This is a genomic window from Kitasatospora sp. NPDC097643, assembly GCF_040302625.1.
In the GTDB taxonomy this organism is placed as follows: domain Bacteria; phylum Actinomycetota; class Actinomycetes; order Streptomycetales; family Streptomycetaceae; genus Kitasatospora.
This window is the reverse complement of the sequence record NZ_JBEOSA010000003.1, coordinates 114,386-227,722: the sequence shown is the minus strand read 5'-3', so window position 1 is coordinate 227,722 and position 113,337 is coordinate 114,386. Positions and strand designations below refer to the sequence as shown.

General features: G+C 73.6%; 102 protein-coding genes and 2 tRNA genes (1 of these 104 running past the window's edge). 40 read left to right on the top strand and 64 right to left on the bottom strand.

Annotated features, from left to right (window positions below; genetic code table 11):
* From ABTY15_RS04170 to ABTY15_RS04145, 6 genes are all read left to right on the top strand, one after another.
* A protein-coding gene (locus tag ABTY15_RS04170) for a TetR/AcrR family transcriptional regulator C-terminal domain-containing protein (protein WP_350575652.1) crosses the window boundary here: on the top strand, nt 1–706 show its 3' portion. 47 nt of this gene lie to the left of the window's left edge; the window shows 706 of its 753 coding nt (coding positions 48–753); its start codon lies off the left edge, out of view; its stop codon occupies nt 704–706.
* 157 nt (nt 707–863) lie between these two features.
* A complete protein-coding gene (locus tag ABTY15_RS04165) occupies nt 864–2,585 on the top strand; it encodes an MFS transporter (RefSeq protein ID WP_350575649.1) in 1,722 nt (573 codons plus the stop codon).
* A gap of 186 nt (nt 2,586–2,771) precedes the next feature.
* The gene (gene asnB, locus ABTY15_RS04160; RefSeq protein WP_350575646.1) at nt 2,772–4,616 is read left to right on the top strand and encodes an asparagine synthase (glutamine-hydrolyzing); all 1,845 of its coding nucleotides are present in this window, start codon (nt 2,772–2,774) and stop codon (nt 4,614–4,616) included.
* A gap of 35 nt (nt 4,617–4,651) precedes the next feature.
* The gene (locus ABTY15_RS04155; RefSeq protein ID WP_350575644.1) at nt 4,652–5,746 is read left to right on the top strand and encodes a methyltransferase; all 1,095 of its coding nucleotides are present in this window, start codon (nt 4,652–4,654) and stop codon (nt 5,744–5,746) included.
* Nucleotides 5,747–5,787: 41 nt separating this feature from the next.
* Nucleotides 5,788–6,810 carry an LLM class flavin-dependent oxidoreductase gene (locus tag ABTY15_RS04150; RefSeq protein WP_350575641.1) on the top strand — a complete coding sequence of 341 codons (1,023 nt, stop codon included), beginning with the start codon at nt 5,788–5,790 and terminating at the stop codon, nt 6,808–6,810.
* A gap of 127 nt (nt 6,811–6,937) precedes the next feature.
* Nucleotides 6,938–8,110 carry a nucleotide disphospho-sugar-binding domain-containing protein gene (locus ABTY15_RS04145; protein ID WP_350575638.1) on the top strand — a complete coding sequence of 391 codons (1,173 nt, stop codon included), beginning with the start codon at nt 6,938–6,940 and terminating at the stop codon, nt 8,108–8,110.
* A gap of 78 nt (nt 8,111–8,188) precedes the next feature.
* Here ABTY15_RS04145 and ABTY15_RS04140 read toward each other — a convergent pair whose 3' ends face one another.
* Complete coding sequence (locus ABTY15_RS04140; RefSeq protein WP_350575635.1) at nt 8,189–9,046, bottom strand: LLM class flavin-dependent oxidoreductase; 858 nt, start codon at nt 9,044–9,046, stop codon at nt 8,189–8,191.
* 233 nt (nt 9,047–9,279) lie between these two features.
* On the opposite strand from ABTY15_RS04140, the gene ABTY15_RS04135 reads away from it, so the two are divergent.
* The 3 genes from ABTY15_RS04135 to ABTY15_RS04125 all read left to right on the top strand — a co-directional run bounded on the left by ABTY15_RS04135 (nt 9,280) and on the right by ABTY15_RS04125 (nt 11,925).
* The gene (locus tag ABTY15_RS04135; RefSeq protein ID WP_350575632.1) at nt 9,280–10,296 is read left to right on the top strand and encodes a methyltransferase; all 1,017 of its coding nucleotides are present in this window, start codon (nt 9,280–9,282) and stop codon (nt 10,294–10,296) included.
* Between the two features lie 208 nt (nt 10,297–10,504).
* Nucleotides 10,505–11,242, top strand: coding sequence for an SDR family NAD(P)-dependent oxidoreductase (locus tag ABTY15_RS04130; RefSeq protein ID WP_350575629.1), 738 nt, complete (start codon nt 10,505–10,507; stop codon nt 11,240–11,242).
* Nucleotides 11,239–11,925 (top strand): SDR family NAD(P)-dependent oxidoreductase, encoded by a 687-nt coding sequence (locus tag ABTY15_RS04125; protein ID WP_350575628.1) that lies wholly within the window; start codon nt 11,239–11,241, stop codon nt 11,923–11,925. Before ABTY15_RS04130 ends, ABTY15_RS04125 begins: the two co-directional genes overlap by 4 nt.
* A gap of 129 nt (nt 11,926–12,054) precedes the next feature.
* On the opposite strand, the gene ABTY15_RS04120 is transcribed toward ABTY15_RS04125, so the two are convergent.
* The 11 genes from ABTY15_RS04120 to ABTY15_RS04070 form a co-directional block, all read right to left on the bottom strand.
* The gene (locus ABTY15_RS04120) at nt 12,055–12,411 is read right to left on the bottom strand and encodes an antibiotic biosynthesis monooxygenase family protein (RefSeq protein ID WP_350575625.1); all 357 of its coding nucleotides are present in this window, start codon (nt 12,409–12,411) and stop codon (nt 12,055–12,057) included.
* On the bottom strand, nt 12,411–13,277 hold the full coding sequence (locus ABTY15_RS04115; protein WP_502893414.1) for an NAD(P)-dependent oxidoreductase: 867 nt from the start codon (nt 13,275–13,277) through the stop codon (nt 12,411–12,413). The genes ABTY15_RS04120 and ABTY15_RS04115 overlap by 1 nt, the downstream gene beginning before the upstream one ends.
* A 146-nt stretch (nt 13,278–13,423) precedes the next feature.
* A complete protein-coding gene (locus ABTY15_RS04110) occupies nt 13,424–13,732 on the bottom strand; it encodes an antibiotic biosynthesis monooxygenase family protein (protein ID WP_350575622.1) in 309 nt (102 codons plus the stop codon).
* The gene (locus ABTY15_RS04105; protein WP_350575617.1) at nt 13,725–14,045 is read right to left on the bottom strand and encodes an antibiotic biosynthesis monooxygenase family protein; all 321 of its coding nucleotides are present in this window, start codon (nt 14,043–14,045) and stop codon (nt 13,725–13,727) included. The genes ABTY15_RS04110 and ABTY15_RS04105 overlap by 8 nt, the downstream gene beginning before the upstream one ends.
* The gene (locus ABTY15_RS04100; protein ID WP_350575614.1) at nt 14,045–14,797 is read right to left on the bottom strand and encodes an SDR family NAD(P)-dependent oxidoreductase; all 753 of its coding nucleotides are present in this window, start codon (nt 14,795–14,797) and stop codon (nt 14,045–14,047) included. Before ABTY15_RS04100 ends, ABTY15_RS04105 begins: the two co-directional genes overlap by 1 nt.
* Before the next feature lie 79 nt (nt 14,798–14,876).
* Nucleotides 14,877–15,338 (bottom strand): anthrone oxygenase family protein, encoded by a 462-nt coding sequence (locus ABTY15_RS04095; RefSeq protein WP_350575612.1) that lies wholly within the window; start codon nt 15,336–15,338, stop codon nt 14,877–14,879.
* Between the two features lie 36 nt (nt 15,339–15,374).
* Nucleotides 15,375–15,866: an SRPBCC family protein gene (locus ABTY15_RS04090; protein WP_350575609.1), complete on the bottom strand. Its 492-nt coding sequence runs from the start codon at nt 15,864–15,866 to the stop codon at nt 15,375–15,377.
* A 58-nt stretch (nt 15,867–15,924) separates the two neighbouring features.
* On the bottom strand, nt 15,925–17,154 hold the full coding sequence (locus tag ABTY15_RS04085; protein ID WP_350575607.1) for a ketosynthase chain-length factor: 1,230 nt from the start codon (nt 17,152–17,154) through the stop codon (nt 15,925–15,927).
* 2 nt (nt 17,155–17,156) lie between these two features.
* Nucleotides 17,157–18,452, bottom strand: a complete 1,296-nt coding sequence (locus ABTY15_RS04080; RefSeq protein WP_350575604.1) for a beta-ketoacyl-[acyl-carrier-protein] synthase family protein — start codon at nt 18,450–18,452, stop codon at nt 17,157–17,159.
* Complete coding sequence (locus ABTY15_RS04075; protein WP_350575602.1) at nt 18,449–18,901, bottom strand: cupin domain-containing protein; 453 nt, start codon at nt 18,899–18,901, stop codon at nt 18,449–18,451. Before ABTY15_RS04075 ends, ABTY15_RS04080 begins: the two co-directional genes overlap by 4 nt.
* Nucleotides 18,898–19,233 carry a TcmI family type II polyketide cyclase gene (locus ABTY15_RS04070; protein ID WP_350575599.1) on the bottom strand — a complete coding sequence of 112 codons (336 nt, stop codon included), beginning with the start codon at nt 19,231–19,233 and terminating at the stop codon, nt 18,898–18,900. The genes ABTY15_RS04075 and ABTY15_RS04070 overlap by 4 nt, the downstream gene beginning before the upstream one ends.
* Before the next feature lie 214 nt (nt 19,234–19,447).
* Here ABTY15_RS04070 and ABTY15_RS04065 point away from each other — a divergent pair, with 214 nt between their 5' ends.
* Nucleotides 19,448–19,828 carry a SchA/CurD-like domain-containing protein gene (locus ABTY15_RS04065; RefSeq protein WP_350575597.1) on the top strand — a complete coding sequence of 127 codons (381 nt, stop codon included), beginning with the start codon at nt 19,448–19,450 and terminating at the stop codon, nt 19,826–19,828.
* 75 nt (nt 19,829–19,903) lie between these two features.
* Here the strand turns inward: ABTY15_RS04065 and ABTY15_RS04060 are convergent, their stop codons facing one another.
* From ABTY15_RS04060 to ABTY15_RS04035, 6 genes are all read right to left on the bottom strand, one after another.
* The gene (locus ABTY15_RS04060) at nt 19,904–20,356 is read right to left on the bottom strand and encodes an anthrone oxygenase family protein (protein WP_350575595.1); all 453 of its coding nucleotides are present in this window, start codon (nt 20,354–20,356) and stop codon (nt 19,904–19,906) included.
* A 26-nt stretch (nt 20,357–20,382) separates the two neighbouring features.
* Complete coding sequence (locus tag ABTY15_RS04055) at nt 20,383–20,766, bottom strand: SchA/CurD-like domain-containing protein (RefSeq protein WP_350575592.1); 384 nt, start codon at nt 20,764–20,766, stop codon at nt 20,383–20,385.
* Nucleotides 20,766–21,029 carry an acyl carrier protein gene (locus ABTY15_RS04050; RefSeq protein ID WP_350575589.1) on the bottom strand — a complete coding sequence of 88 codons (264 nt, stop codon included), beginning with the start codon at nt 21,027–21,029 and terminating at the stop codon, nt 20,766–20,768. Before ABTY15_RS04050 ends, ABTY15_RS04055 begins: the two co-directional genes overlap by 1 nt.
* 117 nt (nt 21,030–21,146) lie before the next feature.
* Nucleotides 21,147–21,974, bottom strand: a complete 828-nt coding sequence (locus ABTY15_RS04045) for an AfsR/SARP family transcriptional regulator (protein WP_350575586.1) — start codon at nt 21,972–21,974, stop codon at nt 21,147–21,149.
* A gap of 28 nt (nt 21,975–22,002) precedes the next feature.
* Nucleotides 22,003–22,767, bottom strand: coding sequence for a thioesterase II family protein (locus tag ABTY15_RS04040; protein ID WP_350575583.1), 765 nt, complete (start codon nt 22,765–22,767; stop codon nt 22,003–22,005).
* A 150-nt stretch (nt 22,768–22,917) separates the two neighbouring features.
* Nucleotides 22,918–23,733: an AfsR/SARP family transcriptional regulator gene (locus ABTY15_RS04035; RefSeq protein WP_350575686.1), complete on the bottom strand. Its 816-nt coding sequence runs from the start codon at nt 23,731–23,733 to the stop codon at nt 22,918–22,920.
* Nucleotides 23,734–24,269: 536 nt separating this feature from the next.
* Here ABTY15_RS04035 and ABTY15_RS04030 point away from each other — a divergent pair.
* A complete protein-coding gene (locus ABTY15_RS04030; protein ID WP_350575581.1) occupies nt 24,270–25,424 on the top strand; it encodes a sensor histidine kinase in 1,155 nt (384 codons plus the stop codon).
* Between the two features lie 118 nt (nt 25,425–25,542).
* On the opposite strand, the gene ABTY15_RS04025 is transcribed toward ABTY15_RS04030, so the two are convergent.
* The 3 genes from ABTY15_RS04025 to ABTY15_RS04015 form a co-directional block, all read right to left on the bottom strand.
* Nucleotides 25,543–26,148 carry a response regulator transcription factor gene (locus tag ABTY15_RS04025; RefSeq protein WP_350575579.1) on the bottom strand — a complete coding sequence of 202 codons (606 nt, stop codon included), beginning with the start codon at nt 26,146–26,148 and terminating at the stop codon, nt 25,543–25,545.
* Nucleotides 26,149–26,280: 132 nt separating this feature from the next.
* Nucleotides 26,281–28,107 carry a fatty acyl-AMP ligase gene (locus ABTY15_RS04020; protein WP_350575576.1) on the bottom strand — a complete coding sequence of 609 codons (1,827 nt, stop codon included), beginning with the start codon at nt 28,105–28,107 and terminating at the stop codon, nt 26,281–26,283.
* Nucleotides 28,108–28,181: 74 nt separating this feature from the next.
* A complete protein-coding gene (locus ABTY15_RS04015) occupies nt 28,182–28,445 on the bottom strand; it encodes a DUF6059 family protein (protein ID WP_350575573.1) in 264 nt (87 codons plus the stop codon).
* Between the two features lie 239 nt (nt 28,446–28,684).
* Between ABTY15_RS04015 and ABTY15_RS04010 the strand changes: the two genes are divergently transcribed.
* Complete coding sequence (locus ABTY15_RS04010) at nt 28,685–30,310, top strand: serine/threonine-protein kinase (protein WP_350575570.1); 1,626 nt, start codon at nt 28,685–28,687, stop codon at nt 30,308–30,310.
* Between the two features lie 89 nt (nt 30,311–30,399).
* Here the strand turns inward: ABTY15_RS04010 and ABTY15_RS04005 are convergent.
* The 13 genes from ABTY15_RS04005 to ABTY15_RS03945 all read right to left on the bottom strand — a co-directional run bounded on the left by ABTY15_RS04005 (nt 30,400) and on the right by ABTY15_RS03945 (nt 47,892).
* Nucleotides 30,400–30,473: transfer RNA gene (locus ABTY15_RS04005), tRNA-Thr, on the bottom strand.
* An 81-nt stretch (nt 30,474–30,554) separates the two neighbouring features.
* On the bottom strand, nt 30,555–31,205 hold the full coding sequence (gene leuE / locus ABTY15_RS04000) for a leucine efflux protein LeuE (RefSeq protein ID WP_350575567.1): 651 nt from the start codon (nt 31,203–31,205) through the stop codon (nt 30,555–30,557).
* Nucleotides 31,206–31,281: 76 nt separating this feature from the next.
* Nucleotides 31,282–32,952: an alpha/beta hydrolase gene (locus ABTY15_RS03995; RefSeq protein WP_350575565.1), complete on the bottom strand. Its 1,671-nt coding sequence runs from the start codon at nt 32,950–32,952 to the stop codon at nt 31,282–31,284.
* A gap of 305 nt (nt 32,953–33,257) precedes the next feature.
* The gene (locus tag ABTY15_RS03990) at nt 33,258–34,421 is read right to left on the bottom strand and encodes an alpha/beta hydrolase (protein WP_350575563.1); all 1,164 of its coding nucleotides are present in this window, start codon (nt 34,419–34,421) and stop codon (nt 33,258–33,260) included.
* 246 nt (nt 34,422–34,667) lie between these two features.
* Nucleotides 34,668–35,879: a DNA polymerase III subunit delta' gene (locus ABTY15_RS03985; RefSeq protein WP_350575684.1), complete on the bottom strand. Its 1,212-nt coding sequence runs from the start codon at nt 35,877–35,879 to the stop codon at nt 34,668–34,670.
* 232 nt (nt 35,880–36,111) lie between these two features.
* Nucleotides 36,112–39,585, bottom strand: coding sequence for a dTMP kinase (tmk, locus tag ABTY15_RS03980; RefSeq protein ID WP_350575561.1), 3,474 nt, complete (start codon nt 39,583–39,585; stop codon nt 36,112–36,114).
* A 268-nt stretch (nt 39,586–39,853) separates the two neighbouring features.
* The gene (topA, locus tag ABTY15_RS03975) at nt 39,854–42,718 is read right to left on the bottom strand and encodes a type I DNA topoisomerase (protein WP_350575560.1); all 2,865 of its coding nucleotides are present in this window, start codon (nt 42,716–42,718) and stop codon (nt 39,854–39,856) included.
* A 323-nt stretch (nt 42,719–43,041) separates the two neighbouring features.
* Entirely contained in the window at nt 43,042–43,500 is a 459-nt protein-coding gene (locus ABTY15_RS03970; protein WP_350575558.1) for a DUF3592 domain-containing protein, read from the bottom strand.
* A gap of 261 nt (nt 43,501–43,761) precedes the next feature.
* Nucleotides 43,762–45,294 carry a DUF7059 domain-containing protein gene (locus ABTY15_RS03965; protein ID WP_350575556.1) on the bottom strand — a complete coding sequence of 511 codons (1,533 nt, stop codon included), beginning with the start codon at nt 45,292–45,294 and terminating at the stop codon, nt 43,762–43,764.
* Between the two features lie 236 nt (nt 45,295–45,530).
* Nucleotides 45,531–46,277: a hypothetical protein gene (locus ABTY15_RS03960; protein WP_350575554.1), complete on the bottom strand. Its 747-nt coding sequence runs from the start codon at nt 46,275–46,277 to the stop codon at nt 45,531–45,533.
* A 157-nt stretch (nt 46,278–46,434) separates the two neighbouring features.
* Complete coding sequence (locus ABTY15_RS03955; RefSeq protein WP_350575552.1) at nt 46,435–46,803, bottom strand: cyclophilin-like fold protein; 369 nt, start codon at nt 46,801–46,803, stop codon at nt 46,435–46,437.
* Nucleotides 46,804–46,972: 169 nt separating this feature from the next.
* Nucleotides 46,973–47,392: an ATP-binding protein gene (locus ABTY15_RS03950; RefSeq protein WP_350575549.1), complete on the bottom strand. Its 420-nt coding sequence runs from the start codon at nt 47,390–47,392 to the stop codon at nt 46,973–46,975.
* A 158-nt stretch (nt 47,393–47,550) separates the two neighbouring features.
* Nucleotides 47,551–47,892, bottom strand: coding sequence for an STAS domain-containing protein (locus ABTY15_RS03945; protein WP_350575546.1), 342 nt, complete (start codon nt 47,890–47,892; stop codon nt 47,551–47,553).
* 224 nt (nt 47,893–48,116) lie between these two features.
* On the opposite strand from ABTY15_RS03945, the gene ABTY15_RS03940 reads away from it, so the two are divergent.
* Complete coding sequence (locus ABTY15_RS03940) at nt 48,117–50,498, top strand: DEAD/DEAH box helicase (RefSeq protein ID WP_350575544.1); 2,382 nt, start codon at nt 48,117–48,119, stop codon at nt 50,496–50,498.
* Here ABTY15_RS03940 and ABTY15_RS03935 read toward each other — a convergent pair.
* The 7 genes from ABTY15_RS03935 to ssd all read right to left on the bottom strand — a co-directional run bounded on the left by ABTY15_RS03935 (nt 50,493) and on the right by ssd (nt 56,423).
* Nucleotides 50,493–51,074 carry an Rv3654c family TadE-like protein gene (locus ABTY15_RS03935; RefSeq protein WP_350575541.1) on the bottom strand — a complete coding sequence of 194 codons (582 nt, stop codon included), beginning with the start codon at nt 51,072–51,074 and terminating at the stop codon, nt 50,493–50,495. The two genes, ABTY15_RS03940 and ABTY15_RS03935, sit on opposite strands and share 6 nt — an antisense overlap.
* Nucleotides 51,062–51,424, bottom strand: a complete 363-nt coding sequence (locus tag ABTY15_RS03930) for a TadE family type IV pilus minor pilin (protein ID WP_502893413.1) — start codon at nt 51,422–51,424, stop codon at nt 51,062–51,064. The genes ABTY15_RS03935 and ABTY15_RS03930 overlap by 13 nt, the downstream gene beginning before the upstream one ends.
* A gap of 85 nt (nt 51,425–51,509) precedes the next feature.
* Nucleotides 51,510–51,644: a DUF4244 domain-containing protein gene (locus ABTY15_RS39780; RefSeq protein ID WP_502893412.1), complete on the bottom strand. Its 135-nt coding sequence runs from the start codon at nt 51,642–51,644 to the stop codon at nt 51,510–51,512.
* 246 nt (nt 51,645–51,890) lie between these two features.
* A complete protein-coding gene (locus ABTY15_RS03920) occupies nt 51,891–52,721 on the bottom strand; it encodes a type II secretion system F family protein (RefSeq protein WP_350575532.1) in 831 nt (276 codons plus the stop codon).
* Nucleotides 52,721–53,506: a type II secretion system F family protein gene (locus tag ABTY15_RS03915; RefSeq protein ID WP_350575529.1), complete on the bottom strand. Its 786-nt coding sequence runs from the start codon at nt 53,504–53,506 to the stop codon at nt 52,721–52,723. Before ABTY15_RS03915 ends, ABTY15_RS03920 begins: the two co-directional genes overlap by 1 nt.
* A gap of 431 nt (nt 53,507–53,937) precedes the next feature.
* Nucleotides 53,938–55,299, bottom strand: a complete 1,362-nt coding sequence (locus ABTY15_RS03910; protein WP_350575526.1) for a TadA family conjugal transfer-associated ATPase — start codon at nt 55,297–55,299, stop codon at nt 53,938–53,940.
* Nucleotides 55,299–56,423: a septum site-determining protein Ssd gene (gene ssd / locus ABTY15_RS03905; RefSeq protein ID WP_350575523.1), complete on the bottom strand. Its 1,125-nt coding sequence runs from the start codon at nt 56,421–56,423 to the stop codon at nt 55,299–55,301. The genes ABTY15_RS03910 and ssd overlap by 1 nt, the downstream gene beginning before the upstream one ends.
* 815 nt (nt 56,424–57,238) lie before the next feature.
* Here ssd and ABTY15_RS03900 point away from each other — a divergent pair.
* Nucleotides 57,239–58,039 (top strand): HAD family hydrolase, encoded by an 801-nt coding sequence (locus ABTY15_RS03900; protein ID WP_350575675.1) that lies wholly within the window; start codon nt 57,239–57,241, stop codon nt 58,037–58,039.
* A 365-nt stretch (nt 58,040–58,404) separates the two neighbouring features.
* On the opposite strand, the gene ABTY15_RS03895 is transcribed toward ABTY15_RS03900, so the two are convergent.
* The gene (locus tag ABTY15_RS03895; protein WP_350575518.1) at nt 58,405–59,295 is read right to left on the bottom strand and encodes a Fic family protein; all 891 of its coding nucleotides are present in this window, start codon (nt 59,293–59,295) and stop codon (nt 58,405–58,407) included.
* Nucleotides 59,296–59,527: 232 nt separating this feature from the next.
* Here ABTY15_RS03895 and ABTY15_RS03890 point away from each other — a divergent pair, with 232 nt between their 5' ends.
* The 3 genes from ABTY15_RS03890 (at nt 59,528) to acs (ending at nt 65,579) form a co-directional block, all read left to right on the top strand.
* Nucleotides 59,528–60,535 carry an ATP-binding protein gene (locus ABTY15_RS03890; RefSeq protein ID WP_350575515.1) on the top strand — a complete coding sequence of 336 codons (1,008 nt, stop codon included), beginning with the start codon at nt 59,528–59,530 and terminating at the stop codon, nt 60,533–60,535.
* Nucleotides 60,536–61,002: 467 nt separating this feature from the next.
* Nucleotides 61,003–63,414, top strand: a complete 2,412-nt coding sequence (locus ABTY15_RS03885; RefSeq protein ID WP_350575512.1) for a SulP family inorganic anion transporter — start codon at nt 61,003–61,005, stop codon at nt 63,412–63,414.
* 209 nt (nt 63,415–63,623) lie between these two features.
* Nucleotides 63,624–65,579 (top strand): acetate--CoA ligase, encoded by a 1,956-nt coding sequence (gene acs, locus ABTY15_RS03880; protein ID WP_350575509.1) that lies wholly within the window; start codon nt 63,624–63,626, stop codon nt 65,577–65,579.
* A 57-nt stretch (nt 65,580–65,636) separates the two neighbouring features.
* Here acs and ABTY15_RS03875 read toward each other — a convergent pair whose 3' ends face one another.
* Nucleotides 65,637–67,001, bottom strand: coding sequence for a serine hydrolase domain-containing protein (locus ABTY15_RS03875; protein ID WP_350575507.1), 1,365 nt, complete (start codon nt 66,999–67,001; stop codon nt 65,637–65,639).
* 384 nt (nt 67,002–67,385) lie between these two features.
* Between ABTY15_RS03875 and nhaA the strand changes: the two genes are divergently transcribed.
* The 4 genes from nhaA (at nt 67,386) to ABTY15_RS03855 (ending at nt 71,000) form a co-directional block, all read left to right on the top strand.
* Nucleotides 67,386–68,804, top strand: a complete 1,419-nt coding sequence (nhaA, locus tag ABTY15_RS03870; RefSeq protein WP_350575504.1) for a Na+/H+ antiporter NhaA — start codon at nt 67,386–67,388, stop codon at nt 68,802–68,804.
* 255 nt (nt 68,805–69,059) lie between these two features.
* Nucleotides 69,060–69,536, top strand: a complete 477-nt coding sequence (locus tag ABTY15_RS03865) for a phage holin family protein (RefSeq protein WP_350575501.1) — start codon at nt 69,060–69,062, stop codon at nt 69,534–69,536.
* Between the two features lie 89 nt (nt 69,537–69,625).
* Complete coding sequence (locus ABTY15_RS03860) at nt 69,626–70,645, top strand: alpha/beta fold hydrolase (RefSeq protein WP_350575498.1); 1,020 nt, start codon at nt 69,626–69,628, stop codon at nt 70,643–70,645.
* A 145-nt stretch (nt 70,646–70,790) separates the two neighbouring features.
* Nucleotides 70,791–71,000 carry a hypothetical protein gene (locus tag ABTY15_RS03855; protein WP_350575495.1) on the top strand — a complete coding sequence of 70 codons (210 nt, stop codon included), beginning with the start codon at nt 70,791–70,793 and terminating at the stop codon, nt 70,998–71,000.
* A 69-nt stretch (nt 71,001–71,069) separates the two neighbouring features.
* Here the strand turns inward: ABTY15_RS03855 and ABTY15_RS03850 are convergent, their stop codons facing one another.
* From ABTY15_RS03850 to nth, 4 genes are all read right to left on the bottom strand, one after another.
* Nucleotides 71,070–71,771 carry a metal-dependent hydrolase gene (locus tag ABTY15_RS03850; protein WP_350575491.1) on the bottom strand — a complete coding sequence of 234 codons (702 nt, stop codon included), beginning with the start codon at nt 71,769–71,771 and terminating at the stop codon, nt 71,070–71,072.
* Between the two features lie 204 nt (nt 71,772–71,975).
* Nucleotides 71,976–73,160, bottom strand: a complete 1,185-nt coding sequence (locus tag ABTY15_RS03845; RefSeq protein ID WP_350575486.1) for a MarP family serine protease — start codon at nt 73,158–73,160, stop codon at nt 71,976–71,978.
* A 46-nt stretch (nt 73,161–73,206) separates the two neighbouring features.
* Nucleotides 73,207–73,941: an NUDIX hydrolase gene (locus ABTY15_RS03840; RefSeq protein ID WP_350575483.1), complete on the bottom strand. Its 735-nt coding sequence runs from the start codon at nt 73,939–73,941 to the stop codon at nt 73,207–73,209.
* Complete coding sequence (gene nth, locus ABTY15_RS03835; protein ID WP_502893411.1) at nt 73,938–74,825, bottom strand: endonuclease III; 888 nt, start codon at nt 74,823–74,825, stop codon at nt 73,938–73,940. Before nth ends, ABTY15_RS03840 begins: the two co-directional genes overlap by 4 nt.
* Before the next feature lie 207 nt (nt 74,826–75,032).
* Here nth and ABTY15_RS03830 point away from each other — a divergent pair, with 207 nt between their 5' ends.
* From ABTY15_RS03830 to ABTY15_RS03820, 3 genes are all read left to right on the top strand, one after another.
* Nucleotides 75,033–75,473: a hypothetical protein gene (locus tag ABTY15_RS03830; protein WP_350575480.1), complete on the top strand. Its 441-nt coding sequence runs from the start codon at nt 75,033–75,035 to the stop codon at nt 75,471–75,473.
* 102 nt (nt 75,474–75,575) lie between these two features.
* Complete coding sequence (locus tag ABTY15_RS03825) at nt 75,576–76,382, top strand: alpha/beta fold hydrolase (RefSeq protein ID WP_350575477.1); 807 nt, start codon at nt 75,576–75,578, stop codon at nt 76,380–76,382.
* 114 nt (nt 76,383–76,496) lie between these two features.
* A complete protein-coding gene (locus ABTY15_RS03820) occupies nt 76,497–77,114 on the top strand; it encodes an RraA family protein (protein WP_350575475.1) in 618 nt (205 codons plus the stop codon).
* Nucleotides 77,115–77,168: 54 nt separating this feature from the next.
* On the opposite strand, the gene ABTY15_RS03815 is transcribed toward ABTY15_RS03820, so the two are convergent.
* Nucleotides 77,169–78,020 carry an isocitrate lyase/PEP mutase family protein gene (locus ABTY15_RS03815; RefSeq protein ID WP_350575472.1) on the bottom strand — a complete coding sequence of 284 codons (852 nt, stop codon included), beginning with the start codon at nt 78,018–78,020 and terminating at the stop codon, nt 77,169–77,171.
* A 169-nt stretch (nt 78,021–78,189) separates the two neighbouring features.
* Between ABTY15_RS03815 and ABTY15_RS03810 the strand changes: the two genes are divergently transcribed.
* Nucleotides 78,190–79,230 (top strand): ArsR/SmtB family transcription factor, encoded by a 1,041-nt coding sequence (locus ABTY15_RS03810; RefSeq protein ID WP_350575470.1) that lies wholly within the window; start codon nt 78,190–78,192, stop codon nt 79,228–79,230.
* 164 nt (nt 79,231–79,394) lie between these two features.
* Entirely contained in the window at nt 79,395–80,069 is a 675-nt protein-coding gene (locus ABTY15_RS03805; protein ID WP_030240972.1) for a Crp/Fnr family transcriptional regulator, read from the top strand.
* A 118-nt stretch (nt 80,070–80,187) separates the two neighbouring features.
* Here ABTY15_RS03805 and ABTY15_RS03800 read toward each other — a convergent pair whose 3' ends face one another.
* The 5 genes from ABTY15_RS03800 to sp36 all read right to left on the bottom strand — a co-directional run bounded on the left by ABTY15_RS03800 (nt 80,188) and on the right by sp36 (nt 82,878).
* Nucleotides 80,188–81,021 carry an MBL fold metallo-hydrolase gene (locus ABTY15_RS03800; protein ID WP_350575465.1) on the bottom strand — a complete coding sequence of 278 codons (834 nt, stop codon included), beginning with the start codon at nt 81,019–81,021 and terminating at the stop codon, nt 80,188–80,190.
* Nucleotides 81,018–81,206, bottom strand: a complete 189-nt coding sequence (locus ABTY15_RS03795) for a hypothetical protein (RefSeq protein ID WP_350575463.1) — start codon at nt 81,204–81,206, stop codon at nt 81,018–81,020. The genes ABTY15_RS03800 and ABTY15_RS03795 overlap by 4 nt, the downstream gene beginning before the upstream one ends.
* A gap of 119 nt (nt 81,207–81,325) precedes the next feature.
* On the bottom strand, nt 81,326–82,192 hold the full coding sequence (locus ABTY15_RS03790; RefSeq protein ID WP_350575460.1) for an NUDIX hydrolase: 867 nt from the start codon (nt 82,190–82,192) through the stop codon (nt 81,326–81,328).
* Between the two features lie 63 nt (nt 82,193–82,255).
* A complete protein-coding gene (locus ABTY15_RS03785) occupies nt 82,256–82,723 on the bottom strand; it encodes a RidA family protein (RefSeq protein WP_350575457.1) in 468 nt (155 codons plus the stop codon).
* Entirely contained in the window at nt 82,720–82,878 is a 159-nt protein-coding gene (gene sp36, locus ABTY15_RS03780) for a Sp36 family protein (RefSeq protein WP_350575454.1), read from the bottom strand. The genes ABTY15_RS03785 and sp36 overlap by 4 nt, the downstream gene beginning before the upstream one ends.
* 211 nt (nt 82,879–83,089) lie before the next feature.
* Between sp36 and bagA the strand changes: the two genes are divergently transcribed.
* Both bagA and bagB read left to right on the top strand, forming a co-directional pair.
* On the top strand, nt 83,090–84,220 hold the full coding sequence (gene bagA, locus ABTY15_RS03775) for an ATPase BagA (protein ID WP_350575451.1): 1,131 nt from the start codon (nt 83,090–83,092) through the stop codon (nt 84,218–84,220).
* The gene (bagB, locus tag ABTY15_RS03770; protein WP_350575448.1) at nt 84,217–85,464 is read left to right on the top strand and encodes an ATPase BagB; all 1,248 of its coding nucleotides are present in this window, start codon (nt 84,217–84,219) and stop codon (nt 85,462–85,464) included. The genes bagA and bagB overlap by 4 nt, the downstream gene beginning before the upstream one ends.
* A gap of 121 nt (nt 85,465–85,585) precedes the next feature.
* Here bagB and ABTY15_RS03765 read toward each other — a convergent pair whose 3' ends face one another.
* Nucleotides 85,586–85,909: a WhiB family transcriptional regulator gene (locus ABTY15_RS03765; RefSeq protein WP_195911063.1), complete on the bottom strand. Its 324-nt coding sequence runs from the start codon at nt 85,907–85,909 to the stop codon at nt 85,586–85,588.
* Between the two features lie 522 nt (nt 85,910–86,431).
* On the opposite strand from ABTY15_RS03765, the gene ABTY15_RS03760 reads away from it, so the two are divergent.
* Entirely contained in the window at nt 86,432–88,678 is a 2,247-nt protein-coding gene (locus ABTY15_RS03760) for a transglycosylase domain-containing protein (RefSeq protein ID WP_350575444.1), read from the top strand.
* A gap of 93 nt (nt 88,679–88,771) precedes the next feature.
* On the opposite strand, the gene ABTY15_RS03755 is transcribed toward ABTY15_RS03760, so the two are convergent.
* On the bottom strand, nt 88,772–89,230 hold the full coding sequence (locus tag ABTY15_RS03755; protein WP_350575442.1) for a GatB/YqeY domain-containing protein: 459 nt from the start codon (nt 89,228–89,230) through the stop codon (nt 88,772–88,774).
* Between the two features lie 135 nt (nt 89,231–89,365).
* Here ABTY15_RS03755 and ABTY15_RS03750 point away from each other — a divergent pair, with 135 nt between their 5' ends.
* From ABTY15_RS03750 to ABTY15_RS03730, 5 genes are all read left to right on the top strand, one after another.
* Nucleotides 89,366–89,992, top strand: a complete 627-nt coding sequence (locus ABTY15_RS03750; protein WP_350575439.1) for a CGNR zinc finger domain-containing protein — start codon at nt 89,366–89,368, stop codon at nt 89,990–89,992.
* Nucleotides 89,989–90,450 (top strand): SRPBCC family protein, encoded by a 462-nt coding sequence (locus ABTY15_RS03745; protein WP_350575437.1) that lies wholly within the window; start codon nt 89,989–89,991, stop codon nt 90,448–90,450. The genes ABTY15_RS03750 and ABTY15_RS03745 overlap by 4 nt, the downstream gene beginning before the upstream one ends.
* Nucleotides 90,451–90,474: 24 nt before the next feature.
* The gene (locus ABTY15_RS03740) at nt 90,475–91,419 is read left to right on the top strand and encodes a metallophosphoesterase (protein ID WP_350575434.1); all 945 of its coding nucleotides are present in this window, start codon (nt 90,475–90,477) and stop codon (nt 91,417–91,419) included.
* A gap of 100 nt (nt 91,420–91,519) precedes the next feature.
* Nucleotides 91,520–91,593, top strand: a tRNA-Pro gene (locus tag ABTY15_RS03735).
* Between the two features lie 345 nt (nt 91,594–91,938).
* Nucleotides 91,939–93,708, top strand: coding sequence for a zinc metalloprotease (locus ABTY15_RS03730; RefSeq protein ID WP_350575432.1), 1,770 nt, complete (start codon nt 91,939–91,941; stop codon nt 93,706–93,708).
* 163 nt (nt 93,709–93,871) lie between these two features.
* Here the strand turns inward: ABTY15_RS03730 and ABTY15_RS03725 are convergent, their stop codons facing one another.
* Nucleotides 93,872–94,906, bottom strand: coding sequence for an AraC family transcriptional regulator (locus tag ABTY15_RS03725; RefSeq protein WP_350575429.1), 1,035 nt, complete (start codon nt 94,904–94,906; stop codon nt 93,872–93,874).
* 357 nt (nt 94,907–95,263) lie between these two features.
* Between ABTY15_RS03725 and ABTY15_RS03720 the strand changes: the two genes are divergently transcribed.
* Nucleotides 95,264–96,808, top strand: coding sequence for a sigma-70 family RNA polymerase sigma factor (locus ABTY15_RS03720; protein WP_350575426.1), 1,545 nt, complete (start codon nt 95,264–95,266; stop codon nt 96,806–96,808).
* Nucleotides 96,809–96,996: 188 nt separating this feature from the next.
* Nucleotides 96,997–98,427 (top strand): YDG/SRA domain-containing protein, encoded by a 1,431-nt coding sequence (locus tag ABTY15_RS03715; protein ID WP_350575423.1) that lies wholly within the window; start codon nt 96,997–96,999, stop codon nt 98,425–98,427.
* A gap of 72 nt (nt 98,428–98,499) precedes the next feature.
* Here ABTY15_RS03715 and ABTY15_RS03710 read toward each other — a convergent pair whose 3' ends face one another.
* Complete coding sequence (locus ABTY15_RS03710; RefSeq protein ID WP_350575420.1) at nt 98,500–101,241, bottom strand: ATP-binding protein; 2,742 nt, start codon at nt 101,239–101,241, stop codon at nt 98,500–98,502.
* Nucleotides 101,242–101,459: 218 nt separating this feature from the next.
* On the opposite strand from ABTY15_RS03710, the gene ABTY15_RS03705 reads away from it, so the two are divergent.
* The 4 genes from ABTY15_RS03705 (at nt 101,460) to ABTY15_RS03690 (ending at nt 105,963) form a co-directional block, all read left to right on the top strand.
* Nucleotides 101,460–101,837, top strand: a complete 378-nt coding sequence (locus ABTY15_RS03705; protein ID WP_350575418.1) for a nuclear transport factor 2 family protein — start codon at nt 101,460–101,462, stop codon at nt 101,835–101,837.
* 91 nt (nt 101,838–101,928) lie between these two features.
* Entirely contained in the window at nt 101,929–103,383 is a 1,455-nt protein-coding gene (locus ABTY15_RS03700; protein WP_350575415.1) for an MFS transporter, read from the top strand.
* A 133-nt stretch (nt 103,384–103,516) separates the two neighbouring features.
* Nucleotides 103,517–105,397, top strand: a complete 1,881-nt coding sequence (locus ABTY15_RS03695) for a S9 family peptidase (protein ID WP_350575413.1) — start codon at nt 103,517–103,519, stop codon at nt 105,395–105,397.
* A complete protein-coding gene (locus tag ABTY15_RS03690) occupies nt 105,394–105,963 on the top strand; it encodes a hypothetical protein (protein WP_350575411.1) in 570 nt (189 codons plus the stop codon). Before ABTY15_RS03695 ends, ABTY15_RS03690 begins: the two co-directional genes overlap by 4 nt.
* Before the next feature lie 43 nt (nt 105,964–106,006).
* Here the strand turns inward: ABTY15_RS03690 and ABTY15_RS03685 are convergent, their stop codons facing one another.
* The 7 genes from ABTY15_RS03685 to recR all read right to left on the bottom strand — a co-directional run bounded on the left by ABTY15_RS03685 (nt 106,007) and on the right by recR (nt 113,252).
* Nucleotides 106,007–106,798, bottom strand: coding sequence for an SURF1 family protein (locus ABTY15_RS03685; protein WP_350575409.1), 792 nt, complete (start codon nt 106,796–106,798; stop codon nt 106,007–106,009).
* Nucleotides 106,799–106,982: 184 nt separating this feature from the next.
* Nucleotides 106,983–108,326 carry a hypothetical protein gene (locus tag ABTY15_RS03680; RefSeq protein ID WP_350575406.1) on the bottom strand — a complete coding sequence of 448 codons (1,344 nt, stop codon included), beginning with the start codon at nt 108,324–108,326 and terminating at the stop codon, nt 106,983–106,985.
* Nucleotides 108,319–108,864 carry a SigE family RNA polymerase sigma factor gene (locus tag ABTY15_RS03675; RefSeq protein ID WP_350575403.1) on the bottom strand — a complete coding sequence of 182 codons (546 nt, stop codon included), beginning with the start codon at nt 108,862–108,864 and terminating at the stop codon, nt 108,319–108,321. Before ABTY15_RS03675 ends, ABTY15_RS03680 begins: the two co-directional genes overlap by 8 nt.
* 262 nt (nt 108,865–109,126) lie before the next feature.
* A complete protein-coding gene (locus tag ABTY15_RS03670) occupies nt 109,127–110,269 on the bottom strand; it encodes an aspartate-semialdehyde dehydrogenase (protein WP_350575401.1) in 1,143 nt (380 codons plus the stop codon).
* A gap of 31 nt (nt 110,270–110,300) precedes the next feature.
* Nucleotides 110,301–111,581: an aspartate kinase gene (locus tag ABTY15_RS03665; protein ID WP_350575398.1), complete on the bottom strand. Its 1,281-nt coding sequence runs from the start codon at nt 111,579–111,581 to the stop codon at nt 110,301–110,303.
* A 368-nt stretch (nt 111,582–111,949) separates the two neighbouring features.
* Entirely contained in the window at nt 111,950–112,660 is a 711-nt protein-coding gene (locus ABTY15_RS03660; protein ID WP_350575396.1) for a DUF5063 domain-containing protein, read from the bottom strand.
* On the bottom strand, nt 112,653–113,252 hold the full coding sequence (recR, locus tag ABTY15_RS03655; protein ID WP_350575393.1) for a recombination mediator RecR: 600 nt from the start codon (nt 113,250–113,252) through the stop codon (nt 112,653–112,655). Before recR ends, ABTY15_RS03660 begins: the two co-directional genes overlap by 8 nt.
* Between the last annotated feature and the right edge of the window lie 85 nt (nt 113,253–113,337).

Genomic DNA, 113,337 nt, shown 5'->3' with positions numbered 1-113,337 from the left:
CACGCCACCGTGGCTGCAGCCGGAGCGCGCGCCGCGTCGGATGCGCATGCCGCTCAGCCAGGAGGCCGTGGTGGACGCCGCGCTGCGGGTGATCACCGAGGACGGTCTGGACCGCCTGACCATGCGGGCGGTGGCCCAGCGGCTCGACGTGACACCCGGCGCCCTGTACGTCCACGTCCGGAACAAGGACGAACTGCTCCAGCTCACCCTCGACCGCGTGATGGCCGAGCTGTCGATCCCGGAGCCCGACCCGAAGCGCTGGACCGAGCAGATCAAGGAGTTCGCCCGGAACACCCGGGAGCTGCTGAGCCGGTACCCGGCGGTGGCCCGGATGTCCTTCGGCCAGATCCCGTCCGGGCCGAACGCGGTCGTGGTGTTCGAGCAGCTGCTCGCGATCCTGACCGCCGGCGGCCTGCCGGGCCGGGCCGCGGCCTATGCCGCCGACCTGGTGTCGGGCTACGTGAAGTCCTCGGTGTACGAGGCCACCGTGTGGACCGAGGCCGACAAGGACGGGAAGTCGGTCGAGGACCGGCTGGCCCAGGCCCGCGAGTACCTCGGCGCGCTGCCCGCCGAGGCCTTCCCGAACCTCACCAAGCTGGCCGGCCCGATGTTCGACGCCTCGCCCGACGAGCGTTTCGAGTTCGGCCTGGACGTCCTGGTGGGCGGCCTGAGCCGGATGACCGGCCAGGACACCCCGCCGGACTGACGACGGACCCCGGACCACAGCCCCTCGACCCTTGGTCGAGGGGCTTTTTTCGTTGCCCGTAGGCATGGCCCCACCCCAGTGAATGTCGTATGGTTGCTGAACAGCATTCAGCATAGCAATGCCGTTCAGTCGCGGCCAGCAGAACTGGAGGTCCGGGATGTCCACCACCGACGAGGCCGTCGCCCCGGCGGCCGAGCAGCCGGAGGAGGCGGCGGATCCCCGCCGCTGGAAGGCCCTGCTCGTGGTCATGTCGGCGTCGTTCATGAACCTGCTGGACGGTTCGATCGTGAACGTCGCCACTCCCGCCATCCAGCGGGACCTCAACACCAGCTACTCGGCCATCCAGTGGATCGCCGCCGGCTACACGCTGGCGTTCGCCGCGATCCTGATCACCGGCGGACGGCTCGGCGACATCCGCGGCCGCAAGACGATGTTCGCCGTCGGGGTGCTCGGCTTCACCGTCGCCTCCGCCCTCTGCGGCGCCTCCACCAGCGGCGGGATGCTGATCGCCAGCCGGGTGCTCCAGGGCGCCTTCGCCGCGGTGATGGTCCCGCAGGTGCTCGGCATCATCCGCGACATGTTCCCGCGCAAGGAACAGGTCGTCGCCCTCTCCATGTACGGGCCGGTCATGGGCCTCGCCGCGGTCTGCGGCCCGGTCCTCGGCGGCGTGCTCACCCAGGGCGACCTGTTCGGCCTGGGCTGGCGGCCGATCTTCTTCGTCAACATCCCGGTCGGCCTGGCCGCCTTCTTCGCCACCGGCCCGCTGCTGCGCGACTCCCGCTCGCCCCGGCCGCTCAAGCTCGACCTGGTCGGCGTGGTGCTGATCGTGACCGCCCTGCTGATGCTGGTCGCCCCGGTGATCGAGGGCCGCGAGCACGGCTGGCCGCTCTGGACCTTCGTCTGCATGGCCGCCTCGTTGCCGGTCTTCGTCCTCACCGCCCTCTACGAGCGCTACAAGGACCGCAAGGACGGCTCCCCGCTGGTCGAGCTCAGCCTCTTCCGCAACCGCACCTACCTGGCCGGCCTGGTCGTCACCGTCATCTTCTTCGCCGGGATGGCCTCGTTCTTCCTGGTCTTCGCGCTCTACCTACAGATCGGCCTGGGCTTCTCCACCCTGCGCACCGGCCTGACCATCGGCGCCTGGGCACTGGGCACCGCGGTCGGCGGCGCCGCCGCGGGCGGCTTCCTCGGCCCCAAGTTCGGCCGCAAGGTGCTCCAGGCCGGCGCCCTGCTGATGGCCGTCAGCGTCGCGGGCACCGCACTCACCGTCAACCACTACGGCCCGGACGTCACGTCCATGGAGCTGGTGCCCACGCTGCTGCTGGCCGGCATCGGCATGGGCCTGGTGCTCGCCCCGCTCTTCGACATCATCCTGGCGGGCGTCTCCGACCGGGAGATCGGCTCCGGCTCGGGCACCCTGAACGCGGTCAACCAGATCGGCAACACGATCGGCGTCGCCGTGCTCGCCACCCTCTTCTTCACCTTCATCGGCCAGCAGGCCGGCACCGCCGCCCAGCAGAACGACGGCCCGGTGCGCGCCGCGCTGACCGCCGCCGCCGTCCCGGCCGCCCGACAGGACGTCGTGCTGGCCGACTTCACCGCGTGCAGCAAGGACCAGGCGACCAACAAGAACCAGAGCGAGATCCCGGCCAGCTGCGCCAGGTTGCAGGGCGACATCAGGTCCTCGGCCGACTCGCCGCAGGCGGCCAAGCAGATCGGCGCGGCCATCGCCGAGGTCGGTACCACCGTCCGGGAGGACTCCTTCACCGACGCGGTGAAGCAGACCCTGTGGATCGAGGTCGGCCTGTTCGCGCTGACCTTCCTGCTGGGCTTCCTGCTCCCCCGGCACTCCCGCGGCCACGTCTCCGACCCGGCCTGACCCGCACCACCCCGCAGCAACCGCCGGCACCACCCCAGACCGCCCCGACCGCGACCCGGACCCCCGCCGGGCCCGCGGTCGGGGCTCTTTTCGGCGGCGGTACGGCTCAAGCCAGTCCTGATCCGCTCTCCAGCCGGAAACCCGACGATCGGCACGACCCAGTCAGCCGACGTCAGGAGTGAGGGCATGTCAGGTATTGCCGGATGGGTGGACTACACCAGGGATCTGACCAGCTGGCTCCCCACGGTCAGGACCATGGCGGCGGCACTCGCGCACCGCGGGCCCGACGCCGAGAACCTCTGGGCCGACCGCCACGTCGCGCTCGCCAACCGGACCCTGGCCGTCGACGGCGTCCCCACCCGGGAGCCCGCGACGGCCGTCGACGCCAACGGCGCCCCGCTCGCCGTCATCACCTTCGCCGGCCTGCTGACCAACGCCGGCCCGCTCGGCGCCGAGCTCGCCGCCCGCGGCCACCGGCCCGCCGGCGACAGCCACTCCCAACTAGCCCTGCACGCCTACCTGGAGTGGGGCGCGGCCTTCGTCGAGCGGCTGGAGGGCGTGTTCGCCTTCGGCCTCTGGGACGTCCGCTCCGAGCAGCTCTGGCTCGGCCGCGACCGGCTGGGCTTCACCCCGCTCTACTACGCGCCGGTCGACGGCGGCGTGCTCTTCGGCTCCGAGGCGAAGGCGATCCTCGCCAGCGGCGCCGTGGAACCGGTCGTCGACGCCGAGGGCCTCTCCGAGATCCTCACCTACGCCGGCAGCCCCGAGCACGCCATCTACAAGGGGATCCGCAAGGTCCGGGCCGGCACCCTGGTGCGGGTCGACCGCGACGGCCACAGCACCCGCCAGTACTGGCGGATGGAGTACCGCGAGCACACCGACGACCTGGACACCACCATCGCCACCGTCCGCGAGCTGCTCGCCGAGTCGGTCCGCGCCCAGGCCGGCGGGCAGCAGCCGGTCAGCTCGATGCTCTCCGGCGGCCTGGACTCCAGCGCCATGGTCGGCATGATCGGCCACACCGACCCCGCCGCCGCCCAGCACACCTACACGGTGACCTTCACCGACTACGACGAGGAGTTCAAGCCGGACGTCATCCGCTCCACCCCGGACACCGGCTTCGTCCGCGACGTCGCCGACCTGGTCGGCGCCCGGCACGCCAACATCGTGCTGGACACCGCCGAACTGATGGACCCGGTGGTGCGTCTCGCCTCGCTGCGCGCCCGCGACCTGCCCAGCACCTACGGCGACATGAACACCTCGCTCTACCTGCTCTCCCGCGCGGTCCGCGAGCGCACCCGGGTGGTGCTCTCCGGCGAGACCGCCGACTCGGTCTTCGGCGGCAACGTCTTCAGCGACGACCCGGAGGCCAAGGACGAGCCGCTGCCCTGGGTCGCGCTGGCCCGCCGGCACGGCGCCAGGCACGCCCTCGGCTGCGGGCTGCTCTCCGACGAACTGCTGGTCGGCCTGGACGTCGACCGGTACGCGGTGGACCGCTGCCAGGACGCCCGCGACGAGCTCGAACTCCCCGACTCGATGCCCAACAGCGAGCGCCGCGCCCGCCAGTACACCTACCTCCAGCTCACCCGCTGGGCCGAGAACCAGCTCGCCCACAGCGAGCGGATGGCCGCCGCCGTCGGCCTGCAACTGCGGATGCCGTACGCGGACACCCGGCTGATCGACTACGTCTTCAACGTCCCGAACGCGATGAAGACCTTCGACGGCCGGGAGAAGAGCCTGCTGCGCGCCGCCACCGCCGACCTGCTGCCGGAGTCCGTGGTGAAGCGCCGCAAGAGCCCGTTCCCGATCGCCATCGACCCCGCCTACCAGCAGGCGGTCGTCGAGGAGCTGCGCCAGGCGGTCGACGACCGCGAGTCCCTGGTCGCTCCGCTGCTGGACCGCTCGGCCGTCCGCAAGCTGCTCGACCAGCCCGGCGGGCCCGCGGAGAACTGGATCACCCGCACCGACGTCGAGACGGTGCTCTCGCTGGACGCCTGGCTGCGCCACTACGGCGTCCGCATCGAACTCTGACCCCTCCGCCCCCTTTCCGAAAGGACCACCACGCCATGGCCGCGTCCCACGAGACCCCCGAGCAGCAGCCCATCCCCTCCGGCTTCTGGAAGTTCGTCTCCAACAACGCCGAGCTCCCCGCCTTCGACCGGCTGCTCTTCCTGCTCTACGGCGTGCGCATCATCGCCGTGCTGAACGTCGTCGCGGAGCTGAACATCGCCGACCTGATCCGCGAGGAGCCGCGCAACGTCGAGGAGTTGGCCGAGATCACCGGCACCAAGCCGCGCATCCTGGCCCGCATCCTGCGCGCCGCCTCGGCCGTCGAGATCTTCGCCGAGCGCCCCGACGGCCGGTACCAGCTCACCCCCGAGTCGGAGTCGCTGGCCTCCACCGGCTTCAGCCTGCGCGACCTCACCCTGTTCAACACCGGCGAGATCTTCACCTCCGGGTACGCCGGGCTGCTGCACAGCGTCCGCACCGGCGAGGCCTCCTTCGACCGGGTCTTCGGCAAGCCGCTGTACGAGTACTTCGACGAGCACCCGGAGGCCGGCGAACTGTTCGACCGCTGCATGCTCCAGCGCAGCCGCCTGGTGGTCAACGCCGGCGACCTGCTGGCCACCACCGACTTCACCCGCTTCGGCCGGATCGCCGACATCGGCGGCGGCCGCGGCCACTTCCTCGGCGAGGTGCTCGCCAAGCACCCGAACGGCACCGGCGTGCTCTTCGAGCGCCAGGCCGTCCTGGACCACGCCACCCCGCTGCTGCGGGAGTTCGGCGTCCAGGACCGGGTCGAGCTGGTCGCCGGCGACTACTTCACCGAGGCGCCGGCCGACTGCGACGCCTACGTCCTCAACACCGTCCTGAACACCCTCGACGACGAGCACGCCGTCCAGGTCCTGCGCCAGGTCCGGGCCGCGATCGGCGACAACGCCGAGGGCCGGCTCTTCATCTGCGAGAAGGTCTGCAGCCACCTGCCCAACAAGTGGGACTACAGCAAGCTCATCGACCTCGACCTGCTGATGCTCACCGGCGGCGGCGAGCGCACCCTCGCCGAGTGGAAGGCGCTGGCCGGCAGCACCGGCTTCGAGCTGGTCCGGGCCCCCGAGCGGGACAGCTCGCCGTGGTCCGCCCTGGAGTACCGGCCGGTATGACGACGGCGGCAGACGACCCGGCGAACGAAGGGAGGTCACGAATGCGGCTGGGCGCCTACTTCGTGTTCGACGAGGCCGCGGCGATGGCGCCGGTGGCGGAGCAACTCGGTTACGAACTGGGCCTGGTGGCCGAGGGGTACGTCACCGAGGCGGCGGTGGCGCTGGGCGCCGCGGCCGCCGGGACCAGCCGGCTCGGCTTGGCCTCCGGGGTCTTCGAGATCCCGGCCCGCACCCCGGTGATGACCGCGATGACCGCGGCCAGCCTGGACGCGATCTCCGGCGGCCGCTTCGTGCTCGGCCTCGGCGTCGCCAACGCCCAGGTCTCCGAGGGCTGGCACGGCGTCCCGTTCGAGCAGCCGCTGGCCCGCACCCGCGAGTACGTCGAGGTGCTGCGGCTGGCGCTGAGCGGACAGCCGGTCAGCTACCGGGGCGAGCACCTGCGGCTGGCCCCGGCCGGGGGGCCGTGGGCCCCGTTCACCCTCCGGGTGCCCGGCGCCCGGCCGGACCTGCCCATCTACCTGGCCGCCGTCGGCCCGCGCAACGTCGAGCTGGCCGGCGAGATCGCCGACGGCTGGATCGGGAACTTCTGCGCGCCCGAGCGGCTCGCCGAGAACCTCGACCTGCTGGAGCGGGGCCGGCGCAAGGCCGGCCGCGACCTCACCGGCTTCGACGTGCTGCTCTCGGTGCCAGCGGTGGTCGCCGAGGACCCGGAGACGGCCGCCGGCCCGGTGCGGCACTACGTCTCCCGGTTCGTCAGCCTGGGCCGACGCGAGGGCAACTTCTACTACCGGCACCTGGAGCGGCTCGGCTACGGCGCCGAGGCCGCGCTCGTCCAGGAGCGGTTCCTGGCGGGCGACCCGGCCGGCGCGGCGGCGGCCGTCCCGTTCGAGTTCCTCGACCGGATCGCCCTGCTCGGACCGCCCCGGCGGATCGCCGAGCGGCTGCGCGAGTACGAGAAGGCCGGGGTCACCACGCTGGCGGTCTCCCCGCTGAACCCGACCTCGGAGCAGCGGCGGCACACCCTCACCGGGGTCGCCACCGCGTACCGCCTGCTCAACGACTGACCCGCCCCGCCCCCACCGGGCCCGGCTCGACACTCCAGAAGTCGTCGAGCCGGGCCCGACTCCGTGGGAGCACCGTGGACCGCGCAGAACACCCCGAAGACCCACCGGAGAAGGGAAGGACGCGACCATGCGCGTGCTGTTCAGCACCTGGGCCTGGCCCTCGCACCTGTACGCCCTCGTGCCGCTGGCCCAGGCCTGCCGGGCCCGCGGCCACGAGGTCCTGATCGCCAGTCAGCCGCGCCTGGCCGAGGAGCTGGCCCGCACCGGCCTGCCCACCGCCGTGGTCGGCACCGACGTCGACTCGGTGGAGCTGGTCCGCGGCTACGTCCTGCCCTCCGGCCCGGCCCCGGCCCCGTCCTCGCCCGCACCCGTACCCGCACCGGGATCAGGCGGCCAGGGCCCCCGGGCACTGCGGATGGTGCTGGACAACGCCGAGTCGATGGCCGGCGACCTGGTCGCACTGGCCCGCGAGTGGCGCCCCGACCTGGTGGTCCACGAGCCCACCGCGATGGCCGGCCCGATCGCCGCCGCCGCCGTCGGCGTCCCGGCCGTCCGCCACCTCTACGGCACCGACCTGATGCTGCGCGCCCGCGGCCCGCTCACCGAGGCGCTGGCCCCGCTGGCCGCCCGGTTCGGCGTGATCGCGCTCGACCCGTTCGGCACCGCCACCGTGGACCCGACCCCCACCACCCTCCAGGTGCCGACCGACTACCGGCGGCTGCCGATGCGCTACCTGCCCTTCAACGGCATGCCCGCCCGGCAGGCCCCGCTCAGCCCGAGCGGCCGGCCGCGGATCTGCGTGACCTGGGGCCACACCATGGCCCGGCTCGCCGCCGACCGCTTCCTCGGCGCCCGGGTGGCGGCCGCGCTCACCGGCGCCGGCGCGGAGGTCGTGCTCGCCGTCTCCGCCGCCCAGCGCCCGCTGCTGGACGGCCTGCCGGACGGCGTCACGGTGGTCGTCGACGCCGCCCTGGACGACCTGCTCCCGGCCTGCGACCTGGTGGTCGCGCACGGCGGCGCCGGCACCGTGCTGACCGCCCTCAGCCACGGTCTGCCGCTGCTGCTCGTGCCCCAACTCCCGGACCACGCCGGGCACTCCAAGCAGGTCGCGGAGACCGGCGCGGGCGAGGTGCTGACCCGGGACGAGGCCACTCCGGAACAGCTGCGGGCCGCCGCCGCCCGGCTGCTGGACGAGGCCGGACCGGCCCGGGCCGCCGCCCGCAAGCTCCAGCACGAACTGCGCACCCAGCCCTCCCCCGCCGAGGTGGCCACCGCCCTGGAGGCGCTCACCGGCCGCTGAGCGCACGCAGCACCGATGCCGCCGGATCCGGGAGTTCCCGGGTCCGGCGGCATCGTCGTACCGAGGCCTGGACAGGCCCTAGCCCAGCGTGGTCTCCGCGAGCAGCTCCAGCTGCGCGGCCTGCGCGGTGCAGGGGAAGACGAGCAGTTCGTCGCACCCGTTCTCGGCGTACTCGGCCAGGGTCTCCTTGAGCTGCGCCGCATCGGTGATGACGGCGCGCGCGGCCATCTCCGCCTTGGGCCCGATGAAGGCGTAGTAGGCCCGCAGGTAGCGCTCGGCGACCGGCCGGGCGTCCGCGCCGAGGCAGGCGTAGAGCAGGCCGACCATCCGCGGCCGCTCGGTGCGGCCCTGCTCCGCCCAGGCCTCCTGGGCCTGCCGGACCAGCGCGCCGTACCCGGCGGCCGAGCTGCCGCCGGCGATCCAGCCGTCGCCGATCCGGGCCGCCCGGCGCATCGCGGCGGGCGAGTGGCCGCCGACGATCAGCTCCGGCGCGCCGCGCCGCGGGTGCGGGCCGATCCCGGCGCCCTCGCCCCGCCCGGCCCAGACGTCCTTCAGCTCCGCGACCATCGCGTCCAGCCGCCGGCCGCGGTCGCCGTAGGCCGTCCCGGTGGCCCGGTAGTCGTCCTCCCGGCCGCCGGCCGCGAGCCCGAGCACCAGCCGGCCGCCGGACAGCTCGTCCAGCGAGGCGAGCTGCTTGGCCAGCAGCGCCGTCCCGGGCCGGTAGGGGGCGATCAGGATGGAGGTGGCCAGCCGGATCCGTTCGGTGACCGCCGCGGCCGCGGCGAGCGAGACCAGCGGCTCGTAGTTGTCGTAGACCAGCCGGTCGAGCACGCCGAGGCTGGAGAAGCCGAACCGGTCGGCCTCCCTGGCCCAGCCGAGCAACCGGTCCCGGTCCACGTCCGGCACCGTGGTGGGCAGACCAATTCCGACGTCCACGTCAGCTCCTTCTCCGGTCGCGCGTACGGGCTACGGGCCGACGACGGCCGGCCCGGGGGGGGTGTCAGCGCACCGTCCAGGGATACCGACGGTCACTCGAGACCGGCCGGAGCGCTCCTCGCACGCTCCGCCACCCGGCCACCAGTGCCCTTCAAGTCATCCTCCATCCACGGCTGTGAGCCTCCGACGTAGCGGACCGGCACCTCGCAGGCCGCCCTGGAAGGAGACCGCGAATGACGCTCACCCGCCCGGACGTCAGCACCCCCGCCGGCATCATTCGGCTGGGCAACACGTTCTGCGATGCGAAGGCCCTGCTCACCGCCGTGGAGCTCGGGCTCTTCACGTACCTGCACGAGCACGGCCCGGTCGGCGAGGAGGAGATCCGCCAGGCCCTCCAGCTGCACGGGCGCGGACTCGGCGACTTCCTCAACCTGCTGGCCGCGCTGGACCTGCTGGTCCGCGACGGTGGCACGTACCGCAACGCCGAGGGCCCCGACACCTACCTGGTGAAGGGCCGCAACGAGTACGTCGGCGGCTTCCTGACCCGCTCCGACCGCAACCTCTACCCGGCCTGGGGCCGGCTCTCCGAGGCGCTGCGCACCGGCGAGCAGCAGTCCGGCAGCCACTTCGACATCGTGACCCAGCGCCCCGAGATCCTGCGGCAGTTCGTCGGCATGATGGACGCGCTGACCCAGGTGATCGGCCCCGAGCTGGTCAAGGCCTTCGACTGGTCCGGCTCGTCCTCGGTGCTGGACATCGGCGGCGCCCGCGGCAACCTGGCCTCGATCATCGTCGGCTCCCAGCCGCACCTCACGGGCAACGTGTTCGACCTGCCCGCGATGGCGCCGCTGTTCGACGAGCACCAGGCCGCCCAGGGGCTGACCGACCGGATGACCTTCCACGGCGGCAACTTCTTCGTCGACGACATCCCGGTCACCGCGGACGTCGTCACGATGGGCCACGTGCTGCACGACTGGGACCGCGGGCAGCGCGAGCTGCTGGTCCGCAAGGCCTTCGACGCGGTGAACCCCGGCGGGTACCTGCTGGTCTACGACCGGATGCTGGACGACGAACCGAACCACGTCGAGAACCTGGTGATCAGCCTGGACATGCTGCTGGTCACCGACGGCGGCTCCGAGTACCCGGTGTCCGAGCTGCTGGAGCACATGGCGAAGGCCGGCGTCCCGTCGACCGAGGTGCTCCCGCTCGGCGAGTTCGACACCCTCGTGATCGCCCGCAAGGCCGCCTGAGGCACCGGCGCCTTCAGCCGGACCGGAGTCTTCAGCCGGACCGGAGTCTTCAGCCGGACCGCCATTCACCGTGGCCTCCCGAGGAACGGAGGCGGCGCCCGCCCGTCGGTCGCCGCCTCCGTCCCCGTCCGGAGCGGCCCGGTCAGGAACTCGCGCCGCCCCGGCCGTCGGCCCGACACCGGCACCGCGGCGCCACAGGGAGGATGCAATGGATCTGGGACTCAACGGCAAGCGTGTGCTCGTCACCGGCGGGACGAGGGGCGTCGGCCGGACCACCGCGCTCGCCTTCGCCCGCTCCGGCGCGCGGGTCGCGGTGGCCTCGCGGAACGCCGGGGAGGCGGCCGACAGCCTCGCCGCCGAGCTCAAGGAGACCGGCGACGGCCACGTCCTGCTGCGGGCCGACGTCACCTCGGCCGCCGGGGCGACCGCCCTGGCCGCGCAGGCCGGGCAGGCCCTGGGCGGGCTCGACGTGCTGGTCAACAACGTCGGGGTGGACGGCCAGGTCCCGTTCGAGCAGCTGACCGAGGCGGAGTGGCACCGGGTGGTGGACCACAACGTGACCTCGACCTACCTGGTCACCCAGGCGGCCCTCGGAGTGCTCGGGGACGGCTCGTCGATCGTCAACATCGGCGCCTCCGCGGCGCTCCGCGGCCGGCTGCGCGGGGCCCACTACACCGCCTCCAAGGCCGCGCTGATCGGCCTCACCCGGGCGCTGGCCAAGGAGCTCGGCCCGCGGGGCATCCGGGTCAACATCGTCGCCCCCGGGGTGGTCGAGACCGAACCCGGCGGCGGGCTGCCCCCGTTCGTGCTGGAGAAGCTGGTGGGGATGACGGCGCTCGGCCGGCTCTGCCGCCCCGAGGACGTGGCCGCCGCGGTGCTCTTCCTGGCCGGTGACGCGGCTGGCTGCATCACCGGCCAGACGCTCGACGTGGACGGCGGGATATGAGCCCGGCCGCCCGGACCGCGCTGGTCACCGGGGCCGGCCGGGGCATCGGCCTGGCGGTGGCCGCCGCCCTGCACGGGCGCGGCCACCGGGTGCTGCTCGGGGTCCGGGACGAGGAGGCCGGGCGCAAGGCCGCCGCCGAACTGGGCGGCCGGGCCGAGGTGCTGGTGCTGGACGTGGCCGACCCGGCCTCGGTGGCGCGGGCCGCCGCGGCGGCCGGCCCGGTGGACGTCCTGGTCAACAACGCGGGCGTGCAGCTGGACTGGGGCACCAGCCCGACCACGGTCTCCCCCGAAACGATCGAGCGGACCTTCGCGGTGAACCTGTTCGGCGCCTGGCGGGTCTCCCAGGCCTTCGTGCCCGGCATGGTGGCACGCGGCTGGGGCCGGGTGGTGATGGTCTCCAGCGGGGCCGGCTCGTTCACCAACGGCATCGCCGCGCAGTGCGCGGGCTACTCGGTGTCCAAGGCCGCGCTCAACGCCCTCACCGCCGCGCTGGCCACCGAGACGGCCGGCACCGGGGTGCTGGTGAACGCGGTCAACCCGGGCCTGGTCCGCACCCGGATGCGCCCGGACGCCGAGCAGACCCCGGAGGCGGCCGCCGAGGCGGTCGTGCACGCCGCCACCCTGCCCGCGGACGGCCCGACCGGCGCCTTCCTGCGCCGAGGCGCGGTCATCGGCTGGTAGCCGTCCGGCCGCACAGGTCGTACGGATCGCACGGATCGAACGGGTCACACCGATCGAACGGGTCGCACGACCGACGGCGAGGGCCCGCACCCCGGAGGTGCGGGCCCTCGCCGTTCGCCCCGGTGCTGCTCAGACCCGCTCGGCCCGCAGGTCGTGGACGATCCGCGCGACGACCATGTCCCCGCCGGTGCGGAAGGCGCCCAGCCGGCGCCGGTGCTCGACGTGCTCCGCGCTGTGCTCGAAGGCGCGGAAGGCCTCCTCGTCCGCCCACTCGGTGAGGACGAAGTACAGCGCCCCGCCGTCCTGTTCCCCGACCCGGACCAGGCTCTGGCCCCGGTTGGCCGGGGTCCGGGCGATGCGGCGGCCGATGTCCAACCACACCTCCTCGAACTCGGCCTCTTTCCCGGGCGCGATCTCCATCCGCAGGATCACCTGTACCGGCTGCTTCGCCATGTCCAGCTCCTCCTCGATCTCTTGACGATCCATCAGATGCCGGTGTGCTCGATCACGACCGCGGCGTCCTTGTCCCCGTCCCCGGCCTGGACGACCGCCGCGAACCGGGCCCGCACCGCCTCCAGCACCGGCAGGCTGAGGTCCGCCGCGGCCTCGTCGGTGACCGCCAGCCGCAGGTCCTTCTCCATCAGCACCGAGCGGAAGAAGGCCGGCTGGTAGCCGCCGCCGCGCATCAGCTCGGCCCGGAAGCGCATCACCATCGAGCTGAAGCCGCTGCCCGCGATCGCCGTCAGCAGCCCGTTCCGGTCCAGCCCGGCCCGCTCGCCGTAGGCGACCGCCTCGGCCATCGAGGCGACCTGGGCGCCCAGCAGCAGGTTGAAGATCAGCTTGATGGTGGCCGCCGTCCCCGGCGCGCCGGTGCGGACCAGCTCGTTGCCGATCGTCTCCAGCACCGGCAGGGCCGCCTCGACGTCCTCGTCCGCGCCCGCCGCGAAGACCCGCAGCTCGCCCTGGCGGGCCTGGAGCGGGTTGCCGACCACGCAGGCCTCCACCCGGCGCAGGCCGAGCTCCGCCAGCCGGTCGGCGGCGGTGCGGGCGTACTGCGGGGAGACGGTGGAGGTGTCGACCACCACCGCGCCCGGCGCCAGCACCGGGACGACCGCGCCGAACAGCACCTCCTCCACCGCGGCCTCGTCGGCCAGGCTCAGCAGCACCAGCCGCTGGCCGGCCGCCGCCTCCGCCGGCGTGGCGGCCGCCGTCGCCCCGGCCGCCACCAGCGGATCGGCCTTGGCGGCCGTCCGGTTGTACACCGTCAGGTCGAAGCCCGACCCGGCCAGCCGGTGGGCCATGCCGCCGCCCATGTTGCCGAGTCCGATGACGGCCAATCGCTTCTCGCTCACCACAGTGCCTCTCAGTTCAGTCGCGGGGATCTGCCGGGGATCCGCCGGGGATCTGCCGGGGATCGGGGGTGTCCGGGTGCGCCGACACGGCTGTCCCCGGCGCGGGGGCGGCGCCGGGGACAGCGGTCGTCGGAGACCGGGCGGGCTCAGTACGCCGCCTCGACCTCGTAGATCGCGAACGGGGAGCCGGCCCGGTGGTCCCGGTACGGCCGCAGCGGGGCGGTGTCGTCCCGGTGCTCCGCGCCCGCCTCCCAGGCGTCGAAGGCCGCCCGGCTGGCCCAGCGGCTGACCACGACCAGCGCGGTCGGGTCGTACGGGTTGCGCAGCAGCTCGTTGCCGAGCATGCCGGGCACCTGCGCCAGCCGTCCGCTCACCACGTGGTAGGCGGCCCGCACCGCGTCGAGCTGCTCCTCGTCGACGGCGGCCTGGTAGACCAGCACCCGCACCTCAGCCACGGTCGCCCGCCGCCTGCCCGGTGATGTGCCCGACGATCTCCATCGTGTGGAACGACCCGCCGGAGCGGAACGGGTGCAGCTTGGCCCGGTGTTCGAGGTGGGTGGCGCTGTTCTCGAAGGCCCGGAACCGGGGCTCGTCCAGCCAGTCGCTGGTGATCCAGTAGGTGCCGGGTTCGGCGGAGTCCTTGGCCAGCCACTGGCCCAGGTTGGCGGGGTGGCCGGTGACCGCGTCGGTCCCCTTGCGCCACTCCTGCTCGAAGGCCTCCTCCGAGCCGGGCTTGATCTCCATCCGGAGCATCACGCGGAAGGCCATCAGGAGATCCCCCCGTCGACGCTGACCGTCGAGCCGGTGACGTAGCGGGAGAGGTCGCTGGCGAGCCAGAGGATCGCCCCGGCCACCTCGTCCGGGGTGCCCAGCCGGCCGAGCGCGGTCTTGGCGCTGTACCGCTGGACCATCAGCTCCTTCTGGTCCGCCGGCATCCCGTGCAGGTTCTCGGTCTCCACGACGCCGAGCGCGACCACGTTGAACCGGATGCCGGACGCGCCGAACTCCTTGGCCAGCGAGCGGCTCAGGCCGACCAGTGCGGCCTTGGTGGCGGTGTAGTGGGAGCGCAGCGGGATGCCCGCGTCGACGGCCTTGGAGCCGATCGATATCACCGACGAGCCCTCGCGCAGCAGCGGCAGCGCGTGCTGGATGACCAGGTGCGCGGCGGTCAGGTTGGTGCCGACGATCCGCTGCCACTCCTCCAACGGCAGCTGCGCGTACGGGATGTGGCTGATCGCACCGGCGTTGTTGACCACCAGGTCGAGGTGGTCCCACTCCTCGGCGACCTTCTCCAGCAGCCGGGCCACCTGGACCGGCTGGCTCAGGTCGGCCTGGATGACCCGGTGCCGGCCGCCGGTCTCCTTCAACTCCCGCTCCAGCGAGGCGACGTGCTCGCTCTCCTGCTGGTAGCAGGTGACGACGTCGACGCCGGCGCGGGCCAGCGCGAGCACGATGCCCCGGCCGACGCCGCGGGTGCCGCCGGTGACGAGAGCCCGCTTGCCTCGCAGACCTAGGTCCATGGTTTCCTCCGTGGGTGCGTGATGGGCGTGTTGGGCGTGTTGGGCATGTTGGGCGTGTTGGGCATGTTGGGCGTGATGGTCAGAGCAGCGTCGCCAGCGCGACACAGTTGGCGAGGAACGCGAGGCCGCAGAGCATGCTGCGCCGCCGGTTCCAGGTGCCCCAGCCCTGCCGCGGGTCCAGTTCGGCGAAGTTCTCCGGCAGGTGCTCCGGGTCCACCGTCTGGATCCACTTGTTGACCGGGACGTTCTTGCTGATCGAGATGGCCACCGTGACGGCCGCCAGCAGGGCGCCCGTCACGAACAGCGCCCGGGCGCCGGCCTCCGGCGCGGCCACGGCGAGCACGATGTCGCCGACCAGCGTGCCGACCAGGCAGATCGGCATCGCCGGGTCGTAGCGGGTGGCGAAGAACGCGTGGGCGTGCACGTAACGGTCCGCGGGCAGTGCGGCCAGCAACGGCCAGCCACCGAGCTGGGTGCCCAGGAGCACCCCGGCGGCGAGCCCGTTGAGCAGCACCACCAACGGAGTGAGCAGTGAGATCACGGCGGGCCTCCCGTCCGTCGCTGAAGGTCGGATCGGTCAGCCCGCGGCGCGGGCGGCGGCCTCGACCTTGTCCTTGATGAGCTGCATCTGGATGGCGGTGTTGCGGTTGAGGTGCCCGGTCATCCCGGCGTCGTCCACCGGCGCCTGCGGCTTCATGTGGAAGTCCTGGATCCAGCGCATCCGGACGCCGCCCGGCACCTCGGTGTACTCCCAGCGGATGTTCATGAACTCGAACGGCCCGGTCTCCACCCGGTAGGCGGTCACCGTGCGGGTCGCCGGGTCGGGCGTGCGGCGCGAGACCCAGCTCCACGCGGTGCCGTTCTCGTCGGGGTGCATGGTGAGCCGGAAGGTCACGGTCTCGCCGTCGCGCTCGATCACCTCGACCGAGGCGTACTCGCTGAACAGCTTCGGCCAGGACTCCAGGTCGTTGGTCATCTCCCAGACGATCGCCATCGGCGCGTCGATGACGATCGCGTTGTCGGTGTGGCCGGCGTCCCCGGTGGCCGGGGTGCCGCTCTCGGTGCTCATGCCTGTTCGACCCCTTCTCTGCTCTCTGCTGTGGTGGTTTTGGCGGCTCGGCGGGTGCTCAACGCCCGAGGACCAGGGCTGAGTTGAACCCGCCGTAGCCACGGGCGAGGACCAGCGCGCGGCGCAGCTCGGCGGGCCGGGGTGCGCCGGTCACCAGGTCGAGCTCGTACTCGGGGGGCTGCTCGGCCGTCCCGCCGCTGTGCGGGATCACGCCCTCGCGCATGGCCAGCAACGCGGTGGCCACGTCCAGGGCGGCTCCGCCTCCGTACAGCCGCCCGGTCAGCGCCTTGGGGACGGTCACCGGCACGCCGCGCGGGCCGAACAGCTCGCCGATCGCCTTCGCCTCGGCCAGGTCCTCCGCCGGGACGCCGGAGCCGTCGGCGAACACCACGTCGATGTCCGACGGCTCCAGGCCGGCGTCGGTGATCGCCTGCAACGCGGTCCGGCGCAGCGCCGGCGGCCGTTCCGAGCCGGGCGCCGGGTCGAAGCCCGCCGCGTAGCCGAGCACGGTGCCGTAGCGCTGCGGGGCGCCGCGCTCCTCGGCCGACTCGGCGCTCTCCAGCACCAGGATCGCGCCGCCCTCGCCGGGCAGGTAGCCGCTGGCCCGGCGGTCGAAGGGCAGGTACGCCCCGGCCGGGTCGGCGACGGTGGACAGCTTGCCGGTGGACAGCTGCGCGGTCAGCCCGTACGGGCAGAGCGAGGCGTCGGTGCCGCCGGTGACCACCAGCCGGGCCCCGCGCCGGGTGAGCCGCCGGGCCTGCCCGAGCGCGTCCAGCCCGCCCGCCTGCTCGCCGCAGATCACGCCGCACGGCCCGCGCATCTTGTGCCGGATGGAGAGTTGTCCGGTGGTGGCCGCGTAGAACCAGGCGATCGACTGGTACGCGCCCACCCAGTCCGGCGCGTGCTGGTACAGCGCCTCCATCTCGTGCTGGCCGAACTCCGTCCCGCCGGAGGAGCTGGCGGTGACCACGGCCATCTCGTACTCGGGCAGGTCGGCCGGGTCGACCCGGGCGTCGGCCAGCGCGGCCTCGCCCGCGGCCAGCGCCACGTGCGTCCAGTGGTCGGTCTGCTGGATGAGCCGGCTCGGCACCTGCTCCTCGGCCTTGAAGCCGGGTACCTCGCCGCCCAGCCGGACGGGGTACGAGCTCGGATCGAAGCGGCTGATCCGGCCGATGCCCGAGGTACCCGCCAGGACGGCGGACCAGTGCGCCTCGATCCCGATGCCGGTCGGGGCGGCGATCCCCAGGCCGGTGACGACCGGGGGCCGGTCGCTGTGCTCGGCCGCCATGCTCAGCTCCCTCCGTGGGCGACGACGCCCGGCCGGGCCAGCACCATGGCGCTCTGGAAGCCGCCGAAGCCGCTGCCCACGGTGAGCACCACGTCGGCGCGGTGGTCACGGGCCACCAGCGGGACGTAGTCGAGGTCGCAGTCCGGGTCCGGGGTGTGCAGGTTGGCCGTCGGGGGCACCACCTGCCGGTCCAGCACCAGGGCGCAGGCCGCGATCTCGATCGAGCCGATCGCGCCCAGCGAGTGGCCGATCATCGACTTGATCGAGCTGACCGGGATGTCGTAGGCGTGGCTGCCCAGGGTGCGCTTGAACGCGGCCGTCTCGTGCCGGTCGTTCTGCTTGGTGCCCGAGCCGTGCGCGTTGATGTAGTCCACCGCGGTGGGGTCGAGCGCGGCCTGGTCCAGCGCCACCCGGATCGCCTCGGCCATCTCCCGGCCGTCCGGCTTGAGCCCGGTCATGTGGTAGGCGTTGCTGCGGCTCGCGCCGCCGACGATCTCGCCGTAGACGTGCGCCCCGCGGGCCTCGGCGGCGCTCTTCTCCTCCAGCACCAGGACGGCCGAACCCTCGCCCAGCACGAAGCCGTTGCGGTCCCGGTCGAACGGCCGGGAGGCGTGCTCCGGGTCGTCGTTGCTGGGCGTGGTGGCCCGGATCGCGTCGAAGCAGGCCGCGCTGATCGGGGAGATCGGCGCGTCGGTGGCCCCGGCGAGGGCGACGTCGGCGGTGCCCTCCTCGATCAGCTGCACGGCGTGCGAGACGGCGTCGATGCCGGAGGTGCAGCCGGTCGAGATCAGCGAGACCGGCCCCTCGGCCCCGGCCGCCCAGGCGACCTCGGTGGCGAGCGAGGAGGGCACCATGTAGCCGTAGAGGTGCGGCACCCCGTACCCGGGCTCGACCAGCCACTCCTTGCCGCCGTTGCTGAGGACGACGTACTCCTCCTCCAGCCCCATGGTGCAGCCGACCGCGCTGCCGAGGCCGACGGCCACCCGCTCCGGCGGCACCGCGGCGAGGTCGAGCCCGCTGTCGGCGATCGCCTCGCGGGCGCAGACCACGGCGAACTGGGCGGCCCGGTCCATCCGGCGGATCTCCCGGGCGGTCAGGCCGGCCGCGGTGGGGTCGAAGTCCACCTCGGCGGCGACCTGGGAGCGGAAGTGCGTCGGGTCGAACAGCGAGACCCGGCGGGTCGCGGTGCGCCCCTCGGTCAGCAGCTTCCAGAAGGCCTCGCGGCCCACCCCGCCCGGCGCCACCACGCCGATCCCGGTGATCACGGCCCGCCGCCCGGAGGCTGCGCGAGCGTTCACCGGTGTCCCCCGACCTGCGGGTTGGCCGCGCCGGGGTGGCGGGCCGGCTCGGTGTCGACGTGCCCGAGCTCGGGCCGCGGCGCCAGCGGCGACAGGTGGAAGGCGCAGTGCGCCACGGTCTCCCCGTTGTTCACCAGCCGGTGCCGGACGCCGATCGGCACCAGCAGCGAGTCGCCCGGGCCGAGCTTGACCGGCTGGCCGTCCAGGGTCATCTCCAGCTCGCCGGAGACGACGTGCAGGAACTCCTCGGAGTACGGGTGGTAGTGCTCGGTGACGTGGTCGCCGGGGGCGAGGTCCATCACGCCGCCGAAGCCCGAGGTGCAGCCGACGGTCTTGGGGCTGAGGGTGACCCGGATGTCGCCCCCGCGCTTGACGTTGGCCTCCACCGAGGCGGCGGCCACCTTGACGGTCCGGGTGATCTCGGTGCGGTCGGTCTCGACGATGCTCACTGGATTCGCCCCTCGTCCTTGGTCCACACGTAGAAAGGAGTCGCCATCGCGTCCTTGGGCTCCTTCCAGTTCGGGTCGTACGGGTTCACGCAGCTCGCCAGCCGGGTGTTGATGTCGTCGTAGAGCGGGTGGCTGCGGGCCTTGTAGAGGTTCGGGGAAATGTCCTCGTCGGCCTCGACTAGGTGGAAATAGAGGTCGTGGAAACGGAACAGGGTGCGTCGGGAAACCCCGATCAGGTGGGGCAGTTCGGTGGCGTCCGAGTCGCCGAAGATCTCGGCGATGTCGTCCACCTTCCCCGGGCGCAGCTTCGCCACGATGAGCGTGCGGTGCACTGTTGGCCTCCTGTGAGTCGGGTCCTGACACCGGCAGTCGTCACCGTTCCAGCCCTGGCTGGAGCCGAACTCGAATCTGCCTTCAGGGCGGGGGAAGGGGCCCGCGAGGGGCGCTCCAGGAAAAACCGAGTGCCCCCTGGTGACATCTCCGCGTCTTCTCCGCACGTCTTCTCCGCAGGTCTTCTCCGACCGCCGTACGAGCCGGGAGCCCCCCATGCCATTCGTCGCGCTCACCTACGACATCAAGCCGGGATTCGAAGCCGAACTGACCGAGATCTTCGCCAACTTCCGCCGGGTCCGGTCCGACCAGGTGCGGGCCGAGGACGGCGGGCAGGCCGGCCGCATCCTGTCCACCGCGGTGTTCATCCGGGACGACACCCTGGTCCGGGTGATCGAGTACACCGGCGACGTGCAGGCGGTCGCCCGGCACATGGCGATGCAGCCCGGCGTCCGCGAGGTCGAGGCGAAGCTGAAGCCCTATCTGAGCCGGCCGCGGGACACCGACACCGTGGAGGGCTTCGTGGCCACCTTCAACCGGAGCCTGCTGAGGACCGTCGCGCAGATCTCGGTCCGGGACGTACCGGCGCAAGCCTGACCCGCCCTGCCGCACGGCGAAGGCCGGCCTCCCTCCCGGGGAGACCGGCCTTCGGCCGTTGCCGCGTCCGTTCCGTCAACCAGCGCTGACCGCCAGGGCGTTGACGGCCAGCGCGACCACGGCCAGCGCCGTGCGCAGCAGGTGCCACCGGCGCCACAGCGGACGGGGATCGGACCAGTCCGCCGGGAGCCGCTCGGGATCGTCGACGGCCTTGACCCGCCGGTTGATCGGCACGTTCGCCAGGTGGGAGACCGCGGACACCCCGAGCAGCAGCACCGCGCCGACCGCCGCCAGCGAACGCTCGGAGCCCGACCCGGCGAACGCCAGACCGACATCGGCCCCGAACGACCCGAGCACGATCACCGGCATGGTCGGATCCCAGTTCCGGCCCAGCAGTTGGTGCGCGTACACGTAGGTGCTCGTCGGCATCGCGAAGAGCGCCGGGAGCACGCTCAGCGCGACGGCGAACAGGACCCCCGCCGCCAGCCCGCTGCCGAGGAGCGCCAGCACCCCCAGCGTCGTCGTCATGGCAAGTCGCCCCTCTCGGTACGGTCTCAGGCCTGGTTGGCCGGGTGGGTGTCCACGGTGAGCTGGGACACCGAGCGCATCACCGCGTTGCGGAAGTACGCGGCGAAGCCCTCCGGGCTGCTGGTGTCCCGCTGCTCGGCGAGGAACGGGGCGAGCTTCTCCTCCAGCAGGTGCACCCCGCGCTGGGCGGCCATGTGGCGCCCGACGGCGGCGAAGTCGCCCTCGTAGTGGATGACCCGGACCATCACGTCGTCCTTGATGAACACCCCGGTGCCCAGCAGCCGCCCGGCCGCCTGGCCGGCCGCGTCGGTGTAGCCGGGGGTGTCGACCCGCTGGAAGCCGGCGAAGATCTCGGCGATCTCCTCCTCGTGGCCGGGCTTGACCCGGTAGGTGATCGCTGCGTACGGCATCAGGCGGCCTCCCTCTCCAGGCTCAGGTTGATCAGCTTGAGCAGCAGCCGCGGCGTCTCGACACCGATCACGTCGTCGTCGGCGAGGTCGACGCCGTACTCGCGCTTGATCACGCTGACCATCTGGAGCAGCGCCAGCGAGTCGTAGCCGAGCTCGATGAAGGGGATGTCCGAGACGTCCGTGGTGTCCAGGTCGACGCCCTCCGGCTCGCCGGCGCAGTCGCGCAGCCGGTCGGTCAGGTCGTTCAGGGTGATGGCGCTCATCGGTTCCTTCCTCCATGGGTGACACCTGCCGGGCCGGCAGGCGGGCGAGGGCGCCCGCGGGCGGTGAGGGTGCACGCGGACGAGCGGGTCGGGTCGGGCGGTCGGGTGCCCGGATGCTCAGACGGCCCGCAGCAGCCGGCCGGGCTCGGCCGAACTGGCGAGGTTGAGCACCGGGTCCGCGTCGAGCAGGGCGCACTGGAGCTCGCGCAGCTCGGGGGACGGGTCGAGGCCCAGCTCGATGCTGAGCACGGTGCGCAGCCGCTGGTAGATCTCCAGCGCGGTGCTGCGGCGCCCGGTCCGGTACAGGGCGATCATCAGCTGGGCCTGGAAGCCCTCGTGCAGGGGGTACTGCGCCGCGAGCCCGGAGAGCTCGCCGACGAGTTCGTGGTGGCGCCCCAGCCTCAGGTCGGCCTCGATCCGGCGGCCGAGGATGCTCAGGCGGGACTCCTCCAGACAGCGCGCCTCGGCCTCCAGCAACGGTCCGCACTGGACGTCCACCAGTGCCGGTCCGCGCCAGAGTTCGAGGGCCTGCCGGAAGGCGGCGGACGCGGCCTCGTGGTCGGCGGCCTCCATCGCGCGGTGGCCGCGCCGGGCCAGCCGTTCGAAGTCCGCGCTGTCCACCGCGCCGCCCTGGGTGTCCAGCAGGTAGCCGCCGGGCTCGGTCACCAGGATGCTCTTGGTGCCCAGCGGCAGGCCGTCGTCCGGCTGGGCGCCGAGCGCGGCGGCGATGTGGCCGCGGAGTTGGAGGACATAGGTCTGCAGGGTGGTCTGGACGCTGCGGGGCGGCCGTTCGCCCCAGACCTCCTCGATCAGGGCGTCCACCGAGACGAGCCGGTCGGGCCGGCAGGCCAGCAGCGCGAGCACCTTCCGCGGTTTGCCGGCCGTCGGCACGATCGACACACCCGTCTGGGCGACCTGGAGCGGCCCGAGCAAGCCGACGTCCATCTGGCTTCCTTTCCTGGGGGTTCGCGGGTCAGTACGGAGCAGGTTGGGCACGGGCGGGGGCGGTCAGCGAGGTGAGCTCCTCGCCGAGCAGCCGGGGGAAGGTCCGGTCCCGGATGAAGAAGTGACCGCCGGGCAGCGTCCGGAAGCGGAACGAGGACGTGGTCCAGCGTTTCCACCCGGCCACCGCGGCCGGGACGGCGATCTGGTCGCCCTGGCCGGCGAAGGCCCACAGCGGACAGGGCAGTGCGTCCCGGGCGGCCTCGCGCAGCGAGCGCCCGAGCATCAGGTCGGCACGGGTGATCGCCAGCATCGTGCGCAGCCAGGCGGGCCTGGTGTGCAGTTCGGCCGGCACCCCGTCGAAGGAGGCGAGGATGCGCAGCAGTTGGTCGTCCGGCAGGTCGGCCGAGGAGGTGAGTCCGCTGGCCAGGTGCGGCGCCGTGCAGGCCCCGACCACCAGGGCCTCCGGTGGCCGCAGGCCGGCGGCGGTCAGGTGCTGGGCGAAGCCGTGGGCCACCAGGGCGCCGAGGCTGTGGCCGTAGAAGGCGTACGGCCCCTGCTCCAGGGTGGCTCCGAGGTGCTGGTCGAGTTCGTCGAAGAGTCGGTGGGCGTCGGTGATCCTCGGTTCGCCGAGCCGGCGCTCCCGTCCGGGGAGCCGGACCGGGACGACCGAGACGTCGCCGCCGATCCGGGCGGCCCACCCGGCGTACGCGGTGGCGCCGGCTCCGGCGTGGTGGAAGCAGAACAACCGAAGGAGTGCATCGGCCCTCGGTCGGACCGCGAGGTACTCGTTCACTCGCTCTCCTTCAGAGGTGAGTCTTGAGTCGAACATCAGTACGTCGACGATCCTGACAACCTCTGCTGGAAGAGCGGTCGACACCCGCTGGAGAACCGTCGGAGGACGGGTCCGGGGTGGGTCCGGGGCGGGCCCCGGATGGCGCCGCGGTCAGCCGGCCCGGGAGCCGCTGAACGCCATCGCCGGTTCGGCGAACGCCTGGTCGGCGCGGTCGAGCGGCCACCCCTGCGCGATCGCGTGGTGCAGCCGCTGGAGGAGGTCGCCGGGCTCCAGGCCGAGTTGGTCGACCAGGGCCCCATGGATCCTCCGGTACACCGCGAGTGCCGCGTCCGGTCGGCCGGTGCGGTGCAGCGCGGTCATCAGATGGGCGTGCAGACCCTCGTGGAGCGGGTCCCGGTGGGTCAGTTCCTCCAGCTCGCCGGTGAGTTCGTGGTGCCGGCCGAGGCGGAGGTCGGCGCTGATCCGTCGTTCCAGCACGGTGATCCGGCTCTGTTCCAGCCGGGTGACCTCGATGTCCAGGTAGCGGCCGCGGCGCAGGCCGGCCAGCGCCGGTCCGCGCCAGCACGCCAGCGCGGCGCCCAGCAGCCTGGACGCGGACTCCATGTCGCCGACCGCCATGGCGGCGTGACCGGCACCGGCCAGCCGGTCGAACTCGACCGCGTCCACCGCGGCCGGGTCGGCCTCCAGGACGTACCCGCCGGGCCGGGTGGCCAGCACCCGGTCGGCCGGGCCGACCGAACCGCGCGCGGATCCGCCCTGCAATTTCCGGCGGAGTTGCAGCACATAGGTTTGAAGCGTGGTCGGAGCACTTCGGGGCAGTTCAGCACCCCACAGCTCTTCCATCAACTCGGAGATGGAAACGATTTGGTTGACGTTCAGCGCGAACAGTGCTAAAAGCTGCCTCGGCTTTGCCGCGGTCGGAGCAATACTCGCCCCCGCGTCTCGCGCGGTGAATGGGCCCAACACGTGGAATTCCACAGTCGACTCCCCAAATCTCTACCGTCACCGGTACCACATTGGTGACAGCCCCGTTGACACGATCTTCCCATCCCGCCCGGCCCGGCAGCCAGTGAGATCCTCATGATTCGGACCGGACAGCCGTCCCGGAGCAACCGTGAACCGGCCAAACTCGGGGCGGGATCCAGTCGGCCTCGAGGAATCCTCCGAAGGGGCTCGATCCACCCCGCCCCGCCCCGGACCGGCCAGGACGGACCTGGCGTGATCACGGCGTGGGTCACGGCGTGGACCACGGCGTGGATCACGGCCCCCTGTCCGGATGTTCGACCGGTGGACGACAATCCGATTAGGATGACTAACTGACATTCACCGCACGTTTTGCCATGACCGTGAGAGGCCCCGGGGGCCGTCGGCAGCGCATCAGTTGAACGAGTGGGGGAGGCGCAATGCGAGAGCGGTCATGGGTGACGACACACCTGTGGAGAAATAGGACGGGGCCCTTACCTTCCGCCGTCGAACTCGCCGGGATCGGCGATCCGGAAATCATGCCGGCACCCGCGTTGGCCCTGACCATCCAGCTCAGCGCATTCGTCGTGATCTGCCTGTCCGGCTTTCTCTGGCTGCTGAGCCTGCACCTCGGCGAGGGCCGGCTCGTCCTTTCCGTGGTTTTCCTGACCTCCACCCTGGGCATACTCATCCGGCTCTGCTGGCCGGGGCGTTGTCGACGGCGCGCCAAATACCGCTTCTGGACCCTGGGCCTTCTCGCCGCATTCACCTTCCTGCCCAACGTCCTCCTGCACGACGCCCGGCTCAGCACCCCGGGATTCCTCGCCGGCGCCCTGCTGCTCACCCTCCCCGGACCGGCCGCCTGGTCGGCCTTCCTCGGTGTGGTCGTGCTGTCCGGCGCACTCGCCGACTCCGCCCACGAGGACCTGCTGGGCACCTGCTACTTCACCAGCTCGATCACCCTCTCCGGGCTGATCGTCTTCGGCCTGACCCGGATGTCCGACATGGTGCTCAGGCTCCAGGCCGCCCAGGCCGAACTCGCCCTGCTCGCGGTGGAACGGGAACGCTCCCGCTTCGCCCGGGACCTGCACGACCTGCTGGGCTACAGCCTCTCCACGATCACCCTGCGCAGCGAACTCACCTACCGGCTGGTGGAGAGCCAGCCCGAGCGGGCCCGCGAGGAGATCTCCGCCGTCCTCGACGTCTCCCGCCAGGCCCTCGCCGACGTCCGCCAGGTCGCCCACTCCTACCGGGACATGTCGCTGGCCGCCGAGGCCGCCTCGGTCCGGTCCGTCCTGGACGCCGCGGGCATCGAGGCCGACCTGGAGATCGCCTGCACCGATCTGCCCAGCCCGGTCAGCACCGTCCTGGCCAGCGTGCTGCGCGAGGGCGTCACCAACATCCTGCGGCACAGCCGGGCGCAGCGCTGCGTCATCTCGGCCCGGACCGGCAAGGGCTTCGCGACCCTCACCATGGAGAACGACGGCGCCGCCCCGACCGGCACCGGCCGCCGCTCCTGCCCGGCCGCCGCCCAGGACGGCGGAAGCGGGCTGGCCAACCTGGCCACCCGGCTCGCCGCCATCAACGGCACCATCACCGCCGGCCCGGTCTCCGGACAGCGGTTCCGGCTGGTCGTCGAGGTGCCGCTGCCGAGCCGGGTCAGATCCAGACCCCGGGCACACACCAGAGCCTGACGGCTATTCAGCCATCCTCGGTGCGGTGTTACGTACAAGTGTTACGTACAACAGCCCGCCGCCGGAGGGTCCTCGGGGATTCCGGCGGCGGGCTGTTCCGTCTTTCCGTCGCTCCGGGCTACAACCAGCCGGACTCCCGGGCCAGTCTGATCGCGTCCACCCGGTTCCGGGCGTTCAACTTGGTGACGCTGGTGGTGAGGTAGTTCCGGACGGTCCCCACCGAGAGGTACAACTGGTCGGCGATCTCGGCGGCTTCGGCCCCCTCGGCGGCCATCTGCAACACCTCCAGCTCCCGGCTGGTGAGCGGGTTCGCCGCCATGTCCCAGGCCGCCATGGCCAGTTGGGGATCGATCACGCGCTGCCCGGCGGCCACCCGGCGGATCGCGTCGGCCAGTTGGGCCGGCGGCGCGTCCTTCAACAGGAAGCCCGAGACATTGGCGTACATCGCCCGGCGCAGATTGCCCGGGCGGGCCAGGCTGGTCAGCATCAGGCAGCGGGTGGAGGGGATCTGGTCATGGATCAGGGCGGCAGCCGTCAGTCCGTCCATGCCCGGCAACTCGATGTCCAGCACGGCCACTTCGGGGCGGTGCCGCAGGACGGCCGGGAGGATCTCGCTGCCGGAGGAGACCGCCTCGACGACCGCGATGTCCTCTTCCAGTGCCAGGAGGGCGAGCAACGCCCCCTGGATCATGTGCATGTCCTCGGCCAACAGTATCCTGATCACTTGTAATGACCCCCAATCATCACAGCTGTCAGAGCGACCCGCTTCGACTGATCATGCACTGGACGAGAGCGACGGGTACGGAACAGAGGGTAGTGTTCGGATCCGTGTCGCGCGGAAAGTTCCCGTAACGCTTCAATTAAGGCGATTGTGGCGGGATTTGAACGGTTCGTCCGCGTTCCCCCGGGCCTGCCCGACGAGCTCGCCGACGAGCTGGCCGACCTCCCCGCTGACCACGGCGTGCAACGGCCGGATCCGCCCCGTCAGGAACAGCTCCCGCATCGCCGACCGCCGCAACTTGCCGCTGCTGGTCCGCCGCACGGTGCCGGGCCGCACCAACAGCACGGTCTCCGCCGCGATCTCGAAGTCCTCGGCGACGGTCCGCTGGACGGCGCTGACCAACGCCGGGAACTCCACGTCGCCGAACGGCCGGATCTCCTGCACCACCACCACGTGGTCCCGGTCCGCCTCGACGGTGAAGGCCACCGCGGAGCCGAACAGCGCACTGGCCTTCTGCACCCGCTGCTCGATGTCCTGGGGGTAGAGCGTCCGCCCGGCCACCACCAGCACCTCCTTGAGCCGGCCGGTGACGAACAACTCCCCGTCCGCCAGGAAACCGAGGTCCCCGGTCCGCAGGAAGCCGCCCTCGCGCTCCTCCCACCCGGCCCGGCCCCCGGCCGACGCGGGCCGGGCGTCGAAGATCCGGGTGCTCTCCCGCGGCCGGTCCCAGTAGGCGCCCGCGACCCCGCCGCCCCGGACCCAGATCTCGCCGACCCTTCCGTCCGGCAGCACCCGGAAGTCCTCGGGGTCGACGATCAGCAGGTCCAGCCCGTCCGCCGCCGCGCCGACCGACACCACCGTCCGGGCCGGCCGCCCCGGTTCGGCCGCGACCACCCGCTTCCGCTCCAGCTCCGCCGCGTCCACCGCCCGACCGGCCCCGGCGCCCCAGCGCCCGACCGACACCAGCAGGGTCGCCTCGGCCAGCCCGTACCCGGTCCGCAGCGCCTCGGGGCGCAACCCGGCCGGGGCGAACCGCTCGACGAAGCGCTCCAGGGTCGCGGCCTGGATCGGCTCGGCGCCGGTGACGGCCGCCTCCAGCCGGCTCAGGTCCAGCGCGGCGACCTGCTCGTCGGTGGCCAGCCGCGTGCAGCGGTCGTACGCGAAGTCGGGCCCCCCGGTGACGGTCAGCCCGTACCGGTCCACCAGCCGCAGCCAGTCCACCGGCCGCTCGACGAAGTCCCGGGGCCGCAGCACCACCGCGCCGGCCCCCAGGAAGAGCGGGTGCAGGAACTGCCCGATCAGCCCCATGTCGTGGTGGAACGGCAGCCAGCCGCCGATCCGCGAGCGCTCGTCCGTCCCCAGCGCCCGCTGGATGGCCCGCTGGTTGGCGAGCAGGTTGGCGTGGCTGACCAGCACCCCGCGCGGCTCGCTCACCGACCCCGAGGTGTACTGCAACAGCGCGGGCGTGTCCGGCCGCACGGCCGGCCGCCGCCAGGCGTCCGCGTCGCCCAGCCCCGCCCGGTCCGTCGCCGCGCACAGCACCTGCGCCTGCCCGCCCGTCGCCAGCAGCTGGGACACCTCGGGCGCGTGGGCCGAATCGGTCAGCACGAAGGCCGCGGCACAGTCCCGCAGGATCCCGACCAGCCGCTCCCCGGCGTGCCGCCCCCGCGGCGCCGGCGCCGGCACGGGCACCGACCCCGCGTACAGGCACCCCAGGAACGCGGTGACGAAGTCGGCGCCGTCCCCGTGGCAGAGCACCACCCGCTTCCCGGCCGGCCGGAACTGCTGCAACCAGGACGCGATCCGCTTCGCCTCCCGGTCCAGCGCCCCGTACCCGAGCGAAACCCGGGCCAACAGCCCGCCCCCGTCCACGAAGGCGAACGCCTCCCGGTCCGGCAGCTCCGCGCCGCGCCGCACGAGCAGATCGGTGAAATCGGTGAAATCGGCAACGCCCGCCACCACGGCCCCCAAGCTCCTCGACGCCTACTCGAGAAGCATGCGGTGCCCCGCTCGAACCCCGCTTGAGCACCCCGCGGTCACCGCCACCCGCACTCCCGTTGCAGGGCCAACTCCACGTCACTCAGCGGCACATCGGGCCTCAACCGCTCCGGATGCCCCCGCGGCGGCACCGCCCCCCGCCCGGGCTCCACCCGCTCCACCCGCTCCACCGACTCCGCAGGCTCCGCCGGCTCCGCGCCCCAGCCCATCGTCACCTCACCCGGCGGCACGAACCCGAACATCGCCCCCAGCACCGCCAACGCCCGGCCGACCGGCCCGAACCCCCACCCGCTCCCCACCACCGCCACCTCCGCACGCCGCCCGACCCACCCACCAGCGCGCCGAGCCTGCCACCCCCCACTCGACTCCCACTCGACCCCACCCCGAACCCGAAAACCGAACGGCGCACCACCACACCGTCCTTGGCCAGCCAGGCGCAGTCGAAAACGAACCCGTCTGGCAGCAGCGTCCCCGGTAGAGTGCACGACCGGGCGGAACGCACCCGAACGAGCAGCGTTCCCGAAGCCGTACAGGGGTGAGCGTGCGCGGGACCGAGCTCGACGGCCGATACCGGCTGGACACCGTCTTGGGCTCCGGCGGTATGGGCCAGGTATGGCGAGCCTTCGACGAACGGGTCGGCCGCCCGGTAGCGGTGAAGTTGCTGACGGCTGCCGACCCGGCCTCCGCCAGCATCGAGCGGTTCGCTGCCGAGGCCAGGGCCGCCGGCAATCTCAGCAGCCCGCACATCGTGACCGTCCACGACTTCGGCCGTGCCGGACCTGAGCAGGGCGGTGCGCCGTTCCTCGTCATGGAACTCCTCGAAGGACGGTCCCTGGAAGAGATCATCTCCCAGGGCGCACTGCCACCGGTCGAAGACGCCCTCGACTGGACCTTGCAGGTGTGCACCGCCCTCGCCGCCGCCCACCGGGCCGACCTCGTCCACCGGGACGTCAAGCCCGCGAACGCCATGCTCCTGCCCGGAGGCACCGTCAAGATCCTCGACTTCGGGATCGTCAAGCACCTGTACCAAGACCTCTCCCTCACCGGCACCGGCCACGCCATCGGCACAGCCGCCTACATGGCCCCCGAACAAGCCCGAGGCGACCGGAACATCGGCCCTACCGTCGACCTCTACGCCGCCGGATGCCTGCTCCACACCCTCCTGACCGGCCGACCGCCCTTCACCGGAGCACCACTGGCCGTCCTCCACCAGCACCTGACCCAGCAACCCGAAGCCCCCAGCAGCCACCGCGCCTCCATCCCCGCCGCGGTCGACGAACTCGTCCTCCACCTCCTGGCGAAGGAACCCGCCGATCGGCCCGCCGACGCCGCCCAGGTCATCGACGCCATAGAAGCGCTGCTCGCGCCCCCCGCTCGGCGCCAACACTCCACACCGCCCTCAACGGTGGCTCCGGGCCTCTTCACGGCCCCGACCAAGACGGCCTGGCGGGTCCAGCCAGCGCCTCCGCACCCGCCGACCGTTCCCGACGCACCCCCAGCCCCCACTCCAGGCAGCACCCCGTCCGCCCGGCGTGAACCCACACCACTCGACGTTCCGCCGGAGCCCGAACCCGACGCGCCGCCGGCGAAGCCACGGACGGCGCGGTCCACCGCCACGGCGCGCAGTGCGCTGATAGGCGGCGCGTTGATCGGGCTCCAGCTCGTGGCCTTCGCTTCCTGGTCCGTGCGCTGGGCGGTCCCGGTCGCCATCGCCGCGGCTCTGCTTCTGGCCCTCGGATTGAAGTTCGACGAGCCCACAGCCGAAGACACGGACGACGCGGGCGGGGTCTTCGTCTCTCTGGGCGTGACCGCGGTCTCCTGCCTGCTGCTCTTGACCATGTCGCCGATGCCCTGGTGGGGCGTGCTGATCCTGAGCGGGGTGATGTGCCCCGTCCTCCTGGGAGTGCAATGGCCACTCGTGCGCGGGCTCAGCCAGACGTTCAATCGACACGGCGCCGACGTGCAGACGGCGGTCAGCGCCGGCCTGGTGAACGCCACGCTCACCACCGGTCTCCTCGCCGGCACGCAGCTGCTAGTCCTGGTCACCGTTGAGCTCGGTGTCCTCGCGTGGGTGGCCACCTCCACCGTGCTGACCGTCCTGCTGCCCTCTCGCACGTCGATCAGGTCCCGCTCCGCCCGCAGGTCCGGCGCGGGCCGATACCGCTGACGGATCGCCCGTGACCCGAATCGACGAGGCCCAGCTGGTCACATACGGCAAGAACCCCAGGTCAGAAGCCTGACCTGGGGTTCACCTTGAGCCGCCTGCGGGATTCGAACCCGCGACCTACGCATTACGAGTGCGTTGCTCTGGCCAACTGAGCTAAGGCGGCACCGTTGCCGTGTGTGGCGGCAACGCGGGCCAGTCTACACAGGTTCGCGGGTGATCCGTACTCGGATACCCGGGGGTGGGGTCAGGTGGAGGAGACGGCGAGCTTGGCGGCGAAGCCGGCGAAGAGGACGGCAACGCCGCTGGTGAGGGTGGCGGAGAGGCGCTTGCGGCGGCGGAAGGCGGCGGCGAGGGTGGTGCCGGCGAAGATCAGCAGGGTGAGGTAGAGGACGCTGAAGGTCTGCAGGATGCCGCCGAGGAGGCCGAAGGAGAGGGCGGGCTGCCCGTAGGACGGATCCACGAACTGGGTGAAGAACGAGAGCAGGAAGAGGATCGCCTTCGGGTTCAGCAGGCTGATCACCAGGGCGCGGCGGAACGGACGCTCGACGGCTTCGGGGGCCTCGCCGGCGTCGGGGTCGGCGGCGGCCCGGTGTTCGCGCCAGAGCTGGCGGGCGGCGCGCAGCATGCCGTAGCCGATCCAGAGGAGGTACGCGGCGCCGCCGAACTTGACCACCGCGAAGACGGCTGGGTTGGCCTTCAGCAGCGAGGCGGCGCCCAGCGAGGTGAGGCTGATCAGGGTGAAGTCGCCGACGAAGACGCCGGCCGCGGCCCGGTATCCGGTCCGGACGCCCTTGCGGGCCGCGACGGACAGCACGTACAGGGAGTTGGGGCCGGGCAGCAGGACGATGACCAGGGCGCCGAGGACGTAGGTCGCCAGGTCGTTGACTCCGAGCATGGTGCGCTCCGCCAGGAGTAGGGGTTCAGGGGGGCGCTCATCGTAACGTCACACCGGTGATCGATTGAAGCTGAAACTATCGACCGCAGCGCCGGCCCGCCTCCGGGGCCTCGCCCGTCAGCAGGTAGCGGTTGACCGCGCCGTCCAGGCAGGTGTTGTGCCGCCCGTAGGCGGTGTGGCCGTCGCCGTCGAAGGTGAGCAGCCGCCCGGACTCCAGCTGCTTGGCGAGCGCCTCGGCCCACGCGTACGGGGTGGCCGGGTCGCGGGTGGTGCCGACGACGACGATCGGGGCGGCGCCGGCGGCCCGGATGGTGTGCGCCGTGCCGGTGGCCCGGACCGGCCAGTAGGCGCAGGTCAGCGCCATCCAGGCCATGCCGCGGCCGAAGTGCGGCGAGGTCCGCTCGAAGTCCGGCACCGCGCGCTGGACGTCCGCCGGCCCGCCGAACGGGGCGGGCAGGTCGAGGCAGTTCACCGCCGTGTTGGCGAACATCAGATTGGGGTACGAGCCGTCCGGCTCGCGCCCGTAGTAGGCGTCGGAGAGCTTCAGCAGGCCGGTGCCGTCCCCCGCCTTGGCGTCGGAGAGCGCGGCGCGCAGCTTGGGCCAGAGGAAGTCGGCGTACATGGCCTGGATGACGCCGGTGGTGGCCTGGGACTCGGTGAGCCGTCGGCCCCGGTCGGTGGTCGGCAGCGGGCCGCCGGTGTGGACCGCCGCGAGCAGGGCGCCGAGCTGCTCGCCGACCTGCTGCTCCGTCCGGCCGAACGGGCAGTCGTCGCGCTTGGCGCAGTCCTTGGCGAAGGCGGCCCAAGCGGTCTCGAAGCCGCCCGCCTGGGTGCGGTTGCCGGCGACGGAGTCGAGCGACGGGTCCATCGCACCGTCCAGCACCAGCCGCCCGACCCGGCCGGGGAACAGCCCGGCGTAGGTGGCGCCGAGGAAGGTGCCGTAGGACTTGCCGACGTAGTTGAGCCGCTCGTCGCCGAGCAGGGCCCGCAGGACGTCCATGTCGCGGGCCGCCTCGACGGTGCTGAGGTGGCCGAGTGCCGCCCCCGCGTGCTGCCGGCAGCCTTCGGCGAATTCCTGGTCGGCGGCGACCAGCGCGTCGATCTCCCGCTGGTCGTCGGGGGTCAGGTCGACGGCGGTGAAGGCGTCCATCCGCTCGCCGCTCAGGCAGGTCACCGGGCTGCTGCGGCCGACCCCGCGCGGGTCGAGGCCGACCAGGTCGTACCGGGCGCGCACGCCGCTGTCGTACGTCCGGGCTACGGCTTGCAGATACTCGACCGCCGAGCCGCCGGGCCCGCCGGGGTTCAGCAGCAGCGAACCGAGCCGCCCGGAACCGCCCGAGCCGGCGGAGGCGGAGGAGGAGGCGGTGGGCGTGGCAGCGAAGCGGGTGGCCGCCAGGGTGAGGTCGCCGGCGCCGGGGCGGTCGTAGTCCAGCGGCACCCGGAAGGTGGTGCACTCGAACCCGCCGTCGCACGGCCGCCAGTCCAGCCGCTGCCCGTAGTACGGGGCCAGCCCGGCCGGTACGGCGGCGGGCAGCGGCTCCAGCGGCGTCACCCCGGACGCGGCGGCACCGGCAGTACCGGCAGCACCGCCGGACGACGAGGACGACGAGGACGAGGCGTCCGACGAGGCCGCCGACGCCGCACCCCCCGCCCCGGCCGATCCGGTTCCGGCCGACCCCGCGCTGCACCCGCCCGCCAGCAGTCCGACGGCGAGCGCCGCGGCCAGTACCCGCCCGGTGACCCTCATCCGGCTCCCTTCCAGCCCCAGCTCCGTTGCTCCCACGCCCGACGGTCCCACAGCCCCACCGGAACAGCCCCACCGGAACAGCCGCCCGAACGACACAGCGGCACCGAACGACGCAGCGACACCGAAGGACACGGCGGCACCGAACGCACCGCCCGCCCGAACGCACCGCCCGCCCGAACGCACCGCCCGCCCGAACAGCACCGCCCGCCCGAACAGCACACGCCGCCCGGACAAGGCCGCTGCCCGGCACCCGTCCTCCGGGTACCGGGCAGCGTAGTGCCGGCTCACGACCACGGCAGCAGCGGTCAGGACGCCTTGGCCAGCGCCTCGGCCAGGTACTGTGCCGCCTGCCGGACCAGCCGCAGCCGCTCCCGGTCCGCCGTGTAGTCCTGCACGTTGTCCGAGATCCGCACGTCGGCCTTGGCCGCCGGTCCGGGGCCGGCCTTCAGCGCCGCCTGGAGCTTGCGGGCGGCGTCCAGCCCGGCGGCGTCGCCCTTGGCGGCGGCGAGCAGCAGCCTGGGCACGGTACCGGCCGGGGCCTCGGCCCCGGCCTGGGTGAGCGCGGCGGCGTCGTACCGGCCGGAGACCGCGGCGGCCGCGCCGTACAGGTCGGGGCGGGCCAGCCCGGCGGCGGCCGCGCACGGCGCACCGCCCTCGACGCCGAGGACGCCCCAGGAGGCCGGGCCGGGCGGGAGGGTGCGGAAGGTGGCCGCGATGGTGGTGCGCAGCGTCGCGTCGTCGGAGACGGCCTGCGGTGCAGCGGCGACCAGGTCGCAGGGGTGCGCGGTGCCGTTCGGCGCCTCGGGGGCGACCAGGACGAACGGGCGGGACTTGCCGGTCTGCAGGGCGGAGCCGATGCCCTCGAAGACGTCCGGGACCTCCGCGTCGGCGGTCTTGCGGGGCGCGGCCGCGTGCATCACCACGACCGGGAAGCGGGCGTTCGGCTCCTTGGCGTACTGAGGCGGCAGCCAGACCCGGACGTTGCGCGGATGCCCGTCCGGGCCGAGCACGGCGGACTGCAGCAGCTCGCCGCCCCCGGGGTGGCCGACGCTGTCGAACCGGCTGACCACGGCAGGCATCGCTGCGGCAGCCTGAGTCTGGGGAGCCCCCTGGGCCGCGGTCTGTGCCTGGACCTGCACCGACTCCGCCGGGGTGGGCGGCGCCGCCTGCTGCCGCGCCGCCGCGCCCGCCCCCGCGGCGTCGACGGCGGGCTCCGCCCCTTCCGCCGTCCGGTCGTTCCGGCTGAGGCCGCCGAAGGCCCCGAGCGCGGTGAGCAGGGTCAGCGCGGTCACGCACACCCCGCAGACCATCGCGCCGGCCGCCCGCAGCAGCATCGGCCACCGGTCACCGGCGAGTTCGTAGGTCTCGGCGGCCCGCAGGTCGCGCCAGCGCTGGAGCGCGCCGCGCGCCAGCCAGACCCCGCCCAGGGCGGCCGCCAGCAGGGGGATGACGAGGAGCGAACGGACCATGGAACGCACCACCTCGGGGGAGGAGCAGCGCCGGACCGGACCCGGCGCCGTACGGGGGCGACGGCCCCGGCACCGGGGCGCAGTCGGCCCCCAGCGTGCACAACGCACCGACGGTCACACGCGGGTGTGCCCGGCGCGTACCGACCGTTCACTCGAAGGTGGGACAGCGGGCCAGCGCCGGGAGGCGTACACCCGCCCCACGGAAGCCGCGCGAGCCGCGAGAGCCGCGGAAGCCGCAGGCGCGGCTCAGCCGGCGCGCAGCGCCACCGTCATCGCCTCGACGGCGAGCAGCGGGTCCACGTTGCGATCCAGCGCCTGTCGGCAGGCGAGCACCGCCTCGATCCGGCGCAGCGTGCCCTCCGGCGGACCGGCCTGGGCGACCCGGTTCAGCGCCTGCCGCTGGTCCTCGTTGGCGAGCGCGCCGCTGGAGCCGAGCTGGAGCGCGAGCACGTCCCGGTAGAAGCCGAGCAGGTCGAGCAGGGCGACCCCGAGGGTCTCCCGGCGGGTCCGGGTGGCGCGGCTCTTCTGCCGCTTCTCCAGCTCCTTGACCGCCCCGGCCATGCCGCGCGGCGCCTTGCCGCCCTCGGCCGCGCCATAGGCGGCCTTCAGGTCGTCGGTCTCCTTGGCGTCCTGGGTCTCGGCCAGCGCCTCGGCGTCGGCCTTGGCGGTGTCGACCAGGCGCTGGGCGGCGGCCAGGCAGCCACCGATGTCGGCGACCTCCAGCGGGATCCGCAGCACCTCGGTCCGGCGGGCCCGGGCCTGCTCGTCGACGGCGAGCCGGCGCGAGCGCTCGACGTCACCCTGACCGGCGAGCGCGGCGAGCCGGGCCGTCTCCGGCTCGACGCCGTCGCGGCGGACCAGCATGTCGGCGACGGCCTCGGCGGCGGGCGTGCGCAGCACGAGCAGCCGGCAGCGCGAGCGGATGGTCGGCAGGACGTCCTGGACGGAGGGGGCGCAGAGCAGCCAGACGGTCCGCGGGGAGGGCTCCTCGACCCCCTTGAGCAGGGCGTTCGCGGCGGCCTCGGTGAGCCGGTGGGCGGCGTCGACCAGGATCACCGACCAGCGGCCGCCGGTCGGGTAGCTGGCGGCGCGCAGCACGAGGTCGCGCATGTCGCCGACGCCGATGGAGAGGCCGTCGGTCCGGACGTACTTCACGTCGGCGTGGCTGCCGGCCAGCACGGTGTGGCAGCCGTCGCAGAACCCGCAGCCGGGCGTGCCGCCGAGCGCGAGGTCCGGGCTGGTGCACTGGAGGGCTGCGGCGAAGGCGCGCGCGGCGGTGACCTGCCCGGCTCCGGGCGGGCCGGTGAACAGCCAGGCGTGCGTCATCAGGGAGGCGTTCCCGCCCGGCTCGGGGGCGGCCCCACGGCCGGCCGCGACCGTCGCCCCGGCCGCCCGGGCGGCGGCGGTCAGCTGCTCGACCACCCGCTCCTGGCCCACCAGGTCGTCCCAGACGGCCACTGCTGCTCCCAAGCGTTGTACGGCAGCGCTCCCGGCGCCTCTTCCCCGCCGTCGAGCATACGTGCCCGGTCCGACAGCCACGGCCGGTCCGACCAGGCCCGCCCACCCGACGACGCCCCCGGCTCGACGCCACCCGCCCCGGACGGCGAAGGCGGCGCCGCCGGGGCCACCGCCCCGACGGGCGCCGCCCGTCGTCCGTCGTCCCTAGTCCGGCCGCCCCGGCCAGCCCGGGTCAGCCCCGGCGCCCCCAGCGGCGGCCCTTGCCCTTGCCGCCGTCGTTCCCGGTACCGCCGTCGCCCCCGCCGCGCGGGTCCTGACCGCCATCGCGCGGGGCCTGCGGCGCCCGGCCGCGCTGGTCGCCGTGCTCCCAGCGCGCCCACTCGTCGCGGGAGCCGAGCAGGGTGTCGGTGAGGCTCGGCAGGTCGTCCATGGGCGTCTCCTCCGCCCACTCCGGCCGCGGCCGCTCGGCGACGGCCGGCGCCGACTCCTCACCACCACCGACCGTCGGCAGCTCGCGGGTGCTGTCGGCCGGCTCCGCACGCCACAGCCCCGGGGGCACCCGGTCCTCGGTCTGGCCAGGCTCAGTACGGCCAGGCTCAGTACGGCCGGGCTCGGTACGGCCGGACTCGACCCGCGGCAGCACCGCCGTCCGGTCGGCCTCCGCCGGGACCTTGGGCAGCACGGCCGTCTCGTCCGCCGCAGCCGCAGGGACCACCGGCAGCTGCGCGGTCGCGTCGACGGCCCCGGCCGCCCGGGCGGCGGCCTGCCGGTCCCGCAGCGACAGCTCACGCGTCGTCTCGTCCGTACCGGCGCCCGCGCCGGCACCCGCGTCAGCGTCCGCGCCACCGCCGGCACCCTCCGGCACCGCCCGCAGCTCCGTGGTCACCGTCTCCCCGGGAACCGCCGGTCCGGCAGCACCAGCAGCATCGCCAGCACCAGCCAGACCAGCGCCGCCCGCACCGGCATCCCCCGCCTCCGGCTTCCCGCGCTCCGCCCGGTCCGCCGCCGACTCCGCCGCCGCGGCGGCCGCAGCGAGCGCGGCGGCCTGCGCCAGCCGGGCCTCCTCGGCCCGCTGCAACGCCTCCTCCGCCCGGCGGCGCTGCTCCTCACGCTGTAGCTCCCGCTGCCGCTGGAGCTCGGCCTGGGCGGCGGCCTCGTCGGCGAGGCGCTTGCGCTCGGCGGCCTCGGCCGCGAGCCGGGCCTCCTCCGCGGCCTTCCGCGCGGCCTCTTCCTCGGCCCGCCGCTCGGCCTCCTCCGCCGCGCGGCGGCGGGCCTCCTCCTCGGCCTTGCGCCGGGCCTCGGCGGCGACGCGCTCGGCCTCCTCCTTGGCCAGCCGCTCCTTCTCGGCCTGCTCGGCCCGCAGCTGCTCCAGCAGTTCCTGCCGCTTGCGCTCGGCGGCCTCGGCCTCGGCCTTCTTCCGGGCCTCCTCGGCGGCGCGCCGCTCGGCCTCCTCCCGGGCGAGCCGCTCCTGCTCGGCCTGGGCGGCCTTCTCCTGCTCGGAGAGCGGCAGCTCGCGGTCGAGCCGGTGCCGGATGGCGGTGGTGACGACGCCGGGGGCCTGGCTGCCGTCGACGACGAGGTAGCGCGCCGGGTCGGCGGCCGCGAGCGCGAGGAAGCCGGCCCGGACCCGCTGGTGGAACTCGGTGGGCTCGGACTCCAGCCGGTCGAGCGCCTCGGTGAAGCGCTCCCGGGCCCGGCTCGGGTCGACGTCCAGGACGACGGTCAGGTCGGGCAGCAGCCCGCCGGTCGCCCAGCGCGAGATCCGGGCGACCTCGGTCGCGGCCAGGTCGCGCCCGGCGCCCTGGTAGGCGATGGAGGAGTCCATGTACCGGTCGGTGATCACGACGGCGCCGCGGGCGAGGGCCGGCCGGATGACGTTCTCGACGTGCTCGGCCCGGTCGGCGGCGTAGATCAGCGCCTCGGCGCGGTGCGACAGGCCGGTGTTGCCGACGTCCAGGACGAGTCCGCGCAGCCGCTGCCCGACCGGGCTGCCGCCGGGCTCGCGGGTGAGCACGACCTCGTGGCCCTTGCCCCGGATCCATTCGGCGAGCGCCTGCGCCTGGGTGGACTTGCCGGCGCCGTCGCCGCCCTCCAGGGCGATGAAGAAGCCCTTCCCGGTGCCCCGGTACGGCGTGGGACCGCCGCCGCCGCGCACCGCGTCGACCAGGTCCCGGCCGAACGGCACGGTGCCGCGCCGGTCGTCGGTGCGCAGCAGGACGACGGCCGCGAGCACCAACGTGAGCAGCCCCGAGGTGGCGACCGCGAGCGCCGCACCGCCGTGGATGAAGGTGAACGAGCCGGGCTCGACCGTGCCGTACTCGACGTTCCCGTACGCGCCGGCGATCAGCGGGACGCCGACCAGCGCGACGCCGACCACGACCCGCAGCACCGCGTACAGGTGCTCGACCACCTTCGGCAGCCGGGCCTCCTCGACCTCCTGGGCGAGCAGGGTGCGCCCGGCGGAGACGACGATCCCGGCGGTGAGGCCGGCCAGCACGGTGAGCAGCAGGACCAGGACGAAGTCCAGCACCAGCCCGGCGAGGATCAGCGCGACGCCCTCGGTGAGCAGCGCCAGCGCGAGCAGCCGGCGGCGGGAGAACGAGGGCAGCACGGCCCGGGTGAGCCGGGCGCCGGCGGCGGGCGTGCCGGCCGCGGCGAGCACCAGCAGGCCGTAGCCGATCGGCCCGGCCCGGTGTTCGACGGCGGTGAGCAGGCCGAGCGCGGCGACGCCGGCCATGGTGGCGTAGCCGGCGGCCACGGCGAAGGTGAAGTAGGGGGCGCTGCCGGTGCGGCCCTTGCTCAGCGCGGGGCCGGGCGTGGCATCGGTGGGGGCGCGCAGGCCCTGCAACGGGGAGACCGGGGCGACGGTCACCGGGCCGACGGGCAGTTGCTGGAGGTAGCCGCGGACGGCCGCGACGGCGAACAGTCCGGCCGCGCCGAGCGCGGCGAAGGTGACCTGGTGGGCCCGGAGCCAGTCCGAGCCGAGCGCCGCGCCGATGTTGTTCAGCAGGGTGAGGGCCACCAGGCCGGCGGCCGCGAGCGGCACGGTGACCCAGCCGGTGAAGCGGTCGAGGCTCCGGACGGTGTCCAGGTTGGCGGCGGCCGGGCGCTGCTCGGCGGCCGGGGCGTAAGGATTGGCCGGCGGCAGCAGGCCGGGGACGGCGGCGGCCTTGGCGATCTCCCAGACCCGTTCGGCCGCGCCGGTGACGAAGACGGTGGCGAGCAGTACGTAGGTGGCCGCGCCGGAGGGCCGCGGGCCGGAGCCCAGCCAGACGATCCACCAGGGCGCGATGCCGATCAGCAGGGCGCGCAGCGCGTCGGCGCCGAACAGCGTCCAGTGCCGGTCGAGCCGGCCCGCGACCAGCCGGTGCACCGGCCCGAGCAGCACGGCGCCGAACAGCGCGGTGGCGGCCACCCGGGCGGCGAGGACGGCCGCGACGGCGAAGGCGAGGCTGCGCGGCAGGTCGCCGAACTGCCGGCCGAGGGCGGCGGCGATCACGGTGAGGGCGAGCAGCACCAGCAGGCCGAGCCGGTCGGCGGTGCCGCCGATCAGCTGGGTGGTCCACAGCCGCCGGTAGGGGCGCGTCCGCAGCAGTGCCCTGGCCCGCTCCGCCGGGGTTCCGGCGGGCGCGACCTCGGGCAGGTCGGGCATCGCGGCTCTGGCGGCCGGGGCGGCGCTGGGGGTGGGCTGCTCCTCGCTCGTCATACGGTCAGCGTAGCGGTCGGGGCTTGACCGGAAAGAGACGAACGGGGTTCCGGATCCCGCTCATCACCGGGTTGTGACGTTCCGCGCACACACTTCGGCGGCACGCGGACCGCCTGCGAACGCCCCCCGGGCCGACTGCGGACGTCACCCGACCGGCCGTCGGCCCTCCCCGGCCCGGCCGCGGACACCGCTCGGCCCGGCCCCGGACGGACGCCGGGCCCGCGCCCCCTCCGGGAGGGGGCGCGGGCCCGGCGGCACCGACGCGGGATCAGCCCTCGTCGCCGGCGGCGGTCTTCTTGGCCGCCGTCTTCTTCGCCGCGGTCTTGGCGGCCGTGGTCTTGGCGGTCGTGGTCTTCTTCGCCGCCGTCTTCTTGGCCGCCGTCTTGGTGGCGGCGGTCTTGGTCGCGGTGGCCTTCTTGGCCGCCGCCTTCTTCGCCGGGGCCTTCTTCGCCGTCTTCTTCACCGGCCCGCGCGCCCGCTTCTCGGCGAGCAGCTCGTAGCCGCGCTCCGGCGTGATGGTCTCGACCTCGTCGTCCTTGCGCAGCGTGGCGTTGGTCTCGCCGTCGGTCACGTACGGGCCGAAGCGGCCGTCCTTGACCACCACCGGGCGCTCGCTGACCGGGTCGACGCCCAGCTCCTTGAGCGGCGGGGCGGCGGCGGCCCGGCCTCGCTGCTTGGGCTGGGCGTAGATCGCCAGCGCCTCGTCGAGGGTGATCGTGAAGAGCTGGTCCTCGCTGGTGAGCGAGCGGGAGTCGGTGCCGCGCTTGAGGTACGGGCCGTAGCGGCCGTTCTGCGCGGTGATCTCCGCGCCCTCGGCGTCGGTGCCGACCACCCGCGGCAGCGAGAGCAGCCGCAGCGCGTCCTCCAGGGTGACGGTGTCCAGCGACATCGTCTTGAAGAGGGAGGCGGTGCGCGGCTTGACCGCGTTCTTGCCGGTCTTGGGCGTGCCCTCGGGCAGGATCTCGGTCACGTACGGGCCGTAGCGGCCGTCCTTGGCGACCAGCATGTTGCCGCTGACCGGGTCCGGCCCGAGCTCGAAGTCGCCGCTGGGCTTGGCCAGCAGCTCCTCGGCGAGCTCGACGGTGAGCTCGTCCGGCGGCAGGTCGTCCGGGATGTCGGCGCGCTGGCCGGGCTCGCCCTCGACGACGGAGGCGCGCTCGACGTACGGGCCGTAGCGGCCGACCCGCAGGGTGAGGTCGTCGCTGATCCGGAACGAGCTGATCTCCCGGGCGTCGATCGCACCGAGGTCGGTGACGAGCTCCTTCAGGCCGCCCAGGTGGTCGCCGTCGCCGTTGCCGGCCTCGGCGGCGCCGCCCGCGGCGTGGCCCTCGCCCTCGCCGAAGTAGAAGCGCTTCAGCCACGGCACGGACTGCGCCTCACCGGCCGCGATCCGGTCGAGGTCGTCCTCCATCTTGGCGGTGAAGTCGTAGTCGACCAGTCGGCCGAAGTGCTTCTCCAGCAGGTTGACCACGGCGAAGGAGAGGAACGACGGGACGAGCGCCGTGCCCTTCTTGAACACGTACCGGCGCTGGATGATCGTGTCGATGATCGAGGCGTAGGTGGAGGGGCGGCCGATCTCCCGGTCCTCCAGCTCCTTGACCAGCGAGGCCTCGGTGTAGCGCGCCGGCGGCTTGGTGGCGTGGCCCTCGGGGGTGAGCTGCTCGGCGGCCAGCGGGTCGCCCTCGGCGACCTGCGGCAGCCGGCGCTCGCGGTCGTCGAGCTCGGCGTTGGGGTCGTCGGCGCCCTCGACGTAGGCCTTGAGGAAGCCGTGGAAGGTGATGATCTTGCCGGAGGCGGAGAACTCGACGTCCCGGCCGTCGGCGGAGGTGCCGCCGACCTTGACGGTCACCGACTGGCCGACCGCGTCCTTCATCTGGGAGGCCACGGTGCGCATCCAGATCAGCTCGTACAGCCTGAAGTCGTCACCGGTCAGGCCGGTCTCGGCGGGGGTGCGGAAGCGGTCGCCGGACGGGCGGACGGCCTCGTGCGCCTCCTGCGCGTTCTTCACCTTGCTGGCGTAGGTGCGCGGGGCGTCCGGCAGGTAGTCCGCGCCGTACAGCTGGGTGACCTGCGCGCGGGCGGCGGAGACCGCGGTGTCCGACAGCGTGGTGGAGTCGGTGCGCATATAGGTGATGAAGCCGTTCTCGTACAGCTTCTGGGCCACCTGCATGGTCCGCTTGGCGCCGAAGCCCAGCTTGCGACTGGCCTCCTGCTGGAGCGTGGTGGTGCGGAACGGCGCGTAGGGCGAGCGGCGGTAGGGCTTGGACTCGACGCCGCGGACGCCGAACGCGGTCTGCTCCAGGGCGGCGACCAGCTGACGGGCCGCCTGCTCGTCCAGGTGCAGGGTGTTGGCGCTGCCGGCCTTCAGCCGGCCGTCCGAGCCGAAGTCGCGGCCGCTGGCGATCCGCTTGCCGTCGACCGAGGAGAGCCGGGCGCCGAAGGTCTCCGGGTTGGCCGAGTCGGCCGGGGTGCGTCCGGTGCCGAAGGTGCCGACCAGGTCCCAGTAGGAGGCGGAGCGGAAGGCCATCCGCTCGCGCTCGCGCTCGACCACCAGGCGGGTCGCGACGGACTGCACGCGGCCGGCCGAGAGCTTCGGCATGACCTTCTTCCACAGCACCGGCGAGACCTCGAAGCCGTACAGGCGGTCGAGGATGCGGCGGGTCTCCTGGGCGTCGACCAGGCGCTGGTTGAGCTCGCGCGGGTTGGCGACCGCCTCCTGGATCGCCGACTTGGTGATCTCGTGGAACACCATCCGGTGCACCGGCACCTTGGGCTTCAGCACCTGCTGGAGGTGCCACGCGATGGCCTCGCCCTCGCGGTCCTCATCGGTGGCGAGGAAGAGCTCGTCGGACTCCGCGAGCAGCGACTTCAACTTGCTGACCTGGGACTTCTTGTCCGCGTTGACCACGTAGATGGGCGCGAAGTCATGGTCGACGTCCACTCCGAGGCGGCGCACCTCACCGGTGTACTTGTCCGGCACCTCGGCCGCGGTGCTGGGCAGGTCGCGGATGTGCCCGACGCTCGCCTCGACGATGTAGCCGGGGCCCAGGTAGCCCTTGATCGTCTTCGCCTTGGCCGGCGACTCGACAATGACGAGTCGCTGTCCGTGCGCGGTCTCGCTGCTCGGGGACACCTTCGCTCTTCTCTCCCGGTCGTTATGTGGGCTGGTCGGCGCTGGCAGCACGGGCTGCGCTCCGCCCGACCCCTCCACCGTCCCGGGGTTGCCGCTGCACGACGACCCCACCAGCGGAGTGTGACCGTACCCCGGCCACCCTTGTCAAACGGACTGATCCCGCTTTTTCGCTTGCCGGGCTCACCGACGCCACTCGAACGGTAACCCGATGACGGAGGTTCGCGCCCCGTGGAGGGGGGCTTCGGCGGGTTCCGGAGGATGGAATGACGGATTTCAAAATCTGTCAACGGAAAATCGACGTCCGCGGCGGCCGCGGCCGGGCGTCAGCCGCCGACAGCGGCGAGCAGTCCGGCACCGGCCGCCAGGCAGCCCATCCCCAGGACGCTCCACAGCAGGTCGGCGACCGCGCCGCGACCCACCTCCCCCGCCGCGAACACGGCCCGACTCGGGCGCCGCGGGTCGTAGCAGATGTGCACCGACGTGCCGGGCGTGAAGCGGTCCGGACGGCGCAGCGGGGTGTGACCGCGCGGACGGGTGACCACCAGCTCGGCGATCCGACCGGTGCCGGGACCGTCCACGGCGGGCAACGCGGAGAAGGAGAGCAGCGGCGCGCTGTCGAGCTGACCGTGCGCGTCGTCCTCGGCGACGACGGTGGCGACGGCCGGCACCCCCCGGCGGCGCACCCGGTGGCGAAGGCGCACTTCGGCGGCGCACCAGAGCAGCAGTACGCCACCGAAGAGGGCGAGCACGGCCCCGCCCACCGTCGCCGTCGTCGTGTCCACCCCTGGCCCCCGGCTCCCCAGCTCTGTCCACAGCCTGTGGACAGAGCTTCACAGCCAGGGGCCAACGGGGGACGGCCGGGCGGCGACCACCGGACGAACCAGGGGGTACGGGAAGGTGAACCGGGCACCGCGCCGGGCGCGCGGCGGAAATCCGGCGCGCGCCCGGGCGTACCCGGCGCACCCCTGGGCGCGGCCGGAACGCCCCGGGACGCGGCCGGAACGCGGCCGGAACGCCCAGGACGCTCGGGAGGTGCCCGGCGATCAGCCGACCGGGCGGATGAACCCCTGCTCGGTCAGCAGTCGCAGCGACTCCGGCACCCGGTCCCGCAGCACCACCCGGTCCTCGCCGAGCAGGTGCGCGATGGCGTCCACGATCTCCCCCGCCGACAGCGACCCGTCACACACCCCGACGAACCCGGCACCCACCGTGTCCACCTTGGTGGCCCGCCGCATGCCGCGGTTGTGACGCAGGATCACGTGCTCCGGATCCTCCGCGCCCGGCGCGCCGACCTGCTCCTGCACCACCTCGTCGGCCAGCACGTACCGGGCCGCGAGCAGGCCCGCGTCGTCGTGCGAGCGCAGGAAGTCCTGCCGGTCGAACCACTCCTCGATGTGCGGGCCGAGCGGCTGCTCCACGGGGTGCGGCCACTCCTCCACCCGGACGGTCGGACGCTCGGCGCCGCCCGCCCGCAGGGTGATCCAGCCCATCCCGATGCCCTCGACCCGGCCCGCCTCGAAGGCGTCCAGCCACTCGCCGTACCGGGCCTGGTAGTCGCCGCCCGGGCCACGGTGGTCGCCGCCGTCGCGCAGCCACAACTCGGCGTACTGGGCGACGTCCTGGACCTCGCGCTGGACGATCCAGGCGTCCAGGCCGGTGCCCGCCACCCAACCGGCCAGCCGCTCGTGCCAGTCCTCGCCCTTGACGTGCTGCCAGTTGGCCAGCAACTGGCAGTAACCACCCGGCTCCAGGTGGTCGGCCGCCGACCGGACCAGGCTGCGGCAGAGGTCGTCGCCGGCCATCCCGCCGTCACGGTAGGTGAACCGGCCGGCCGGCGAGATGACGAAGGGCGGGTTGGAGACGATCAGGTCGAACCGGCGCTGCCCGACCGGCTCGAAAAGGCTGCCGGTGCGGGCCTCGGTGTTGTCGAACCCGGACAGCGCCAGGGTCAGTTCGGTGAACCGCAGGGCGCGCGGATTGAGGTCGGTGGCGGTGACCTGCTGGGCGTGCCGGGCCGCGTGCAGCGCCTGTACGCCGGAGCCCGAGCCGAGGTCCAGCGCGGCCCGGACGGGGCGGCGCACGGTGATGTTGGCCAGCGTGGTGGAGGCGCCGCCGACACCGAGCACCAGGTCCTTGCGGGCCACCCCGTGCGCGGTCTCGCCGGAGCCGATGCCGCCCGCGCCGCCGACCGCGCAGCCCAGGTCGGACACCACCCAGGCATCCGAACTGGGCATCCCGGCCACCTCGTTGGCGTACGGCCGGACGTCCACCGTGGCACGCACCAGATCGCCGTCCGGGCGCAACCAGCCGTCGGCCAGGCAGTCCTCGACCGGCAGCGCGGCGGCGGCCGCCTGGTACGGCACCGACTGCTGGAGCAGGAACAGCCGGACCAGCGTCTCCAGCGGACTGCCGCCCCTGGTCGCGCGCAGCGCCGGCACCGCCTCGCTACGGGCCAGCGCCGCGTAGCCGGTGGGCCCGAGCAGGTCGAGGCAGCCGTCGGCGGTGAACGAGGCGGCGAGCAGCGCCTCGCGCAGCTTGGCGAGGCGGGTCGGGTCGAGAACGGGGCTACTGATCACCCCGCCATTGTCCCCCGGCCCACACCCCCCAGCCCCCGCACCCGCCCGGCGGCAGCCCCCACCGCCCCCGCCCGGCTACCTACCGGCAGCCCGCTGCCCGCCCGCCGGGAGACACCCCTCCCTCCGACCGCACCCCCGCCACCGCCCGGACATGCATGCGCCCCACCGCGCCGGGCCCGCCGTGCGGACCGTAGGGCGCGATGGGGCGCAATGGGGCGTTCGAGCGGCTCCCGGGCTCAGCTCGCGCTGGGCGCGGGAGTGGGCGGGGTGGCCGGGGTGGTCGGGGTGGTCGGCGGGGCCGTCGTGGTGGCGTTCGCTCCGGGGGTGGCCGCCGGGCTGGTGGCGTCCGTCGCTCCCGGCGTGGGCGTACCGCTGGGTGCGCCGGTCGCCCCGGCGCCCGGGGTGCCGGTGGCCGGGGTGCCGGCACCGTCGGTGGGGGCGGCCGAGCTCGGCTTGCACCCCTCCTGCTTGGCCATGGCGGCGCCGAGTTCGCCGCGCTGCAGCTTGCCCTGCGCCTGGGTGGACAGCGAGGCCAGCTGCTGGATCTGGTCGGAGACGCTACGCAGCCCGTCCGCGAACTTCGACCGGTCCGTGGTGTTCACCGCGTCCAGCTTCTTCTGGACGTCCTGGTAGCCGTCGGCCGCCTTCTTCAGCTCGGCGATGGTGTCCTTCTGCAGGTTCGCGCCGTCCTCCACCTTGGGGGCACCGGCCGCGTCGATGGCCGCCGCTATGTCCTGGTTGGTCTTGGCGAGGCGTCCGATGTCCGCCGAGAGCCGCTTCTGCAGGTCGACCGGGGCCTCGCCGGTCTTCACCTGGCCGGTGTCGGCGAGCGCGGCCTGCGCCTGGGCGATCGGGTCCTTGGCCGCGCCGCAGACGTTCGACGCCCAGGACTCCAGCTGCTTGCTGTTGTCGTCGCCGCAGCCGACAGCGCCGAACGCGAGCAGCGCGCCGAGAGCGGGTACGGCCAGCAGTCGCTTGTTCACCGGGAGAGGCCTTTCGGTTTCGGTCGTCTTCGGTCGTTGAACCTACACGGCCACCGCCCGCTCCCCGGTTCCCGGTTCCCGCCCTCGAACGCGCTGAGCACACCGAGCACACCGAACGCACCCGACGGCGCGGCCGCCGAACGCTCCCCGGCGCCGCTCAGGCCCGCTCGACGCGGATCGGGTCACCGGACCGGACCGTCCGCAGCACCTGGGCGTCGCCGTCCAGCGCGCCGAGGATGTTGCAGGGGCTGGCCAGTCGGCACTCGTCACCGCGGGAGATCGGCGTCGGCCCGTACGGCAGCGCGAGGCTGTCGCCGTCCGTCCAGAACGCGACCGTGCCCGGCTCGACGACCTGCCGGGCGTCGTCCTCGCGCGGAACGCTGACCGGCGTGCCGAAGTAGACCTCCTCGCCCCAGGTGCTCGCCGACGAACTGATCGGCAGCTCGGCCCAGAGCGCCTCGGCGGTGGGTGTGGCCGCCAGCGTGGCGGTGGCCTGCCCGGCGGGCCACAGAATGCGAATCCGCATGTACGTCCTCTTCCGCGACTGGTCCGATCGGTGATCGGACCCGGTCGTGCCGGAAGCAGGGAACCGCCGGGCTCAACAATTTGTCAACGCGTTCCCAGGGACTGGGACGGGGACCGGGACAGCGACTGGTGAACGGGATCGAACTCGGGCCGATCCGCCGGGAGGGCCCTCAGACCGCCACAGAGGCGACCGAGACCGGCCAGCTCATCCGGATCAGCCCGCCGCCCGCGCCGTTGGTGACCTCCAGGTCCTCGACCAGACCGGTGATCACGGCGAGGCCCAGGGTGTCCTCCTCCGGGTCGGCGCCCTCGGACGCACCGGAGGCCGGGACGGCGACGGGGCCGGCCTCGTCCTCGACCTCGATGAGGAAACGCTTCTCCTGATCGGTGAGCGCGACCCGGACCGTGCCGCCGATGCCACCGCGCTGGTGCAGACCGACCGCTCGGGAGCACGCCTCGCCGACCGCGAGCCGTACCTCGTCGAGCACCGACTCGTCGACGCCGGCCCGTCTGGCGACAGCCGCGGCGACCAGCCGGGCCGTCCGCACGTGCTCGGGAAGCGCACTGAATCGAAGTTCGACGGTTGCCATCTCTCCCCCTCGGGGTGCTCCGACCGGGGCCGGAGGTGCGGCCCCTGCGGGCCGGCTGAACCGGCCCTGGGGCGGCCGGGAAGCACCGGGGCCCGCGAGCCCCGGCACCCCGGACGCGTGAATCGGGCGGGCCGGCCACACGGACCGGCCCGGCCGCGTCAGTCGGTCGCGCTGACCGCGTCGTCCACCGAGGTGTGGATCGGGAAGACCTTGGTCAGGCCGGTAATGCGGAAGATCTTCAGGATGCGCTCCTGGTTGCAGACGAGGCGCAGCGAGCCCTCATGGGCGCGCACCCGCTTCAGCCCGCCCACCAGCACACCCAGGCCGGTCGAGTCGAGGAAGTCGACGCCTTCCATGTCGACGACGAGGTGGTACTTGCCCTCGTTGACGAGCTCGACCAGCTGCTCCCGCAGCTTCGGGGCGGTGTACACATCGATCTCGCCGCCAACCTCGACGACCGTACGATCGCCGACTGAACGGGTCGACAGGGACAGGTCCACGGAACCTCCAGCACCTTGCCTTGCTACGTCATGTGCGATCCTCGGCCGGACGGCCGCCACCGCATGGTCGCGAGCCCCGGGCGCGCCCCAGCCAACGCGTGGCAAGCCTCGGCGCTGCGACCCACGGCCATACGGCCGTCACGGCCACATTCAACCACCTGCGACCATGCCCGCACGATGGCTTACGACGATTCTCCGTCACGCCGGTGACACACTGGGTCCTCATGCCGCCCCGACACAGCCTGCCCGAGGCACTGCTCACGACCCTGTCCACCACCAGGGGGCGGTCCGACCGGCTCACCCATACGGAGCACCTTCCCGCCCGACCTGCCCGTTATTCGCCGTGGCCCGACTCGATCCGACCCGAGATCGTGGCCGCCGCGCTCGCGGTCGGAGTGGAACAGCCCTGGGCACACCAGGCGGAAGCCATGAACCTGGCCAAAAACGGACAGACTGTGGTGATCGCCACAGGCACCGCCTCGGGCAAGTCGCTCGGCTACCTGGCGCCGGTCCTCAGCGACCTGCTGGAGGGCACCGAGGCCCGCAACGGGCGTGGCGCCACCGCGCTCTACCTGGCCCCGACCAAGGCACTCGCCGCCGACCAGCGCCGCCGGGCCGCCGAACTCGCCCCGCCCCGGGTCCGGGCCGCGCTCTACGACGGCGACACCCCGCCCGAGGAGCGCGAGTGGGTCCGCCAGTACGCCTCGTACGTGCTCACCAACCCGGACATGCTCCATCGCGGCATCCTGCCCGCCCATGCCCGTTGGTCCTCCTTCCTCAAGGCCCTGCGCTACGTGGTCGTCGACGAGTGCCACAGCTACCGGGGCGTGTTCGGCTCGCACGTCGCCCAGGTGCTGCGTCGGCTGCGCCGCATCTGTGCCCGGTACGGTTCGTCCCCCACCTTCCTGCTCGCCTCCGCCACGACCGCCGACCCGGCCGCCACCGCCCAGCGCCTCACCGGCCTGCCGGCCCTGGCCGTCACCGAGGACGCCTCGCCGCGCGGGCCGATGGTCTTCGGCCTGTGGGAGCCGCCACTGACCGAGAACGTGGGCGAGCACGGCGCACCCGTGCGCCGCACGGCCACCGCCGAGGCCGCCCACCTGCTGACCGACCTGGTCGAACAGCAGACCCGCACGGTCGTCTTCGTCCGCTCCCGCCGCGCCGCCGAACTCGTCGCCCTGCAGACCCAGGACCAGCTCGGCCGACCGCTCGCCGACCGGGTGGCCGCCTACCGCGGCGGCTACCTCGCCGACGAACGCCGGGCCCTGGAACGCGACCTGCACACCGGCCGGCTACTCGGACTCGCCTCCACCTCCGCTCTCGAACTCGGCGTCGACATCTCCGGCCTGGACGCCGTCCTGATGGCCGGTTACCCGGGCACCCGGGCCTCGCTCTGGCAGCAGGCGGGCCGGGCCGGCCGCGAGGCCCAGGGCGCGCTGGCCGTCCTGATCGCCCGGGACGACCCGCTGGACACCTACCTGGTGCACCACCCGGAGGCGCTGTTCGCGGCACCCGTCGAGGCCACCGTGCTCGACCCCGACAACCCGCACGTCCTCGCCCCGCACCTGTGCGCGGCCGCCGCCGAACTCCCGCTCACCGACGCCGACCTGGAGCTGTTCGGGCCCTCCACCGAACCGCTGCTGCCGGTCCTGGAACGGCGCGGCCTGCTGCGCCGGCGCGGTGACGGCTCCTGGTACTGGACCCGCCGGGAACGCGCGGCCGACGCCGTCGACCTGCGCGGCAGCGGCGGCACCCCGGTGCAGATCGTCGAGGCCGACACCGGTCGGCTGCTCGGCACGGTGGACGCCGCGGCCGCCCACACCACCGTGCACACCGGGGCTGTCCACCTCCACCAGGGGCGCACCTTCCTGGTCCGCGAGCTCGACCTGGAGGACTCGGTCGCCCTGGTCGAACCCGCCGACCCGCCGTACACCACGTCCGCCCGCGACATCACCTCCATCTCCGTGCTCGGCACCGACACCACCGTCCACTGGGGCGAGGGCCGCCTCAGCTTCGGCTCGGTGGAGGTGGTCAACCAGGTGGTCGGCTACCTCCGGAAGCGGATCTCCACCGGGGAAATCATGGGCGAGACCAAGCTCGACCTGCCGCCCCGCACCCTGCGCACCCGCGCGGTCTGGTGGTCCGTCACCGAGGACCAGCTGCTCGACGCCGACATCCCGCTCGACCAGCTGCCCGGCGCCGCCCACGCCGCCGAGCACGCCTCGATCGGGCTGCTGCCGCTGTTCGCGACCTGCGACCGCTGGGACATCGGCGGCGTCTCCGTCCCGCTGCACCCCGACACCGAACTGCCCACCGTGTTCGTCTACGACGGCCACCCGGGCGGGGCCGGCTTCGCCGAACGCGGCTTCCAGCGGGCCGTCCGGTGGCTGACCGCCACCCGCGAGGCGATCGCCTCCTGCGAGTGCGACCGCGGCTGCCCGTCCTGCGTCCAGTCGCCCAAGTGCGGCAACGGGAACGACCCCTTGGACAAGGCCGCCGCCGTCCGGCTCCTGGACGTCCTACTGGCCGGCGCCCCCGAGGCGGCGGACGCCCCGGACGCGAGCTCCGCAGCGGCCCCGGACGGGCCACCAGCGGCCGACTCATGAGCCCATCCCCGCAGTACCGGACGGGCCGGGCGGGCCGGGCGGGCCCGGGGCATCAGCGGTTGCCCCGAGGCCGTCCTCGGCCGCGGTGACCGGGGCCCGGACCGGCCCGGCCCTGGCCCGGGCGCGCGCCGGGCCGACCGGCAGGCGCACCGGCAACCCACCGGCCGCCACCTCGGCCACCACCTCCACCGCGTCCGCCGGCCGGTCCACCGCGCAGGACACCAGAGCGGCCCCCTGCGCGGCGGCGATCCCGGCGGCCCGGCCGCACCCGCCGTCCGGGTCCAACAGCAGCCGGTCCGCCGCCGCGAGGGCGGCCAGATCGGCGGCCGACTCGGCCCGGTGCCGGGCGCCCAGCACCGCGCCGACCGAGATCGTCGCGGCGAAGGTGCCGGTGCCCAGCAACGCCAAGGACAGCAGCCAGACCGTCGCCGAGCCGGCGTCCGGACCACGCCCGCCCGTCGCGGCCACCCGGTCGCTCCGCGCCCGCGCCAACCGGCGAGCCGCGCACGCCGAGCCGGCCCGGAGGGCCCGGACGGCCCGGACCGTCGGGACGGCGCGGACGGTCAGGACGGCCACGCACCACCACCTCCTCCCGCGACTCCCCCGGCTCCGGGGACTCCCGGCAGGGTGTCCTCCCGCGCCGCCACCGCCGCCGCGCCCAGCCGCACCGCGAGCAGACCGCCGAGCCGGCCCGGTGCCGCGCACGGCGCGTCCACCTCGACCCGCACCGTGTCGGCCGCCATCGCCACCCGCACCTCGGCCCCCGGCGGAGCGGCCGCGCGGGCCAGACCGGCGGCGTCCGCCTCCCCCCGCGCGGCCGCCCTGGCACCCACCCGGGCCGCATCCACGCAGCGCAGCTGCGCGGCCGCCGCGAGCACGCCCCAGACCAGCATCGCCGCCAGCAGGACGAGCGCCGGCAAGGCCACCGCGGTCTCCGCCGTGACGAAGCCCCCATCCCCGCGCCGCCCCGGCCGCAGGGACGGCGCGCACCCGCCACGCCCCGCCGCCCGGCTAGGTCGCATGGAGCGCCCTTTCCAGGACGTCGGTCAGCGCCCCCATGACGGTCGCACTGGTCACCACCTTGTACAGCCCGGCGGCGAGGGCGCAGGCGCCCAGCGTCCCGACGGCGTACTCGGCCGTGGTCATCCCGCTGTCCGACCTGCTCCTGGCCCGGGCCAGCCCACGAGCCCGACGGGCCGCCCAGCGGCTCCTGCGCCGCCACATCCTGGGCCACTCCCGAAGCGGGTGTCCGGTGCTCTGTCGGGCTGCGATCACTACTGCCATGTGTCTCTCCTGTCTCCGACGAACCCGTCTGTGACGAATCCGTCTCTGACGATGTCTCCTGCAAGGAATTCCAGGTACTCGGGCCCACGCCTGCGACGCTTCGTCTCGTCACATCGCCTGTGCGAACCGGGCGGTGAGCCCGATGACGACCGGGACCACCCCGATGAGGACGAAGGCCGGGAGGAAGCAGAGGCCCAGCGGCGCGGTGGCCAGCACCCCCGCCCGGCGGACCCGGGCGTGGGCAGCCCGGGCGGCCGCCGTCCGCTGCTCCCGGGCGAGCGCGACCAGCGTCCCGGCCGCCGGGGCCCCGCCGAGGCTCGTCCGGACCAGGCAGCGGGCCAGTGGTGCCAGCGACGGGTGCCGCTCCTCCAGCCGGCCCCAGCACAGCTCCGGCGGTGCGCCCAGCGCCAGTTCGGCGCCGATCGCCACCAGCCGGGGCCCCATCGGCGCACCGACACTCCGGCCGACCGCCGAGACCGCCCCGGAGGGCGAGTCCGCGGAGCCGAGGCAGGCCGCCAGCAGCTCGGCGCTCAGTGGGAGTTGTCGGGTCAGCAGCTCCTCGTCCTGAGCCGCCCGCCGGTCCGTCGGGGTCCGCGCGCGGACCCCGCGGTGGTAGAGGCCGGCCGCCAGCAACACTCCGATGACCACCCCGGCGACGCCGCCGAGCAGCAACGCCACCCCGATCCCGGCACCGGCCGCCGGGCCGGCCCGCCGAAGGCGTTCGCCACCGCCCCGCGCGAACGGCCCCGCCCGCGCCGCCGGCCCGACGGGCACCGGGCCGCCCGTCCGCTCCGGCGCGCCCACCCACTCCCGGAAGCAGGCCCGCACCCGCCTGCGCCGCAGCACCCGCCCTCGCACCACCACCACCGCCCTCGCCAGCCACAGCAACAGCGCCGACGGCAGTACAGCTCCGGCGGCCACCCACCCGACGGCCCTCATCACCCCGACACCACCCCCTCCCGGAGCCCCCGCACCCGGGAGAGCCCGCACCGCTCGTGCCCGGCAGGCCTCGGCTCGGCCGCCAGACCACCCCGGGCCGCCGTCCGGACGATCCGGGTCGTCCAGAGCACGCCCGCACCCTCCAGGACCGCCCCGGCCACCAGGCAGCCCAACCCGGCCGGTGTGTGCAGCAGGACGTCCACCGGCCTGGCCCCGAGCGCCGAGCCCAGCAGCAGCCCGGCGACCGGCAGGGCGGCCAGCACCGCGACCGTCGCCCGCGGCCCCGCCAGCTCCCCGGCGATCTCCTCCGCCAGCGCCCGCTCGGCGCGCAGCGCCTCCGCGACCCGGTCCAGCGCGACGGCCAGCCCCGACCCACCGTCGGAGGCCACCCGCCAGCAGGCCGCGATCGCCACCGCCCCACTCCCGCCCGGCAGTTCGGCGAGTAGTTGGAACGCCGCGGGCACGTCCCCGCCGTACCGGCCCGCCGCGAGCCGGGCGACCGGCTCCTCGCCGAGCCGGCGCAGCCCGTCCCGGTCGGCGGCGAGGCGCGCCGTGACCAGGTGCAGTGCCTGCTCGGGCGTCGCCCCGCCCCGCAACTCCCCGGCCAGCGCGGCGCAGAGCTCGATCACGGCCGCCGCCCGCTGCCGGGACCGGGCCGCCAGCCACCGCCGCTGCCGCCAGCTCCGCAGCGGCAGTACGGCCAGGGCGCCGACGAGGACCGGCACCGGCGAGGCGGTCGCCCACCCGACGGCCAACCCCGCGGGGAGCAGCAGCAGTTCGGGCATCAGCCAGTCCGGCAGCCGGGGCCGGAAGGAGCCCCGCCCACGCCGTACCGCCGACAGACCCGGCAAGCCGTGCGAGCCCGGCCGATCCGGCAGGCCTGGCGGATCCGACCGCCAGGGCCACCGAAGGCCCGCAGGAGGCCCGCCACCGACCGGCACCAGCCTGGACCGCCGCCCACCGGGTGCCTGTTCCTGTACCGCGCGCCAGCCCGCCAGGGCCAGCGCGCACAGCACCATCGCCCAGCTGAGCCTCGTCTGACCATCCATCACGCCACCTTCCTCCCAGCCTCATCGATCTCTCCTGCCCCAGGCTCCGAGCAGGGCCACGGCGCCCGTCGCACACCCGCCCAGCAGCAGGACGAAGGCGAGCTCCACCACGCGAACCCCCGGGCTGGCGAGCCCCACGACCGCCGCGAGCCCCACAGCCGCCACCGTCACGGCGACCCCGCCGTGAACGCCACCCCGCGCGCCGCCAACAGCCCGACCAGCCGCTCCCAGCCGACCCCGGGGGTCATGCCGCCGCGCGCCGGGAACCCCACCGCCGGTGTCGTCACCGCCAGCCCGTCCCGGTCCCCCGCCAGCGTGTGGATCTCCGCCACCCGGCGCCGCCCCGTGCCCGGCTCCCGGACGAGGTGGACCACCACGTCCAGCGCGGCCCGGAGTTGGCTGTGCAGGGCGGGCCGGTCGAGCCCCGCCAGCGAGCCCAGCGCCTCCAACCGGACCGGCACGTCCGCCGCCGTGTTGGCGTGAACGGTGCCGCACCCGCCCTCGTGCCCGGTGTTCAACGCGGCCAGCAGGTCGGAGACCTCGGCCCCGCGCACCTCCCCGATGACCAGCCGGTCCGGGCGCATCCGCAGCGCCTGCCGAACGAGGTCCCGCAGGGTGAGCTCGCCCAGCCCCTCCTGGTTGGGCGGTCTGCTCTGCAGGCGGACGACGTGGGGATGGGCCGGCCGGAGTTCGGCGGAGTCCTCGGCGACGACGATCCGCTCGCCCGGACCGACCAGCCCGAGCAGGGCCGCGAGGAGGGTGGTCTTGCCCGTACCCGTGCCACCCGACACGAGCAGCGACAGCCGGGCCCGCACGATGGCGTCCAGCAGCTCGGCGCCCTCCGGTGGCAGCGCCCGGCCGGTCACCAGCTCGTCGAGCGTGAACGGCCGGGGCCGACAGACCCGCAGCGAGATGTGCGTGCAGCCGGCCGCGATCGGCGGCAGCACGGCGTGCAACCGGGTACCGTCCGGCAGTCGGGCGTCCACCCAGGGCCGGGCGTCGTCCAGCCGCCGCCCGGCCGCCGTGGCCAGCCGGTGGGCCAGCCGCCGCACCGCCTCGGCATCGGCGAAGCGAACGCCCGTCGCCCGGTGCAGGCCGCCGCCACGGTCGACCCACACCTCCTCCGGACCGTTCACCAGGACGTCCGTGACGTCGGGCGCCGCCAGCAGCCGGTCCAGCGGGCCCGCACCCACCAGTTCGGCGCGCAGCGAGCGCACGGTGTCCAGGACGTCGCCCCCGCCGAGCGGTGGCCGGGTGGCCCGCAGCACGGCCGCGACCGAGCCCGCCGTCGGGGCGGCACCCGACTCGGCCAGCCGCAGCCGCACCGCGTCCACCAGGGCCGCCGTCCGTTCCTCCCGGGCCGTCCGCCCGTACGGGCACGGCTGGTGCTCCGCACCGGGTGGTCCGCCGGGTGGTGCACCGGGCGGTCCGCCGGGCGGTGGCACGCTCCTGAGCGGTCGGTGCTCCCGCGCACCGTCGCCCTGGCCAACCACCGCGCCCCGCAGTCCCGTTCTCCGCAGACCGATCATCAGTACACCCCTCCTCCGACCGCCGGCACCGGCGGCAGTACCTCGTTCAGGAAGCTCCCGCAGAAGCGCGCGAGCGGGCCGTGCTCCCGGATCCCGGGCGGGACGCCTTTCTCGACGTCCTCCGCCAGACCCGGCTCCGGCTCCAACTCCCCCGCGAGCTCGAGCCGCAGCCCGCGGGCGATCCGACGAGCCGGGAGCCCGCCGGCCCTCAGCGGTCTCACCACCGCCCGGACGTCCCCGAGTCGCATCCGGGCGGCGGCCGCGACCCGGTCGGCGGCGGCCACCGCGCGCAGTTCGGCGGGCACCACCAACAGCGCCAGGTCGGACTGCTCCAGCGCCTGTCCGGCGGCCGTGTCGAGGTGGCGCGGTACGTCGACCACCACCAGCCCGCCGCGCCGCCGGGAGGCGGCCAGCACGCTGCGCATGGCCTCCGGCGGCACGGTCAGGGTGTCGCCGCGGTCCCAGGACAGGCAGCACAGCGCGGAGAGCCGTTTGAGCACCGGCAGCGCCCGGGCCAGCTCGGCGCCGCTGACCCGCCCGCGGGAGCCCGCGAGATCGGGCCAGCGCAGCCCGCGGGCCGTCTCACCGCCGAGCAGGATGTCGAGGCCGCCGCCGAGCGGATCGCCGTCGATGAGTATGGTCCGCCGGCCCGCCCGCGCGGCCGTGACCGCGAGGGCGCAGGCCAGGGTCGAGGCCCCGGCCCCGCCCCGGCCGCCGAGCACGGCGACGGTGAGCGCCGGGCTGCCGACGCCCTCGGCGGCGTCGGCGATCCGGTCGAGCAGCCAGGCCTCGGCGTCCGGCAGGAACAGCACGTGCTCGGCGCCGAGTTGGACGGCCCTGACCCAGACCCCGGGGTCGTCGAGGTCCAGCCCGAGCAGGAGCACCCCGCTGCGACGGCCCAGCCCGGCGCAGCGCTCGGCCTGGTCGTCCCCGACCAGTACCAGCGAGGACCCCTCCCACAGCTCTCGCGGCGGCGGGGCTCCCCTGATCAGCCTCGGTTCGGTGCCCGCGGCCGCGCAGAGCCTCAGCAGGTGCTCGGCCAGGCCCTCGTCCGCCGTGACGACGAGCGGGCCCGCGGCCCCGGGCCCGTCGGCCGTGACGTGGTCGGCGATCGGCGTCGACATGGTGGTCTCCCCTCTGCGCCGCGGGCCACCGGGGGCGGTCCTTGGCGCGTGTCGGACGGTTCCGGCGGACGGGCGACCGGCCGGCCCGTGAGGACCGACCCGGACGACCGCCGCCGACCATCACGGTGGGGGGAGATCCGGATTACGTCATCCACGATCCGAATGCCTGTGGACAACTCGGGGGCTGTGGATGAAAACGTTCACCCGGGCGGGGGGCTAATCGGCGAAGAATTGACGAATGGGGGATCGCCGAGATGAACCGGCACCCCCACCGATCCCGTCGGGCATCCCGACGCACACCCGTCGAAGCCGCCCCGGAACACCACTGGAGCAGCCCGGACCACCGAACGGAACCAGCCGAGCCCCCACCGGGGTCCATGTGCAAATGGCGACGCAGAGTGACGAAAGGTGGTCGATGGACCGAGCGGCCGACACCCCCTGTACACCGCCGACGGTCCGACCGCGGCACCCGCGCCAAGAGGCATTCAAGCCCTGAAAATGGCCCCGGACGTGCGACGACCCCCGCCGGGGGGGAGAGCGGGGGTCGTCTATCCACAGCCCGACTCGGGGGGGAGGAGCCGGACCGGGTTAGCACGGTCGCGAACGATCCGTGACTTCCATGGTGTACCCGAGCGGCCAGAAACACAAACCCGCACGCCCACGAGTACGCCGAATGGCGGGGTGTTTTACGGCTCCCTCTATCCTCGGTTCCCGTGGACACCACCGAGAACGCCGACGACTACGCCGACGAGTCCCCGGGCAGCACCACCGGACCCGAGGAGACCCCCTCACCCGCTCAGCCCGGGCCGGGCGGGCTGCGCACGGCGGCCTTCTTCGACCTGGACAAGACCATCATCGCCAAGTCGAGCGCGCTGGCCTTCAGCCGGCCCTTCTACCAGGGCGGCCTGATCAACCGTCGGGCCGTACTGCGCAGCGCGTACGCCCAGTTCGTCTTCCTGGTCGGCGGCGCGGACCACGACCAGATGGAGAAGATGCGCGAGTACCTCTCCTCGCTCACCCGGGGCTGGAACGTCCAGCAGGTCCGCGAGATCGTCGCCGAGACCCTGCACAACCTGATCGACCCGATCATCTACGACGAGGCCGCCTCGCTGATCGAGCAGCACCACGCGGCCGGGCGCGACGTGGTGATCGTCAGCAGCTCCGGCTCCGAGGTGGTCGAGCCGATCGGCGCGCTGCTCGGCGCGGACCACGTGATCGCCACCCGGCTCAAGGTCGAGGACGGCTGCTACACCGGCGAGATCGAGTACTACGCCTACGCCGAGAACAAGGCAGCCGCCATCCGGGAGTTGGCCGCGACCGAGGGCTACGACCTGGCCGCGTCCTACGCCTACAGCGACTCCTCCACCGACCTGCCGCTGCTGGAGGCGGTCGGCCATCCGTCAGCGGTCAACCCCGACCGCGCGCTGCGGAAGGAGGCGCAGGCCCGGGAGTGGCCGGTGCTGGTCTTCGACCGACCGGTGGAACTGCGGCGTCGGCTCCCGGAGTTCTCCGCGCCGAGCGGTTCGGTGCTGACGGCCGTGGCGGTCGGGGCGGCCGTGGTGACCGCCGGGGTCATCTGGTTCCTGGCCCGTCGGCGCCGCCCGGACGCCGCCTGAACCGCCTCGGAACCGGCAACTCTCCGCAGCCAGGACGAAACGGGCAATTGCCACAGACTTCTCGTTTCGGGTTCCCCTTTCGCCCGAAACGCGATACAAATGAAGCACGGCCCGCGAGACCCGGTCAGGACCGAAGAGGTCAAACCGACAACGCAGTTCAGGCCCACGGACCGCGCGTACAGATAACCGAGCACCCACATGCAGCCGACCCGCTGTCGGGCCGCCGGACCAGACGAACGGGCAGGATCCCCGTCTGATCGGCACTTCCGGTGCATGCATGGTCACCCGGTACCTGTGCCAGCGGCGGCACCCGGCGGAATCAGGTGCCGCCGCATCTTTCTGCCCGCGGCCGGGGCCGGCCGGCGTCAGACCATCCCGCGCTGCATCGCCTCGCAGACCGCCGTGCTCTCCCGCACCCCGAGCCGCAGCGCCTTGCCGCAGTGCCCGATCCAGGCCGCCATCCCCTCCGGGGTGCCCGCCAGGTAGCCGGCCAGGGCGCGCCGATAGGCGTCGGTGCCGAGCTCTGCGAGGCCGACTTCGGCGGGGCAGACCGACTTCGGGTCCAGCCCCTCGGCGAGCATCACGATCCGCTGGGCGGCCCGCGCGATCACGCCGTTGTACGAGCCGAACGGCCGCAGCGCGAGCAGTTCGCCGTGCACCACCGAGGCCACCACCAGGGCCGGCGTGCCCACGCCCTGGCCCTCCGCGCGCGCCACCAGCAGCCGGGAGAGCTGGTCGAGCCGCGCCGCGACCTCCTCCGCCCCCGGGGCGGGCGGCAGCGCGGGCAGCGGCTCGTCGACCGCGACGACCTCGACGCTCTCCACCGGCGCGAGCTCCAGCGGGAACAGCTCCTCGGCCGTCTCCCCCGCACGGCGGGGCCGCCCGGCGGCGGGGTCGCCGTCGCCGACCGCGAGCAGGTGCAGCCGGGCCAGCACCTGGAGCGGCGAGTGCCGCCAGATGCTGAGCAGCTGACCGGCCTCGGCGGCGATCCGCAGGGCCGCGCCGACGGTCCTGGCCTCGGCGTCCAGGCTGAAGTCGCTGCGTCGGCGGACCTCCTCCAGCGGCCAGTCCGCCCCGGCCAGCGCCGCCGACGCGCGGGCGCCGCGCAGTGCGGATTCGGAGGTGACCTCGGCCGCGCGGCGGCGCATCACCCGGTGGCCGTAGAGGCGGTCGACGGCCTTGCGCACCTCGGCCACCGCGTCGGGCACCCCGGGGAGCTGGGCCAGCGGGGCGAGGGGATCTGTTCCAGTGCTCACCTACCCGAGAGTAATGAACCGGCCGCCACTCCTGGAACAGCAACCCCGCATCACCCGTTCGAGGCAATCCTCATTTCCCTCCACCAGGGAGGCCCAAACCCGGGCTAGCATGACCACTATCGGAGACGATAACGGTTTCCAGTTAGCGGTTTCCAGTCAGCGCGTCCCCACGGGCGCAGCCCCGAGCAGGCGGCCCCGCAGCGCGGGCCCAGAGCGAGAGCCGGAGTCCCAGATGAAGATCGCCTTCGTCGGCAAGGGCGGCAGCGGGAAGACCACGCTGTCCGCACTGTTCATCCGCCACCTGGCCGCCGTCGGCCGGCCGGTCATCGCCGTCGACGCCGACATCAACCAGCACCTGGGCCCCGCACTCGGGTTGACGGACGACCAGGCCGCCCGACTGCCCTCGCTCGGCGCGCACCTGCCGGAGATCAAGGAGTACCTGCGCGGCACCAACCCGCTGATCCGCTCGGCCCACGAGATGATCAAAACCACGCCGCCGGGCCGGGGTTCGCGCCTGCTGCGGATCGTCGAGGAGAACCCGGTCTACGCCGCCTGCGCCCGTCCGATCGCGCTGGACGAGGGCTCGGTCCGACTGCTGGCCACCGGCGCGTTCACCGAGGAGGACCTCGGGGTGGCCTGCTACCACTCCAAGGTCGGCGCGGTCGAGCTGCTGCTCAACCACCTGCTGGACGGCCCCGACGAGTACCTGGTCACCGACATGACGGCGGGCTCCGACTCCTTCGCCTCCGGCCTGTTCACCCGATTCGACCTGACCTTCCTGGTGGCCGAGCCGACTCGCAAGGGCGTCTCGGTCTACCGCCAGTACAAGGACTACGCCCGCGACTTCGGCGTGCGGCTGCGGGTGATCGGCAACAAGGTGCAGGGTCCGGACGACCTGGCGTTCCTGCGCCGCGAGGTCGGCGACGACCTGCTCACCACCTTCGGCCACTCGGACTGGGTGCGCCGACTGGAGCAGGGCGTCGAGCCGCCGCTGAAGTCCCTGGAGCCGGCCAACCGGGCCGTGCTGGAGCAGCTCCGGGCCGAGGCCGAGGCGGCGTACGGGGAGCGGGACGCGCGCCGCTACACCGAGCAGGCCGTGCTGTTCCACCTGCGCAACGCGGAGAGCTGGGCCAACGCCAAGGTCGGCATCGACCTCGCGACCCAGGTGGACGACGGCTTCGTGCTCGGCGGGTGCGCGGCCGACGGCGAGCGGCCCACCCCGGCGGGCGCCCGCGCCTGACGCCCCGGCGGCTCGCCCGCCGCCGACCGCCGGCCCCGAACGGGCCGTGGCCCCCTCGACGAAGGGGTGGCCACGGCCCGTTTTCGCGTGCCCGGACGGCCGACCGACCACCGCCCCCGGCGCGACCAGCAGATTTGCCACGGTTCGAACACCACCCAATGGGGTGAATCAGGGGCTTTTCCCCTTCCCTCCCCGAATGACGCTGTGCAAAGCTTTCATTACCCTCGGTTTACCGAGTCTTTGCGGCCCGTCCCGACGGCCCCCGGCGAGACCTCCCGCGTCCTCGCCGAGGCCCCTGGCGGGCCTGATGGTCAACGCCCGGCCGGTGAACACCCGCACTCCCCGCCGCGGCCACGCCATCCCGCCACACCGTCGCGACCCACGACAGCCGATCCGCCCCGGAGCCCCACCACCGGACTCACCGCCGGACCTGACTGCGTTCGTTCCCCCGGACAGACGGGAAGACCATGACCCTCGACATCTCCAGCGCCCCCATCGCCTCCGACACCACCGACCACGCGCCCCCGGGCCCCGGCGGCGTCCGCGCCCGCTGGGCGCACGACCTCTCCGCCTCCCTGGTGGTCTTCCTGATCGCCGTGCCGTTCTCGCTCGGCATCGCGCTCGCCACCGGCGCCCCGCTCACCGCCGGCCTGGCCGCCGCGGCCGTCGGCGGCATCGTCGTAGGGCTGTTCGGCGGCACACCACTCCAGGTCAGCGGCCCCTCGGCGGCGCTGACCGTGATCACCGCCGGGCTGATCACCCAGTACGGCTGGCAGGCCACCTGCGCCATCACCCTCGCCGCCGGCCTGCTCCAACTCCTGCTCGGGGTGCGCCGGGTGGCCCGGACGGCGCTCGCCGTCTCACCCGCGATCGTGCACGGGATGCTGGCCGGGGTCGGGCTCACCATCGCCATCGCGCAGCTGCACGTCGTCCTCGGCGGTTCCCCGCAGAGCTCCGCGACCGCCAACGTCCTCGCCCTGCCACAGCAGTTGGCGGGCCCGCACCCACCCGCGCTGCTCGTCGGCGCGGTGACCGTGACCGTCCTGCTCGGCTGGCCCCGGCTCGGCCGACTCCCGGGCCGCGCGGGCGAGTTCGGCGTCAGGCTGGCCAAGGTGCCGGGGCCGCTGGTCGCCGTGGCGGCCGCCACCGCCCTCGCGTTCGGCCTGCGACTGCGGCTCGCCCACATCGAACTGCCCGCCTGGACGCCGCACGCCCTGGTGCCCGCACTGCCGCACGGCCCGCTCGCCGGGGTGCTCGCCGCCGTCCTCACCGTCACCGCCGTGGCCAGCGTGGAGTCCTTGCTCTCCGCCGTCGCGATCGACCGGATGTCCCGCCGCACCGGCGACCTCGACCGCGAACTGCGCGGCCAGGGCCTGGCCAACCTGGTCAGCGGACTGGTCGGCGGGCTGCCCGTGGCCGGCGGGGCCGTGCGCAGCACGGCCAACGTCCGGGCCGGCGGCCGGACCCGCTGGGCCTCGGTGCTGCACGGGGTGTGGGTGCTCGTCGCCGCGCTGGCGCTGACCGGCGGGCTGCGCCGGATCCCGCTGGCCGCGCTGGCCGCGCTGGTGCTGGTGGTCGGGCTGCAGATGGTGAGCTTCGCGCACATCCGCAAGGTGCACCGGCACCGGGAGTTCCCGGTCTACCTGATCACCGTGCTCGGCGTGGTGGCCTTCGGCGTGCTGTGGGGCGTCGCGCTCGGCGCCGGCACCGCCGTCCTGCTCGCGCTCTACCGACTGACCCGCGCCCACGTGGACGTCGTGTCCGGCGCCGACGGCTCGGTCACCGTCCAGACGCACGGTCCGCTCACCTTCACCGCCGTGCCCCGGCTGAGCCGCGCCCTGGCCGGCATTCCCGCCGAGGCCGAGGTCACGGTGGTCCACGACGGCTCCTTCCTCGACCACGCCGCGTACGAGACGCTGCACAGCTGGCGAACGGGCCATCAGGCCACGGGCGGGCGGGTCTCGATGGTGACGCGGCGCCAGGACGACGAGGTGCTCGACCCGGACGGCACCGTCCGCGCGGGCAGTTCGCCCGGTCCGCACCGGTGCCGGGCCTGGACGCCCTGGGTCGGCCACCACTGCATCGAGCAGCAGGAGGATCCGCACGGCCGGCTGCTGGACGGCGTCCGGGTGTTCCAGCAGCACACCGCCCCGCTGATCCGGCCCGAACTCGCCCGGCTGGCACGGGAGGGGCAGGCCCCCTCGCAGCTCTTCCTGACCTGCGCGGACTCCCGGATGGTCACCAGCATGATCACCAACAGCGGTCCGGGCGACCTCTTCACCGTCCGCAACGTCGGCAACCTGGTGCCGGCCCCATTCGAGCCCGGCGCGGCCGACGACTCGGTGGCCGCCGCGGTGCAGTACGCCGTCGAGGCCCTGGAGGTGCGCTCGATCACGGTCTGCGGCCACTCCGGCTGCGGGGCGATGAAGGCCCTGCTGGACGGCGTACACGAACGCCCCGGGCCGCCCACCCCGCTGGTCCGCTGGCTGCGCAACGGCCGCGGCTCGCTGGACCGGCTGCGCCGGGCGCCCGCCGAGTTCGCCGCCCGGCCGGTGGTGGACGTCGTGGAGCAGCTCTGCATCACCAACGTGGTGCAGCAGTTGGACCAGCTGATGGCCAACCCGGCGGTGGAGCGCCGGGTCGAGGAGGGCACCCTGCGATTGGTCGGGATGTACTTCGACTTCGCGACCGCCCAGGCCTACGTCCTGGACCGGGCCGCCGGGACGTTCAGTCCGGTCGAGGCGCACCCCGGGGCGACACCGGCCGGGCCCGCCGGGGCCGGACCGGCTGATCCGGCGGGCGACACGCCCGAACGGGTGAATGAAATCGACCGGGTTCCCTGCGAGGGTGGCGAGGAGGGTCCACAACTGGCCGCCTGAGAGCCGGGCCCGTGTTCCCGCCGGGCGGGCCGGGGCACGGGCCCGCCAGCACTGCGGTCCGCCGTTCGGCAGTCGATCAAAGGTCTACACCAATTCCTTGGAGCCTCTTGTCAACTGGCCCGTTCGCCTGGTGAGCTGTGCGCTGGGACACACGGGACAATCCCCACGCACGGGATCGTCCCCGATCATGACTCGATGAGGAGTGCGCGTTGAGCAACGAGAGCCTGGCCAACCTGCTCAAGGAGGAGCGGCGCTTCGCCCCGCCGACAGAGCTCGCCGCAGCCGCCAACGTCACCGCGGCCGCGTACGCGCAGGCCTCCGAGGACCGCCTGGGCTTCTGGGCCGAGCAGGCCCGTCGCCTCAGCTGGGCCGTCGAGCCCACCGAGACGCTCGACTGGTCCAACCCGCCCTTCGCCAAGTGGTTCGCCGACGGCAAGCTCAACGTGGCGTACAACTGCGTCGACCGGCACGTCGAGGCCGGCCTGGGCGACCGCGTCGCCATCCACTTCGAGGGCGAGCCCGGCGACAGCCGCGCGATCACGTACGCCCAGCTCAAGGACGAGGTCTCGCAGGCCGCCAACGCGCTGCTGGAGCTCGGTGTCACCAAGGGCGACCGGGTCGCCGTCTACCTGCCGATGATCGCCGAGGCGGTCGTCGCGATCCTCGCCTGCGCCCGGATCGGCGCCACCCACTCGGTGGTCTTCGGCGGCTTCTCCGCCGACGCCGTCGCCTCCCGCATCCAGGACGCCCAGGCCAAGCTCGTCATCACCGCCGACGGCGGCTACCGCCGCGGCAAGGCCTCCGCCCTCAAGCCGGCCATCGACGAGGCGCTCACCAAGGTCGACGGCGTCGAGCACGTCCTGGTGATCCGCCGCACCGAGCAGGAGATCGCCTGGACCGAGGGTCGCGACGTCTGGTGGCACGAGATCACCGCCCGCCAGTCCACCGAGCACACCCCCGAGGCGCACGAGGCCGAGCACCCGCTGTTCATCCTGTACACCTCGGGCACCACCGGTAAGCCCAAGGGCATCCTGCACACCTCGGGCGGCTACCTCACCCAGGCCAGCTACACCCACCACGCGGTCTTCGACCTCAAGCCGGAGACCGACGTCTACTGGTGCACCGCTGACATCGGCTGGGTCACCGGTCACTCGTACATCGTCTACGGCCCGCTCTCCAACGGCGCCACCCAGGTCATCTACGAGGGCACCCCGGACACCCCGCACCAGGGCCGGTTCTGGGAGATCGTCCAGAAGTACGGCGTGACGATCCTCTACACCGCGCCGACGGCGATCCGCACCTTCATGAAGTGGGGCGACGACATCCCCGCCAAGTTCGACCTGTCCTCGCTGCGGGTGCTGGGCAGCGTCGGCGAGCCGATCAACCCCGAGGCCTGGATCTGGTACCGCGAGCACATCGGCGCCGGCAAGACCCCGATCGTGGACACCTGGTGGCAGACCGAGACCGGCGCCATCATGATCAGCCCGCTGCCGGGCGTCACCGAGACCAAGCCGGGCTCGGCCCAGCGCGCCCTGCCGGGCATCGCGGCCACCGTGGTCGACGACGAGGCCAACGAGGTCCCGAACGGATCCGGCGGCTACCTGGTGCTCACCGAGCCGTGGCCGTCGATGCTCCGCACCATCTGGGGCGACGACCAGCGCTACATCGACACCTACTGGTCGCGCTTCGCGGGCCGCTACTTCGCCGGTGACGGTGCCAAGAAGGACGAGGACGGCGACATCTGGCTGCTCGGCCGGGTCGACGACGTCATGCTCGTCTCGGGCCACAACATCTCCACCACCGAGGTCGAGTCGGCGCTGGTCGGCCACCGCTCGGTGGCCGAGTCCGCCGTGGTCGGCGCCACCGACGCCACCACCGGCCAGGCCATCGTCGCCTTCGTGATCCTGCGCGGCGGCGTCACCGAGAGCCCGGAGCTGGTCGAGGAGCTGCGGGCGCACGTCGGCCAGACGCTCGGCCCGATCGCCAAGCCGAAGCAGATCAAGGTGGTCGGCGAGCTGCCGAAGACCCGCTCGGGCAAGATCATGCGCCGCCTGCTGCGCGACATCGCCGAGGGCCGCGAGGTCGGTGACACCACCACCCTCGCCGACAGCACGGTGATGAGCCAGATCCAGGCGCAGCTGCCGCCGGCGGGCAGCAACGGCTGAGTGCGCTGAGACGGCGGGCTGTGCCCCGGGCGGTCGTCACCGCCCGGGGCACGGCCGTCACCGCTCCCGTGCGGCCGCCATCAGCGCGCCCGGCACCCCGGTGCCCGATGTCCCCGTGCCCGGCACCGCGTCTGACGCCCCCACGCACAGCGCACCTGCACCCGCCTCGACGCCCTCCCCGGCACCCGCCCCGCCCTCGGACGGCACCAGCCGGTCCGCGGCAAGGGTGCGCAGCGTCTCGTAGGCGCTCTGCACGAAGCCACGGCTGCGCAGCGTCCGCGTGCCGGCCATGACCGCCAGGCCCACCTGGGCGCGCGGGCTGAACCCGACGAAGGTGGTGCACCCGGCGCACCCCCGGGTCGTGCCGGTGTGGAACACCAGCTCGTCCTCGTCCGGCTCCCCGTCCGGCTCCCCCTCCACCTCCGGCTCCCCCGTCGCCCCGGCCAGCGACCGCTGGTTCCAGCCGAGGCAGATCCGGGTGCCACCGGTGCTGCGCCGCCCGGTCCTCGGCCGGCGGACCTCGCCGAGCGCCGTCCGCAGCGCCACCGCGTCCGCCCGCTCGGGGAGCGGGACGGCCTCCAGCGCGAGGTGCGCCTGGAGGTAGCGGAGCATGTCGTCGGCCGTGGACCGCAGTGCGGCCGCGCCCGGCAGGGCCGGCAGCCGGAAGGACGGCACCCGGCGCCCGCGCCGGTACCCGGCGGCGTCCTCGCGCCCGGGGCCGCAGGAGGTGTCCACCAGCCCGAGCGGCCCGCACACCCGGGCGGCCAGCAGGTCGTCGTAGCGCTGCCCGGCCGCGTTGGCCAGCAGCAGTCCGAGCAGCCCGCAGCCCAGGTTGGAGTAGCGCACCTGCGTGCCCGGTGTCCCCCGGACGGGGGTCCGCGGCAGTGCCCTGAGCAGGTGGGCCGGGCCGAACGTGGCGTACGGGCGGGTGAACCACCGCGGGGCCGCGGCCGGCAGCAGTCCGACCGGCAGCCGGGGCAGGCCCGAGGTGTGGGTGGCCAGGTGGAGCAGGGTGATCGGCCGCTCGTACGGGTAGCCGGGGGTGGCGTCCGCCGGAAGGTAACGGTCGATCGGATCGTCGTACCGGACCTCGCCCCGAGCCACCATCTCGGCGAGCAGCAGGCCGGTGAAGGTCTTGGTGACGGAGCCGAGTTCGAACCGGGTGTCGGCCCGGACGGGGCGCTCCCCGGAGCGGTCGGACTGCCCCCGGCAGGCGACCGTCCGTTCGTCGCCGCGGATCACCGCGACGGCGACGCCGCCGCCCGGCCCGACGGCGCGGAACAGCGGCCTGAGCAAGTGGTCGAGGTCGGCGGGGACCTCGGCGGCCCCGGGTCCGGTGGCCTCGGCGGCCGTGGCGGCCTTGACGACCACCGCGGCCTCGGCCGCCCGGGCGGCGGCCGGGATGTGCAACGGAGCGGTCATCGGTCGGCGCTCCGCCTGTGGAGTCGCCGCGACGGCGGTAAGAGGGGCGGTCTGGGCATGGTCGTGCCTCCGGTGCGTGGCGTCGGTGAACGACGCCGGGGAAAGGGGGAGTTCGGGCCGGCCCGGAGCGGGCGGCGTCTGCGACAGACGATAAGGACGCGTTCACCCGTCTGCATGCGGCCGACGCCATTCGGGTGCCGGGCCGGTGCCCCCCAGGGGTGCAGAACGCGCCTCCAGGGCTTAAGTCCTTGATAGGACGATCCGGATGTCACTCGAACGTTCCCGCTAGACTGTCAAAGGCGCATCAAGATCCTTGAGCAGGAATCCGGGCGCCGGAGGGCGCGCCGGGAAGTCTGGTCGGCACTGCACCACACGTGCATCCACATGCCGTTCCCAGCCCTCAGGAGGTCCCGCGTGACCGATCAGCCGCCCGTCCACGAGCCGACGACCCGCCGCCGGCAGTTGCTCGGCCGGCTGTCCCTGCCCGAGCGGACCTTCGTCACCGACGCCCTGCGCACCGAGACGGTCGGCGGCGTGCTGCTGCTGGCCGCCGCCGTGGTCGCGCTGATCTGGGCCAACGTCTGGCCGGACGCGTACGAGAGCGTGCTCGACTACACCATCGGGCCGTCCACCCCGCTCCACCTCGACCTCAGCCTGGCCGACTGGGCCAAGGACGGCCTGCTGACGATCTTCTTCTTCGTCGCCGGTATCGAGCTCAAACGCGAGTTCGTCGCGGGCGAGCTCCGCACGCCCAGCGCCGCGCTGCTGCCCGTGATCGCGGCCGTCTGCGGCGTCGCACTGCCCGCGATCCTGTTCGCCGTCGTCAACTCCGGCAGCGGCGGCCACCCCGGCGGCTGGGCGATCCCGACCGCCACCGACATCGCCTTCGCCCTCGGCGTGCTGGCCGTGGTCGGCAGCCACCTGCCCTCGGCCCTGCGCGCCTTCCTGCTCACCCTCGCCGTGGTGGACGACCTGATCGCGATCCTGATCATCGCGGTCTTCTACAGCTCCGGGATCAAGTTCTGGGCGCTCGGCCTGGCCTTCGCCGGCCTGGTGCTGTTCTGGTTCCTGCACCGGCGCGGCGTGCACGGCTGGTACCTGTTCGTGCCGCTGGCCTTCGTCAACTGGGCGCTGATGCACGAGAGCGGCGTGCACGCCACGGTGGCGGGCGTCGCGATGGGCCTGATGCTGCGCTGCCACCGGGTGGGCGACGAGCAGCAGTCCCCCGGCGAGCACATCGAGCACCTGGTCCGCCCGCTCTCGGCGGGCCTGGCCGTCCCGGTGTTCGCGCTCTTCGCCGCCGGCGTGACGATCTCCGGCTCGGCGCTCGGCGAGGTGTTCACCCAGGCCACCCCGCTCGGCATCGTCACCGGCCTGCTGGTCGGCAAGACGGTGGGCGTCTTCGGCGGCACCTGGCTGACCGCCCGCTTCACCCGCGCGGAGCTGAACCCGCAGCTCAAGTGGGCCGACATGTTCGCGGTCGCGGTGCTCGCCGGGATCGGCTTCACCGTCTCGCTGCTGATCAGCGAGCTGGCCTTCCCCGGCGACGTGGCGCTCGCCGACCGCTCCAAGACGGCCGTCCTGGTCGGTTCGCTGCTCTGCGCGGTGTTCGCCACCGTGCTGCTCAAGCTGCGCAACCGGCACTACCGGGAGCTCTGCGAGGAGGAGGACCGGGACGAGGACGGCGACGGCATCCCCGACGTCTACCAGCAGGACGACCCGGCCTGGCGGGCCCGGGTCACCGGGCCCGCCCCGCATTCCGCCGACGAGGGTCCGGCCGACGGACGGCGCACGGACCGCTGAGCGCAACCGGGCCGACCGCGCACGGACCGCTGAGCGCCGACCAGGTCGGCCGCCCGTCTCCGCCACCACCTCCGCCGCCGTCTCCGCCGCCGGGACACATCCCTCCGGCGGGGCCCCGGAGTGGTGTGCGACTGACCGGTAGGGGCATGATTCTGAGCTGTCGACAGTCCACTGACGCCTCCGGGCCCCCGCCGGCCTCCGGAACCGCACCACGCGGCGGCGTCACGCCGCACAGCCGCAGAAGGAGAACAGCTGATGCCCGCAGGAGCCGCAGACCCGTCCAGCAACGGCCGGGCGCCCTACGAGGGCGAGCGTTCGGTGGGACAGCTGTTCGCGGCGGCCACCGCCGACCTGTCCGCCCTGGTCCACGACGAGATCGCGCTCGCCAAGGCCGAGATCCGGGCGGACGTCAAGCGCGGCGTCTCCGGCGGCGTCTCGCTGGGCGTCGCCGGTGTGGTCGCGCTGGCCTCCGTCCCGATGCTGAGCGCCGCGGCGGCGTTCGGCATCCACGCGCTGGGCCTGTCGCTGGGCTGGTCGTTCTTCGTCGTGGCCGGTGCCTACCTGCTGCTCGCGGTGCTGCTCGGGCTGCTGGCCTGGCGCTCGTTCAAGCGGATCGAGAAGCCGCGCCGCACCATCGAGGGCGCCCAGAAGACCGCCGACGTGCTGAAGAACGCCCGGCCGCGCCCGGCCACCAAGGAGGAGATCGACCGGGCCCTGGGCCGCATCCCGTAACCGCCCCGTGGTGGGGCCGGGCACGCGGACGCACCGACAGCGAGTGTGCCGGGCACGTGTCCGGCGCACGGATGTGACACGCTCTCGGTATGCCGCTCGACCAGAAGCCCGTACCCGCGCAGCCGTCCGCCGACTCCGGCCCCGACCGGGCCCCTGACCGGGAGGCCGCCGGTGGCTCCTCCGGCGCTGCCGCCGGCGGCGCCACCGAGGCCTGGAGCGTCCGGCAGCCCGGCCCCTGGACCCACCGCGACCTCGCCGCGAACGGCGCCCGGTTCCACATCGCCGAACTGGGCGCCGGCCCGCTGGTACTGCTGGTGCACGGCTGGCCCGAGTACTGGTGGGCCTGGCGCCACCAGCTGACCGCGCTCGCCGAGGCCGGCTACCGGGCGGTGGCCCTGGACCTGCGGGGCATCGGCGGCAGCGACCGCACCCCGCGCGGTTACGACCCGGGCAACCTCGCCCTGGACATCACCGGGGTGATCCGCTCCCTCGGCGAACGCCGGGCCCACCTGGTCGGGCACGCCTCCGGCGGCACGCTGGCCTGGGTGGCGGCGGTGATGCGCCCGTCGGTCATCCAGAGCCTCACCGTGGTCTCCGCCGCGCACCCCCGGGACCTGCGCCGGGCCCTGCTGACCGACCGCCGCCAGATGGCCGCCTTCGAGCACGTGCTGGGCTTCCAGCGGCCGTGGATACCGGAACGACGGCTGGTGGCCGAGGACGCCGCCCTGGTCGGCCGTTACCTGGACGCCTGGACCGGCCCGAACGGACTGGACGAGGCGGCGGTGCACGCGTACCGGCAGGCGATCCAGATCCCCAGCACGGCGCACTGCTCGATCGAGCCGTACCGCTGGCTGGTGCGGTCGATGGCCCGGCCGGACGGCATCCAGTTCGCCCGGCGGATGAAGAAGCCCATCACCGCGCCCACCCTGCACGTGCAGGGCGCGGCGGACCCGGTGCTGCTGTCGCACACCGCGCTCGGCGGCGGCGAGTACGTGGCGGCGCCGTACCGCTGGCGGCTGCTGCCGGGGGTCGGGCACTTCCCGCACGAGGAGGTGCCGGAGCAGTTCACCGCGGAGCTGCTGGACTGGGTGAGCCGTCACAAGGAGTGACGGCACGTCGGAGTGGTCGGGTCGGCCGGGGGAAGGGGCGAAGGTCCCAACTCCCGTAATGTTGCGCTCATATGACAAACGCATAGGCCAACTTCGACACGTCCCGGGCGGTTACCGCCACCGGCCCCAGGGCATCCCTTCCGGTATGACCTGGATGCCCGATCGCGACGGCGCCCCGCGCGGCCGACGCCACAGCAGCTCGCAGCGGTCCGCCCACCGTGCCGACTGGGCGGACGACCTCGGCTTCGACGGCCTCGACCGGCGTCCGCGCCCGGCGCAGCGGCAGCTCGGCATCCCGCGGATCCTCGGCCGGCGCGCCCGCTGGGTGGGCGCACGACTGCGGCGCGAGACCTGAGGCCTCGCGCCGCATCCGGGAAACTCCCGCCCGGTCGGACCGGGACCGCCCGGCCCCGGACCCGCCCGGTCAGTTCACGATCGTCGGCGACAGCGCGGTGAACCAGAGCAGGACGAAGGTCGCCACCGACATGATCGGCACCAGCACCTTGGTCTCGACGTTGTTGCCGCTGCGCTTGATCAGCACCACCTCGTAGCGCTCCTTGTGCGGCCAGAGCAGCGGAGCGCCCTTCTTGGTGAGGCAGTCGCCCAGCAGGTGCGCCAGCGTGCCCAGCGCCACCGCGTACGGCAGCCAGCCCGGGGCGCTCGGCATCCAGGTGTTCATCCCGAAGGTGCCCAGCGCGGACAGGCCGACGATGGTGATCCAGGTCTGCGGGCCGTCGCCCGGCGGGCAGAGCCGCAGCGCCCGGATCGCGAGCGCGAGCAGGAAGAACGTGACCGCGAGGGTGAAGTTGCGGCCCAGGAAGGTGACGCCGGCCCAGGTGCCGGCACCCATCAGCGCGACGAACAGCAGCGAGTGGGTGGCGTGCCGATGGCCTCCGGAGGCCCAGGCCACGAAGCGGCAGAGCAGCTTGGAGACCGGGCCGAGGAAGTTGGCGATCGAGCCGTCGTGGTGGTCGAGGTCCGGCAGCAGGGCCGCACCCGCGCACAGCACCGTGCCCATCAGTATGTCCGCGGGCTGCAGCGTGGTGTGCAGCAGCAGCGGGGGCAGGAACGGCGCCGAGGCCGCGTACAGCATCGCCCCGCTGACCGCGTGCGAGTGACCCATCATCGGACTGCCACGCCCTCCGTCTCGACTCACGCCGGGACGGCGCCCGGTTGAGCCGAACGGGTGAGCGCGGCAGACGCTACCAGGGCGGGCTGACGGTATGACGGACATCCGACGCTCCGATCGGCCGCGTCGGCCCCACGGGCGGCGCGGGCCCGGCGGACCAGATCAGGACCGGAGCAGACCGGAGCAGACCGGAGCCCGGTGTCAGAGCGCGCAGCCCTGGGTGTCCACCCGCGCCGTCGCCGTGCTGCCCTTCTCGGCGTCCTCCTTCACCTCGGCCGCGGTCAGCACGTACCCGGTGTCGGCGCTGTCCAGCGACTTGGCGAACACCACGCCGTACACCTGGCCGTCCGGGGTGAGCAGCGGGCCGCCGCTGTTGCCCTGCCGGACCGTCGAGCGGACCGAGTAGACGTCGCGGACGGTCGAACCACGGTGGTAGATGTCCGGGCCGTTCGCCTGGATCCGGCCGCGGATGCGGGCCGGCTGGACGTTGAAGGCGCCGTTCTCCGGGAAGCCCGCCACGATCGCGTTGTCGTTGGTCTTCGCCTCGCCCGCGAAGTTCAGCGGGGGTGCGTTCAGCTTGGGCACGTCCAGGACGGCGATGTCGCGCTGCCAGTCGTAGCGGACCACCGTCGCGTCGTACACCTTGCCCTCGCCGCCGATCTGCACGGTGGGCTCGTCCACCCCGCCGACCACGTGCGCGTTGGTCATCACCCGGTGCGGGGCGAAGACGAAGCCGCTGCCCTCCAGGGTCTTGCCGCAGGAGGGGGCGGTGCCGACCACCTTGACCAGGCTCTGCTTGGCCTTCGTCACCGCCGGGCTGGCGGCCAGCGCCGGGTCCGGCATGTCGACCTGGGTGATCGGCTCGTGCTCGAAGGGGTTGAACACCTGCGGGAAGCCGTTGCGGGCGAGGACCTTCGAGAAGTCCGAGAACCAGTTCGGCGCGTCGTCGGGCAGCGCGTCCTGGACGCCGCCGAGGATCGCCGAGGAGCGGACCTGCTTGGAGACCGTCGGCAGCGAGGCCCCGGCCAGCGCGGAACCGATCAGCCAGGCCACCAGCAGCATCGAGATCACGTTGACCACCGCGCCGCCGGCCGCGTCCAGCACCCGCGCCGGGCGGCGGTCGATGTGGCCGCGCAGCTTCCAGCCGAAGTGCGAGGTGATCGCCTGGCCGACCGCCGCGAACACGATCACCACCACCACCGCGACCACCGAGGCCGTGGTGCCCGGGCTCAGGTGGTCGAGCAGCAGCGGCAGCATCTGCACCGCCAGCAGGCCGCCGCCGAGGAAGCCGATCACCGACAGCACGCCCACCACGAAGCCCTGCCGGTAGCCCGACACGGCGAAACCCACGGCGGCGGCGATCAGCAGCAGATCCAGGACGTTCACTCCGATACCCTCCCACGGTCGGCGGGGCAACCGCGCGGACGGCCCCTCACGAAGGACCGGCGTCGCCGCCCAGCAGGGCCCGGGACCGCTCGTGGTCGCCCTGCACCAGGGCCAGCGCCTCGTCCGAGAGGTCGACGATCCGGGACGGGTCCCAGGGCAGCTCCAGACCGCTGTGGTGCAGCACCCGGTCGATCACCCCGGCGGTGAACCCCCAGACCAGCCGCCCGGCGACCGCGAAGGCCGGCCCCACGTGCCCGGACGGGTGTCGCAGCCGGACCCGGTTCGCCGGGTCCGCCAGCTCGGCGACCGACACCCGGAACACCGCGCCGGTCTCCCCCCGGTCCACCGGCCGAACCGGGGACTCCACCCGCCACCAGCCCAGCACCGGGGTCACCACGAAGCGGCTCACCGGGATGTAGAGCGCGGGCAGCGCCGCGAACACCTGCACCCCGGCCGGGTCCAGCCCGGTCTCCTCCCAGGCCTCGCGCAGCGCCGCCGCGATCGGGCCGGAGCCGTCCGGATCGCCGTCCTCCGGATCCAGCGCGCCGCCCGGGAAGGACGGCTGGCCCGCGTGCGAGCGCAGCGAACGGGCGCGCTCGATCAGCAGCACGTCCGGACCGTCCGGCCCCTCGCCGAACAGCATCAGCACGGCCGCCGTCCGGGCGCCCTCCACCGGCGGCAGGAAGCGGCTCAGCTGCTCCGGCAGCACCCGCTCGGCCGCGTCGCGGACCGGCTCCAGCCAGGCCGGCAGGCCGTCCCGCTCGATCACCGGCGCCGTCACGCGTCCACCGCCAGGTCCGCCACCCGGCCCTGGTGGGCGGCCGCGTCCGCGCGGGCGGCGGCCTCCCCGGGGAAGTCCGACGGCGGCCTCAGCCGCTGCCCGGGCTGCCCGCCGAGCTCGTACTTGAGCAGCTTGCGCGCCTTCTCCGGGTCGGTCTCGCCCTCCCCGAAGGACGGGCAGAGCGGCGCGATCGGGCAGGCGCCGCAGGCGGGCTTCTGCGAGTGGCAGATCCGGCGGCCGTGGAAGACCACCCGGTGCGAGAGCATCGTCCACTCCGACTTCGGGAAGATCTCGGCGACGGCCGCCTCGACCTTCACCGGGTCGTCCTCCGTGGTCCAGCCGAACCGCCGGGCCAGCCGGCCGAAGTGGGTGTCCACGGTGATCCCGGGCACGCCGAAGGCGTTGCCGAGGACGACGTTGGCGGTCTTGCGACCCACTCCGGGCAGGGTCACCAGGTCCTCCAGGCGGCCCGGGACCTCGCCGCCGAACCGGTCGCGCAGCGCGGCCGAGAGGCCGAGCAGCGACTTCGCCTTGTTCCGGAAGAAGCCGGTCGGGCGGATGACCTCCTCCAGTTCCTCCGGGTTCGCCGCCGCCATGTCCTCCGGCGTCGGGTACTTCGCGAACAGCGCCGGCGTCGTCTGGTTCACCCGCAGGTCCGTCGTCTGCGCCGACAGCACGGTGGCCACCAGCAGCTGGAACGGGTTCTCGAAGTCGAGCTCCGGGTGCGCGTACGGATACAGCTCCGCCAGCTCCCGGTTGATCCTGCGCGCCCGCCGCACCATCGCCAGCCGCGACTCCGGCTTCCCCGGCTTGCCCGGCTTCCCCGCCGCCTTCTTCACGGCCGGCCTCGGTGCCGCCGCCTTCCGGACCTTGCTCTCTGCCATGCACGAAGGCTACGCCGCCCGGCGGACCGGGTGCGCCGGATCGGGGACGCCGGTGCCGCCAAAACCCCGTCCTTCCTCGGCCGTTGCGACCGCCGGCGGCCGGCGGAGGTCGTCGGCGGTCGTCGGCGGACCACCGGCGGGCCGTCCGTAGGATGAGCGCACTCGCGCCGGCCGCGTCCGGCGCCTCACGGGGGCAGGGGAAGAGAAATGCATGATCGACCACGGCCGCCGCGCCTGTTCCGGGCGGCCGGCCCGCTGCTGCTCGCGGCGGCGGCCTGGGCGTGCAGCGTGCCGACCTTCGTGGCCGACGAGGACGTCCGGGCCCTGGTGAGCCGGTGCCACAACAGCCCCGGCGCCCCGGCCTACGTCCTGCCGCTGGCCTGGGTCGGGGTGGTGCTGGGCCTCGGCGCGGTCGGCTGGGGCGGCTGGCAGGTCGTCACCACCGCCCGGCGCAACGCGCTCGGGGTCGGCGGCATCCTGCTCTGCGCGGCGCTGCCGGTGATGGCCCTCGGCCTGCTGGTGCAGGCCGCCGGGATCCAGACCGCCGCCGATCGGACCGGCCCCCAGCGGCACACCTGCGCCGGGCAGCCTCCGCTGAGGACCGGGCCCGCCGCGGCGGTGGCCACCGGGGTGCGGTCGGGCGGCTGAGCGGGTCCGGGAAAAAGTTTCGGGCGGAGCGATGAGTTCCGGGGCGGCCTCCGGTCTACCCCTGCGAAAGCGCACCTCATCCGCACCACCGAAGGACACCCCATGACCACTGCTGTCTCCACGACCACCGTTGTCTCCACCGACGGCACCACCCTCGCCTGCTCCGTCACCGGCTCCGGCCCGGCCGTCGTCTTCGTCGACGGCGCGCTCTGCCACCGGTCCTTCGGGCCCGGCGCCGCCGTCGCCGAGCAGCTCGCGGCCCACCACACCGTCTGGACGTACGACCGGCGCGGCCGCGGCGCCAGCGGCGACACCGCGCCGTACGAGGTCGAGCGCGAGATCGAGGACCTGGCCGCGGTGATCGCGGCGGCCGGCGGCTCGGCCCACGTCGTCGCCGTCTCCTCCGGTGCGGCGCTCGCCCTGCGGGCCGCCGCGCACGGCGTCGGCATCGACCGGCTCGCCGTCTACGAGCCGCCGTTCAGCACCGAGGACGGACAGGCCGCACGCTTCGTCCAGTACGCGGCCGACCTGGACGCGGCCCTCACCGAGGGGCGGCGCGGCGACGCCGTCGCGGCCTTCATGACCTTCGTCGGGATGCCGGCGGAGATGGTGGACGGGATGCGCTCGGCCCCGGTGTGGCCGGCCTTCGAGGCGGTCGCGCCGACCCTCGCCCACGACGCCGCCGTGCTCGCCGCGCGGACCGGCGCGGCCGTCCCGGCCGAGGTCCTCGCCGGGGTCGCGGTGCCGACGCTCGTCCTCGACGGCGGCGCCAGCCCGGAGCTGCTGCGGGCGCCGGCCCGGGCGGTCGCGGCCGCCGTCCCGGGCGCCGAGCACCGGACGTTGGACGGCCAGACCCACGAGGTGGCGGCCGAGGTCCTGGCACCGGAGCTGGTGACCTTCTTCGCGTGAGCGGTGGGCGTCGCGTGGACTCCGGGCCGACCCGAACGCCCGGCCGGCACGGTAGAACAGCCGTGAACCGTCGCCGCCGCGCCGGCCCCGAACCACCCGGAGAACGAGGAAGACATGGCCGAGGACTTCACGGACATCCCCACCACCACCCTGGCCGACCTGCTGGGCCGCGCCCAGGTCATGGACATCGGCATCCGCCCGCTGTGGGCGGGGGCGCCCCGGGTGGCCGGTCCGGCGTTCACCGTGCAGTGCCCGCCCGGCGACAACCTGATGCTGCACGCGGCGATCTACCGCGCCGAGCCGGGCGCGGTGATCGTCGTCGAGTCCGGTGACCTGGACTACGCGCTGGCCGGCGGCAACGTGTGCGCCGTGGCCCACCGCCGGGGTGTCGCCGCGTTCGTGGCGGACGGCCTGATCCGCGACCTCGCCGAGGTGCGGGAGGCCGGCTTCCCGGTCTTCGCCCGCGGCGTGATCCCGATCCCGGGCTCCAAGCAGGCCCTCGGCACGCACGGCGCCGAGGTGCGGTGCGGCGGCGTGCTGGTCGCCCCCGGCGACGTCGTGGTGGCCGACGAGGAGGGGGTCGTGGTGGTGCCCGCCGCCCGGCGGGCGGAGGTGCGGGCGGCGGCCCTGGCCAAGCTGGCCAAGGAGGCCGCCGAGAGCCTGGACGACTGGGAGGCGGCGCACCGCGCCCGGATCGAGAAGAACCTCGCCGACCTGGGCTTCACCGGCTGAACCCGAGACCGCCCGCCGTACCGGGAGGACGTCGGGCGGGGCGGGGCGGACCTGTCAGCCCCGGTACAGCGCGTCCAGCTCACCGAAGCCGAGCGAGCCGTCCAGCGCCGTCAGCGTCCCCGCGCCGAACAGTTCGGCGGCGGCGCGCCGGGCCGCGGTGTACGCGAGCTGGGCCAGGCCGGTGCCGAGGCTGACCCGCCGCACCCCCGCGGCAGCGAGTTCGGCGACGGTCGGGCCGCCCGCGACGGCCATCGCGTTCACCGGCAGCGGGGAGCGCTCGCAGAGGTCGGCGAGGGCGTCGAGGTCCAGCAACCCGGGCACGAACAGGCCGTCGGCGCCCGCCTCGGCGTAGGCCTCGGCCCGCACCAGCACGTCCTCCGGCCCGCCCAGCCCGAACAGGCAGACGTCCGTCCGGGCGTTGACCACCAGCTCGGGCAGACCGGCCCGCTCGGCCGCCGTCCGGGCCGCCCGCAGCCGGGCCGCCTGCTCGGCCACCGGGAAGAGCGGGCCGCCGGGGGCGGTGGAGTCCTCCAGGTTCACCCCGACCGCGCCCACCCCGATCAGCGCGGTCACGGTCGCGGCGACGTCGGCGGGCAGCGGCCCGTACCCGCCCTCGGCGTCGACGGTGACCGGGAGGTCCACCGCCGCGACGATCCGGCGGGCCGCCTCGACCGCCTCGGCGCGGTCGAGGCGCTGGCCGTCCCCCCGCCCGAGGGACCAGGAGACACCGCCGCTGGTGGTGGCGATCGCCGGGGCGCCGGCCGAGGCGATCACGGCGGCGCTGCCCGCGTCCCAGGCGTTGGGCAGGACGAGCACGCCGTCCGCGCCGAGCTCCCGCAGCCGCAGCGCCCGCTCGCGGAGCGTGCGGGCGGAGTCGGAGGTGGGGGTGGGGGTGTGCGTGGACATGCGGGGTCACCGTCTTCCGTGCCGTCGGGTACTGCCTCGGTTCACCGGCATCCTGCGGCCCGGCCGGACGGGCTCACCAGTGATTAAGCTGGGGCCGAATCTTCAGGGGCGGGGGCCCGGATCCGGTGTTCTTCCGCCGGCCGCGGTCCGCGGGGAGGGAGGGGCCCGGGTGCGGACGGAACTGCACTTCTCCGCGAACGACCTCGCGCAGACCCGCTTCGCCCTCTCGCCCATGCAGGAGGTGGTGACCAGCCTGCGCACCCTCGCCCAGCCGTCCGTCCCCATTCCGCACCGGCGCTGGGCCGAGCAGGTGCGCGCCCGGCTCACCGGCGCTGGCCTGCACCCCGACCGGCTGACCGCGATGGTCCCGCCGACCGGCCACCTGCCCGACTTCCTCAACCCCACGCCGGCGGGCTTCTCCCCTTCGCTCGCCGACGAACTCGCCGCGATCACCGCGACCGGCGCCGGGCAGGTCCGGGCCGACCTCGACATCCTGGCCGCCGAGGCCGGTCGGCTCCCGGCCGCCCTGGAGCCGCTGTACCGGGACCCGCCGGCGCGGCTGCCCCGGCTCGCCGCCGAGATCGAGGCGTACTGGCAGCTCGCGATCGCCCCGTCCTGGGCCCGGATCCGGGCGCTGCTGGAGGCGGACGTGTTCCACCGCTCCCGGCAGGCCGCCGAGCACGGCACCGCGCAGATGCTGGACGACCTGCACGAGACGGTCCGCTGGGACGGCACGGCGCTGCGGCTGGAGCGACGGCACTGCGCGGTCACCCGGCTGAACGCCGGGGCCGGGCTGCTGCTCGTGCCGTCCGTCTTCGCCTGGCCACGGGTGCTGACCCGGGTGCTGCCGCCCGATCCGCCGCAGCTGGTCTACCCGGCGCGCGGCCTGGCCACCCTGTGGGAGCCCCGCCCGGGCAACCGTTCGGACGCGCTGGCCGCCGTCCTCGGCCGGTCCCGGGCCAGGCTGCTGGCCGAACTGGACTCCCCGGCCTCGACCACCGAGCTGGCCCGTCGCACCGGACTGTCCGCCGCGGGCGTCTCCCAGCACCTCACCGCCCTGCGCGCGGCGGGCCTGACCAGCGCCCACCGGGCCGGTCACACCGTCCTCTACGCCCGTACCGCGGTGGGCGACTCCCTGTTCGACCCGGCCGACCGGACATCCGACCGGGCAGCCGACCGGGCGGAAGCCGCGCGGCGGCCCGCCCGGTGACCGCCCGGTGACCGGTCGGTACGAATGGCCCCGCGCAGCACCCCTCGGCGCACCCCCTCCTCATATGATCGGAGCGACATGCGCCATGCTTGGTGATGCAGAGCACTTGTACGTAACTTGCGCCGGACGGCCCACCCGCCGTACGGCCGAGAAGGAGGAAGCACGTGGACGACGTTCTGCGGCGCGCCGCACTCTTCGCGGCACTCGACGACGAACAGGCCGGCGAGCTGCGCGCTTCCATGACGGAGGTCACCCTCGCCCGCGGTGAGTCGCTGTTCCACGAGGGCGACCCCGGCGACCGGCTGTACGTCGTCGCCGAGGGCAAGGTCAAGCTGCACCGCGCCTCGCCGGACGGGCGGGAGAACATGCTCGCCGTGCTCGGCCCCAGCGAGATGATCGGCGAGCTGTCGCTGTTCGACCCGGGCCCGCGCACCGCCACCGCCAGCGCGCTGACCGAGGTCAAGCTGCTGGGCCTGGGCCACGGCGACCTCCAGCCCTGGCTGCACGCCCGCCCCGAGGTGTCCATCGCGCTGCTGCGGGCCATCGCCCGCCGTCTGCGCCGGACCAACGACGTGATGTCCGACCTGGTCTTCTCCGACGTGCCCGGTCGCGTCGCCAAGGCCCTGCTGGACCTCTCCCGCCGCTTCGGCGTGCAGTCCGAGGAGGGCATCCACGTCGCCCACGACCTGACCCAGGAGGAGCTGGCCCAGCTGGTCGGCGCCTCCCGCGAGACGGTCAACAAGGCGCTCGCCGACTTCGCCGGCCGCGGCTGGCTGAAGCTGGAGGCGCGCGCGGTGGTCCTGATGGACGTCGAGCGGCTGTCGCGCCGCTCGCGCTGACGCCGCTGCCGTTCGTACGAAGGGCCCGTCCGCCCGGACGGGCCCTTCGGCGTTCCGGTGGACCTTTCGGCGTTCCCGTGGGCCTGCGCCGGTCGCTCAACGAACCGTTTTCCGCAGGTCAGCCCAGGTCCGGGATGAGCCCGTGCTCCTCCAGGTACTCCAGCTGGGCCCGGACCGACAGCTCGGCGGCCGGCCAGAGCGCCCGGTCCACGTCCGCGTAGACCCGGGCCACCACCTCGGGGGCAGTCCGGCAGCCCGTCTCGACCGCGGTCTCCACCTGGGCGAGCCGGTTGGCCCGGTGGGCGAGGTAGTAGTCGACGGCGCCCAGCGCGTCCGCGAGCACCGGGCCGTGGCCGGGCAGCACCGTCCGCACGCCGTGCTCGGAGGCCATCGTGTGCAGGTGGCGCAGCGAGTCCAGGTAGTCGCCGAGCCGGCCGTCGGGGTGGGCGACCATCGTGGTGCCCCGGCCCAGGACGGTGTCGCCGGTGAGGATCGCGCCGTCGGCGGGCAGGTGGAAGGTCAGCGAGTCCGAGGTGTGGCCGGGGGTGGCCACCACCCGCAGGTCGAGGCCGCCGACGTCCAGGCGCTGGCCGCCCACCAGGCCCTCCGAGCCCAGCCGGTGCGCCGGGTCCAGGGCGCGCACCTCGGTGCCGGTGAGCTCGGCGAAGCGGGCCGCGCCCTCCGAGTGGTCGGCGTGGCCGTGGGTGAGCAGGGTGAGCGCGACGCGCTTGCCCTGCTGCTCCGCGAGGTCGATCACCCGGCGCAGGTGGCCCTCGTGCAGCGGGCCCGGGTCGATCACCACCGCGAGGTCCGAGCCGGGCTCGGAGAGCAGCCAGGTGTTGGTGCCGTCCAGCGTCATCGGCGACGGGTTCGGCGCCAGCACGCAGAGCGCCCGGGGGGTGGCCTCGCCGCCGATCGCGGCGGCGGGGTCACCCGGGAGGAGTCCGCTCACCGGCCGCCCTCGCCGTCACGGTGCAGGGCGCGCAGCGGCAGGGCCCGGACGAGGGCGCGCTGGGCCACCTCGACGAACGGGACCGGCCCGAACCGGTCCGGGGTGTCGCAGGCCGGGTTGCGGGGGGTCAGGCGGCGGGCGGGCATCTCGGGTGCCGTCCGGCGAGCCACGTCGTTGTGGGTCATCGGGCGTCGGTCCTTTCCGTGGGTGGGTGTCTACGGATCTGCTCTGTGCGTGTGCGTCCGCGGCTGTGAGTGTGCGTCCGCGGCGGTCGGTGTACGGCTGTGGATCTGCGGCCGGGTGGTCAGGCGTCCGCGGGGAAGTCCCCGTCGATGGTCAGCTCGTCATACCCCCGCCAGCGGACCGTCATGCGGTCCCCCCGGACCTCGGCCCGGCCCAGGACCGGCTCCAGCGACCGTCCGGCGGCGGCCGTCAGCGCCTCGGCGGCGGTGCGCACCGGCGAGAGCTCGCGCAGCACGCTGACCGTCGGCGGCAGCATGCCGAACCGGCCCTCCTGGTAGCCCAGGACCGCCTCGGTGGGCGTCAGCCAGGCCACCCGGTCGGCCTCGCCGACCTCCAGGGCCGCGCGCTGGCCGGGCGGCAGCGCGGCGACGAAGAACCAGGTGTCGTACCGGCGCTCCTCGAACTCCGGGGTGATCCACCGGGCCCAGCCCGCCAGCAGGTCGCTGCGCAGCACCAGGCCGTGGTCGCGGAGGAACTCGGCGAAGGAGAGCTCGTGCGCCTCCAGGGCGGCCCGCTCGGCGCTCCAGTCACGCGGGGCGGCGACGCCGTCCGCGTCCGGGCCGGCCAGCAGCACGCCGGCCTCCTCGAAGGTCTCCCGGACCGCCGCGCAGACCACCGCCCGCGCCGTCCGGGCGTCCACGCCGAGCCGGCGGGCCCACTCCTCCGGGGTCGGTCCGGCCCAGCCCGGCTCCACCTCGGCGTCCCGCGGGTCCACCCCGCCGCCCGGGTAGGCGTACATGCCGGCGGCGAAGGCCATCGAGGTGCGGCGGCGCAGCAGGTACGCCTCCGGCCCCGCGGCGGCGTCGCGCAGCAGCACGACCGTCGCGGCCGGCTTGGGCACCGGCGGGGTCAGCACGCCGGAGTCGAGCGCCCGGATCCGGGCAGGCCAACCGGGCGGCATCGGGAGCGTCGTTGCTCGATGGTCCATGCCCGGATGCTAAGCGCACGAAGGCGGGGTTGGACAGGCCCAACCCCGCCTTCGTGATCACGATCAGGCAGTCTTGACGCGCACCTGGAGCTCGACCTCGACCGGGGCGTCCAGCGGCAGCACCGCGACGCCGACCGCGCTGCGGGCGTGCACACCGGCCTCGCCCAGCACCTTGCCGAGCAGTTCGCTGGTGCCGTTGATCACGGCCGGCTGGCCGGTGAAGTCGGGGGCGGAGGCGACGAAGCCGACCACCTTCACGACCCGCTCGATCTGGTCCAGGTCGCCGATGACCGACTTGATGGCGGCCAGGGCGTTCAGCGCGCAGATCTGCGCGAGCTCCTTGGCCTCCTCCGGGGACACCTCGGCGCCGACCTTGCCGGTGGTCGGCAGCTTGCCGCCCACCACGGGCAGCTGGCCGGAGGTGAACACGAACTCGCCCGAGCGCAGGGCCGGCACGTACGCGGCGACCGGGGCGGCCACCTCCGGCAGGCTCAGGCCCAGCTCGGCGAGCTTCGACTCGACCTTGCTCATGCGTTCTTCTCCCGCTTGAAGTAGGCCACCAGGTTCTCCGGGTTCGGGCCCGGCACGACCTGGACGAGCTCCCAGCCGTCCTCGCCGAAGTTGTCCAGGATCTGCTTGGTGGCGTGAATGAGCAGCGGCGCCGTCAGGTATTCCCACTTGGTCATGGCCAGACTCTAGACGAGCCGCCCCGCCCTTCGGCGCCGCGCGCGGACCGGCGTGTGAGGTGGCCCACAAAGGGGGCATGATTCAGGCCCGGCCCCCCTGGTGCTCCGGGCATCCGGCGCGCTCGCTGGTTACCCTCGCGAGAGGGCACCGGAGAGCGGGTCGGCCGACGCAGCGCGCACGGCGGCCCTCGGAGACGGACGGAGACGGAGCGTGGCACGCACTCCCGGCCAGGCGGCCCGGCGCGACCCCGACTGGGAGGGCGTCCGGCTGCACGTGGTCAGCGGCAAGGGCGGCACCGGGAAGACCACGCTGGCCGCCGCGCTGGCGCTGGCGCTCGCCGCCGACGGCGGACGGGTGCTGCTGATCGAGGTGGAGGGGCGGCAGGGCATCGCCGAGCTGTTCGGGATCGCCGCACTGCCGTACGAGGAGCGCCGGATCGCCTCGGTCTCCCGCGTCCAGCTGGGGCTGCCGGCGGACGGCGGCCGGAGCGGCGGCAGCAGCGGGAGCGGTGCTTCGGGCAGTAGTTCGGGCGGTGGCTCGGGCAGCGGCGAGGTGTTCGCGCTGGCCATCGACACCGAGCAGGCGCTGCTCGAATACCTCGAGATGTTCTACAAGCTCGGCCGGGCCGGCAAGGCGTTGCAGAAGGTCGGCTTCGTCGACTTCGCCACCACCGTCGCGCCCGGCGTCCGGGACGTCCTGCTCACCGGGAAGGCCTGCGAGGCGTCCCGGCGCAAGGGCCCTGACGGCCGTCGCCGGTACGACGCGGTCGTGATGGACGCGCCGCCGACCGGGCGGATCACCCGGTTCCTGAACGTCAACGCCGAGGTCGCCGGGCTGGCCCGGATCGGACCGATACACACCCAGGCGCAGGCCGTGATGCGGGTGCTGAAGTCGCCGGAGACCGCGGTGCACCTGGTCACCCTGTTGGAGGAGATGCCGGTGCAGGAGACGGTCGACGGCATCGCCGAGCTGCACGAGGCCGGCCTCCCGGTGGGCGGGGTGATGATCAACATGGTCCGGCCGCCGGTGCTGGACGCCGCGGCGGTGGCCGCGGTGGACGGCGACCACCGCGAGGAGGTGGCGGTGGCGCTCGGCGAGGCCGGGCTCGGCGGGCGCTCCCGCAAGGCGGAGACCGTCCGCACGGCGGTGGAGCCGCTGCTCGACCCGCTGCTGGACCAGGCCAGGGAACACGCCGAGCGCGTCGAGCTGGAACGCGAACAGCGCGCCGACCTCCAGCAGTTGAAGCTCCCCTGCTACGAACTGCCGCTGCTGGGCGAGGGCGTGGACCTCGGCGGGCTGTACCGGCTGGCGGGCGAACTGAAGCGGCAGGGGGCGGCATGACCGGCGGCAACGCGAACGGTGCGAACGGCGCGAACGGCGGGAGCGGCAGGGGTGCGGGCGGCAGGGGCGTGGGCGTGAACGGCAACGGCGTACGGGCCACCGGCAGTCGGCTCGCGGTGGACGGCCTGATCGACGACCCGAAGACCAGGATCATCGTCTGCTGCGGCTCGGGCGGCGTCGGCAAGACCACCACCGCCGCGGCCATCGGCCTGCGGGCCGCCGAACGCGGGCGCAAGGTCGTGGTGCTGACCATCGACCCGGCCCGGCGGCTGGCCCAGTCGATGGGCCTGACCGAGCTGGACAACACCCCCCGGGTGGTCAAGGGCGTCACCGGCGACGGCGAGCTCCAGGCCATGATGCTCGACATGAAGCGGACCTTCGACGAGGTCGTGCTCGCCCACGCCGAACCCGAACGGGCCAAGGCGATCATGGAGAACCCGTTCTACCAGTCCCTGTCGGCCGGCTTCGCGGGCACGCAGGAGTACATGGCGATGGAGAAGCTCGGGCAGCTGCGCGACGCCGAGGAGTGGGACCTGATCGTCGTCGACACCCCGCCGTCCCGCTCGGCGCTGGACTTCCTGGACGCGCCCAACCGGCTCGGGTCCTTTCTGGACGGCCGGGTCATCCGGATCCTGACCGCCCCGGCCAAGGTCGGCGGCCGCAGCGCGATGCGCTTCCTCAACGCCGGCATGGGCCTGCTCACCGGCACCCTGGGCAAGATCTTCGGCGCCCAACTGCTCACCGACGTCCAGACCTTCGTCAGCGCGATGGACTCGATGTTCGGCGGCTTCCGCGAGCGCGCCGACCGTACGTACCAGCTGCTCAAGGCGCCGGGCACGGCGTTCCTGGTGGTGGCCGCGCCGGAACGGGACGCGCTGCGCGAGGCGGCGTACTTCGTCGACCGGCTCGCCGCGGACCGGATGCCACTGGCGGGGCTCGTCCTCAACCGGGTGCACAGCACGGGCGCCCCGCAGCTCACCGCGGAACGGGCACTGGCGGCCGCCGAGGCGCTGGAGGAGAACGGTTCGGAGCACGCCTCGCCCGAGGCGGAGTTGCTCGCGGCCGGGCTGCTGCGGCTGCACGCCGAGCGGATGCAGATCATGGGGCGGGAGCGCCGTACCCGCGACCGCTTCGTCTCGGTGTACCCGGACGTGCCGATCGTGGAGGTCCCCGCGCTGCCCGGCGACGTGCACGACCTGGACGGACTGCGGGCCATCGGGGACCGGCTCAACGGGGCCGCATAGGCGCGACGCGGCCGGCGGGTTCGCGGGCCGCGCAGGCACGGCCCGGTCGATGGACTCCCGGGCCGACGGTTCCCCGGTCGGCGCCCCCCGGGCCGACGGGTCCCCGGTCGACGGGGGGTGCTCAGCCCGCCTGGGCGTAGTCCGTCAGTATCACGCCGGTCGCGAGGGACTCCTCGTACTCGGTGCGGGCGGTCTCCAGCAGCTTCCGCCACGAGATGACCGTCGGACGGCGGCGCAGCAGCGCCCGGCGCTCGCGCTCCGTCATCCCGCCCCAGACCCCGAACTCGACCCGGTTGTCCAGTGCGTCCGCCAGGCATTCCGTACGGACGGGGCAACCGCTGCACACCGCCTTGGCGCGGTTCTGCGCCGCCCCCTGGACGAACAGTTCGTCCGGATCACTCGTGCGGCAGGCGGCCTGCGCACTCCAGTCGTCTACCCAGCCCATCCCGGCGCCGTCCTCTCCCGTATCGAGGCTCCCCCACGGCGGCAACGGCATATTCACCGTTGCCAGTTGAGGACGTTACGGAAGAACGACAGCTTGCAACAGCCCCTTCGGGCTCAATCTCGAATGACCCGATTGGACTATGGGTATCGGTCAGCTCACTCGTTGGAGTGATCGCAGGTCGCAAGCCTTGCCAAACACGCGGCCGCAACTCTCGCCACGGGTGTCGTCACTGAGCGCTACCGTCCATGGGAATGCGGCAGGCCGCAGCCGCCCCAAAAACCGCACAAGAGTGAGCAATTCGGACAAGTCTCCGCACTCACAAGAGTGAATGATGTTGACGCACCGAAGCTGTCGCAAGCTTGTGACAAGCCTAGGCGAACACCTGCCCCCATGTGCGGGATTCGGCGACGTAGGGTTCTCCTCATGGCACCGAAGCGCCCCCAGGCCCCCCAGCCCCCAGGCAACCCCGGAGCTCCGCGCGGCAAGCGCCGCGGGTCACCGCTGGACTTGGCGGGACACGGAGTGAAGTTCCTGGGTGTCAGCGTGCTCTCCGGAGTGCTGCTGGCAGGCCTCGCCCTGCCCGCCGTCGGTGCCATCGGACTGACCGCCAAGGACACGGCGGAGAGCTTCGACAACATCCCGGACGACTTCAAGACGCCGCCGCTCACCCAGGCCACCCAGATCTTCGACGCCAAGGGCGGCCTGATCGCCAAGGTCTACGAGCGCGACCGCACCGTCCTCACCGCCGACCAGATGTCGCCCTACATGCGGCACGCCCAGGTCGACATCGAGGACGCCCGCTTCTACGAGCACGGCGCCGTCGACCTCAAGGGTGTGCTCCGGGCCATCAGCAAGAACGCCGAGAGCGGCACCGCCGCGCAGGGCGCCTCCACGCTGACCCAGCAGTACGTGAAGAACGTCAACGTCGAGAAGGCCGGTGACGACCAGGCCGCCGTCCTGGAGGCGCAGCGCAAGACCCTGGGCCGCAAGATCCAGGAGCTCAAGGTCGCCATCAAGCTGGAAGAGGACCTGACGAAGGACCAGATCCTCACCAACTACCTCAACATCACCTTCTACGGCCACCAGGCCTACGGGGTCGAGGCCGCCTCCCAGCGCTACTTCAGCAAGAGCAACAAGGACCTCACCATCGCCGAGGCCGCCACCCTGGCCGGCATGGTGCAGAACCCGTCGCAGTACGACCCGGTGCGCTACCCGGACAACACGGTCAAGCGCCGCAACGTCGTCATCGACAAGCTGCTGGAGAACAAGCACATCACCGCGGACCAGGCCAAGGAGGCGAAGGCCGCCCCGCTGGGCCTGAAGTACAAGGACCCGCAGAACGGCTGCATCACCGCCCAGGCCGGGATGGGCTTCTTCTGCGACTACGTGCGCCACGTGGTCAAGCAGGACCCGGTCTTCGGCAAGAGCGCCGCGGAGCGCAAGAAGCTGTGGGACACCGGCGGCCTGAACATCTACACCACGCTGGACCCGGACAAGCAGGCCGCCGCCCAGGCCGCCGTCACCAACCCCAAGAAGGTCCTGGTGACCGACCCGGTGTCGGCCGCGGCGACCATGATGGAGCCGGGCAGCGGCAAGATCCTGGCGATGGCCCAGACCCGCCCGTACGGCCTGGACCCGAACAAGAACCAGACCGTCGTCAACCTCAACGTCGACTCGGCGATGGGCGGCGGCAACGGCTTCCAGACCGGTTCGACGTTCAAGCCGATCCTGGCCGCGGCGGCCCTGGAGGCGGGCATGGCGCCCACCCAGGCCTTCCCGTCCGAGAACAAGATCGACTACCCCCAGATGACCACCTGCGCGGGCACCTGGAAGAACGTCGAGAAGCCCAAGGCCACGGTGAAGAACGAGTCGACGAGCGAGGTCGGCCCGTACGAGCTGAAGGAGGCCATGGCCCGCTCGGTCAACACCTACTTCGTGCAGATGGAGCAGCAGATCGGCCTCTGCGCGATGAAGCAGATGGCCAACAAGCTGGGCATCACCCAGTCCGCCAAGGGCGACCCGTTCCAGGAGGTCCCCTCGATGGTCCTGGGCACCCTGGAGCTCTCCCCGCTGACCATGGCGAACGTCTACGCGACCTTCGCCGCCCGCGGCAAGTACTGCACCCCGGTCGCGATCACCAAGATCAACACCGTGGACGGCAAGGACGTCAAGGTCCCGCAGTCCACCTGTAGCCAGGCGTTCTCCGAGAACACCGCGGACGCGCTCAACACCGTCCTGCTCAACGTGACCGAGAAGGGCACCGCGGCCGCCCTCGGGCTCGACGACGGCCGGCAGATCGCCGGTAAGACCGGTACCACGGACGAGAAGAAGGCCGCCTGGTTCAGCGGCTACACCCCGTCCCTCGCCACCTCGGTCTGGCTCGGCGGCCCGGCCGGCGGCGTCAAGATGAAGAACATCAAGATCGGCGACACCTTCTACGGCAGCGACGGCGTCTTCGGCGCCACCGGGCCGGGCCCGATCTGGCAGCTGGCGATGAACCAGGCGCTCAAGAACGCGCCCAAGGAGCAGATCCAGACCATCAACATCCCGGACCCGGCGCCCAAGCCCGACCCGAACGCGACCCAGCCGGCCACCCCGCCGGCCGACCCGAACCAGCCGCAGCCCGGCGGCAACCCGCCGCCGCCCCCGGCTCCCGGTGGCAACCCGGGCGGCAACAACAACGGCGGGATGATCGGCGGCGGGTTCACCCTCCCGCCGGGGGTCATCGGCGGCGGCAACGGCGGCAAGCACGGCGGCGGGAACGGCTGAGCCACACCTGACACCAGCGAAGGGGCGCCCCCCCGAGAGCGATCTCGGGGGGGCGCCCCTTCGTCGTGCCACCCGTCGGCGGCGGCCACCAGGTCAGCCCGTGAGGGCCGCCTTCACGGCGGCGGCGACCCGGCCGCCCTCGGCCAGACCGTCCACCTTCGGCTTCACCAGCTTCATCACGGCGCCCATCGCCTGCGGGCCGCTCGCCCCGCTCTCGGCGACGGCGGCCGCCACGATCGCGGCCAGCTCCTCGTCGGAGAGCTGCTTCGGCAGGTAGCCCGCGAGCACCTCGCCCTCCGCCCGCTCCCGGGCGGCCTGCTCGGTCCGGCCGGCGGTGTCGAAGGCCTCGGCCGCCTCCCGGCGCTTCTTCGCCTCGCGGCCGACCACCTTCAGCACCTCGGCGTCGGACAGCTCTCGCTTGTCCCGGCCCGGCGCCACCTCCTCGGTGGTGACGGCGGCCAGCGTGAGCCGGATGGTGGACGAGCGCAGCTCGTCGCGGTCCTTGATGGCAGCCGTGAGGTCCTCGTGCAGCTGCTCCTTGAGCGTCGTCATGGCCCCGAGTCTCCCACCTGCGACGTTCGGTCGCTTGCCATTAACGGTTCCCCCGGTCACCCTTCGGGTCACACAGGCCAACGGTTCCCCTCGGCAACGGTTCCCTCCGATCACGTAACCACTTATCCTGGTTACATGATCGACGGAGCGCACAGCACGACCGCCGGACTGGAACTGACCACCCCCGGCGGCACCAGCTTCCACTTCGACCCCGGTGCCCTCTGCCTCGAACTGCTCACCACCGGCGGCCCCGGCCCGTACGCCCGCTACGAGGTGCTGCACCGGCCCGACGACCTCGCCCACTGGCTCACCCGCTCCCGGCTGCGGCTGCCCGCCGACGCCGTCCGGATCGACACCGCCCAGCTCGCCGCCGCCCGCACCCTGCGCGACGCGCTCTGGCGGCTCGCCGCCGCCCGCGCCCACGGCGAGCCCGGTGCCGCCGAGGACTACGCCGTCCTCAACCGGGCCGCCGTCCACCCGCCGGTCGTCCCGCGCATCGCCCCCGACGGCAGCGCCGCCGCCCCGCTGCCCGCCGACGGGGACCAGCTCGTCTCCACCCTCGCCCGGGACGCCATCGCCCTGCTCACCGGCCCGTACGCGGACCGGGTGCGCGAGTGCGGCGCGCACAACTGCTACCTGCTCTTCGTCGACACCTCGCGGCCCGGCCGGCGGCGCTGGTGCTCGATGGAACGTTGCGGCAACCGCCACAAGGTCCGGGCCCTGCGGGCCCGACGCACCGACGACACCGGGAGGACCTCATGACCGCCGACCGCCCTGTCGGGCTCACCAGGGACGCCGGCTTCCAGATCGGCGTCTCCCGCACCCTCCCGTACCCGCCGGAGGCCGTCTGGTCCCTGCTGACCTCCGCGGACGGCACCGCCCACTGGCTCGGCCCCGGCGCCCGGCTCCCCGACCGGGTCGGCGGCCCCGTCACCGCCGACGACGGCTCCACCGGCGAACTGCGCAGCCTCCACCCCGGCACCCGGATCCGCCTCCGCTGGCAGCCCGCCGGGCGGGACGCCGCCACCACCGTCCAGGTCACGGTCACCAGCTCGGCCGCCGGCCTCGGCACCGTGCTCCGGTTCCACCAGGAACGGCTCGCCGACCCCGCCGAACGCGCCCGGCAGCGCGCACACTGGCGGGCCGTGCTGGACTCGATCGTGGCCGAGTTGGAGCAGTCCGCCGCATCCACCCGGGGCCACCAGGCGTTCACCGGCTGATCCACCGTCTGAGAGCATGGAGCGATGCGACCGCTGTACTCCGTTCCCCTCGGCTTCGCCGCCGCCGGCGCCGCCTGCCTCGCCTACTCCGTCGGGTACGAGGTCCGTTCCTTCCGGCTCCGCCGGGTCGAGGTCCCCGTCCTGCCCCACGGCGCCCGGCCCATCCGGGTACTGCAGGTCTCCGACATCCACATGGTGAGCGGACAGGGCAAGAAGCAGCGCTGGCTGCAGAGCCTCGCCGGCCTGCGCCCCGACCTCGTCGTGAACACCGGCGACAACCTCTCCGACCCGCTCGGCGTCCCCGCCACCCTGGACGCCCTCGGGCCGCTGATGGACTTCCCCGGCGTCTACGTCTTCGGCTCCAACGACTACTACGGCCCGGCCCGCAAGAACCCGGCCCGCTACCTCCAGGCGATGCGCAGCGGCGTCCACGGCCTGAACAACCCGGACGGCAGCGGCCGCCGCGGCATCACCGGCGCCGTCCACAACCCGTGGGAGAAGCTCCGCGACGGCTTCGACGCGGCCGGCTGGCTCGACCTCACCAACACCCGCGGCCGGCTCACCATCGCCGGCCTCGACCTCGAATTCACCGGCCTCGACGACCCCCACATCCGCCGCGACCGCTACTCCGAGGTCGCCGGCGGCCCCTCCGCCGACGCCGACCTCTCCCTCGCCGTCGTCCACGCGCCCTACCTGCGCGTCCTCGACGCCTTCACCGCCGACCGCTACCCGCTGATCCTCGCCGGCCACACCCACGGCGGCCAGCTCTGCATCCCCTTCTACGGCGCCCTCGTCACCAACTGCGACCTCGACACCCGACGGGTCAAGGGCCTCTCCACCCACCAGGCCGGCGGCCGCCGCTCCTACCTCCACGTCTCCGCCGGCTGCGGCACCAACCGCTACACCCCCATCCGCTTCGCCTGCCCCCCCGAGGCCACCCTCCTCACCCTCACCCCGGCCCCCCGCTGACCTGCGCCGGACGCCCGCCGGGAATCGGATTTCGTGTCTCGGCGAGCGTCCGGTAGAGTTCTACTCGTCGCGAAGGAGACGGAGCGACAAACAGAAAGACCGGGGTGTGGCGCAGCTTGGTAGCGCGCTTCGTTCGGGACGAAGAGGCCGTGGGTTCAAATCCCGCCACCCCGACCCAGTGCAGAGGCCCTGCCGGAGAAATCCGGCAGGGCCTCTGTCGTGTCTGCCGGCACGGAAGTGCGGCAATCGCTCCGGCCCTCCCCGACCGCCGGCAACACTCGCTGAGGAAGCGTCGGCGGAGCGGGTGGCTCCGCCGGCCCCGTCGGCGGAGCCCGAGTGATGCGGGACACAGCGGGGCCGGGCGCCGGACAGGCCGTCCGATGGTCCCGCGCACGGTCTCGGAGGCGGGCAGCGGGTGCCGGCCGGCTCGCTGAAGTTTTCCGTTATCCGGATCACCCTCCTCGGTCCCCTGAAGGTCGGCAGCCCACTGTCCCTCATCTGCCGACGAGGAGAGTGATCGTGGATCAGAACCAAGCGACCCGTCGGCGCCCGCGTCGGCAGCGGCGTCCGTTCGCCCTGGTGGTGGCAGCAGTCGCGGCGGGAGCCGTCGTCGTCGGGATCGGTGCGGCGAGCGGCTCGCTCGAATCCCACCCGGCGGCCGACACCAGGGCCGTGGGAGCGGCCACCGCGACCGCGAGCCTGCCCGGGCAGCTCGGGGATCCGGCCTCCGCCACCAAGACGGCGGGAGCGCCCACCCGAGGCGCGACCGCGCCGGGGAAGCTCGCGCACAACGACGGCAGCCATGTCCCGCTGACGGCCGTTCCGAAGAGCGATCCGGCCAAGGGGCTGGTGTACACCGGGTTGGTCGTCGCGCCGGAGAACGACGACTGCGCGGGCGAGCTCAAGTCCGCGGACGGCCTGTGCACTCACGGACCGGATGCCGCTCCCGAGGGCGTGGACATCCACAAGACCGTCCCGCCGGTCGTGCCCGCGTCGGCTCCCAGCCCCACCGGCGGTTCGAGCGCATCGCCCGCCACCACGCCGACCCCCAACCCCGCCGGCGGATCGAGCCCGTCCCCCACCACCACGCCGACCCCCAACCCCACCGACGGATCGAACCCGTCGCCCGCCACCACCGATCTGCCGCAGGACGTGGCGGCCTTGAAGCTCAAGCGCGGCGCCGTCACGGGCAGCCCCACGCCGACCCCGTCGAAGACACCCGCCGTCACGAGCAGCCCCACGCCGACCCCGTCGAAGACACCCGCCGTCACGAGCAGCCCCACGCCGACCCCGTCGAAGGCGCCCGCGGGCACGGAGGTGGTCTGTGACGGCGATGGCACCACCGGCAACCGGGTGCAGGTGCTCTACGTCCACGGCCCGGGCCAGGACCGGTTCGCCGAGTACCGGGACTCGATCAAGAAGTGGGCGGCCGACGTGGACGTCATCTTCCGTGCGAGCGCCGAACAGACCGGCGGCAACCGGCACGTCCGGTACGTCACCGAAGCGAACTGCACGGCCGATGTGCTCGACATCGAGGTTCCGGCGGCGGCGCTGGGCACCTGGAGCGGGGTCAACAACGAGCTGGTGGCGAAGGGGTTCAACCGTCGCGACCGCAAGTACATGGAGTTCACCGACGCCCAGGTGTACTGCGGCCTCGGCAACTTCGCCAACGACGACCGGGCCGGGCAGGACAACTGGAGCAACTTCGGCCCCTCGTACGCCCGCGTCGACTCGGGCTGCTGGGGCGGCCATGCCGCGGCGCACGAACTCGGCCACAACCTGGGCGCGGTGAGCAACAGCGCGCCGGACTCCAGCGGGCACTCGCACTGCACGGTCAACTGGGACCTGATGTGCTACCCGGACGGGAGCGGCAAGCCGATGGCCACGAAGTGCTACGACTTCGGCGACCGGGACCGGCTGGACTGCACCAAGGACAACTACTTCAACACCAACCCCAAGCCGGGCAGCTACCTGGCCTCGCACTGGAACGTGGCGAACAACCAGTTCCTGATCGCGAACGCGAACGCGCTCCCGGAGGTGTCGATCCGCCAGCTCACCGCGACCTCGGTGTCCTTCGGCTGGGGGAAGGCGGCCAACGCGGCCAAGTACCGGATCGTGCTCAACGGCCAGGCCGGGGCCGGCATTCCAGCGGGCCCGTACCCGAACGAGACCACGATGGCGGGCCTCCAGCCGAACACCGACTACACGCTCGCCATCGAGGTCGTCGACGCCAGCGGGAAGAGCTCCGAGCCGGGCCGGACGACCTCCTTCCACACGCCTGCCGGCTAGCGGCCGACCCGACCGGACACCGCGTGCCGGAATCAGCAGCGGCAGCCCGATGACCCGGGCGGCCGACTGCTCCAGCTCCAGCAGCCGGCCTGCCGGGCGCACCACGACCGGTGCGCCCGGCAGGCCTCCTGGCCACCCCGACCGGCCCCGGCCGGTGATCCGCTCACGGGCGGCTCGGCCCGTCGCCGGTCGCCGACTCCTGACGGTGGGCGTCGCGCCAGGCTTTGGGACTGGACCCGAACTCCGCACGGAACCAGCGGGAGAACGCGCTCGGGGCGGAGAAGCCGAGCAGTTCCGCGATCTGGGTGAGCGGGCGGCTGTGGCATGCCAGGTACTGCTGGGCGAGCTTGGCCCGGGTGGCGTCGAGCACCGACGAGAACGTCTCGTCGGACCGGGCCAGGTGGCGGTGGACGGTCTTGCGGTCGACGCCGAGGGTGTGCGCCACCCGCTGGAGCGAGCAGCGGCCGGTGGGGAGCAGCGCCTCGATCAGGTCCCGGATCCGGTCGACGCCGGCTGTGGGCCGGGGGGCTGCGATCGCTTCGAGGTACTGGCGGGCGTAGGGCAGCAGCAGGGGGTCGGAGAGCTGGTTGGGGGCGTCGAGGTCGGCGGCGTAGAAGACGATGCCGTTGAGTTCCTGGCCGAAGCGGACGGAGGGACCGAGGACGCGGTGGTGGGTTGCGGTGCCGGCCGGTGCGTCGTGGGTGAACAGGACGGTCACGGGCTTCCAGCCGCCGCCGACGAGGCAGCGGAGGTGGCGGCTCGCTGCGCCCACCAGCAGTTCGGTGGACTGGCGGCCGGCCGGCCCGGTGCTGAGGTGGAGGCCGAGTTGGAAGGTCGCGAGTCCGTTGGCCTCGATGAGCCTGGTGTGCAGGGCCTCGTTGTGCAGGTGCTGGTAGCGCATGATCACTTCCAGCGCGCTGCGGATGTCGGGCTCCTCGCGGGCTGCCAGGCTGATGGGGCCGAGGTTGGCCAGACGTCGGTCCTCGGCGAGCCTGAGCCCGAAGTCCTCACAGCCGGTCGCCGCGGCCGAGAGCTCGATCAGGTCGGCCGCCGCGTCCGCGGGGATCCATGTGCTGGGAATCGCGAGGTCGGAAGCGTCGAGGCCTACCGCGGCGAGGAGCGGCTGCGGATCGGATCCCAGTGAGCGGACCAGCTCGACGTAGCCGTTGAGCACGGCGTTGCGGGTGAGGGGCTTCATGCGGTCGATGCTTCGTCAGGCGCCGCAACTCGTCAAGGAATATGCCACGTGAGGTAAAGCATCCGGCTGTTTCGGCGCCTACGCTGCGGACACCGGCAAAGGACGCGGGATCGCGCGCCGGGAGGGTGCGCACGGGTGCTCGCCTGACATCGCCCGGATGCTCACGCGGTGTCGGCTGATTCCCGACGCCGAAGCAGCCGACACCTCCGTACTGCGCAGCCCTAGCCACCGCCGGGCCCGTGGCCGGTCCGGACACGCGCTCCAGGTGAGGAATCCACCCGAAACCCGTACCGGCGGGGCGTGTCCCGTCCGGTTCACATACGCGGGAAACCATCGGCCACCAGGGGAGGACGCCGGATGCGCATACATGGTGGAAGCAGCACGGAGACGGTTTTGGCGGCGCAGGCCCGGGACGCGGTGGCCCGGGAACAGTTGATCGCCGACCACCTGCCGCTGGTCTACAACATCGTCGGCCGGGCGATGGACGGCCATGCCGACGTGGACGACGTGGTGCAGGAGACCATGCTGCGCGCCGTCCACTCCCTGCACACGCTGCGCGACCCGTCCTCCTTCCGCTCCTGGCTGGTGGCGATAGCGATGAACGAAGTCCGTCGCTGCTGGACGACCCGCAGGTCTGCGCCCGAGCCGGGTCTGCACGAGCTGACCGAGATCACCGATCCGGCCGCCGACTTCGTGGACCTGACCATCCTGCGGCTCGGCCTGACAGGTCACCGCCGCCAGGTCGCCGAGGCCACCCGCTGGCTGGACGAGCGCGAACGCGACCTGCTCTCCCTGTGGTGGCTGGAGACCGGCGGTGAGCTCACCCGGGCCGAACTGGCCGCGGCCCTCGGCCTCACACCCCAGCACACCGCCGTACGGGTCCAGCGGATGAAGGAGCAACTGGAGGTCGGCCGCCTGGTGGTCCAGGCGCTGGCCGCCGAGCCGCCGTGCGCCGAACTGTCGGCGCTCACCGCGACCTGGGACGGTCAGCCGAGCGGGCTGTGGCGCAAACGCATCGCCAGGCACGCCCGGGACTGCCCGCACTGTGCGGGACGCCGACGCAACCTGATACCGGTCGAGGCGCTGCTCGCCGGCCTCCCGCTGCTGCTCCCTCCGCCGCACCTGAGCGTTTCGCCGCACTCCGTCGCGTTCGCCACCGCGGCCGCGCAGCAGCCGCTGCCCGACACGTCCACCGCCCCGACGCGCCCGCTTCGCCCACCCGGCCGGCAGGCGATGAGGACGGCCACGGCAGCCGGGGCACTCGCGCTCGTCCTGGCCGTCCTCGGCGCAGTGCAGTTGCTCCAGCCCGGCCCGGACCACACCACGCCCGCGCCGCTGGTCACGGCCACACCCCCGTCCCCGGCGCCGACCCCCACCCCCACCACGCCATCTGCCACACCCACCGCCACCGAACCCCCCTCCGCGCCCACCGCCACCGAGCCCCCATCCGCGCCCACCGCCACCCCTGCTCCTCGCCAGGCCGCTCCCACTCCGGCCCCGTCCTCGCCCGCACCCGAGAAGACCCTCGAACAGCAACTCGTCGACCTGATCAACATTCAACGGACGAAGAACGGCTGCCGGCCGTTGCGCGTCAACGCGCGCCTGCACGCGGCCGCCCAGGGGCACTCCGACGACATGGCCGCCCGCAACTACTTCGACCACAACACCCCCGAGGGTGTCGGCCCCGCAACCCGGATGACCAACGCCGGATACCGGTGGAGCGCGGGGGGCGAGAACCTCGACCAGGCCCCCGGCTCACCGAGCACGGTGGTGGAGCACTGGTCGAACGAGTCGATGCACCAGCAGACCATGCTCAACTGCCAGTTCACCGACGCCGGCGTCGGCACCGCCGCCAGCGCGAACGGCCTCCTGTGGACCCTCGACCTGGGTACCCCACGCTGACGGTCGACGCCGCAGCCCCGCACCTCACGGCGAGCGTTCAGGCACCAGCCGACCGTACGCCCAGCCTTGGGACGCTCGGGACGAAGAGGCCGTCGAATCGGTCGACCGGGCCGGATGCGCCGGAATCCTGGCGGCGGCGTGTGCGTTGCGCGGTACGGAGATCGCCTAGTGGATTCGGTGGGGGCTCAGTGTCAGAGACGAGTCAGGTGGATGGGTTCTGCGCGGCGGTGACGGCGTTGCGCGTTGATCAGTCGTCCGGGCAGCCGGCGCGGCATCAGCCGATCACCTTGCTGTGGGCGATCGGGCGGGCGGCGGAGCAGCAGCCGCGGATGGTGCACTGGACGAACGCGCAGGCGGAGCTCCAGCAGCTGCTCAAGGAGCACGGGCGTCGCGGATCGGGCCCCTCTCCGGAGTATCCGTTCGTGGCGCTGAGCCGGTCGGACCTGTGGGAGCTCGACGGGTACGACGGCGAGGTTCCACCGGCACGCGGCTCGGGTGTGCGGCGGTGGCTCAACGAGCACGATCCGCTGGGCGGGCTGGAGCGCAGCTTCTACGAGCTCATGGCGCGTGATCCGGCGGCACGGAAACGTGTGGTCGACGCCCTGGTAAGCCGGTTCCTCGATGTGGAGAGCTCCACGGCCCTGTTGGCGGACATCCGCCTCGCTGCCCTCGGGTTCGACGGCTTCGGGGCCGTTCCCGGGGTGGAGGTCGGCCAGGTCTTCGCCAGCCGGGAGGCGGCACACAACGCACGTGTGCACCGGCCGCTCCAGGCTGGCATCTGCGGCACCAAGAAGCTGGGAGCCGAGTCCATCGTCCTGTCCGACGGTTATGAGGATGACCGGGACGAGGGCGATGTCATCGTCTACACCGGACAGGGTGGACGTGACGAAAAGACCGGCCGGCAGGTAAAGGACCAGGCCCTTACCCGCGGCAATGCTGCCCTGGTCACCAGCCAGGCCACTGGCACCCCGGTTCGGGTTGTTCGGAAGGTGGGAAACGACCCCAAGGCCGTTTACCGTTATGACGGACTCTTCCGAGTCGAGGAATCCTGGCACGAGACCGGCCGATCCGGGTTTCGAATCTGGCGTTACCGGCTGGTGGAACTCACGGCCCCGAACGCAGTCACCCAACAGCCGACGGTGCAGGAGCCTACGAGTCCTGCGGGTCAGGATGCTCCGACCCGCCTGGAGATCACGTTCCAGCGGATCATCCGCAGCACCAAGGTCGCGAACCGGGTGAAGCAGGCCCACGACTTCACCTGCCAGGTCTGCAAGGTCCGCCTTGCCACGCCCGCGGGCGCGTATGCGGAGGCCGCTCACATCCGCGGGTTGGGAAAGCCCCACAACGGGCCGGACCGAGAGACCAACGTCTTGTGCCTGTGCCCCAACCACCACACCATGTTCGACTTCGGCACCCTCACCATTGCGGATGACCTGACCGTCACCGACCATTCCACCGGTACCGTTCTTGGGCGGTTGCGGGAGGTCAAGGGTCATCAGATTGACCCGGCTCACCTGCGGTATCACCGGGAACACCATTCCGAGAGCTGGAAGCACCAGCAGAGCGATGCTGCCGAGCACGAAGAAGAAGGCGGAGACGACAACGACGTCGAGGACTGACACAAATAGGGCCCTGCCGGATCCATTCCGGCAGGGCCCTCGGCATATCCGGGGTGAATCGGCCCGGGGGTGTCAGAGGGTGGTGGGGAGGGCGGTGCGGGAGGTGATGCCGAGTTTGGGGTAGGCCTTGTAGAGGTGGTGGGCGACGGTGCGGGGGCTGAGGAAGAGCTGGGCGGCGATGTCGCGGTTGGTGAGGCCTTGGGCGGCGAGGCGGGTGATCTGGAGTTCCTGGGGGGTGAGGGTGCTCTGGGGGGTGCCGGCGGGGGGTGGGGTGGGGGCGGTGGTGCCGGTGGCGGTGAGTTCGGTGCGGGCGCGGGCGGCCCAGGGGTGGGCGGCGAGGCGTTCGAAGGTTTCGAGGGCGGCGGTGAGGTGGGGGCGGGCGTCGGTGCGGCGGCGGGAGCGGCGCAGCCATTCGCCGTAGAGGAGGGCGGTGCGGGCCTGTTCGAACGGGCGGTGGGCGGGTTCGTGCAGGTCGAGGGCGGCGCGGTAGGCGGATTCGGCGAGTTCGTCGGGGCCGAGCAGGGCCTGGCAGCGCAGGCGGAGGGCTTCGGCCCAGGGGCGGTCGGCGGCGGCGGTCCAGCGGGCGAAGCGTTCGTAGGGCTCGGCGGCGCGCTCGGGGGTGCCGAGGCGGACGGCGGCCTCGACCAGGTCGGGGACGGCCCGGGTGGCGCTGACGTGATGCCGGTACTGGCCGGTGGTGAGGGTGTGCAGGCGGTCGGCGGCGGCTGCGGCACGGCCGTGGCCGAGGTCGGAGAGGGCGAGCGCCCAATGGGCCCAGGGAAGGCCTGGGGCGGGGGCGGCGGTCTGCCGGCCGGTGGTGGCGAGGGCCTCGGCGGCGAGGTCGGTGCAGCGGTCGGCGGCGCCGTCGAGGGCGGCCAGGTAGGCGAGCAGCGCGGTGAGCTGGCTGACCCACTGGTGCTGTCCGGTGGCGCGGGCGAGGGCGAGGGCCTCGGTGGCGGTGACCTCGGCGTCGCGGTGGCGGCCGTGGAAGAGCTCGGCCTCGGCGAGGAAGAACTGCACGGTGGGCATCACGCCGACGGCGCCCTTGGCGCGGGCCTCGGCGACGAGTTCGGCGGCGAGTTCGGCGGTTTCGTCGTCGCGGCCGAGGATGAGGGTGGCGCCGCAGAGCTGGACGAGGTCGGCCGGGGTTTCGGCGCCGGCCTTGCGGGCCGCGGCGGCGGTGTCACGGACGGCGGGCGGTGCGGCGGCGGGTCGGCCGAGGGCCGGGAGGACGGCGGCGGGCAGGTGGCGGGCCAGCGGGGTGAGCGGGTCGTCCGCGGCGAGCGGTAGCGCGGCCAGCCGGTCGAGGACGGCGGCGACCGGCTCCTCCCCGACGTACCAGGCGGCGTGGAAGGCCTGGAACAGCATCCGGGCGGCGTGCGGGGCCCCGATGGCGGTGTCGGCGGCGTCGGCCGCGTCGAGCAGCAGCCGGTAGGCGGTCGGGTACGCGCCGCGCCAGAAGTGCGCGGTGGCCCGGACGTGGTCCAGCAGGGCGTGCGCGAGGACGCTGTCGGTGCGGGCGGCGGCCTGGTCGGCGAGCGCCTCGGCCTGCTCCAACTTGCCTTCCTCGGTGGAGGCTTCGGCGGCCAGGACGAGCCGGCGGGTGGCGCCGTCGCGGTCCGGGGTGAGTCGGGCGGCGCGCTCGTACGCGGCGGCGGCGCCGCCGTGGCCGCCGCGGGCCTCGGCGCGGACGGCGGTGCGTTCCAGCGCGTCGGCGAGGTCGGCGTCGGGGGCGGTGGCGGCGAGGGCCAGGTGCCAGGTGCGGCGGTCGCCCTCGGGCAGCGCCTCGCCGATGGCCCGGTGGACGGTCAACCGCTGGTGGTGCGGCGCGCGTTGGAGGATGGCGGCGCGCAGGAGCGGGTGCCGGAAGACGATCCGGCGGTCGGTCGTGACGGACACCAGGCCCGACTGCTCGGCGGGGGCGAGCTGCTCGGCGCCGACGCCGAGGGCGGCCGCGGCGGGCAGCACGACGTCCAGTTCGCCGTTCTCCTCGGCCGCGGCGACCAGCAGCAGCGTCTGGGTGGCCGCGGGCAGACCGGTGACCTGGCCGTGGAAGGTGATCAGCAGCCGACTGGTGAGCGGCAGGCCACCGTCCGAAGTCGACACCGGGGAGGGCTGGTTGGCGGTGACGGGGAGTTCGGTGAGGGCGAGCGGGTTGCCGGCCGCCTCGGCGAGCAGCCGGTCCCGGACGGCGGCGGGCAGGTCGGCGCCGACCCGGTGGTGCAGCAGCCGGACGGCGTCGGGCTCGGCCAGCGGGGCCAGTTGGAGCTGCGGGAAGCCGGTGGCCGGGAGGTCCGGCGCGCCGCCGCCGGTGCGAGCGGCCAGCAGTAGGGCCACCCCTTCGGCCTGGAGCCGGCGGGCGGCGAGCAGCAGGGCGTCCAGGGAGGCCCGGTCCAGCCACTGCACGTCGTCGAGGACGCACAACAGCGGCTGGTCGGAGGCGAGTTCGGCGAGCAGCCCGAGCACGGCGAGGCCGACCAGCAGCCGGTTGGCGGGCACCGCCGGCTGCCCCTCGGCGAGCCCGAACGCCGCCTCCAGGGCGTGCCGTTGCGGCCCCGGCAGGGCATCCAGTCGGTCCAGCCAGGGCGCGAGCAGCAGGCTCAGCCCGGCGAAGGGCAGTTCGGCCTCGTACTCGACCCCGGCCGCCCGGATCACCCGGAACGTCTCCCCCGCCGACGCGACCGCGCCGTCCAGCAGTGCGGTCTTGCCGATCCCGGGCTCGCCCCGGAGCAGCAGCACCCCGCTGCGGCCGTTCCGCGCCTCGGCCAACAGGTCGGCGACGGCGGCCTGTTCGCGTTCCCTCCCGTACAGCATGGCTCCGACCCTACCCGGGAGTGCGGCGCGAGGGGCCTGCCGTCCGGGGTACAGGCGGCGGGCTGCGGGCCATGCGCCACGGGCCGCGCATCCCCCGCACCGGCTTACGCACCCCCTTGCCTATACGTGACGGATTCGCCGCCGCGCGCCCGTCCCTACCTTGGTGAACACGGCGGGAACGACCCGCCCAACCACCCGGCAGGACAAGGGAGAAGACGATGAGCGAGATCACCACCAGCGCCCTCCAGCAGCTCGCCGAGCGCTACCTCGCGGTCTGGAACGAGACCGACCCGGCCGCCCGCCGCAAGCTGGTCGACGAGGTGTGGGCCGAGGACGGCCGCTACACCGACCCGCTGGCCGCCGTCGTCGGCCGGGACGCCGTCGACGCGCTGATCGGCGCCGCCCAGGCGCAGTTCCCGGGGCTGGAGTTCACCCTCGGGCCGGTCGACGCGCACCACGACATCGCCCGGTTCACCTGGAACCTGGGGCCGGCCGGCGCCGAGCCGGTGGTGATCGGCTTCGACGTGCTGGTGGCCGGGCCGGACGGCCGGATCGGCTCGGTGTACGGCTTCCTGGACCGCGTCCCGGGCGTCTGAGGACCGCCGGACGAGGGCGAGGGGCGGTACGGGCCGGACCCAACGGCCCGCACCGCCCGCCCCCTCCCAACCCCTGTGAGGAGAAGCAGAGATGAGCACCGCCCTGGACACCCGGCCGGCGGCGACAACAGCAGGGAGCCGGGCGGAAGCCCCCGCCGGCCTGCTGCCCGTCGTCCTGACCGCCACCTTCATGACCGCCCTCGACGTCTTCGTGGTCAACGTCGCCGCCCCGTCCGTCCAGGCCGACCTGGGCGCCGGACCGTCCGCCGTCCAGTGGGTGGTCGCCGGCTTCAGCCTGGCCCTTGCGGCCGGTCTGGTCACCGCCGGCCGCCTCGGCGACCGGTACGGCCGCCGCCGGGTGTTCGCGCTCGGCCTGGCCCTGTTCACCCTTGCCTCGGCCGGCTGCGGCCTCGCCCCCACCGCGTCGGTGCTGGTCGGTGCCCGGGTGGTGCAGGGCCTGGCGGCCGCGCTGATGGGACCGCAGGTGCTGGCGATCCTGCGGACGGCGTTCGAGGGCGTGGCGCAGGCGCGGGCCTTCGCCCGGTACGGGCTGACCATGGGCGTCGGCGCGGTGTTCGGTCAGCTGATCGGTGGCCTGCTGATCCGGGCGGACCTCTTCGGCCTCGGCTGGCGCAGCTGCTTCCTGATCAACCTGCCGGTGGGCCTGGCAGCCCTCGCCCTGGTCCGCCGCTGCCTGCCCGAGTCGCGCGCGCCGCAGCGGCCCGGCCTGGACCCGGTCGGCGTGCTGCTGGTCACCACCGCGCTGACCGGGCTGGTGCTGCCGCTGATCCAGGGCCCGGCGCTGGGCTGGCCGCTGTGGACCTGGCTCTGCCTGGGCGGCTCGACCGTCCTGCTCACCGGGTTCGTCGTCCACCAGCACCGCACCCGCACCACCACGACGAGCAGCGGCACCGGCACCGCCGCCCCGCTGGTCGACACCCGGCTGTTCCGTAGCAGGGCCTTCGGCGCCGGCCTGCTCGCCCAACTCGCCTTCTGGCTCGGCCAGGCCTCCTTCTTCCTGGTGCTCGCCCTGCACCTCCAGCAGGGCCGCGGCCTGGACGCGCTCGGCGCCGGGCTGGTGTTCACCGCGATCGGCCTCGGCTATCTGCTCACCTCCAACGTCACGCATCTGGTCACCGCCCGGCTCGGCGGGCGGCGGACGATCGCGCTCGGCGGGCTGCTGATGGCGGCCGGGCTCGGCCTGCTCGCCCTCGCCACGTACGAGGTGCCGGACGGGACGGTGTGGTGGCTGGCGCCCGGCCTGTTCGTGGACGGCCTCGGGATGGGCCTGGTGATCGCCCCGGTCACCTCCGTGGTGCTGGCCGGGGTCGAGCCGTCGCTGGCCGGTTCGGCCGCCGGGGTGCTGGCCACCGTGCAGCAGGTCGGCGGGGCGCTCGGCGTCGCGCTGATCGGCCTCGTCTACTACGGGGCGAACGGCGGCGGCGGCGTGGACCCGGGGTCCGCCTTCGGCCGCAGCGTGACGGTGCTGGCGGTGCTGGAGCTGGTGCTGGTGGGACTGGTACGGCTGCTGCCCCGGCGGGGCTGATCCACGGCCGCCGAGAACGACAGGGGCCGAGGGAGCGACTGCCGCGGCCGGGCGCGCGGATCGAGGACGGGCGGGAGGGCCGAAGCCCACCCGCCCGTTCCGTTCCGTCCCCCCGATCGGGTTGGATGGTCGGATGAGCGAGGAGAAGAGCGCCGTACCGGCGTGGGAGCAGCGGTTCCGGGCGGCACGGGTGTCGCTGCCCGACTGGGCCGAGGACGCCCCCGACCGGGCGCTGTACGTGTCCAACGCGACCGGCACCTACGAGGTCTACGCCTGGGACCGGGCCACCGGCACCCACCGCCGGGTCACCGACCGTCCGAACGGCACCACCGACGCCGAGCTGTCCCCCGACGGCGCGTCGGTCTGGTGGTTCGACGACCACGACGGCGACGAGTTCGGCGTCTGGCGCCGCCAGCCCTTCGCCGGAGGGCCCGACGAGGAGGCCGTGCCCGGCCTCGCGCCGTCCTACTCGGCCGGCCTGGCACTCGGCCGCGACGGCACGGTGGTCGTCGGCCGCTCCACCGACGAGGACGGCACCACCCTGCACCTGCGCCGCCCGGGCGCGGCCGAGGCCGTCGAGATCTACCGGCACGAGGAGTACGGCGGCGTCGGCGACCTCAGCTACGACAGCACGCTGCTCGCCATCGACCACACCGAGCACGGCGACGCGATGCACTCCGCGATCCGCGTCGTCCGCCTCTCCGGCGGGGCGAACGGCGGAACCAGCCCAAACGGCCCGGTGATCGAGACCGTCGCCGAGCTCGACGAGGTGACCGGCCGGGACGAGCCGCGCGGCGTCGCCTGCCTCGGCTTCGCCCCGGTCGAGGGCGACACCCGCCTGCTGGTCGCGCACCAGCGCACCGGCCGCTGGGAGCCGATGATCTGGGACGTCGCCACCGGCGCCGAGACCGCGCTGCCGCTGCGCGACGAGCACGGGCGCGAACTGCCCGGCGACGTCTCCGCGCAGTGGCGCCCCGGCGCCACTGCCCTGCTCGTCGAGCACGAGTACGAGGCCCGCAGCGAGCTGTTCTCGTACGACCTGGCGGACGGTCGGCTGACCCGGCTGGACACCCCGCGCGGCACCGTCAGCGGCGCCACCGCGCGTCCGGACGGCACCGTCGAGTACCTGTGGTCCTCCGCCGCCGAGCCGGCCGCCGTCCGTTCCACCGCCGGGGCGGTCGTGCTGCGGGCACCCGGCGCGGTGCCGCCCGGTTCCGTCCCGGTCGAGGACGTCTGGGTGGACGGGCCCGGCGGGCGGGTGCACGCCCTCGTGCAGCGGCCGGCCGGGGCGGGCGAAGGCCCCCACCCGACCGTGTTCGAGATCCACGGCGGCCCGACCCACCACGACAGCGACTCGTTCACCGCGGGCCCGGCCGCCTGGCTGGACCACGGCTTCGCGGTGGTCCGGGTCAACTACCGCGGCTCCACCGGCTACGGCCAGGCCTGGACCGACGCCCTGCGCGAGCGGGTCGGCCTGATCGAGCTGGAGGACATCGCCGCCGTCCGGGCGTGGGCCGTCGACAGCGGCCTGGCCGACCCGCGGCGGCTGGTGCTCACCGGCGGCAGCTGGGGCGGCTACCTCACCCTGCTCGGCCTCGGCGTGCAGCCCGAGCACTGGGCGCTGGGCGTCGCCGCCGTGCCCGTCGCGGACTACCACACCGCGTACGCCGACGAGATGGAGGCGCTCAAGTCGCTCGACCGCACGCTCTTCGGCGGCACCCCGCAGGAGGTCCCGGAGCGGTTCACCGCGTCCTCGCCGCTGACGTACGTCGAGCAGGTGCGGGTGCCGGTCTACATCAGCGCGGGGGTCAACGACCCGCGCTGCCCGATCCAGCAGATCGAGAACTACGTGCAGCGGCTGGAGGAGCTCGGCAAGCCGCACGAGGTCTACCGGTACGACGCCGGGCACGGGTCGCTGGTGGTGGAGGAGCGGATCAGGCAGCTGCGGCTGGAGATCGACTTCGTGCGGCGGCACCTCGACGCAGCGGACGCGGGCGACGGGGGGACGGCGTGAGACCTCGGCTGACGCTCGCGGGGGTGGCGGTGGCCGGGGCCCTGGTGCTCACCGGCTGCTCGGGCGGGCACGGCGACGAGGCCGCCTGCCCGCCCCCGGCCGGACCGACCTGGCCGCCGGCGTCGACACCGACATCGACGCCGACGACGGCACCGGCGCCGACGGCACCCTCCGGGACGGCGACCAGGGCGAGCGCGGAGTTCGGGTCGGTGGTCCTGGCGGCGTACACCTCGGCCGAGGACGTCGACAGCGGCGAGGACGGCGGGGCGGGTGTGGTCCACCTCGCCAAGAGCTCCAAGGGGTCGAGCGGTTCGAAGGGGTCCAAGGGGTCCAAGGGCTCGAAGAGCGGGCGCACCGTGCACCACCACACGGACCACTACGACTCGGACGACGACGACGTCACCGTCACCCGGATCCGCTGCCACAGCGACCCGGTGCCCAGCCAGACACCGGTCCCGGGGCCGTCCTCCCCGACGGCACCCGCCGTCCCGGTGAAGCCGACGACCGTACCGGCCGTACCAACCGTGCCGACGGTGCCGGGGGTACCGGCCAAGCCGACGCGCTGAAGCACAGGCGCACAGGCGACCGGGAAACCGGGAAACCGCGAGGTCAGTTCAGGGCCGGGTCCAGTCCGAGGACCCGGTCCTGTTCCGCCTCCGCCTCCCGGCGCACCAGGCGGAACCACATGAAGACCACGAAGCCCGCGAAGACGAACCACTCCAGGGTGTAGCCGAGGTTCTGGAACGCCCGCAGGGTCAGCCCGTCCCCGCCCTGCGGCTGCACCGTCGGCACCGACATCAGCCCGGCCGGCACCGCGTCGGCGGCCACCCAGCCGTCGTACCAGCCGTCGTACGCCAGCACGTTGAGCAGCGCCGCCCGGTTGATCGTGCCGAGCTGGCCGGCCGGGAGACCGCCCGCCACGGCGCCGTTGCTGCCGCTGGCCTCCCCGGCCTGCAACCGGCCGGTGACGGTCACCTCCCCGGTCGGCGGCAGTGCCGCCGCGGCGGCGCCCTCGGCGGGCGCGCCGGGCACCCAGCCGCGGACCACGGCCACGGCGTGACCGTCGGCGGTGCGCAGCGGGGTGAGGACGTAGTAGCCCTGCTTGCCCTCCACCAGCCGGTTCGGGACGAGGAGTTGGTGCTCCGCGTCGTAGCTGCCGGTCACCGTGACGGACTTGCCGACGGTGTCGGTGGTCACCTGCGGGGTGGCCGGGCCGAGCAGCTCACCGAGCGGCCGGGCATCACCCGAAGCGGTGACCGCCCGCGCGGCCTCCTTGTGCGAGGAGACCCGGTCCTCGAACCGGCCGAGCTGCCAGGAGCCCAGCCAGACGCACACCGCCACGGCCGCCACGGCCAGCGCGGTGCCGCCGAGCCAGCGCGGAGTGAGGAGGAACCGGTACACACCCCCCACGGTAACCACTCCTCACACCGGCCCCGACCACAGGGCCCCTCCCAGCCGCGCGCCACCCGGTCTCCCCCACCTTCGAGCTGGGGCCATGGACGTGCCGTCCGTCCAGGGGAAGCCCCGACACCGGCAAACCGGAACCCACCAGCCGGTCACCGGTCCACCCGGCGACTCCCCGCGCTCAGCCCGCCGAGGGAGAAGCCGAGGGCTGGGCGGCCTGGCCGGGGGCCGGCTGGACGCCGCCGCGGTAGAGGGTGCCGGCGCAGCCGATGGGGAGGGTGGCGGTGGCGGCCGCGGGGCTGCCGGGGGCGGGGGTGTGGGCGATGGTGGCGGTGGCGGCCGCTGGCGCGGTGGGGTTGGCGGTCGTGGTGGCGGTGGGGCTGGTGGCGGTGGTGGGCCCGGCGCTGGGGGAGGTGGTGCCCGTGGGGTTGCCGCTGGGTGCCGCGGCGGGGCCGGAGGCCGGACCGCCGGTGCCCCCGGTGCCGGAGCCGGGTGCCTGGGAGCCGCGCGGCGCCGCGGTGGAGCCGCCCGAGCCGCCGGTACCGCCCGGACCGGTGGGCGGCGGGGTGCTGGCGGTGCCGCCGCCGGAGGTGGGGCAGCCCGTCTGGTCGGGGATCCAGACGAACGCCACCCGGTAGCCGGCCTGCGGGGCGAGGACGGGCGGTTCGGCGTCCATGGCGGCCAGGTTGCCGGCCGGGTCGCCGGGGACGTGGTCGGCGACCCGGACCCGGCTGCGGTCGGTGCCGGTGGCCGCCGTGACGGCGACCGCGCCGGGGCCGCCGAGCCGGCAGCTGTGCCCGGAGGTGTTGTAGACCGTGAACGCGCCGTAGATCCGGCCGTTGGCATCGGCCTGGCCGACCTGTGCGCCGCCCTGTCCGAGGTCGGCGCGGGTGCAGAGCGGGACGATCGGGCTGTCGCCGGTGCTGGTGGCGGTGGCGGGCGCGGTGGTGGTGCCGTCGGCCCGGGTGGTGCTGGCGCCGGGGCTGGGCGAGCTGCTGGTGGTGCCGGTGGGCGACGCGGGGTCGCCGGTGCCGTTCGGGCCGTTGTGCGGGGCGCCGCCGCCTCCGGTGGTGCCGCCGGTCGTACTGCCGTGGGGGGCCGTGGCGGCCGGGCTCTGGGCCGTGGGCGAGCCGGGGCCGCCGGAGAGGCCGAGGTGTTCGCCGTCCTGCAGGGCGGGGAGGAGGACGGCGACGGCGAGGGCGAGGGCCGCGGCGCCGGTCCAGGCGCCGCGCCGGGCGGCCCGGCGGCGGGGTACGGCCTGCCGGATCCGCGGCAGGCCGCCGGGGGTGGGCTGGATGCCGGCGACGGCGCGGTGCATCAGGTCGCGGACGGCCCGCTCGTCGGCGGACAGCCCACCGGAGGCCCCACCGCCGAAGGGCCCGCCACCGTGGGCACCGCCGCCGAAGGGCCCGCCGCCATAGGGCCCGCCGCCGGGAGGCCTGCTGCCGGCGGGCCGACCGCCGGAAGGCCCGGAGGGCCTGCCGTCCGCGCCGCCCGTCGGGTGTGTCCCGGCGCCGTCAGCCATGTCCGGCCTCCATCTGGGCCCGCAGGGCGGCGAGTCCCCGCGAACCGTACGCCTTCACCGATCCGAGCGAGATGCCGAGGGTGTCGGCGACCTGCGCCTCCGTCATGTCCACGAAGTACCGGAGCACCAGAACCTCCCGCTGACGGCGCTGCAGACCTCGCAGCGCGGCCTTCAACTGGTCACGCTCCAGCGCATCGTAGGCGCCTTCTTCTGCACTGGCCATGTCAGGCATCGGCTTGGGCAGCAGCCGCAGGCCGAGGATCCGTCGGCGCAGCGTGGACCGGGAGAGGTTGACGACCGTCTGCCGCAGGTAGGCCAGGGTCTTCTCGGGTTCGCGGACCCGCCGACGGGCGGCGTGCACCCGGATGAACGCCTCCTGGACGACGTCCTCACAGGTCGAGAGGTCGTCCAGGAGCAGCGCGGCGAGCCGCAGGAGGGATCGGTAGTGGGCCTGGTAGGTCTCGGTGAGGAGGTCCTCGCTGGTACCCGCGTCGGTACCGGCGCCGGAGCCCGCCGCACCGGGTGCGACCGCGGTCATCTGGTTGTCGTCCGGCCTACTCGCAGGCCGCTGGGCGCGCGACGGGAAGGTCACCGCGGCTCTCGCCGGGATGTCCACCCTTGCCCCCACCATCACGTTCGCCACGCCCGTTGGACACTCGATCCCCTGTCATGGTTGCCCAGCCCGGGGGTCATTCTTCCGCATGGGCGGAAGCGGCCTCCAGGGGATTCCATCGGGATTCCGGACAGATTGTGTCGAGGAGCGGACACGAGAGGGTGTCGGACCTGCTCCTGCGCCGCCGTCAGGCTGACGACCCGTCCACGGTCCGCCGGTCCACGACCGGCTCACCGGCAGTCGCCCCACCGGCAGTCGGCTCACTCACGGTCAGCTCACCCGCGGTCAGCTCACCCGCCACCAGTTCGGCGATCTGCACCAGGTTGAGCGCCGCGCCCTTGCGCAGGTTGTCGCCGCAGAGGAAGAGGTCGAGCGCGGCCGGCTCGTCCAGGGCCCGGCGGACCCGCCCGACCCAGACCGGGTCCGTGCCGACCACGTCGTTCGGGGTGGGGTACTCGCCGGCCGCCGGGTCGTCGTAGAGCACGACACCGGGGGCGTCCCGCAGGATCTCCTGCGCGTGCTCCTGGGTGACCTCACGTTCGAACAACGCGTGCACGGCCAGCGCGTGGGTGCGGACGACCGGGATGCGGACGCAGGTCGCGGAGACCCGCAGGGCGGGCAGGCCGAGGATCTTGCGGGCCTCGGCGCGGATGCCCAGTTCCTCGGAGGACCAGCCGTCGTCCCCGAGGGTGCCGGTCCACGGCACGGCGTTGAGGGCGAGCGGGGCGGCGAAGGGGCCGTGCTCGGCGATCACCGCGCGCAGGTCGCCGGTCTGCCGGCCGACGTCGGTGCCGGCGACCAGCGCGGTCTGTTCGCGCAGGGTCGCCTCGCCGGCCCGGCCCTCGCCGGAGGCGGCCTGGTAGGAGGCGACGACGAGCTGCACCAGCCCGTACTCGGAGTGCAGGGCGCCGACGGCGGCGATCATCGCGAGGGTGGTGCTGGCGGGGCTGGCGACGATGCCGCGCGGCCGCATCCGCAGCGCGGCCGCGTTGACCTCGGGGACGACCAGCGGGACGTCCTCGGCGGTGCGGAAGGCGGCGGAGTCGTCGACCACCACGACGCCCTTGGCCGCCGCGATCGGCGCCCACTGGGCGGAGACCGCGTCGGGGACGGCGAACACGGCGACGTCGATCCCCTCGAAGACCTCCTCCACCAGCGGGACGACCTCGACGGCCTCCCCGCGCACGACCGGCTTGCGGCCGGCCGAGCGCGGGGAGGCGACGAGGCGGATCTCGCCCCAGACGTCCTGACGGAGGCTGAGCAGGCCGAGCAGCACCTCGCCGACCGCGCCGGTTGCGCCGACGACGGCGAGGTTCGGCCGCCGGGTCATCGCCCGGTGCCGCCGTTCGGCCGCCGGGCCGTCATCGGCCGGTGCCTCCGTAGACGACGGCCTCGTCGCTCTCGCTGTCCAGCCCGAAGGCGGTGTGCACGGCGCGCACGGCCTCCGGCACGTCCTCGGCGCGGGTGACGACCGAGATGCGGATCTCCGAGGTGGAGATCAGCTCGATGTTGACGCCGGCCTCGGACAGCGCCTCGAAGAAGGTCGCGGTGACGCCCGGGTTGGAGCGCATGCCCGCGCCGACCAGGGAGATCTTGCCGATCGCGTCGTCGTAGCGCAGCGACTCGTAGCCGATGCCGTCCTTGACCCGGCCGAGCGCGTCGATGGCCTTCTGGCCCTCGGTCTTGGGCAGGGTGAAGGAGATGTCGGTCAGCCCGGTCGACGCGGCGGAGACGTTCTGCACCACCATGTCGATGTTGACCTCGGCGTCGGCGATGGCGCGGAAGATGCGCGCCGCCTCGCCCGGCTTGTCGGGCACGCCGACGACCGTGACCTTGGCCTCCGAGGTGTCGTGGGCGACTCCGGAGATGATGGCCTGCTCCATCTCGCCCCCTTCGGGCTTGTTCGGGTTGTCGTTGCTGACGATCGTCCCGGGGAGACCCGAGAAGGACGAGCGTACGTGAATCGGGATGTTGTAGCGCCGGGCGTACTCCACGCAGCGGTCGAGCAGCACCTTGGAGCCGGAGGACGCCAGCTCCAGCATGTCCTCGTACGCGATCCAGTCGATCTTGCGGGCCTTCTTGACCACGCGCGGGTCGGCGGTGAACACGCCGTCCACGTCGGTGTAGATCTCGCAGACCTCGGCCTTGAGGGCCGCGGCGAGGGCGACGGCGGTGGTGTCCGAGCCGCCGCGGCCGAGCGTGGTGATGTCCTTGCTGGACTGCGAGACGCCCTGGAACCCGGCCACGATCGCGATGTTGCCCTCGTCGAGGGCGGTGCGGATGCGGCCCGGCGTCACGTCGATGATGCGCGCCTTGTTGTGGACGGAGTCGGTGATGACACCGGCCTGGCTGCCCGTGAAGGACTGGGCCTCGTGACCCAGGGATTTGATCGCCATGGCCAGCAGTGCCATGGAGATGCGCTCTCCAGCGGTCAGCAGCATGTCGAACTCGCGGCCGGCGGGGAGAGGTGACACCTGCTCCGCGAGTTCGATGAGCTCGTCCGTCGTGTCGCCCATCGCGGACACCACGACGACGACCTCATGGCCGGCCTTCTTGGCGTCAACGATTCGGCGGGCTACGCGCTTGATGCCCTCGGCATCCGCAACGGATGAGCCGCCGTACTTCTGCACGACAAGGCCCACGTGCGCTCCTCGACTTGTGTCGTTTTCCGGGGGCGGTGGGCCCCCGCACCCCCGGGGGGAGGGGGCTGTGCGGTCCGCGCCAGTCTACCGAGCAGGGGTGCCGCGACCGGCGCTTTCCATATGATGAGACGCCCGTTTCAGCAGGTGATCGCGGGGGCGGGCCCGGTCACGGGCAGGTCTGCGGGCGATCCGGTACGGCCCCGAAGAATCGGCGGACGAACGGACAGGGGCCCGGCGGGATTTCCTTTTCCGCACCGGATACCGAGACGTCCGTCACAATTCCCGGATTCCCGGAGCCCGATTCCTGGAGCCCGGATTTCCGGAGCCGCGGAGCCCAGGACCCACGGAGCCCGGATTCCCGGGTGGTCCTACCGCCCGAGCCCCAGCTCGGCCGCCATCAGGTCGCCCGCCTGCTGCTCCAGCTGCTCGTCCGTGAGCCCGTCGTCGTCGGTGTCCGCGCCGTCCGGCACCGCACCGATCGGGCTGTCCAGCCGGACGTGCGCGATCAGCGACTGCAACGCCCGCAGCACCGCCGTGCAGGTCGTGCCCCAGTTGGAGAGGTACGAGAACTGCCACCACCACAGCGCCTCGCTGACCCGGCCCTCGCGGTAGTGGGTCAGCCCGTGCTGGAGCTCGCCGACCACGCCGGCCAGGTCGTCCGAGATCCGGAAGGCGTTCGGCTTCTCCGGCGGGCCGTACGGGTCGAAGACCTCGTGGTAGACGTCGATCGGCGCGAGCAGCACGGCGAGCCGCTCGCGCAGCTGCTCGCCGTCCGGCTCCGGCCCGGCGTCGGGCTCGAAGCGGTCCTCCGGCACGACGTCCTCGATCGCGCCCAGCCGGCCGCCGGCCAGCAGCAGCTGCGAGACCTCCAGGAGCAGCAGCGAGACGGCGCTGCCCGGCTCGTCGCCCTTGGCGACCTCGGTGACGGCGAGCACGAAGCTCTCCACCGAGTCGGCGATCTGCACGGCGAAGTCGTCCGGCTCCGAGCCGTGCGCATGGGTGTGCGGGGCCTGCTGGTCCTGCTGCGGACCCGCCTGGTGGGGCGTGTGGGGCTGCTGGTTGATGGTCCGGTCAGACATCGAGCAGTCGTCTCCCTTCGAAGGCGCGGCCGAGGGTGACCTCGTCCGCGTACTCCAGATCCCCGCCGACGGGCAGACCGCTCGCCAGCCGGGTCACCTTCAGGCCCATCGGCTTGCAGAGCCGGGCCAGATAGGTGGCGGTCGCCTCCCCCTCCAGGTTGGGGTCGGTGGCCAGGATCAGCTCGGTGACCGTGCCGTCCGCGAGGCGCGACAGCAGCTCGCGGATCCGCAGGTCGTCCGGGCCGACGCCCTCGATGGGGCTGATCGCGCCGCCCAGCACGTGGTAGCGGCCGCGGAACTCACGGGTGCGCTCGATGGCGACGACGTCCTTGGGCTCCTCGACCACGCAGATCACCGCGAGGTCGCGGCGCGGGTCCAGGCAGACCCGGCACTGCTCGGCCTCCGCGACGTTGCCGCAGACCACGCAGAAGCGGACCTTGTCCTTGACCTCCAGCAGCGCGTGCGCCAGGCGGCGGACGTCGGTCGGGTCGGCCTGGAGGACGTGGAAGGCGATCCGCTGGGCGCTCTTGGGCCCGACGCCGGGCAGCCTGCCCAGTTCGTCGATCAGGTCCTGAACCACGCCCTCGTACACGTCGCGCCTTCCCTCGGGTGGTCGGTGGTGCTCCGGTGCCATCATCCAACGAATCGGGCGCCGGACACACCGCCCGACGCCCGAC

Excerpts from the sequence above, each read along its gene's own strand:
- ABTY15_RS03990 (WP_350575563.1), bottom strand. The coding sequence starts at position 34,421 with ATGGTCCGTTCGCTCCTCGTCATCCCCCTGCTGGCGGCCGCCCTGGGC.
- ABTY15_RS04150 (WP_350575641.1), top strand. The coding sequence starts at position 5,788 with ATGCGGCTGGGCGCCTACTTCGTGTTCGACGAGGCCGCGGCGATGGCG.
- ABTY15_RS03815 (WP_350575472.1), bottom strand. The coding sequence starts at position 78,020 with ATGTCCACGCACACCCCCACCCCCACCTCCGACTCCGCCCGCACGCTC.
- ABTY15_RS03910 (WP_350575526.1), bottom strand. The coding sequence starts at position 55,299 with ATGATCGGTCTGCGGAGAACGGGACTGCGGGGCGCGGTGGTTGGCCAG.
- ABTY15_RS04125 (WP_350575628.1), top strand. The coding sequence starts at position 11,239 with ATGAGCCCGGCCGCCCGGACCGCGCTGGTCACCGGGGCCGGCCGGGGC.
- ABTY15_RS03820 (WP_350575475.1), top strand. The coding sequence starts at position 76,497 with ATGGCCGAGGACTTCACGGACATCCCCACCACCACCCTGGCCGACCTG.
- ABTY15_RS04065 (WP_350575597.1), top strand. The coding sequence starts at position 19,448 with ATGCCATTCGTCGCGCTCACCTACGACATCAAGCCGGGATTCGAAGCC.
- ABTY15_RS03755 (WP_350575442.1), bottom strand. The coding sequence starts at position 89,230 with ATGACGACGCTCAAGGAGCAGCTGCACGAGGACCTCACGGCTGCCATC.
- nth (WP_502893411.1), bottom strand. The coding sequence starts at position 74,825 with ATGGCAGAGAGCAAGGTCCGGAAGGCGGCGGCACCGAGGCCGGCCGTG.
- ABTY15_RS03940 (WP_350575544.1), top strand. The coding sequence starts at position 48,117 with ATGCCGCCCCGACACAGCCTGCCCGAGGCACTGCTCACGACCCTGTCC.
- ABTY15_RS04155 (WP_350575644.1), top strand. The coding sequence starts at position 4,652 with ATGGCCGCGTCCCACGAGACCCCCGAGCAGCAGCCCATCCCCTCCGGC.
- ssd (WP_350575523.1), bottom strand. The coding sequence starts at position 56,423 with ATGTCGACGCCGATCGCCGACCACGTCACGGCCGACGGGCCCGGGGCC.
- ABTY15_RS03740 (WP_350575434.1), top strand. The coding sequence starts at position 90,475 with ATGCGACCGCTGTACTCCGTTCCCCTCGGCTTCGCCGCCGCCGGCGCC.
- ABTY15_RS03705 (WP_350575418.1), top strand. The coding sequence starts at position 101,460 with ATGAGCGAGATCACCACCAGCGCCCTCCAGCAGCTCGCCGAGCGCTAC.
- ABTY15_RS03675 (WP_350575403.1), bottom strand. The coding sequence starts at position 108,864 with ATGACCGCGGTCGCACCCGGTGCGGCGGGCTCCGGCGCCGGTACCGAC.
- ABTY15_RS04135 (WP_350575632.1), top strand. The coding sequence starts at position 9,280 with ATGACGCTCACCCGCCCGGACGTCAGCACCCCCGCCGGCATCATTCGG.
- sp36 (WP_350575454.1), bottom strand. The coding sequence starts at position 82,878 with ATGACCAAGTGGGAATACCTGACGGCGCCGCTGCTCATTCACGCCACC.
- ABTY15_RS03670 (WP_350575401.1), bottom strand. The coding sequence starts at position 110,269 with ATGACCCGGCGGCCGAACCTCGCCGTCGTCGGCGCAACCGGCGCGGTC.
- ABTY15_RS03855 (WP_350575495.1), top strand. The coding sequence starts at position 70,791 with ATGACCTGGATGCCCGATCGCGACGGCGCCCCGCGCGGCCGACGCCAC.
- ABTY15_RS04085 (WP_350575607.1), bottom strand. The coding sequence starts at position 17,154 with ATGGCGGCCGAGCACAGCGACCGGCCCCCGGTCGTCACCGGCCTGGGG.
- ABTY15_RS04130 (WP_350575629.1), top strand. The coding sequence starts at position 10,505 with ATGGATCTGGGACTCAACGGCAAGCGTGTGCTCGTCACCGGCGGGACG.
- ABTY15_RS04120 (WP_350575625.1), bottom strand. The coding sequence starts at position 12,411 with ATGGATCGTCAAGAGATCGAGGAGGAGCTGGACATGGCGAAGCAGCCG.
- nhaA (WP_350575504.1), top strand. The coding sequence starts at position 67,386 with ATGCCGTTCCCAGCCCTCAGGAGGTCCCGCGTGACCGATCAGCCGCCC.
- ABTY15_RS04145 (WP_350575638.1), top strand. The coding sequence starts at position 6,938 with ATGCGCGTGCTGTTCAGCACCTGGGCCTGGCCCTCGCACCTGTACGCC.
- ABTY15_RS04090 (WP_350575609.1), bottom strand. The coding sequence starts at position 15,866 with ATGAGCACCGAGAGCGGCACCCCGGCCACCGGGGACGCCGGCCACACC.
- ABTY15_RS04050 (WP_350575589.1), bottom strand. The coding sequence starts at position 21,029 with ATGAGCGCCATCACCCTGAACGACCTGACCGACCGGCTGCGCGACTGC.
- ABTY15_RS03795 (WP_350575463.1), bottom strand. The coding sequence starts at position 81,206 with ATGACCCACAACGACGTGGCTCGCCGGACGGCACCCGAGATGCCCGCC.
- ABTY15_RS03995 (WP_350575565.1), bottom strand. The coding sequence starts at position 32,952 with ATGAGGGTCACCGGGCGGGTACTGGCCGCGGCGCTCGCCGTCGGACTG.
- ABTY15_RS03700 (WP_350575415.1), top strand. The coding sequence starts at position 101,929 with ATGAGCACCGCCCTGGACACCCGGCCGGCGGCGACAACAGCAGGGAGC.
- ABTY15_RS03890 (WP_350575515.1), top strand. The coding sequence starts at position 59,528 with ATGAAGATCGCCTTCGTCGGCAAGGGCGGCAGCGGGAAGACCACGCTG.
- ABTY15_RS03750 (WP_350575439.1), top strand. The coding sequence starts at position 89,366 with ATGATCGACGGAGCGCACAGCACGACCGCCGGACTGGAACTGACCACC.
- ABTY15_RS03955 (WP_350575552.1), bottom strand. The coding sequence starts at position 46,803 with ATGCGGATTCGCATTCTGTGGCCCGCCGGGCAGGCCACCGCCACGCTG.
- ABTY15_RS04165 (WP_350575649.1), top strand. The coding sequence starts at position 864 with ATGTCCACCACCGACGAGGCCGTCGCCCCGGCGGCCGAGCAGCCGGAG.
- ABTY15_RS03825 (WP_350575477.1), top strand. The coding sequence starts at position 75,576 with ATGACCACTGCTGTCTCCACGACCACCGTTGTCTCCACCGACGGCACC.
- tmk (WP_350575561.1), bottom strand. The coding sequence starts at position 39,585 with ATGACGAGCGAGGAGCAGCCCACCCCCAGCGCCGCCCCGGCCGCCAGA.
- ABTY15_RS03720 (WP_350575426.1), top strand. The coding sequence starts at position 95,264 with ATGCGCATACATGGTGGAAGCAGCACGGAGACGGTTTTGGCGGCGCAG.
- ABTY15_RS03830 (WP_350575480.1), top strand. The coding sequence starts at position 75,033 with ATGCATGATCGACCACGGCCGCCGCGCCTGTTCCGGGCGGCCGGCCCG.
- ABTY15_RS03765 (WP_195911063.1), bottom strand. The coding sequence starts at position 85,909 with ATGGGCTGGGTAGACGACTGGAGTGCGCAGGCCGCCTGCCGCACGAGT.
- ABTY15_RS03885 (WP_350575512.1), top strand. The coding sequence starts at position 61,003 with ATGACCCTCGACATCTCCAGCGCCCCCATCGCCTCCGACACCACCGAC.
- ABTY15_RS04105 (WP_350575617.1), bottom strand. The coding sequence starts at position 14,045 with ATGGCCTTCCGCGTGATGCTCCGGATGGAGATCAAGCCCGGCTCGGAG.
- ABTY15_RS03950 (WP_350575549.1), bottom strand. The coding sequence starts at position 47,392 with ATGGCAACCGTCGAACTTCGATTCAGTGCGCTTCCCGAGCACGTGCGG.
- ABTY15_RS03875 (WP_350575507.1), bottom strand. The coding sequence starts at position 67,001 with ATGACCGCTCCGTTGCACATCCCGGCCGCCGCCCGGGCGGCCGAGGCC.
- ABTY15_RS03660 (WP_350575396.1), bottom strand. The coding sequence starts at position 112,660 with ATGTCTGACCGGACCATCAACCAGCAGCCCCACACGCCCCACCAGGCG.
- ABTY15_RS03920 (WP_350575532.1), bottom strand. The coding sequence starts at position 52,721 with ATGAGGGCCGTCGGGTGGGTGGCCGCCGGAGCTGTACTGCCGTCGGCG.
- ABTY15_RS03710 (WP_350575420.1), bottom strand. The coding sequence starts at position 101,241 with ATGCTGTACGGGAGGGAACGCGAACAGGCCGCCGTCGCCGACCTGTTG.
- bagB (WP_350575448.1), top strand. The coding sequence starts at position 84,217 with ATGACCGGCGGCAACGCGAACGGTGCGAACGGCGCGAACGGCGGGAGC.
- ABTY15_RS03915 (WP_350575529.1), bottom strand. The coding sequence starts at position 53,506 with ATGCCCGAACTGCTGCTGCTCCCCGCGGGGTTGGCCGTCGGGTGGGCG.
- ABTY15_RS04060 (WP_350575595.1), bottom strand. The coding sequence starts at position 20,356 with ATGACGACGACGCTGGGGGTGCTGGCGCTCCTCGGCAGCGGGCTGGCG.
- leuE (WP_350575567.1), bottom strand. The coding sequence starts at position 31,205 with ATGCTCGGAGTCAACGACCTGGCGACCTACGTCCTCGGCGCCCTGGTC.
- ABTY15_RS03790 (WP_350575460.1), bottom strand. The coding sequence starts at position 82,192 with ATGGACCATCGAGCAACGACGCTCCCGATGCCGCCCGGTTGGCCTGCC.
- ABTY15_RS03860 (WP_350575498.1), top strand. The coding sequence starts at position 69,626 with ATGCCGCTCGACCAGAAGCCCGTACCCGCGCAGCCGTCCGCCGACTCC.
- ABTY15_RS03725 (WP_350575429.1), bottom strand. The coding sequence starts at position 94,906 with ATGAAGCCCCTCACCCGCAACGCCGTGCTCAACGGCTACGTCGAGCTG.
- ABTY15_RS39780 (WP_502893412.1), bottom strand. The coding sequence starts at position 51,644 with ATGACCACGGCCGAGTACGCCGTCGGGACGCTGGGCGCCTGCGCCCTC.
- ABTY15_RS04055 (WP_350575592.1), bottom strand. The coding sequence starts at position 20,766 with ATGCCGTACGCAGCGATCACCTACCGGGTCAAGCCCGGCCACGAGGAG.
- ABTY15_RS03695 (WP_350575413.1), top strand. The coding sequence starts at position 103,517 with ATGAGCGAGGAGAAGAGCGCCGTACCGGCGTGGGAGCAGCGGTTCCGG.
- ABTY15_RS04030 (WP_350575581.1), top strand. The coding sequence starts at position 24,270 with ATGCCGGCACCCGCGTTGGCCCTGACCATCCAGCTCAGCGCATTCGTC.
- ABTY15_RS04045 (WP_350575586.1), bottom strand. The coding sequence starts at position 21,974 with ATGGACGTCGGCTTGCTCGGGCCGCTCCAGGTCGCCCAGACGGGTGTG.
- ABTY15_RS03680 (WP_350575406.1), bottom strand. The coding sequence starts at position 108,326 with ATGGCTGACGGCGCCGGGACACACCCGACGGGCGGCGCGGACGGCAGG.
- ABTY15_RS03745 (WP_350575437.1), top strand. The coding sequence starts at position 89,989 with ATGACCGCCGACCGCCCTGTCGGGCTCACCAGGGACGCCGGCTTCCAG.
- ABTY15_RS03850 (WP_350575491.1), bottom strand. The coding sequence starts at position 71,771 with ATGATGGGTCACTCGCACGCGGTCAGCGGGGCGATGCTGTACGCGGCC.
- ABTY15_RS03785 (WP_350575457.1), bottom strand. The coding sequence starts at position 82,723 with ATGAGCAAGGTCGAGTCGAAGCTCGCCGAGCTGGGCCTGAGCCTGCCG.
- ABTY15_RS04100 (WP_350575614.1), bottom strand. The coding sequence starts at position 14,797 with ATGGACCTAGGTCTGCGAGGCAAGCGGGCTCTCGTCACCGGCGGCACC.
- asnB (WP_350575646.1), top strand. The coding sequence starts at position 2,772 with ATGTCAGGTATTGCCGGATGGGTGGACTACACCAGGGATCTGACCAGC.
- ABTY15_RS03865 (WP_350575501.1), top strand. The coding sequence starts at position 69,060 with ATGCCCGCAGGAGCCGCAGACCCGTCCAGCAACGGCCGGGCGCCCTAC.